Source organism: Parabacteroides hominis (genome assembly GCF_014287585.1).
Lineage (GTDB): Bacteria > Bacteroidota > Bacteroidia > Bacteroidales > Tannerellaceae > Parabacteroides > Parabacteroides hominis.
The window spans coordinates 1-115,343 of sequence record NZ_JACOOJ010000011.1 but is presented as its reverse complement, the minus strand read 5'-3'; the positions used below and the strand labels follow the sequence as shown (position 1 = coordinate 115,343).

86 protein-coding genes and 1 pseudogene (1 of these 87 running past the window's edge) are annotated in these 115,343 nt (G+C 47.1%); 52 read left to right on the top strand and 35 right to left on the bottom strand.

Annotated elements, in window-relative coordinates:
* The 4 genes from H8S65_RS08675 to H8S65_RS08660 all read left to right on the top strand — a co-directional run.
* Positions 1-813, top strand: partial view of a metal ABC transporter solute-binding protein, Zn/Mn family gene (locus H8S65_RS08675; RefSeq protein ID WP_186929591.1) — the 3' portion only. 66 nt of this gene lie to the left of the window's left edge; 813 of the gene's 879 nt are visible here — the last part of the coding sequence; its start codon lies beyond the left edge, outside the window; it ends in the stop codon at positions 811-813.
* Positions 797-1,558: a metal ABC transporter ATP-binding protein gene (locus tag H8S65_RS08670; protein ID WP_186929590.1), complete on the top strand. Its 762-nt coding sequence runs from the start codon at positions 797-799 to the stop codon at positions 1,556-1,558. The genes H8S65_RS08675 and H8S65_RS08670 overlap by 17 nt, the downstream gene beginning before the upstream one ends.
* A complete protein-coding gene (locus tag H8S65_RS08665; protein WP_186929589.1) occupies positions 1,551-1,751 on the top strand; it encodes a PLDc N-terminal domain-containing protein in 201 nt (66 codons plus the stop codon). The genes H8S65_RS08670 and H8S65_RS08665 overlap by 8 nt, the downstream gene beginning before the upstream one ends.
* 98 nt (positions 1,752-1,849) lie before the next feature.
* Positions 1,850-2,860, top strand: coding sequence for an NAD-dependent epimerase/dehydratase family protein (locus tag H8S65_RS08660; RefSeq protein WP_186929588.1), 1,011 nt, complete (start codon positions 1,850-1,852; stop codon positions 2,858-2,860).
* A gap of 1 nt (position 2,861) precedes the next feature.
* On the opposite strand, the gene H8S65_RS08655 is transcribed toward H8S65_RS08660, so the two are convergent.
* From H8S65_RS08655 to H8S65_RS08630, 6 genes are all read right to left on the bottom strand, one after another.
* A complete protein-coding gene (locus H8S65_RS08655) occupies positions 2,862-3,641 on the bottom strand; it encodes a head GIN domain-containing protein (RefSeq protein ID WP_255489097.1) in 780 nt (259 codons plus the stop codon).
* Between the two features lie 8 nt (positions 3,642-3,649).
* Positions 3,650-4,435, bottom strand: coding sequence for a head GIN domain-containing protein (locus H8S65_RS08650; RefSeq protein WP_186929586.1), 786 nt, complete (start codon positions 4,433-4,435; stop codon positions 3,650-3,652).
* Positions 4,436-4,500: 65 nt separating this feature from the next.
* Entirely contained in the window at positions 4,501-5,337 is an 837-nt protein-coding gene (locus tag H8S65_RS08645) for a head GIN domain-containing protein (RefSeq protein ID WP_186929585.1), read from the bottom strand.
* A 22-nt stretch (positions 5,338-5,359) separates the two neighbouring features.
* Entirely contained in the window at positions 5,360-6,169 is an 810-nt protein-coding gene (locus H8S65_RS08640; protein WP_255489096.1) for a head GIN domain-containing protein, read from the bottom strand.
* Positions 6,170-6,409: 240 nt separating this feature from the next.
* Positions 6,410-7,450, bottom strand: coding sequence for a DUF6807 domain-containing protein (locus H8S65_RS08635; protein WP_255489095.1), 1,041 nt, complete (start codon positions 7,448-7,450; stop codon positions 6,410-6,412).
* A 13-nt stretch (positions 7,451-7,463) separates the two neighbouring features.
* Positions 7,464-8,852: a Gfo/Idh/MocA family protein gene (locus H8S65_RS08630; protein WP_186929584.1), complete on the bottom strand. Its 1,389-nt coding sequence runs from the start codon at positions 8,850-8,852 to the stop codon at positions 7,464-7,466.
* Between the two features lie 285 nt (positions 8,853-9,137).
* Between H8S65_RS08630 and H8S65_RS08625 the strand changes: the two genes are divergently transcribed.
* The 8 genes from H8S65_RS08625 to H8S65_RS08590 all read left to right on the top strand — a co-directional run bounded on the left by H8S65_RS08625 (position 9,138) and on the right by H8S65_RS08590 (position 18,195).
* Positions 9,138-9,899 (top strand): LiaF transmembrane domain-containing protein, encoded by a 762-nt coding sequence (locus tag H8S65_RS08625; RefSeq protein ID WP_186929583.1) that lies wholly within the window; start codon positions 9,138-9,140, stop codon positions 9,897-9,899.
* A 3-nt stretch (positions 9,900-9,902) separates the two neighbouring features.
* Positions 9,903-10,700: a LytR/AlgR family response regulator transcription factor gene (locus H8S65_RS08620; RefSeq protein WP_186929582.1), complete on the top strand. Its 798-nt coding sequence runs from the start codon at positions 9,903-9,905 to the stop codon at positions 10,698-10,700.
* Between the two features lie 357 nt (positions 10,701-11,057).
* Positions 11,058-11,840, top strand: coding sequence for a HipA family kinase (locus H8S65_RS08615; RefSeq protein ID WP_186929581.1), 783 nt, complete (start codon positions 11,058-11,060; stop codon positions 11,838-11,840).
* Positions 11,818-12,201, top strand: coding sequence for a DUF3037 domain-containing protein (locus H8S65_RS08610; RefSeq protein ID WP_186929580.1), 384 nt, complete (start codon positions 11,818-11,820; stop codon positions 12,199-12,201). Before H8S65_RS08615 ends, H8S65_RS08610 begins: the two co-directional genes overlap by 23 nt.
* A 141-nt stretch (positions 12,202-12,342) precedes the next feature.
* The gene (locus H8S65_RS08605; RefSeq protein WP_255489099.1) at positions 12,343-13,785 is read left to right on the top strand and encodes a TolC family protein; all 1,443 of its coding nucleotides are present in this window, start codon (positions 12,343-12,345) and stop codon (positions 13,783-13,785) included.
* Positions 13,786-13,820: 35 nt separating this feature from the next.
* A complete protein-coding gene (locus H8S65_RS08600) occupies positions 13,821-15,068 on the top strand; it encodes an efflux RND transporter periplasmic adaptor subunit (RefSeq protein WP_186929594.1) in 1,248 nt (415 codons plus the stop codon).
* A 12-nt stretch (positions 15,069-15,080) separates the two neighbouring features.
* Positions 15,081-15,743, top strand: a complete 663-nt coding sequence (locus tag H8S65_RS08595; RefSeq protein ID WP_186929579.1) for an ABC transporter ATP-binding protein — start codon at positions 15,081-15,083, stop codon at positions 15,741-15,743.
* Between the two features lie 28 nt (positions 15,744-15,771).
* Positions 15,772-18,195 (top strand): ABC transporter permease, encoded by a 2,424-nt coding sequence (locus tag H8S65_RS08590; RefSeq protein ID WP_186929578.1) that lies wholly within the window; start codon positions 15,772-15,774, stop codon positions 18,193-18,195.
* A gap of 229 nt (positions 18,196-18,424) precedes the next feature.
* Here H8S65_RS08590 and H8S65_RS08585 read toward each other — a convergent pair whose 3' ends face one another.
* From H8S65_RS08585 to H8S65_RS08575, 3 genes are all read right to left on the bottom strand, one after another.
* Positions 18,425-18,832: a PaaI family thioesterase gene (locus H8S65_RS08585; protein ID WP_186929577.1), complete on the bottom strand. Its 408-nt coding sequence runs from the start codon at positions 18,830-18,832 to the stop codon at positions 18,425-18,427.
* Positions 18,833-19,149: 317 nt separating this feature from the next.
* On the bottom strand, positions 19,150-20,628 hold the full coding sequence (cysS, locus tag H8S65_RS08580; RefSeq protein ID WP_186929576.1) for a cysteine--tRNA ligase: 1,479 nt from the start codon (positions 20,626-20,628) through the stop codon (positions 19,150-19,152).
* Between the two features lie 78 nt (positions 20,629-20,706).
* Positions 20,707-22,260 carry a PAS domain-containing sensor histidine kinase gene (locus H8S65_RS08575; protein WP_186929575.1) on the bottom strand — a complete coding sequence of 518 codons (1,554 nt, stop codon included), beginning with the start codon at positions 22,258-22,260 and terminating at the stop codon, positions 20,707-20,709.
* Between the two features lie 109 nt (positions 22,261-22,369).
* On the opposite strand from H8S65_RS08575, the gene H8S65_RS08570 reads away from it, so the two are divergent.
* Positions 22,370-24,178 (top strand): alpha-1,3-galactosidase-related protein, encoded by a 1,809-nt coding sequence (locus tag H8S65_RS08570; RefSeq protein WP_186929574.1) that lies wholly within the window; start codon positions 22,370-22,372, stop codon positions 24,176-24,178.
* Between the two features lie 101 nt (positions 24,179-24,279).
* Here H8S65_RS08570 and H8S65_RS08565 read toward each other — a convergent pair whose 3' ends face one another.
* The 4 genes from H8S65_RS08565 to H8S65_RS08550 all read right to left on the bottom strand — a co-directional run bounded on the left by H8S65_RS08565 (position 24,280) and on the right by H8S65_RS08550 (position 28,091).
* Entirely contained in the window at positions 24,280-26,121 is a 1,842-nt protein-coding gene (locus H8S65_RS08565) for a 4-hydroxy-3-methylbut-2-en-1-yl diphosphate synthase (protein WP_186929573.1), read from the bottom strand.
* Positions 26,122-26,239: 118 nt separating this feature from the next.
* Positions 26,240-26,746, bottom strand: coding sequence for a 5-(carboxyamino)imidazole ribonucleotide mutase (gene purE / locus H8S65_RS08560; RefSeq protein WP_186929572.1), 507 nt, complete (start codon positions 26,744-26,746; stop codon positions 26,240-26,242).
* The gene (gene gcvH / locus H8S65_RS08555; protein WP_186929571.1) at positions 26,743-27,123 is read right to left on the bottom strand and encodes a glycine cleavage system protein GcvH; all 381 of its coding nucleotides are present in this window, start codon (positions 27,121-27,123) and stop codon (positions 26,743-26,745) included. The genes purE and gcvH overlap by 4 nt, the downstream gene beginning before the upstream one ends.
* A gap of 299 nt (positions 27,124-27,422) precedes the next feature.
* The gene (locus H8S65_RS08550) at positions 27,423-28,091 is read right to left on the bottom strand and encodes a recombinase family protein (protein ID WP_186929570.1); all 669 of its coding nucleotides are present in this window, start codon (positions 28,089-28,091) and stop codon (positions 27,423-27,425) included.
* Between the two features lie 680 nt (positions 28,092-28,771).
* Here H8S65_RS08550 and H8S65_RS08545 point away from each other — a divergent pair.
* Positions 28,772-31,603: a phage tail tape measure protein gene (locus H8S65_RS08545; RefSeq protein WP_186929569.1), complete on the top strand. Its 2,832-nt coding sequence runs from the start codon at positions 28,772-28,774 to the stop codon at positions 31,601-31,603.
* Positions 31,604-31,996: 393 nt separating this feature from the next.
* On the opposite strand, the gene H8S65_RS08540 is transcribed toward H8S65_RS08545, so the two are convergent.
* Entirely contained in the window at positions 31,997-32,263 is a 267-nt protein-coding gene (locus tag H8S65_RS08540) for a hypothetical protein (protein WP_186929568.1), read from the bottom strand.
* Entirely contained in the window at positions 32,263-32,559 is a 297-nt protein-coding gene (locus H8S65_RS08535) for a hypothetical protein (RefSeq protein ID WP_186929567.1), read from the bottom strand. Before H8S65_RS08535 ends, H8S65_RS08540 begins: the two co-directional genes overlap by 1 nt.
* Positions 32,560-33,405: 846 nt before the next feature.
* Here H8S65_RS08535 and H8S65_RS08530 point away from each other — a divergent pair.
* Together H8S65_RS08530 and H8S65_RS08525 are read left to right on the top strand one after the other, a co-directional pair.
* Entirely contained in the window at positions 33,406-33,666 is a 261-nt protein-coding gene (locus H8S65_RS08530; RefSeq protein WP_186929566.1) for a type II toxin-antitoxin system Phd/YefM family antitoxin, read from the top strand.
* Positions 33,657-33,926 (top strand): Txe/YoeB family addiction module toxin, encoded by a 270-nt coding sequence (locus tag H8S65_RS08525; protein ID WP_186929565.1) that lies wholly within the window; start codon positions 33,657-33,659, stop codon positions 33,924-33,926. The genes H8S65_RS08530 and H8S65_RS08525 overlap by 10 nt, the downstream gene beginning before the upstream one ends.
* A gap of 93 nt (positions 33,927-34,019) precedes the next feature.
* Here H8S65_RS08525 and H8S65_RS08520 read toward each other — a convergent pair whose 3' ends face one another.
* The 6 genes from H8S65_RS08520 to H8S65_RS08495 form a co-directional block, all read right to left on the bottom strand.
* Positions 34,020-34,772, bottom strand: coding sequence for a hypothetical protein (locus tag H8S65_RS08520; protein ID WP_186929564.1), 753 nt, complete (start codon positions 34,770-34,772; stop codon positions 34,020-34,022).
* A 173-nt stretch (positions 34,773-34,945) separates the two neighbouring features.
* Complete coding sequence (locus H8S65_RS08515) at positions 34,946-35,398, bottom strand: hypothetical protein (protein ID WP_186929563.1); 453 nt, start codon at positions 35,396-35,398, stop codon at positions 34,946-34,948.
* On the bottom strand, positions 35,395-36,711 hold the full coding sequence (locus H8S65_RS08510; protein WP_186929562.1) for a tyrosine-type recombinase/integrase: 1,317 nt from the start codon (positions 36,709-36,711) through the stop codon (positions 35,395-35,397). The genes H8S65_RS08515 and H8S65_RS08510 overlap by 4 nt, the downstream gene beginning before the upstream one ends.
* 289 nt (positions 36,712-37,000) lie before the next feature.
* On the bottom strand, positions 37,001-37,621 hold the full coding sequence (locus H8S65_RS08505; RefSeq protein ID WP_186929561.1) for a phosphatase PAP2 family protein: 621 nt from the start codon (positions 37,619-37,621) through the stop codon (positions 37,001-37,003).
* A gap of 12 nt (positions 37,622-37,633) precedes the next feature.
* Complete coding sequence (rpoN, locus tag H8S65_RS08500; RefSeq protein WP_186929560.1) at positions 37,634-39,103, bottom strand: RNA polymerase factor sigma-54; 1,470 nt, start codon at positions 39,101-39,103, stop codon at positions 37,634-37,636.
* Between the two features lie 55 nt (positions 39,104-39,158).
* Positions 39,159-39,356 (bottom strand): hypothetical protein, encoded by a 198-nt coding sequence (locus tag H8S65_RS08495; RefSeq protein WP_186929559.1) that lies wholly within the window; start codon positions 39,354-39,356, stop codon positions 39,159-39,161.
* Between the two features lie 100 nt (positions 39,357-39,456).
* Between H8S65_RS08495 and H8S65_RS08490 the strand changes: the two genes are divergently transcribed.
* The 3 genes from H8S65_RS08490 to H8S65_RS08480 all read left to right on the top strand — a co-directional run bounded on the left by H8S65_RS08490 (position 39,457) and on the right by H8S65_RS08480 (position 46,516).
* On the top strand, positions 39,457-42,531 hold the full coding sequence (locus H8S65_RS08490; protein WP_255489086.1) for a SusC/RagA family TonB-linked outer membrane protein: 3,075 nt from the start codon (positions 39,457-39,459) through the stop codon (positions 42,529-42,531).
* A 19-nt stretch (positions 42,532-42,550) separates the two neighbouring features.
* Positions 42,551-44,203, top strand: a complete 1,653-nt coding sequence (locus H8S65_RS08485; RefSeq protein WP_186929558.1) for a RagB/SusD family nutrient uptake outer membrane protein — start codon at positions 42,551-42,553, stop codon at positions 44,201-44,203.
* A 150-nt stretch (positions 44,204-44,353) separates the two neighbouring features.
* On the top strand, positions 44,354-46,516 hold the full coding sequence (locus H8S65_RS08480) for a sensor histidine kinase (protein WP_186929557.1): 2,163 nt from the start codon (positions 44,354-44,356) through the stop codon (positions 46,514-46,516).
* Here H8S65_RS08480 and H8S65_RS08475 read toward each other — a convergent pair.
* The 4 genes from H8S65_RS08475 to H8S65_RS08460 all read right to left on the bottom strand — a co-directional run bounded on the left by H8S65_RS08475 (position 46,494) and on the right by H8S65_RS08460 (position 50,223).
* A complete protein-coding gene (locus H8S65_RS08475) occupies positions 46,494-47,366 on the bottom strand; it encodes a DMT family transporter (RefSeq protein WP_186929556.1) in 873 nt (290 codons plus the stop codon). The genes H8S65_RS08480 and H8S65_RS08475 overlap by 23 nt on opposite strands.
* Positions 47,367-47,905: 539 nt before the next feature.
* Complete coding sequence (locus H8S65_RS08470) at positions 47,906-48,088, bottom strand: hypothetical protein (RefSeq protein WP_186929555.1); 183 nt, start codon at positions 48,086-48,088, stop codon at positions 47,906-47,908.
* A 177-nt stretch (positions 48,089-48,265) separates the two neighbouring features.
* Positions 48,266-48,553, bottom strand: a complete 288-nt coding sequence (locus tag H8S65_RS08465; protein WP_186929554.1) for a hypothetical protein — start codon at positions 48,551-48,553, stop codon at positions 48,266-48,268.
* A 2-nt stretch (positions 48,554-48,555) separates the two neighbouring features.
* Complete coding sequence (locus H8S65_RS08460) at positions 48,556-50,223, bottom strand: nucleoside kinase (protein WP_186929553.1); 1,668 nt, start codon at positions 50,221-50,223, stop codon at positions 48,556-48,558.
* A gap of 82 nt (positions 50,224-50,305) precedes the next feature.
* Between H8S65_RS08460 and H8S65_RS08455 the strand changes: the two genes are divergently transcribed.
* Entirely contained in the window at positions 50,306-51,994 is a 1,689-nt protein-coding gene (locus H8S65_RS08455) for a Na/Pi cotransporter family protein (protein WP_186929552.1), read from the top strand.
* A 33-nt stretch (positions 51,995-52,027) separates the two neighbouring features.
* Here H8S65_RS08455 and H8S65_RS08450 read toward each other — a convergent pair whose 3' ends face one another.
* The gene (locus H8S65_RS08450) at positions 52,028-53,515 is read right to left on the bottom strand and encodes a UxaA family hydrolase (RefSeq protein ID WP_186929551.1); all 1,488 of its coding nucleotides are present in this window, start codon (positions 53,513-53,515) and stop codon (positions 52,028-52,030) included.
* On the bottom strand, positions 53,515-54,954 hold the full coding sequence (locus tag H8S65_RS08445; RefSeq protein ID WP_186929550.1) for a tagaturonate reductase: 1,440 nt from the start codon (positions 54,952-54,954) through the stop codon (positions 53,515-53,517). The genes H8S65_RS08450 and H8S65_RS08445 overlap by 1 nt, the downstream gene beginning before the upstream one ends.
* Positions 54,955-55,149: 195 nt before the next feature.
* Here H8S65_RS08445 and H8S65_RS08440 point away from each other — a divergent pair, with 195 nt between their 5' ends.
* The gene (locus H8S65_RS08440; RefSeq protein WP_186929549.1) at positions 55,150-56,055 is read left to right on the top strand and encodes an SMP-30/gluconolactonase/LRE family protein; all 906 of its coding nucleotides are present in this window, start codon (positions 55,150-55,152) and stop codon (positions 56,053-56,055) included.
* An 82-nt stretch (positions 56,056-56,137) separates the two neighbouring features.
* A complete protein-coding gene (rnr, locus tag H8S65_RS08435; RefSeq protein ID WP_186929548.1) occupies positions 56,138-58,318 on the top strand; it encodes a ribonuclease R in 2,181 nt (726 codons plus the stop codon).
* 72 nt (positions 58,319-58,390) lie between these two features.
* Here rnr and H8S65_RS08430 read toward each other — a convergent pair whose 3' ends face one another.
* The 3 genes from H8S65_RS08430 to porX all read right to left on the bottom strand — a co-directional run bounded on the left by H8S65_RS08430 (position 58,391) and on the right by porX (position 60,656).
* Positions 58,391-58,606 (bottom strand): immunity 17 family protein, encoded by a 216-nt coding sequence (locus tag H8S65_RS08430; protein WP_186929547.1) that lies wholly within the window; start codon positions 58,604-58,606, stop codon positions 58,391-58,393.
* 1 nt (position 58,607) lies between these two features.
* On the bottom strand, positions 58,608-59,027 hold the full coding sequence (gene tsaE, locus H8S65_RS08425) for a tRNA (adenosine(37)-N6)-threonylcarbamoyltransferase complex ATPase subunit type 1 TsaE (RefSeq protein WP_186929546.1): 420 nt from the start codon (positions 59,025-59,027) through the stop codon (positions 58,608-58,610).
* A gap of 78 nt (positions 59,028-59,105) precedes the next feature.
* Positions 59,106-60,656 (bottom strand): T9SS response regulator signal transducer PorX, encoded by a 1,551-nt coding sequence (gene porX / locus H8S65_RS08420; protein ID WP_186929545.1) that lies wholly within the window; start codon positions 60,654-60,656, stop codon positions 59,106-59,108.
* Between the two features lie 158 nt (positions 60,657-60,814).
* On the opposite strand from porX, the gene H8S65_RS08415 reads away from it, so the two are divergent.
* From H8S65_RS08415 to H8S65_RS08395, 5 genes are all read left to right on the top strand, one after another.
* Positions 60,815-63,316, top strand: a complete 2,502-nt coding sequence (locus tag H8S65_RS08415) for a glycoside hydrolase family 2 TIM barrel-domain containing protein (protein ID WP_186929544.1) — start codon at positions 60,815-60,817, stop codon at positions 63,314-63,316.
* Between the two features lie 484 nt (positions 63,317-63,800).
* The gene (gene dut / locus H8S65_RS08410; protein ID WP_186929543.1) at positions 63,801-64,232 is read left to right on the top strand and encodes a dUTP diphosphatase; all 432 of its coding nucleotides are present in this window, start codon (positions 63,801-63,803) and stop codon (positions 64,230-64,232) included.
* A 132-nt stretch (positions 64,233-64,364) separates the two neighbouring features.
* Entirely contained in the window at positions 64,365-66,038 is a 1,674-nt protein-coding gene (locus H8S65_RS08405) for a tetratricopeptide repeat protein (RefSeq protein ID WP_436277871.1), read from the top strand.
* Complete coding sequence (gene lolB1 / locus H8S65_RS08400; RefSeq protein ID WP_186929541.1) at positions 66,031-66,870, top strand: lipoprotein insertase outer membrane protein LolB1; 840 nt, start codon at positions 66,031-66,033, stop codon at positions 66,868-66,870. The genes H8S65_RS08405 and lolB1 overlap by 8 nt, the downstream gene beginning before the upstream one ends.
* Position 66,871: 1 nt before the next feature.
* Positions 66,872-68,203, top strand: a complete 1,332-nt coding sequence (locus tag H8S65_RS08395; RefSeq protein WP_186929540.1) for a murein hydrolase activator EnvC family protein — start codon at positions 66,872-66,874, stop codon at positions 68,201-68,203.
* A gap of 13 nt (positions 68,204-68,216) precedes the next feature.
* On the opposite strand, the gene H8S65_RS08390 is transcribed toward H8S65_RS08395, so the two are convergent.
* The 3 genes from H8S65_RS08390 to ribF form a co-directional block, all read right to left on the bottom strand.
* On the bottom strand, positions 68,217-69,506 hold the full coding sequence (locus H8S65_RS08390) for a lipopolysaccharide biosynthesis protein (protein WP_186929539.1): 1,290 nt from the start codon (positions 69,504-69,506) through the stop codon (positions 68,217-68,219).
* 75 nt (positions 69,507-69,581) lie between these two features.
* On the bottom strand, positions 69,582-70,637 hold the full coding sequence (locus tag H8S65_RS08385) for a M20 family metallo-hydrolase (RefSeq protein WP_186929538.1): 1,056 nt from the start codon (positions 70,635-70,637) through the stop codon (positions 69,582-69,584).
* A gap of 9 nt (positions 70,638-70,646) precedes the next feature.
* The gene (ribF, locus tag H8S65_RS08380) at positions 70,647-71,573 is read right to left on the bottom strand and encodes a riboflavin biosynthesis protein RibF (RefSeq protein WP_186929537.1); all 927 of its coding nucleotides are present in this window, start codon (positions 71,571-71,573) and stop codon (positions 70,647-70,649) included.
* Positions 71,574-71,700: 127 nt separating this feature from the next.
* Here ribF and H8S65_RS08375 point away from each other — a divergent pair, with 127 nt between their 5' ends.
* From H8S65_RS08375 to H8S65_RS08275, 21 genes and pseudogenes are all read left to right on the top strand, one after another.
* Positions 71,701-74,850 carry a hypothetical protein gene (locus H8S65_RS08375; protein WP_186929536.1) on the top strand — a complete coding sequence of 1,050 codons (3,150 nt, stop codon included), beginning with the start codon at positions 71,701-71,703 and terminating at the stop codon, positions 74,848-74,850.
* 27 nt (positions 74,851-74,877) lie between these two features.
* Positions 74,878-75,420: an RNA polymerase sigma-70 factor gene (locus H8S65_RS08370; RefSeq protein WP_186929535.1), complete on the top strand. Its 543-nt coding sequence runs from the start codon at positions 74,878-74,880 to the stop codon at positions 75,418-75,420.
* Between the two features lie 443 nt (positions 75,421-75,863).
* Positions 75,864-76,844 carry a FecR family protein gene (locus H8S65_RS08365; RefSeq protein ID WP_186929534.1) on the top strand — a complete coding sequence of 327 codons (981 nt, stop codon included), beginning with the start codon at positions 75,864-75,866 and terminating at the stop codon, positions 76,842-76,844.
* A 156-nt stretch (positions 76,845-77,000) separates the two neighbouring features.
* Positions 77,001-80,480, top strand: a complete 3,480-nt coding sequence (locus H8S65_RS08360) for a TonB-dependent receptor (RefSeq protein WP_186929533.1) — start codon at positions 77,001-77,003, stop codon at positions 80,478-80,480.
* A gap of 34 nt (positions 80,481-80,514) precedes the next feature.
* Positions 80,515-81,987 (top strand): RagB/SusD family nutrient uptake outer membrane protein, encoded by a 1,473-nt coding sequence (locus tag H8S65_RS08355; RefSeq protein ID WP_186929532.1) that lies wholly within the window; start codon positions 80,515-80,517, stop codon positions 81,985-81,987.
* Between the two features lie 84 nt (positions 81,988-82,071).
* A complete protein-coding gene (locus H8S65_RS08350; protein WP_186929531.1) occupies positions 82,072-83,259 on the top strand; it encodes a glycoside hydrolase family 16 protein in 1,188 nt (395 codons plus the stop codon).
* A 1-nt stretch (position 83,260) separates the two neighbouring features.
* Complete coding sequence (locus tag H8S65_RS08345) at positions 83,261-84,832, top strand: DUF4832 domain-containing protein (protein ID WP_186929530.1); 1,572 nt, start codon at positions 83,261-83,263, stop codon at positions 84,830-84,832.
* Positions 84,829-86,994: an alpha-N-acetylglucosaminidase gene (locus H8S65_RS08340; RefSeq protein ID WP_186929529.1), complete on the top strand. Its 2,166-nt coding sequence runs from the start codon at positions 84,829-84,831 to the stop codon at positions 86,992-86,994. Before H8S65_RS08345 ends, H8S65_RS08340 begins: the two co-directional genes overlap by 4 nt.
* 41 nt (positions 86,995-87,035) lie before the next feature.
* On the top strand, positions 87,036-88,631 hold the full coding sequence (locus tag H8S65_RS08335) for a glycoside hydrolase family 31 protein (protein WP_186929528.1): 1,596 nt from the start codon (positions 87,036-87,038) through the stop codon (positions 88,629-88,631).
* Positions 88,632-89,032: 401 nt separating this feature from the next.
* On the top strand, positions 89,033-89,587 hold the full coding sequence (locus H8S65_RS08330) for an RNA polymerase sigma-70 factor (protein ID WP_186929527.1): 555 nt from the start codon (positions 89,033-89,035) through the stop codon (positions 89,585-89,587).
* Between the two features lie 102 nt (positions 89,588-89,689).
* Positions 89,690-91,678, top strand: a complete 1,989-nt coding sequence (locus H8S65_RS08325) for a glucosidase family protein (RefSeq protein ID WP_186929526.1) — start codon at positions 89,690-89,692, stop codon at positions 91,676-91,678.
* A gap of 32 nt (positions 91,679-91,710) precedes the next feature.
* The gene (locus H8S65_RS08320) at positions 91,711-92,655 is read left to right on the top strand and encodes a FecR family protein (RefSeq protein WP_186929525.1); all 945 of its coding nucleotides are present in this window, start codon (positions 91,711-91,713) and stop codon (positions 92,653-92,655) included.
* 219 nt (positions 92,656-92,874) lie between these two features.
* A complete protein-coding gene (locus H8S65_RS08315; protein ID WP_255489079.1) occupies positions 92,875-96,153 on the top strand; it encodes a TonB-dependent receptor in 3,279 nt (1,092 codons plus the stop codon).
* A 23-nt stretch (positions 96,154-96,176) separates the two neighbouring features.
* Positions 96,177-97,844, top strand: coding sequence for a RagB/SusD family nutrient uptake outer membrane protein (locus H8S65_RS08310; protein WP_186929524.1), 1,668 nt, complete (start codon positions 96,177-96,179; stop codon positions 97,842-97,844).
* 93 nt (positions 97,845-97,937) lie between these two features.
* A complete protein-coding gene (locus tag H8S65_RS08305; protein WP_122204038.1) occupies positions 97,938-99,422 on the top strand; it encodes a trehalase family glycosidase in 1,485 nt (494 codons plus the stop codon).
* Positions 99,406-102,285: a DUF8487 domain-containing protein gene (locus H8S65_RS08300; RefSeq protein WP_186929523.1), complete on the top strand. Its 2,880-nt coding sequence runs from the start codon at positions 99,406-99,408 to the stop codon at positions 102,283-102,285. The genes H8S65_RS08305 and H8S65_RS08300 overlap by 17 nt, the downstream gene beginning before the upstream one ends.
* 230 nt (positions 102,286-102,515) lie before the next feature.
* On the top strand, positions 102,516-106,208 hold the full coding sequence (purL, locus tag H8S65_RS08295; protein WP_186929522.1) for a phosphoribosylformylglycinamidine synthase: 3,693 nt from the start codon (positions 102,516-102,518) through the stop codon (positions 106,206-106,208).
* Positions 106,209-106,417: 209 nt separating this feature from the next.
* Positions 106,418-106,884: pseudogene (locus H8S65_RS08290) on the top strand (ORF6N domain-containing protein).
* Positions 106,885-107,099: 215 nt separating this feature from the next.
* Positions 107,100-108,395, top strand: coding sequence for a putative porin (locus H8S65_RS08285; protein ID WP_186929521.1), 1,296 nt, complete (start codon positions 107,100-107,102; stop codon positions 108,393-108,395).
* A gap of 81 nt (positions 108,396-108,476) precedes the next feature.
* Positions 108,477-109,295 carry a phosphate ABC transporter substrate-binding protein gene (locus H8S65_RS08280; protein ID WP_186929520.1) on the top strand — a complete coding sequence of 273 codons (819 nt, stop codon included), beginning with the start codon at positions 108,477-108,479 and terminating at the stop codon, positions 109,293-109,295.
* Between the two features lie 115 nt (positions 109,296-109,410).
* The gene (locus H8S65_RS08275; protein ID WP_186929519.1) at positions 109,411-110,499 is read left to right on the top strand and encodes an NAD(P)H-dependent flavin oxidoreductase; all 1,089 of its coding nucleotides are present in this window, start codon (positions 109,411-109,413) and stop codon (positions 110,497-110,499) included.
* A gap of 126 nt (positions 110,500-110,625) precedes the next feature.
* Here H8S65_RS08275 and H8S65_RS08270 read toward each other — a convergent pair whose 3' ends face one another.
* Entirely contained in the window at positions 110,626-111,039 is a 414-nt protein-coding gene (locus H8S65_RS08270; RefSeq protein WP_186929518.1) for a DUF6249 domain-containing protein, read from the bottom strand.
* A gap of 150 nt (positions 111,040-111,189) precedes the next feature.
* On the opposite strand from H8S65_RS08270, the gene H8S65_RS08265 reads away from it, so the two are divergent.
* From H8S65_RS08265 to rpsA, 3 genes are all read left to right on the top strand, one after another.
* Complete coding sequence (locus tag H8S65_RS08265; protein WP_186929517.1) at positions 111,190-111,747, top strand: RNA polymerase sigma factor; 558 nt, start codon at positions 111,190-111,192, stop codon at positions 111,745-111,747.
* A gap of 1 nt (position 111,748) precedes the next feature.
* Positions 111,749-112,108: a hypothetical protein gene (locus H8S65_RS08260; protein ID WP_186929516.1), complete on the top strand. Its 360-nt coding sequence runs from the start codon at positions 111,749-111,751 to the stop codon at positions 112,106-112,108.
* Between the two features lie 151 nt (positions 112,109-112,259).
* Complete coding sequence (gene rpsA, locus H8S65_RS08255) at positions 112,260-114,053, top strand: 30S ribosomal protein S1 (protein WP_186929515.1); 1,794 nt, start codon at positions 112,260-112,262, stop codon at positions 114,051-114,053.
* Between the two features lie 88 nt (positions 114,054-114,141).
* Here the strand turns inward: rpsA and H8S65_RS08250 are convergent, their stop codons facing one another.
* Positions 114,142-114,405 carry a hypothetical protein gene (locus H8S65_RS08250; protein ID WP_186929514.1) on the bottom strand — a complete coding sequence of 88 codons (264 nt, stop codon included), beginning with the start codon at positions 114,403-114,405 and terminating at the stop codon, positions 114,142-114,144.
* A gap of 284 nt (positions 114,406-114,689) precedes the next feature.
* On the opposite strand from H8S65_RS08250, the gene H8S65_RS08245 reads away from it, so the two are divergent.
* Positions 114,690-115,079, top strand: coding sequence for a response regulator (locus tag H8S65_RS08245; protein WP_186929513.1), 390 nt, complete (start codon positions 114,690-114,692; stop codon positions 115,077-115,079).
* The last annotated feature ends 264 nt before the right edge of the window (positions 115,080-115,343 follow it).

The following is a 115,343-nucleotide window of genomic DNA, read 5'->3' as shown; positions in this document are numbered from 1 at the left end:
CTGACGGAAGGAAAGGTGGTGACGGTGACGATAGAGCCGCAACGTTTCTTTGCCGAGAAGATCGCAGGAGACAAGTTTACCATCCATTGTGTCGTTCCATCCGGGCAGAGTCCGGAGACGTATGATCCGACTCCGAGGCAAATGGTACAGATCGGACAGAGCGAAGCGTATCTGCAAATCGGTTATATCGGTTTCGAGCAGGTATGGATGCAGAAGATCCGCGAGAACAATCCCGATTTGAAGATATTCGACGTCTCGAAGGGCATGCAGTTTGTAAAGGAGACGGAAGAAGAGGACCACCACCACCATCACCATCATGCAGGCGGTATCGACCCGCATATCTGGACTTCCATCGAAGGGGCGAAGGTCATTGCCTGGAATACGCTGAACGCTTTTATCGAGCTGGATAAGGAGAATACGGAGTATTACTGGAAGAATTACAACGATCTGCTGGCGGAGATCGGCAAGACGGAGGCCGAGATCAAGAGGTTACTCGATCCGCTGACCGACCGTACTTTTATCATTTATCATCCTGCTTTGACCTATTTTGCCGATGAATTCGACCTCGTCCAGCTCTGTATCGAGATGGATGGAAAAGAACCTTCGCCAGCCCAGTTGAAGCAATTGGTGATGACGGCAAAGGAGCACCATACGAAAGTCGTTTTTATCCAGCAGGAGTTCGACCAGAAAAATGCCGGGCTGATTGCGAAGGAAACAGGTTGCCGGCTCGTGAAAATCAACCCGCTGGATTATCATTGGAATACGGAACTGATTCATATAGCGAAAGCATTGGCTAATGGAAAAACTGATTGACATAGAACATGTGACGGCAGCTTACGGTAATAAAACCGTATTGCGGGATATCTCTCTGACGGTCTGGAAAGATGATTTCCTGGGGATTATCGGACCGAACGGGGGAGGAAAAACGACGTTGCTGAAGGTCATGCTCGGCCTGTTGCCGCCTGTCTCCGGTACGATCCGCTTTTATGAGGACGGACGGTCTGTCCCTTCTCTCCGGATCGGCTATCTTCCTCAGTTGAACAATATCGATAAGAAGTTCCCGATCTCCGTGCGCGAGGTGGTCGCTTCGGGGCTGGCTTCGGAAAAGCCGCTTTTCCGTTCCTACAGCGCAAGCCAGAAACAGCGTGTGGAAGAAGTGCTTGGAAAAATGGGGCTGGAAGATTTGGCGGGCCGGGCGATCGGCGAGCTGTCCGGCGGACAGTTGCAGCGTGTGTTGCTGGGACGTTCCATTGTTTCCCGTCCGCAAGTGCTGATCTTGGATGAGCCTAACTCGTATGTGGACAAGCGGTTCGAGTCTCATTTCTATAAGCTCCTGAATGAGATCAATAAGGAGAGCGCGGTCATTTTAGTTTCGCACGATATCGGGACTGTGTTGGCGATGGTGAAAAACATTGCTTGTGTAAACGAAACATTACATTACCATCCCGGAGCGGATGTGTCCGAAGAGTGGCTGGGCGAGAAATATGCCTGCCCGATAGAACTGATCGGACATGGCGATTTGCCGCACCGGGTTTTGAAAAAGCACGAACATGAATAACCTTTGTTTGATAGGCTTGCCGGAGGTCGGATATATCGTCGGTATCGCCGTCCTTATTTTCGGCATTACCGCTGTGAGGCAGAATCCTTTTATCAGTCGCGGACAGAAGATTATTTGGATACTGACTATTATCGTGTTGAACTGGATCGGCTTGTTGCTGTATTACTATACCTATTACATTAAAAAGAGTTGAGAGTTGGGAATTAAGAATTAAAAAATAAGAAACGGATAATTCTTAATTCTTAGTTTTCAACTCCTGATTTTTTAATTTTTAGTTCTTAATTATTAATTATGAAAAGGATCTTGATTACCGGAGCCAGTGGCTTTATTGGCGGTTTCCTGGTGAAGGAGGCGCTTGAACGGGGATATGAAACCTGGGCGGGTGTCCGTTCGACAAGCAGCCGCGCTAATTTGAAGGATGAGCGGATTCGTTTTATCGATCTGAAATATTCCGACCGTGAGTTATTGACCGCCCAACTGAGCGATTTTGTTCGTGAGCATGGTCCCTGGGATTATGTGATCCATAATGCCGGATTGACGAAGGCGCTTGATAAAAGAGACTTTTATCGTATCAATGCCCGGAATACGGCAAACCTGATCGAGGCGCTTGCCGCATCGGGTTGCAAGCCGGAGAAGTTTCTCCTGATGAGTAGCCTGAGCAGCTATGGGCGTGGGGACGAGAAAACGTTCCGCCCTATCTCTTTGGATGATCCTCAATTGCCCGATACAGCCTATGGAAAGAGCAAGCTGGAGGCGGAGAATTATTTGCGGCATCAGTCTTATTTCCCGTATGTGATCCTGCGTCCGACGGGAGTGTATGGACCGGGCGAGAAAGATTACTTCATGGAGATCAAAAGTATAAAATCGGGTTTCGATTTTGCTGTCGGCTTTACGCCCCAGCGCATTACTTTTATATATGTAAAGGATCTGGCCACCGCCGCTTTCCTCGCTTTGGAGAATGAGGCTGTCCGGAACCGCCATTATTTCGTGGCGGACGGCGATGTCTATACGGATGAATCGTTCGCCCGGATGATACAGGAAATCCTGCCGAAGAAACATGTCCTGCATGCCCGTATACCGATGGGGCTGGTACACGTCGCCTGCCAGGTATCCGAGTGGATAGGCAAGCTGCTGAAGAAGAGCATGACATTGAATACGGATAAATATATAATCCTGAAACAGCGTAACTGGATTTGTGATGTCACACCGCTTCAGGATGAATTGGGCTTCGTCCCGGCTTACCCGCTCCGCCGTGGCCTGGAAGAAAGCATCGAATGGTATCGGAAGGAAGGCTGGCTGTAGGTCAGTCTGTTTTTTTTGTCATCACGATCCCTTCCGTCGAAAGGATTGGATTGCCTTTGTAGCTGAGTTTGGCGAATCCGGCAGCTTCCAAGCTCAGAGATTGGCTTGCGTACACTTGGAATGTTCCGAGACCGGCTACTTCACAAGATACATTCCGGGCTTTCAGGTCGTATGCTTTGACTGTTCCTTTTCCGGCAATCTCGATCGAAACTTTTTCGGCCGTGCCTCCCAGTTCGTATGTCCCTGAGCCAGCAACCTTGCTTTGTAAAGTTCCTACATTCAGTGCTTTTCCTTTGATAGAGGAACTTCCGGCTATGCTTGTAGAAAGCCGGTCTACTAAAACCGAGTCGTTCAGATTGATTTTTCCCGATCCGGCTACTGATATATCCAGCTTTTCCGCTGTGAAAAGACCATTCAGGTTGATTTCGGCCTTACCGGCAAGGTCGATCTCCTTCATTTTGGAAGAGCTTGCATGAATTGTAAATTCGGATGGCCAAATGAACTTATCCTTATAGGCGTCTTTGAGCTTGATGACTAATGTCTTGTCAGATACATATATATTCAGCATTTCGTAGACATTGAGGTCTGTAGTGACCGAGAGGGTCGAAGTTTCTTCCGACTGGGTATAATGGATCTTTCCGGTCGGGCAAGCGATGGACAACTCTTCGTACTCTTCGACGGGCACGTCCCTCTCTTCTACTTGTCCGTCTCCTTTGATGATACGGGAACAGCCCGACATCACGACAAGGATGCAGGAGAGTGCTAATAAGGATAATTTCATTTTCATATTTATTTTACTTCTTCAACGGTTCCTTTGCCGATGACTTTCTGTTGTACGGCTGTCGGGCCTTTATAGCGGATATTTCCTTTGCCGACGACTGTCGCTTTCAGGTTGTTGGTCGGATGGATCTGGGCGGAACCTTTCCCTGTGATTTTACAGTTCACTTCGGGCACTGCTACTCCGAAAGCCATGATTTCACCGTCGGTCGTAATGCTGTAGTCCGCTTCTTCGGCGTTTCCTGCTTTCAGGTTGATCGTGCCGGAGCCGTTAATGTTGCATTCCAGCTTGTCGGCTTTTAGTTCATTTACAACCATATTGGCGCTGCCGGACACGTTCAGGTCGAGCTTGCCGACTTCGACTTTCTGCTTCAGCTGGACGAGGCAGTTGGAGTTGGCGTTGATTTTCAACTCGTCGCCTGTCAGCGGGCTGTTAGCCATGAAGTTCGCGTTGCCGGAAGCTTTTACCTCTTTCAGCCATTTGGAGTTGGTCTTGACGATAAATTTGGTGAAATGGTCTATTTTTGCACCTTTGAACCCGACGGTCAGGACACGGTCTTTGATGTCGATGTTCACGTACGGATGCAGGTTCTCGTCTACAGTTATTTCGATATGCGGAGTGGATTCAGACTGCTCGTAGTTGAAGTCGATCACTCCGTCGAATTTGATGGCATTGAAGTCGTCGATCGTTATTTTCTTGGTTGATAGCTTTCCGTTTCCTTTCACATGGTCTGCTGCCTGGGCAGAGAAAAACATTCCTATCAGGAAAGCGATCATTAGTAAACCTTTTGTTTTCATGTCTGTCTTCTTAATGTTATACTTAGGAACGCGTTTGCTGCGCTTTGGTTACAAATGTAGGAAATTTATTTCACTCTTGTGATATCGGCAGCTCCCGAACAGCGTGTATTGGCTTTCGGATTTCCTTTATAACAGATGTCTCCGCTTCCGGAAGCGGAAGCTTCGAGCGTCTCGGTTGCGTATGCCTCAATATCTCCACTGCCGCTCACCTTGCAGCTCAGGTCTTTCACTATGAATCCGTACGCACTAATGTCTCCACTGCCGGATACCTTATATTCTCCCTTTTCGGCTTTCCCTTTCAGATTCAAGTCGCCTGCTCCGGCTACTCCTGCTTTGATATTCCCGCATATCAGGTCTTTAGCTTCCATGTCGCCTGCTCCGCTGACTTTGATTTCACATGCGTTTGCGATACGGACCGGTTTATTCATATATACATCCGCCGCACCGGATACTTCGACCTTCAGGTTTTCACCTGAAAGATTGTTTTGTAAGAAGAAGTCCATCGAACCGGATATTTTTGCTTTTTCCAAGGTATGTGAACTGCTGTTGATAATAAACTTTGTCGGATATAATTCTTGTTTTTCTTTATTTGTCCGGACATACAGGCATCCGTCCGAAACATAGATGTCCAGTAGCGGGAGCAAATTCTCGTCTACTGTAATTTGCAGGTTGGAACTGCCTGATTTCTGCATATAATTAAATGCCGGGCCTTTGTATTCTTTTTTCTTGAATAAAGAACTGTTATTGTTGTAATTGATTTTTACTCTGATATTCAGTTCCGTGTAATCGGTTATCTGGATTTCTTTGGAAATAATATTTCCATTCCCTTTCACTTTTTCGGCGTATCCACTCGTTGTACATATGAACAAGAAAGCTATTAATGCTGTTAATGTCGTTTTCATTTTCTATGGTATTATATAGTTATTAATTCTTTTTGATCGAACCGCCGCCTATGACGCTTTTACTGAGTTCCGGATCGCCTTCGTATCGTATGTGGCCGCCGCCGGCTATACTTGCATCCAATTGTTCGGACGCATGTACTTCAATGTCTCCGCCACCGGCTACACTGCATTCCGCTTTCCGAAGGATACATCCGAAAGCGCTGATGTCTCCGCCGCCGGCTACGCTCAGGTCACCTCTTTCGGCTTCTCCTTTGAGCAGGATGGAGCCGCTGCCTGCCACACTGCAATCCAGGTTGTCTACTTTCAGTTTAGTTGCGTTGATATCTCCTGATCCTGCCACACTAAAATTAATTTTGCGCGCTTCCAGCTGCTTATCGAAGTTTATTGTGCTGCTCCCGGCAATACTGATATCCAATTTATCGACTTTAAGAGGGCTTTTGGCGACAAATTCTCCGCCTCCTACTGCACTTATTTCTTTCAACTCACGGGAGTTGGTCTTTATTTCGCATACGGTCGGTTGGAGGTTGAGCCCATAAGAATTCCCGTTAAAATATTTTCTTTCATCTTTAGGCTGTATGATCAATGTCTTACCCTTTACTTTTATCTCGAAGTGCGGCAGTATATTTTCATCTATTGTTATCTTAAAGAAGGGAGATGCATTGGATTGTTCGTATTCGATGTTCACCTTTCCCACGTACGAGATTTCATCATAATCGGATATGGAGATTTCTTTCGTGATAATGTTCCCGTCTCCTTTTATTGTATTCTGGGCAAATCCGTTCGTTGCCAGCAGCCAGATACAAACCATAAAGAAAAATGCTCTTGTTTTCATGTCTTGTCGTATTTTCGTTTGTTTTCTTTTATAGACGAGCGAAGGCATGTTACGGTTGCATATTTTCTTTACTTTTTCAAGAATTAGTTTTTCTTATATGCTTTACAACACAAATTAGCATTTTAACTATTGACAAATTGGGAAAAGCCCGTATCTTTGCATCGTGGTTTTTTCATAATAGTATTAGATTTAAGGTTAACAAAGTTGGTTAGGGGTTGTCGTGAGACAGCCTTTAATTGTTTATAGGGGTTTCTGCGGTGCAGGAACCTTTTCTATTTCGGTATGAGCCTCTATTTCCTGGTTGGAGAGATAACTTCCGTCTTTTATCAAAATTTGATAGGTGAAAGTGATGGAATCTTCTTTTTTTAGCAGGATTTGAACCTTTTCCGCTTGTTTATCGAAACACCGTCCTCCCAGGTTATTAATTGCAAACAGGCCGTACCCACGTGCATGTGACCAACCCGGATAATTGGGATTTTCAGGATGGTCCATGAGAGCTATCGATATTTTCTCGTCTTTTATTTTCCCGTTCAAAACAACCCAAGCCGAACGTTTTCCCCAAACGTCGTCACCGGTATTCCCTTCTTTATTTTGATAGATTCCGGAAATGTCGGCTTCAAGGTTTCGGTCTAAACGCATACCGAGTAAGCCTTCTTTATTTTCCGTAATGAAAATAGAATCTTTGAGAGCAGTCAGTGTAGTGGTTCGCTGAATGCCTCTTTCGTGTGGCTTACCGGTGAATGCGTAGGTGATTTTTTCTTTTAGTAGAATATATCCATCGTGGTTTGTCCAATTTGCTTCGACTGTAAATTTGTTTTCTTTCTCGTTTATATTCTTGATGCCGGTAAACCGGATAATGCCGTAATGATCCTTTTTATCTTTGGGAATGCGATTAGAATTATTCCAGAAATCCAATCCATCGATATCTCCGAAGCTAAACCATAACCCCATCTGATGAGGATGGTCTGTCCGTTCATTGGCTTTCGGGCGGGCAGGGTAGCCGCGAGTGATTTCAGTACCGGATGCTGTATAGACAGGGTAAAGGACTTGTTTATATAAAGTGTCGGAGTAAAGGAACTCTGTAAAAAGTGCTTGGTCTATGTATATGCTTATCTTTTGTGAGTCGGGTTTCTCTATGAAATGTATATGTGAATGCTGGCCTATTGCGGAACTGCAGCAGGACAGTGAGATGAGAATAAATAGAATCCCTATAACATCTGATTGATAAGGCTTGCTCTTTTGCGGCCCCGCGTCAAGCGCGGGGACAGGGTAGTTTGACATCCTCTTTAAATATTTATAAGATACGTTTATACGACTTCTTTTCCTGTGGTTGGATCGAAGTTAAATCTGCGATTTTTACCGGTTGTCCGGATGCGATGCTGTTACGGGCAGCAATTCCGACCAGGCAGGCCAAAGCACCGTCGCGGGTGTTTGCACACTGTTGGAACGGGTCGTCGATATTGGGCAGGAATATCTGGTCTTTTAGTAACGCATCCCCGCCGCCATGCCCGGATGTTCCGAACGGAATCTGGATATATTGCCGTTTATTGAAATTCTTGAACAAAACGATTTCGTCATAATTGGCATCCGATGTCGGTCTGGATTCTTGAATCCAGGCCTCCATGCGGCCTTTTGTACCGTTGAACGCAATCCGGTAACCTTCGTACGGAGAATAGGTTGTCAACGAATAAGCGACTTGCACGCCATTTTTATACTTGATTGTTGCTGCCATCTTGTCGAAGATGTTAACATCCTTTTTGAACACGCAACCGTCGCGTAAATAACCGTCATATTTTTCATTGGCCACGTACAGTTCCATGTAGTTCTTGTTCTTGGTGATGTCAAAGAAGAACTTGCATTTGTCTGTATGCGGGCATGTACGGCAGTTCTCTGCCCGTATGGTTCCATTCTTCCCATAATGGTTGAGAGCTCCAAGCGCATAAACGCTTTCGGGGTCGCTGTCGATCCACCAGTTCAGGAGGTCGAAATGATGGCTGGCTTTGTGCACCCATAACGAACCGCTGCATTCAACGAGCCTGTGCCAGCGGCGGAAATAGTCGGCCCCGTGTGAAGTGTCCAGATACCAGTGGAAATCGACGGAGGTGATATCACCGATTTCTCCGGCACGAAGCAGTTCCCATATTTTTGCCCGGTGAGGGGAATAACGGTAGTTGAACGTGACCCGGCATGTCTTGCCCGTTCGCTTTTCAGCATCCAGAATCGCCTGGATTTTCTTTTCATCGGTCGTCATCGGCTTTTCCGTGATAATATCGGCTCCCAATTCCATGCCCCGGATAATAAATTGATGGTGTGTGCTGTCCATTGTCGTGACAATCAATACATCCGGTTTTGTCTCGTTCATCATTTTCTCAAAATCGGTATATGTCGGACAGGAAGCGCCAATGATGCGTTTGCCGGTTTCGACACGTCCTTCGTTTTTATCACAAAGGCCTACGAATTCAAGATAATCAGGATAACTTTTCAGAATATCCCTTCCCCACATGGATGTCCCGCGTCCTCCTGTCCCGACAAGTGCGATTCGTAGCTTTTTACCTGTCGGTGCCGCAATACCGGCAGTTTCTGCTTTTATATCAGATAAGGGATTGAGCAAAGCCGTTCCGGCAATCGCCCCTGTTGTTGCAAGAAAATGTCTTCTTGACATTTGGTTTGTCGTGTTATGCATAGTAAATGATATTTTGTATGTTTTTTCGTGGCTTGTTTTTAGATTTTCGATGATTTCATATTCGGTCATACTTGAATTTTCTCGAATAGTTCCTCCGAACATTGCAAATATATGGAATTTTGGGGCATTAACAAAGATCGAATGAATATCTTTGGAGAGGCTATCAATGCCTTTTTTATCGGGAATATTCCGTTATTCGCCGGGATTTAGCCGCTACTGGCCGTTTTTCTATTGTGTAAGTGGTTGTGTGGCGGTAGTTTTGCAACAAATTAAAAATGTACGAGTATGAGAACGAATCAACAAGGGGATTTTGTCAGAGGTGGTTATCCCAGCCACAGTAAACTGAATACAATTGTGACGGCTGTTATATTTATTATAGTCGGTTTGTTGTTTCTTGGGCGGAATTTCGGGATAATCGATTCTTATCTGTTTCACATCCTGGTTTCCTGGCAGATGTTGCTGATTGTGGTCGGTGTTGTCAATTTGATCAAGCGGCATTTCTTCGGGGGAGTGATTACGATTGCCATAGGAGCCTATTTCCTGTTGCCGGAAATAAGCGGGATAGAAGGTGAATGGGCCGGGATGTTCTGGCCGGTTCTGCTTATTTTGGTGGGAATCATGATTCTCTTTAAGCCGAAACGTCACCGCTTTAATAGCCATTGGGATAAGAGAAGGCCGGAGTATGCAAAAGAGATATATAGCTCTGAAGACGGTTTTGTCGTATCGGACAATACTTTCGGATCGGTTCAGCAGATTGTCCTGGACCCGGTGTTCAAAGGGGCACAGATTAAAAATGCGTTTGGCGGAACTGTCCTGGATTTGCGACGGAGCAAGCTGGAAGCTCCCCGGACGTTTATAGATATCGACTGTACTTTTGGAGGTGTCGAGATTTATTTGCCGTCGGACTGGAATTTGCAGACGCAGATAGATGCATTTATCGGCGGATGTGACGATAAACGCTATAATTCGTCTGTGGAGATAGACAAGGAGCACATTTTGGTCGTGAGGGGAAAAGTTTCTTTCGGAGGTATCGAGTTTAAAAGTTGATTTATGCAGACGCATCCATTTATAGAGTCGGTCATAAATCGCGTGGTGGGGATTTCCCTGGCGGTTATGGCTTGGATGATTTATTCATGGCTCCTGTTCTGCTATGGAGGAGAAGAGATGTGGATGGCTTGTCTGGATGGTTTGGTCTCTGTCGGATTATTGGCTGTCGCCGGTTTCCTGTACGGGTATATTGACGGGACTATTCATGCTCTGCAGATCCAGATCGCATTGGCGGTATTGGTTCAGGCGATCAGTCTGGCAGGTGCTTTTGAGCTACAGGTTCTTTTGGAACAGGGAAGTGACGGTGGTTTTATGGATAGTGTTTCCCTTCGACTGGTTTTTGGCGTATTATGCTGGATTATACTGCTGCAATGGTATCGGATGAACCGGACAGATGAGCCGGATTTTGAAGAGATACCCGGAATAGAGGCAAATGAGGAACAAGAAGATGCAGTTCCTGTAGATGAAACTTTTCTGGATCGCGTATCGGTAAAAGACGGTTCCCGCATTCATATCATCCATCTCGAAGAACTGTTATACCTGCAAGCCGGAGGTGATTATGTGACACTTTTTACTCCGGATGGCCAGTATGTGAAGGAACAGACGATGAAATATTTTGAAACACATCTTCCGCCTGCGCTGTTTGTGCGGATTCACCGTTCTTGCATTGTCAATACCGAACAGATTTTGCGAGTGGAACTGTTCGGGAAAGAGAATTACCAGGTTCGTTTGAAAAGCGGAGTTTGTTTGCGGGCAAGCAATGCCGGTTATAAGCTCCTGAAAGAACGTCTTTCTCTTTAAAAAAGAGCGGTTAAAATGTTAATTTTAGCAGAATTTGATTCCATTGTATGAAGTTTTGTCTTTCGTAACACTTTTTATTGCAAAGTTCTTTCTGGCTTAACATATATTGTCTGTAAAAGGCTTGACAAACGGGCTTGACGCATGTATCTTTGCATTGTGGTTTTTTCATAATAGTATTAGATTTAAGGTTAACAAAGTTGGTTAGGGGTTGTCGTGAGACAGCCTTTAATTGTTTATAGGGGTTTCTTTTCCCCTTTTTCTTTTATCTTTCATATGACGAGTCTTGTTATATTTTATGTACACCCTTCGTTTCTTTAAAAAGAACGTGTATCTTTATCTTCAAATTACTGGAATGTGATGGAATTACGAACAGAGAATGTGACGCGCTATATCATGCCTCTTCGGGAAGGCGGATCGTTGCCGGCATTGGCGGAAGCTGATGACGAGTTTAAATATGTCGTGAAGTTTCGCGGGGCAGGCCACGGGACGAAAGCGCTGATAGCCGAACTGATTGGCGGCGAAATAGCCCGTGCACTTGGTTTCCGGGTTCCCGAACTGGTCTTTTTGAACCTGGACGAGGCTTTCGGACGTACCGAAGGTGACGAGGAAATCCAGGATTTGCTGCAAGGTAGCCGGGGATTGAACCTCGGACTGCATTTTCTGTCGGGAGCTCTCACCTTCGATCCGGTAGTGACGAAGGTCGGGTCTGAGTCGGCATCCCGCATCGTGTGGCTGGATGCATTCCTGACCAATGTAGACCGTACATTCCGGAATACCAACATGCTGATGTGGCATAAGGAACTGTGGCTGATCGATCATGGCGCTTCGCTCTATTTCCATTACTCGTGGGTGAACTGGCAAAAACATGCCGTGAGCCCTTTCGTGCAGATCAAAGATCACGTGCTGTTGCCCGAAGCTTCCCGGCTGGAAGAGGCAAATGCAGATATGAAACGTCTGCTGACGGAAGAGAAGATACGGGAGATCGTAGCTCTGATCCCCGACGACTGGTTGCATTGGAGCGAAAGCCCCGGTACGCCGCAAGAAATAAGAGAAATTTATATCCGGTTCTTATGTGAGAGACTGGCACATTCCGAAACATTTATAAAAGAAGCACAGGATGCAAGGAAAGCACTTATATGAATATGCCGTTATCCGTCTGGTCCCCAGAGTAGAACGCGAGGAGTTCTTCAATGTGGGAATTATTCTGTTCTCGAAAAGAGCGAAGTATATCAAGGCGCTTTATAAGGTAGACGAGGACAAGTTGAATCTGTTTTCTTCTGAGTTGGACCGTGAATCGTTGTTTGCCAATCTGCATGTTTTCGACAAAATCTGCTCCGGCGCGAAAGAAGGCGGTCCTATCGCCGCCCTGGATATCCCGGAACGGTTCCGCTGGCTGACAGCCGTTCGGAGTGCTTCTATCCAGACTTCACGTCCGCATCCGGGCTTCTCCGATGACCTGAACCAAACGTTGGAGACACTGTTCAGGGAACTGGTTCTGTAGCGATTGCCTTGTCTGACGGCCATGTCCATGGAACAAAAAATGTGACGGTAGACGGAAAGACATGGTTCTGCCGGAGGCGGGAGAAGGGGAGTGTCAAAAAATTGGACGTCCGGGCGTCCAAAAATTGGACGGTTGGCGGGAATGATTTTTGGAATGCCGTTGATTGTCTGTGTGTTATATTTCTGGCACGCCGTTTGCGCCCTTTCTGTCATGATGAATGCACAAATAACGATTAAACGAGGCTTATCTCTTTTCCTTCTCGTCTTCCTGGCTCCGTCAGGTTGTTTGCAGGCACAGTCCGGTTGGACGGTGGACGACTGCATGCGCTATGCCGTCGAACAGAACTACCGCGTACGGAATAGCCGCCTGGATACACGGATTGCCGGGGAAGACCTTACCGCCGCCTATGGCGATTTCCTGCCTTCGGTGAGCGCCACCGGCGCATTGGGCAAACGTTTGGGGCGTTCGGTCGATCCGAAAACGAACCTCTATACTTCCTCTTCCTTCTTAGAGAGTACGATGGGATTGAATGTCTCGCTTCCGGTGTTCGACGGCTTTACGCGCGTCAACCGGTTGCAGTTCCGCAAACTGAACAAACAAATCGGTGGACTTACGGAGAAAATCGAGGAGAACCGGATTGCCTTTGAGGTGATGGATGCTTTCTTTCGTCTCTGTTTCGACGAGAAGATGTATCAGCTCGCTGTCGAACAGCGGAAGTTGAGCGAACGCTATCATGAGCAGATGCTCGAATATGTGGATCTGGGCATGCGTTCCCCTTCCGATTTGCAGGAGGTGAAAGCGCGCCTGCAATCCGATATTTATCAGGAGACGGTGAAGGCGAACGGTTGCCGTCTCTCCTTGCTTGCCTTGAAAGAATTATTGAATATGCGGGATGCCGATACGCTGGCGATCTCTCCCGGCGGGGAGGGCGAACTTCCCTTGCTCCCTGTCTTAGATTCCAACGAGATCTATGCGGCTTCCGAAACATCCCTGCCTGAATTCCGGGCTATGGAGTTGAGGGAGAAAGCCTCCCGCAAGTCGTTGGCGATGGCGTCCGGTGCTTTTTCTCCTTCCATCAGGGCGGAGTTCAGCCTCTATTCCGGTTACTACGACACGGAACGGAATGACTTGGGTGAGATCGTTCCGATCAAAGACCAGTTGAAGAATAACATGAACAAATATATCGGCGTGAGCGTCTCGCTGCCTTTGTTCAGCGGACTTTCACGCCTGACGGGTGTCCGGAAGGAGCGTTTCCGCCTGCAAAGGATACAGAACGAGAACGAACAACAACGCCTGAGTCTTTATAAGGATATAGACGACGCCTGCCTTTCCCTCCGGGCTGCTGTCGAGGAACACCGGCAGGCGCTCGAACAGCTTCGCACTTCCACCATCACACTGAAAGAGAGCGAGGAGAAATGGGAAGAGGGAATGATCTCCGTCTTCGAACTGATGGAGAAACGGAATCTTTACATCATGGCAAAGGCGGAGTTGACCCGCACGCGGTTGCAGTATGAGTTGAAGAGGAGGTTGGTGGATTTTTATAGAACCGGGGTGTTCGTTACCTTAGGATCAAGGCAAAAGTAACAATAAAATAATAGTAAATAATGATGAATAATAATATGGATACCCGTATCGAGCGGAAGTCCCGGTTTCAGAAGAAACACATTTATGCCGTGGCAGGAGCCGCTGCCGTGTTGTTTTGCCTACTTTGGTTCATCTTTCGCGACACTTCTTCTTCCATGAAGGTGGAGAAAGATCGTATTACGATCGCCACCGTGCAGAAAGGAGAGTTCAACGACTATATCCGTGTCATCGGGCAGGTGTTGCCGGACCGTATCATCTATCTCGATGCCATCGAAGGCGGTCGTGTCGAAGAACGCCTGATCGAGGAAGGAACGCAGGTTCGGGCGGGCGACGTGATCCTGCGTCTCAGCAATCCGCTCCTGAATATCGGCATCCTGCAGAGCGAAGCCGACCTGGCCTATCAGGAGAACGAACTCCGTAACACCCGCCTCAGCATGGAGCAGGAACATCTCCGGCTGAAACAGGACCGCATCGGCCTGGGCAAGGAATTGGTGCAGAAGGAACGCCGTTTCAGGCAGTACGAACGCTTGTACAAGAAGAATCTGTTGTCCCGCGAAGACTATTTGCAGGCACAGGAAGATTATGAAGCCGCCCTCGGACAATTGACTGTGGTGGACGAACGGATCGAGCAGGACGACCTGTTCCGCAGCAGCCAGTTGCAGAGCCTGGACGAGAACATCCGGAATATGAAGAAGAGCCTCGCCCTGGTTCGTGAGCGTCTGGAAAACCTGAAGGTGAAGGCTCCCGTCGACGGGCAGTTGGGTAACTTGGAGGCACAGATCGGCCAGTCCATCGCCCAGGGCGAACGTATCGGCCAGGTGATCACGCCCGAACTGAAGGTGGAAGCCAAGATCGACGAGCATTACGTGGAACGTGTCATGCCCGGCCTTCCAGCGAGCTTCGAACGCGAAGGAAAGAAATACGATATGGAAGTGACGAAGGTCTATCCCGAAGTGCGGGAAGGACAGTTTCGCACCGACCTGCATTTTGTCTCCGGACGCCCGGAGAATATACGTGCCGGACAAACCTACCACCTGAACCTGCAGCTGGGCGATCCCGTGCAGACGGTGATTGTTCCACGTGGAAGCTTCTATCAGGCAAGCGGCGGCGAATACATGTATGTAGTAGATGAAGAAGAAAAGACGGCTCGTCGCCGCCCTGTCCGCATCGGTCGCCAGAACCCGCAGTATTACGAGGTCGTGGAAGGGCTGCAACCGGGGGAGAAGGTGATTATTTCCGGATATGACTTGTTTGGGGATAACGAGAAACTGATACTAAAATAATATATTTGCTTTATGATTAAAACAGAGAATCTGTCTATGGTCTTCACCACCGAAGAGGTGCAGACGAAAGCATTGAACGAGGTGAACCTTGAGATCAAACAAGGTGAATTTGTCGCTATTATGGGACCTTCGGGCTGTGGCAAGTCGACCTTGCTGAATATCTTAGGTACGCTCGACTCGCCGACTTCCGGCAAATACTTCTTTAACGGCAAGGAGGTGGACAAGATGGGAGAGAGCCAGTTGACGGCTTTCCGCAAAGGAAATATCGGCTTCGTCTTCCAGAGCTTCAACCTGATAGACGAGTTGACGGTCTTCGAGAATGTGGAACTGCCCTTGGTTTATCTCGGCGGGCGGAAGTCCGAACGCAGGCAGAAAGTGATGGAGGTCCTCGACCGGATGAACATCGCACATCGTGCCGGGCATTTCCCGCAACAGCTATCTGGCGGACAGCAGCAGCGTGTCGCTATCGCCCGCGCCGTGGTGACGGACTGCCCGCTGATCCTCGCCGACGAACCGACGGGTAACCTGGATTCGACGAACGGGGCGGAGGTGATGGAATTGCTTCGCGAACTGAATAAGCAGGGGACGACGATCGTCATGGTCACCCACTCGGAACGGGATGCCGGTTTCGCGCACCGGATCATCCATCTTTTGGACGGGCGGATCGTTTCTTGAATATTCATCTTTGAAAATCTTTATCACCATGATAGTAACAAACTATTGGAACAGTGCGTGGCGCAGCCTTACCAAAAAGAAAGGATTCAGCGCCATCAATATAGTCGGTCTGGCGATCGGCATGGCGGCTGCCCTGCTGATCCTGACGTACGTGGCTTTCGAATACAGCTATGACGACATGCACAGCCGGCAGGATCGTATTTTCCGTGTCGAAGCCCGCTTCTATGAGAATGGGGAGCTGACGGACGATTGGGCCAGTTCGTCTGCCGGTTATGCCACGGCCATGAAGCAGAATATGAGTGCCGTCGAGGATTACACCCGCGTCGGAAGCCAGTATTTTCCGGAACAGGTCGTGAAATACAACGAACTGCTCTATCGCGAGATCGGCATCGGCTATGCAGAGGCCAACTTCTTCGATTTCTTTGACTTCAAACTGCTGAAAGGAAATAAAGAGAGCTGCCTGGACGGACCGAACAAGGTGGTTATCACCGAACGTATCGCCCGCAAATATTTCAAGGGAGCGGATCCGATCGGAAAAATCCTGATTTTCCGCAGTAATATCGGGGAGGAAGCCTGCGAGGTGACCGGCATCATGGAGGATATGCCGGTCAATACGCATATTCGCTATAATCTACTGATCTCTTACAAGACGCTCCCGAAGTGGATGGACGAGTATTGGTATCGCCACGAAGTCTATTCGTATGTCCTGCTGAAGTCGGCGAATCTGAAAACGCAGGTGGAAGAAGATTTTCCAGCGATGGCTGAGAAGTATAAGACGGAAGAGGCGTTGAAGAATAAAACCTGGGCGATCCAGTTGACGAATCTCCGCGATATCCACCTGAATCCGCAGAAAGCGTATGAGCCGGAGGTGAAGGGGAACCGCTCTTCCATCTGGGTCTTGATCTGTACGGCGCTTGCCATTCTTTGCATTGCCTGGATTAATTATATCAATATGACGGTGGCGCGTTCGATGGAGCGTGCGAAGGAGATCGGGATTCGCCGGGCTTCGGGGGCGAGCCGGAGGCAGGTTGTTTCCCAGTTCCTTTTCGAATCGCTGGTGACGAACAGCATCGCATTTATCCTCGCCGTCGGGCTGATGGAGGCGTTGATGCCTGCATTCAATAACCTGACGGGACGGGATCTGAGTTTTTCCGTTTGGTTTACGACTTCGTTGGGATGGTATCTCCTGCTGATCTTTGCCGCCGGTGTGTTTCTGTCCGGCTTTTATCCGGCAACTGTCTTGTCCGGCATCAAGCCGATCCGGATGCTGAAAGGGAAGTTTACCCATACGCGTGGGGCGACAGTCACCCGTAAGGTTCTGGTGGTGTTGCAATATACGGCTTCTTTGGTGTTGCTTTGCGGGACGTTGATCGTGTATGCGCAGCTTCAATATATGCGTAATGCCTCTTTGGGAGTGCGTGTAGACCAGACGCTGGTTCTTAAATTCCCGGCACAATGCGAGGAGCTGGCGATGAAGTTGCAGGCGTTTAAAAAAGAGGTCGCCTTGCTGCCTGCAGTCAAAGGTGTGACGGTTTCGGGCGCAGTACCGGGAACGGAAGTGACCGACTTCCTGTCCATCGTCCGCGAAAGCGATGTGACGAAGCAGACGCGCCTGTTGGAGATGCTGAACTGCGACGAGTATTTCCTGGGTGCTTACGATCTGAAGTTCGTTGCCGGGCGCGGTTTCTCCGAAGATTACGGGGGAGATGTGTATAAGATCGTCCTGAACGAGTCGGCTGTCCGCACGTTAGGTTTTGAGTCGGCGGATGCTGCTTTGGGGCAACGCCTGTCTGTCGAAACCGTCGACCAGCCGATGCAGATTATCGGGGTGGTGAAAGACTACCACCAGCAGTCGCTTAACAAAGATTATACGCCGATCCTGTTTGCCTTGCATGAGAAGTTGAGTTGGATGAAACAACGTTATATCTCCGTCGTAATGGAAAACGGTAACCCGCGTGACCTTGTGAAGCAGGTAGAAGGGGTGTGGGAACGTTATTTCCCGGATTCCAGCTATGATTATTTCTTTCTCGACCAGTTCTTCGACCAGCAATACCGGCAGGATGAAGTGTTCGGGTTGATTGTTGCGCTCTTTGCGATACTGGCGATCTTTATTTCTTGTATGGGATTGGGTGTCCTGGTTATGTTCTCCTGTTCTACCCGTATTCGGGAGATGGGTATCCGGAAGGTTCTGGGAGCTTCCAGAATACAGCTTTTCTATGAGTTGGGACGCGAGTTTTTCCTCCTGATCGCGATTGCAGTTGTCATCGCCCTTCCGCTTTCGGGTTGGATCATGGGAGACTGGCTAAACCATTATTCGTTCCGCACAGACTGGAAAGCCTGGTTCTTCCTTGTTCCGGTTCTTTTATTGTGTGTGATCTCTTTGCTGACCATCGGCTGGCAAACTGCCAAAACTATCTTCAGCAAACCGGCCCGGTCCTTGCGTTACGAATAAAATACAAATGTACGCTATTTGCTAATCTGACGGCAATAGCGTACATTTGTATCAACATCAAAGAAAGGACATTCATTATGACGCATTTAGAATTACAAGCCCGCAAACTCAATCTGATATAGGATATCATCAACGCGATCGACAGCGACGAATTGATGACCCGCCTGGAAGTTGCTTATAAGCGATTGAAAAAGTCTGCCGTAGTGTCTGTTCGATAGGTTTAGATAAATCATTCTATCGGGGTGAATGGCAGCTCCGTATCTTTTCTGTAGCCTGTTCCGTTGAAGGTGGCGATTAGGTCGCCGGCTTCATTGGTGATCCGTACTTCACAGTTGGCGAGTCTTTTGTGGCTGAAGGCTTCGCGGGCTTCGGCATAAAGAAACCCTTTGCTTTCGGCTTTGAAGAAGTTGATGCTGGATGTGATGGAAAGTGTCAGGCGTGCATGGCTGTTCGTGGCAGCTGCAAAGGCCAGATCGGCTAATGTAAAGATAGCACCGCCCTGGCATACGCCGCCGCCGTTGAGGTGTTCCGGCTTTATTTCCATGCGGGCTTTTGCATACCCGTTGCCTGTCTCCAAAAGTTCGACACCTGCCAATAAGGCGAACTTGTCGCCTTGAAGAAATTCGTTTATTGTCATGATTATAGTATGAAAATATTTGAACCTGTAAATGATAATTTATCGGTGAACTAACAGACAAGGCTGCGCCTTGTACCGCAGGCTCTCTTTTGCCGTCTGCTTCAGCAGACGGTTTAAAAGGCCTGGAGGCTAAGCCTCTTCCTTTGTGGGCTTTAGCCCCTTTATGGGTTGTATTTAAAGGGGTTAAAACCCACAGAAGAACCGGCAAAGCCGGAACAATCATCTATCGGCAAAAGAGAGCCTACGGCACGCCTCCATATTATACACCGGTAAATCATCATTTACCTGATTCAAAACTCCAAATATTGAAGTCTGTTTTATTTGCTCAATTTCCATTCGGCTCCGTCCTTCGTGTCCTTGATCTCGAAGCCGAGGGCAGTCAGTTCGTTACGGATTTTATCGGAAGTAGCCCAGTCTTTGTTTGCTTTTGCCTGCTGGCGGATATTCAACAAAAGGTCCATTGCTTTGCCGAACGCTTCGTAGTTGTTACCGCCGGCCGAGGTAGCTTCATCCTTTATTCCGAGGATGTCGAAGATGAACGTATGGAATACGTCCTGTAGCTCTTTCAGGTCTTCGGCCGAGATCGTAGCCTTGCCATCCTTTACGGAGTTGATCGCACGGGCTGCGTCGAACAGATGGGCGATCACGATTGGCGAGTTCAGGTCGTCGTTCATCGCATCGTAACATTTGCGGCGCAAATCCTTTACATCCACTGTCGAGATGTCGGAGGCTTTCAGTTTCATCAAATGGTTATAAGCATCCATCAAACGTTCCAGCCCCTTTTCGGCTGCTTGCAGGGCTTCGTTGCTGAAATCCACCGTGCTGCGATAATGGGCTTGGAGGATGAAGAAGCGGATGGTCATAGGCGAATAGGCCTGGCTTAACACCTTATTATCACCGGTAAAGAACTCGTCCAGCGTGATGAAGTTGCCCAGCGACTTGCCCATCTTCTGCCCGTTGATGGTAATCATATTGTTGTGCATCCAGTAATGAACCATGTCCTCACCCTGGGAAGCGATAGCCTGCGCGATCTCGCATTCGTGATGCGGGAAGATCAGGTCCATGCCACCGCCGTGGATATCGAAATGTTCGCCCAAGTATTTTTTACCCATCGCCGTGCATTCGCAATGCCATCCGGGGAAACCGTCGCTCCACGGAGAAGGCCAGCGCATGATATGTTCCGGCTGCGCACATTTCCAAAGGGCGAAGTCGATCGGATTATGTTTTTCGTCCTGCCCGTCCAATGCACGGGTCGTATTTAGCATATCGTCGATGTTACGTCCGGAGAGAACGCCGTAGTTATGATCCTTGTTGTATTTCTCCACGTCGAAATAAACGGAACCCTCGCTTTCGTAGGCATAGCCGTTGTCCAGGATCTTCTTCACCAGTTCGATCTGCTCGATGATATGGCCGGAAGCATGAGGCTCGATACTGGGCGGAAGTACGTTGAGCGCTTCCATCGCGTGATGGTAACGGTTCAGGTAATACTGCACCACTTCCATCGGTTCGAGCTGTTCGAGGCGGGCTTTCTTGGCAATCTTGTCTTCGCCGTCGTCGGCATCATGTTCGAGATGGCCTACGTCGGTTATGTTGCGTACATAGCGTACTTTGTATCCTATATGAGTCAGATAACGGAACAGCAGGTCGAAAGTGATAGCCGGTCGTGCATGTCCCAGATGGGCGTCGCCATAAACCGTAGGACCACAAACGTACATACCCACATGCGGTTCGTGCAGCGGGATGAACTGTTCCTTTTTTCTTGTGAGTGTGTTGTAAATGCTTAATGGATGTTCCATATCTATTTGTATTTAAGAGGGGCAAATATAGGCATAATCTCTGCCTTTGCCAACCTGTTTTAAAATGTATTTCATTAATTAATCTGTAATGGAAACGGGGTCGCAGGCGATCGTGAACCGGAATGTACTTCCCTTTCCTTCTTCCGATTCCACCGAGATTTGTCCACCCAGTTTATGCACGATCAGCTGGCAGATGGAAAGTCCCAACCCTGTTCCCGGAACGAAGCTGTCGAATTTTGTGAAGCGTTCGAATACCTGTTCGAGGTTCTCCTTCTTGATCCCTTTCCCGGTATCGGTTACGTAGAACGATAATCCTCCTTCGACGACCTGATATCCCATCGTGATGGAACCTTTGGATGTAAACTTCGCTGCATTGCTTAGCAGGTTGGACACAACTTGTGTCAGCCGGTTTTTTTCGGAATGGATCATGCAGACAGTGTGCGGAATGTCGCAGATGAGCTCGATCCCTTTCTCCAGGCGGGGCATGTAGACTTGTCGAAGATCCGTCAGTACTTCCGATACATTGAAATCAGTGAAGATAAATTTCATTTTCCCGGCTTCTATTTTCGAAAGGTCGAGGATATCGTTGATGACCTGCAACAGCAGGTTGTTATTGTTTTCGATGATGCGGACGAACTCCGCCTGTTCTTCCTTGTCTTCCGTTTGTGCAAGGAGCTGGGAGAAACCGACTATAGCGTTGAGAGGTGTCCGGATCTCGTGGCTCATATTGGCAAGGAAAGCACTTTTCATCCGATTGGATTCTTCCGCTTTTTCCAAGGGAGTCAGGTCTATCTGTAGTCCCGTCAGCTTAGTGACGAACCCGGTCGAGTCCTGTTCGAGCGGGACGGCGAAAGAGTTTACCCATCTGTATTCCGTATCTCCTTCCATCATGACGCGGAAATGAAGCGAGTGAGAACCTCCCTTCCCGCCTGCGCGTAGATCTTCTTCGTGTTTCAGGACGAGGCGGTCTTCCGGATGGAGGGAAAAGTTGAACGGTTTGCGGATAAATAAATCGGGTTGTGTCGGATCGATGAAAAGACGGGTGAATTTCCGTGTTACGACATCGTAGTCCCATTGGATGATATTGGCGGAACGGATCGCCAGCTCGGAACGTTGGAGATATTTGTGGAGAGCCTGTTCGCGTTCGGCTTGTGCGGTGATGTCTTTTTGTGTCCCGATCAGCCGCTTTACTGTTCCGTTTTCATCTTTGACTCCCAATGCGTAGATTTCATACCAGCGGATATTCCCGTCCGGCGTAACGAGCCGGAACGTATCGACTTTCTTGTCGCATTTGCCTTCTACGATGTCCCAAACGAGCCGCCTGTGCTTTTCCTGGTCTTCCGGTACGAGCTGTTTGGTCACGTCATGCAGTTTCATTCCCGGTTGTGGGACGGTACTTTCATCTGCCAGATCGAAACCGTCTTCTTCCGGCAGATACGACCATACGGAAAGCTCGCCTGCCTGTAGCGCAAGCGTGAGTTTGTTTTTCAGATCGATCGTTTCCTGTTGGATTTTCTGCCATTCTTTGATCTCTTCTTGATGCTTATTATTCTTTTTGCATAATAAGAAAATGAATATCGAAAGAAGAATAACAGCAAATGTCGATAATATCAGAATTGAAATTTGTAGCATTGGCTTTATTTTACGTTAATAATCAAAGAATATGACAGCCTGCAAATTTACAAATAAATGGTATATTTGCCTGTATAATTGGAAATATAATCAACTAAAGATGTAAACCATGAAACTAAACTCTGTTTTGACACTTTTATTTATCGCCCTGTTTACGGCTTGTAAAGGCGGCGTGTATGACCTGTCCGGGTATGGATTGAAACCGGATACCGGCGAAAATGCTTCTCCATTGATCGCAAAAGCCCTTCAGGAGATTGCGGTGAAAGCGAACTCCGATACTCTCCGTATCCTGTTGCCGAAGGGACGTTATGATTTCTATCCCGAAGGTGCTTCCGAGCGCGAATATTTCATTTCTAATCACGATCAGGACAATCCGAAACCGGTGGGGCTGGCCTTTGAGAATATGAAGAATGTGATCTTTGACGGACAGGGGGCCGAGTTGATTTTCCACGGTCGGATGCTTCCGGTTTCTTTGGTCGGTTCGGAGAATTGCACGTTGAAGAACTTCAGTATCGACTTTGAGAATCCGCATATCAGCCAGGTGAAGGTGCTGGCGAACGACACGGTCGGCGGGATGATCACATACGAAGTCGCTCCCTGGGTAGAATATGAGATACGCGACAGTAACTTTGTCGCCAAAGGGAAAGGTTGGGAACATGTCTCTTCTTCCGGTATCGCTTTTGAAGGAGATACCAAACGTCTGGTTTACAGAACCAGCGATATTGCGGTTGGGACGAGGAAGGTGCAGGAGATCGCTCCACGCAAGATCGTCGCTCCTTGGAATAACAGGAAGCTGATCCCCGGAACTGTTGTTGCCATGCGCGGACATGGTCGTCCGACTCCGGGTATTTTCATGTATCATGATACGAATACGACACTCGAAAATATACAGGTGCATTATGCGGAAGGAATGGGCTTGTTAGCACAGATGAGCGAGAATATCACGCTGGATAAATTCTCGGTCTGCCTGCGTGGCAAGGATGATCCGCGTTATTTCACGACACAGGCCGATGCAACTCATTTCTCCGGTTGCAAGGGGCTGATCCGTTCGGTGGGCGGTCTATACGAAGGCATGATGGATGATGCCATCAATGTGCATGGAACCTATCTGAAAGTGCAAAAGCGGGTAGACGACAAGACGTTGGTCGGCGAATACATGCACGGCCAGTCATACGGTTTCGAATGGGGCCGTCCGGGCGATGCCGTCCAGTTCATCGATTCCAAAACGATGGAGATTTTAGGGGAACAGAATAAGGTAACAGCGATTGAAGCTGCCGATAAGCCTGACGATCATGGTGCAAAGCAGTTCCGCATTACGTTTGAGAAGCCTGTCGATCCCGCCATCTGTGAAGCCGGCACTTACGGTATCGAGAATTTAGAATGGACGCCGGAGGTTTATTTTGCCGATAACATGATCCGCAATAATCGTGCCCGTGGTTCCCTGTTCAGTACTCCGAAAAAGACAGTGGTCGAGAATAATGTTTTCGATCATACTTCCGGTACGGCAATACTCCTGTGTGGAGACTGTAACGGATGGTTCGAGACGGGCGCCTGCCATGACGTGCTGATCCGGAATAACAAGTTTATCAATGCGTTGACAAATCAGTTCCAGTTTACGAACGCTGTTATCTCCATCTATCCGGAGATACCTGATTTGAAAGATCAGAAGAAATATTTCCATAGCGGAATCGTGATCGAGGACAACGAATTCGAAACTTTCGACATGCCGATCCTGTATGCCAAATCGGTGGATGGTCTTGTCTTCCGTGATAATGTGATTAAACAAAATCATGATTATCCGGCTTTCCATTGGAACAACCATCGTTTCTTCTTCCAGCGCGTTGTTAATGCCGAGATCAAGGATAATCGATTTGAGGGAGGGTTTGATGCGGAGAAAGATATAAGGTCTGAGGAATAAAACGTATAGGCAAGATTAAAAAAAGGATTAAGGGGTGTGTAAGATACGGACATATTTATTTCAATGCAATTTGTATCTGACACACTCCTTTTCAATTATATTTAATGATCCGTCCAATCCCCATTTTCCTTTATCAACTGGACTAATCGTTCTACAGCTTCTTCTTCGGGGATGTTTTTCAGCACGCATTCTTTACCTTTATATAGGCTGATCCGGTTCTTTCCGGCACCGACATAGCCATAATCAGCATCCGCCATTTCGCCGGGGCCGTTCACGATACATCCCATGATGCCGATCTTCAAGCCTTTCAGATGTGCAGTGGCCTCCTTGATACGGGCGATTGTCGTTTGCAGGTCATACAAGGTACGTCCGCAGCTTGGACAGGAGATATATTCTGTCTTGCTGATGCGGGTACGGGTTGCCTGCAGGATGCCGAACATGCAACTGTCCGTCACCATCGCTTCGCAGCCTTCGTTGTGCAGCATGATCCCGTCGCCGAAACCATCTAACAGCAAAGTTCCGAAGTCGGCAGCCGATTTCAGTTGCAACGCCTCGGTATCCGTCTCCCTATAGTCGCGGTGCAAGACAACCGGCACATCACAACCGGTTGCCAACAGGCGATGCATGGCTGCACGCTCGGCGGCGATACCGTTCCGGTGATGTGTACTCAAGACTACGATTACGGAGGTATCTTTTTTCAGGACCTCGATTACGCGGTCGGTCAGATCCCGGTAGGTGAGGCGGATAAATTTCAACGGGACGGAATAATCTTTCAGTTCCTCTATTTCCGATGCGATAAAAAAAGGATAGGCATTCGGACGTTCCTTCCAGAAGTGGGCGTCTACCAAAAGGCGGAAGTGATCCGGCAGGTTATCCGGATCTTCCTTACCGATGTATATATAGTCCGGCTGAGACGCATAATCGAACTCGAAATCACCGTTGCTGCGGTCGGAAATGACGATCGGCGGGAAGTTACCCCCGATTCCTTCCGTTACCCGGCTACGGCGGCGTTCGACAGCAACCGGATCATATCCCGGAGCAGGTACGGCCTCTACCGGCTCGTGCCCTTCACGTTCGAGTATGTAATCGACCAGCTTGCGTGCAACCGGGATTTCAGCCTCCGGATCTTCACTCAGGGAGACGCGGATCGTGTCGCCGATGCCATCGGACAGCAAGGCGCCGATACCGACGGCACTCTTGATGCGTCCGTCTTCGCCGTCGCCGGCTTCCGTCACACCGAGATGCAACGGGTAGTACATGTCTTCGGCTTCCATCGTCCTGACCAGCAGGCGGACGGTTTTCACCATGACAACCGTGTTCGAGGCTTTAATAGAAATCACGACATCGGGAAAGTTCTCATCCCGGCAGATACGTAGAAATTCCATGCAGGAGGCAACCATGCCTTCGGGAGTGTCGCCATACCGGCTCATGATTCGGTCGGACAGCGAGCCGTGGTTCACGCCAATGCGGATGGCGGTTCCGTGTGCTTTGCAGATGTTAAGGAATGGAATGAAGCGGTCACGTATCTTCTGTAACTCTGCGGCATATTCCTCGTCGGTATATTCCAGCAGGTCGAACGTCTTCACCTTGTCCACATAGTTTCCGGGGTTGATGCGCACTTTTTCCACCTCTTCGGCAGCGGCATCGGCTGCACGCGGGTTGAAATGGATGTCGGCGACTAACGGTGTCGTATATCCGGCCTCGTTGAGTTGTTTACGGATTATACCTAAATTGCGGGCTTCACGTTCTCCCTGGGCGGTGAAACGTACATATTCCGCACCGGCCTCGATCATCCGGATCGCCTGGCGGACGGACGTATCGGTATCCATTGTGGAGACGTTTGCCATCGACTGGATGCGAATCGGATTATTGCCTCCTAACGGAGTATTCCCTATGTTGACAACAGACGATTTACGGCGGCGATAGTTAAAAAAATCTTCCATCTTTTTCAGTTGAAAGCTAAAAGTTGACGATTGAAAGTTGAGAGTCAACAATGGTGTCAAGCGGTATTGAATACCTTGCGTTTTTGTTAACTTTCAACTTTCAACTGTCAACTTTCAACTAATTTGTTTTGTATTTGAAAGAAACCTTAGCCAGTTCTTCGTTCGCTTTTACGATTTTCTTTTTAAGGTCTTCCTTATAGGCGGCAAGCTTGTCCTGAAGCTGTTCGTCTCCGACGGCAAGCATCTGGACTGCCAGGATGCCGGCGTTCAGAGCACCGTTGATGCCGACAGTGGCAACCGGGATTCCCGGAGGCATCTGTACGATGGCCAGCAAAGCATCCATACCGTCGAGCGTCGAATTGATAGGCACGCCGATCACGGGGACTGTCGTCATCGAAGCGATTACACCGCACAGGTGTGCAGCCATGCCGGCAGCCGCAATAATCACTTTGATACCGCGTCCTTTGGCTCCTTTGGCGAATGTTTCCACCTCGGCAGGCGTACGATGGGCGGACAAGGCGTGCATTTCGAACGGGATCTCCATCTCGTCGAGCAGTTTGGCCGCTTTTTCCATTACGGGCAGATCCGAAGTACTGCCCATGATGATACTTACTACAGGTGTCATTTCGCAATCATTTGTTCGTATTCGGCAGCAGACATCAGTTCATCCAGTTCTGAAGGATCTGAAATGGATATCTTGATTAACCATCCGTTGCCATACACGTCTTCATTCACCAATTCCGGTTTGTCATCCAATTCGGCATTCGCTTCGATCACTTCACCGCTTACCGGCATGAACAGGTCTGAAACAGTCTTTACTGCCTCGATTGTACCGAAAACTTCTTCTTTGGCAACAGCTTCGCCTTCTGTCGTGATGTCGACGAAAACGATTTCACCCAGTTCACCCTGAGCATAATCAGTAATACCAACGTAGGCTACATTGCCATCTACACGGATCCATTCATGATCTTTTGTGTACTTTAAATCTGCAGGAAAATTCATAATTTTAGTGTTTTTATTAGATAAATAAATATAATTGCAATAACTTATTGAAATGCAGCCTGTTATCCTCATCAATCAATATGTCAAAGAAAATTTTGTTGAAAATATAGGCTAATTCCTGTTCAACATTATAATACTTTTTCAGTTGCAAAGTTAGTTGTAAATATCATATTAACAATACTATGTATGGAAAAGTTGACTTACAAAATTTATATATGATAAATGTAGATAAATCCATTGATAATTATAGTCTGCATACATATTTGTAAACTAAGGCTTAACACTCTTAAACTATTTTATTATAGTTCGTATTTTTCAATCAGCCGTTTCACTTGTTCAGCCCTGAATGCTTTTCCTTTGGCTGTCTGGAAATGTTTTTCATTGAGATATGCTGCTATCTGAGAAAGATTTTTTGTTTCTTGCAATTTCATTCTGATAGCCTCAACTGCGCGAATTGTATTTTCATTGCTCTGAGCTTTCTTTTGGATTGCCTCTAACGCATTGGTGCGCATGATATTAGTGAATGTTGCATTAGGTGCGCCAAGTTTTACGCCTCTTGCTTTCTTTGCCTGCAATGCAGCTTTGGTACGTTGTCCGATCAGTTCCCGTTCGTGTTGGGCTAACGTTGCGTATATACCCAGTGTTAAAGTGTTGAGTTGAGGTAAATCTACGCAATGAATATCTACACCAGAGTTTTTAATATGGAATAAAAATTCTACATTGCGACTAAGCCTGTCCAACTTTGCAATCAACAAAGTATAGTTGTTATCCTTACATAATTGCAACGCTTCATTGAGTTGTGGGCGATCGTCTATTTTACCGCTTTCTATTTCTGTAAAGCTGGCAACAAGTTCACAATTAGGAATCTGGGAAAGACAATTCATAACGGATTTTTGCTGACCTTCCAAGCCTAAACCACTTCTTCCCTGTTTATTTGTTGATACCCTGTAATAAGCCACATATTTCATAACGCATTGTTTTTAATGATTCTGTGGCAAAGATAATAGAAATTTCACATACCACAAACGAACGTATGTGATTTGTGAAATATTTTTATTCGTTACTTAGTACGATTTAATCTGTACACTCGCCATCAATGGCGAACGAACACAGGCGGTGTACATGATGGTGCGCTGATGATGATGTACACCAGATAGGCAACACCAATACCAACAACGCAATGAAAAAAAACGAAAAAAAAACGGGGTGGGTGTACCTTTAGGAACGGATACCATACAAATTGCCGGCCGGATTTTTCAAGTCCGTTTTTAAGTGACTCCAGAAGTGGTTGCAAATCTTTTTGCTTGATGAGGTTTTCCCAGATATGAGGAAAACTCTATTAGGTGCTGATAATCAATTAAGTGAAAAATTCCACCGAACAATAGAGAACTTTTCTTCAGTTTCAATTCAAAAATTTTTCGGGGATCAAGGTTCAAATCTCGTTTTTGCCGGACGGTTATTGCCGGACGGTTAATGGATTGATTTTTAGATTCCACTGATTTTCCAGTTGGATACTGAGCCGGTTTTTCGGCGGAGCACCAAGTAAAAGTCTGACAATTAACCAACTCGCACCCCTATAAAGCCGAATTAAGCGATCAACATCTTATATCTCTATTCTTCAATAAGTAATTACTAAAACCAAAAACACATGGATTACAATGTAAGATATAATATTGACATCAACGAATCAGAAGCAAGCAGATCTCTGTCAAAGTTCGCTAACACAGTACAACGATCAGTCCCGCCAATCATTAAGAAGCTGGAACAGTTACAAAGACAAATCAACACCGTAACAAGAACTTACCAGCAATTCAATAGAACAATAAGCAAGCCTAAGACAGTTCGATTTAACGTTGATAAGGGCATTAATACCCAGCTGAGGAATATACAGAAGCAGATCAATGCTATCAAAGGAAAAACGGTTACCATCAAAACCAATCAAGTCGGAGCAACCAAAGAAAAATTTCCTTTATATAATAGAGGTACGCGAGGGATAGGTCGTAGTACAATATTGGGTTCTACACTGGGAACAATGGGAACACTGGCAGCTGGATATGGTATTGGTTCTATCGTAAAGGATTTTTCCCAGTATGAAAATACAATGGTAACTGTACGAAGCATATTGCAAGCAACTGATAAGGACGCACTAACCTTTGGAGATCGTTTTGCAGAGATGGGCAGGAATGTGCGTAATGTAGGAGTTAACACCAAGTTCACCACTACTGAAGTTGCAGGCGCAACCAAATACTTAGCGATGGCAGGATTAGGTATTAAAGATATAAATAACAGCATCTTACCTATTGCCAACCTTGCAACAATCTCAGATACGCCATTAGATAGAATTGCAGACATTGTTACTAACATTCAAACTGCTTATGGCATTGATTCTGGTAAGATGGGACAAGTAGCTGATATATTAGCAATGGTTACAGCATCCAGCAATACAACTATTCCAGAGATGGGAGAGGCTATGAAATTTGCAGCCCCTATGATGAGCTTAGCAGGCGTTTCATTCAATGAAGCAGCTTCGGCAATTGGATTATTGGCCAATGCCGGTATTAAAGGAACATTGGCCGGTACAAATTTAAGGCGTATGATGATAAGGTTGCTAAATCCCACTGAGAAAGCGTTGAAAGTCCTTAATAAATATAAGATTTCCCTATATGACATTGATAAGACAGGAAAAACGAAAATAAAATCTTTGACTGATATATTTACTCAATTCAAAGGCAAAGACCTCAGCGTACAGGATATACAGGCAGTATTTGACGTAGTAGGCGGAAATGCAGCAAATAATATCCTTTCCTCATTGAAAACATTGCCAGAACTTGCTGAAAGGGCTTTAAATTCAACAGGTTTCGCCTCAATGGTAGCAAAGAAAAAACAAGACGAAACATTATCGGGGCAGTGGGCTAAAGTGACATCTCAGTTCACCGAAACAGGGTTAAAAGCTATAGAACCTTTGCAGCCTGAGATAAAAAGATTTCTGGAAGATATTACCAAAACACTTGCAAAGCCCGAAACGATTGATGCCTTATCCCAGATCGGCAGCAATATATTGTTAATAACCAGATCATTAGGCGAGTTATCGGGTTGGGTGATGGATAATTGGGACTGGATCGGCAACCTTATAATTGGCGGTATTATCTTTAAACAGGTAAATAAGATCAGCGACAGTTTCTCTAATACCGCTGGAAGTACAAGGTCATTAACCAGCGCATTAGGTGGAATGAACGGGAAATTTGGAGCAATCCCTACCTTAATAGATGCAGCTATCGCAGCATTAGTATTATTTGCCGGTAAAACTTATCTCGCAAAGAACGCAACAAATGCAGCGTTGGATGGGATTCAGGAAAAAATGAATGAGTTGCAGCCAGGATTTGCCAAGAAAGATGAGGAAAAAAAAGAAGATGGGAAAAAGAAATCTTATTGGGAATCAATCGGTTTTAATTATCTGGGAAACTTCAACGGTCAAGGTGATGTAGACCAATTAACCCAGTACGCCAAAGTACTAAATAAAAGAGGTGAAGAAGCTGCAACCGTTGATTATACGAACTCTCAGGAGTTTTTTAAAGGTCTGGAAAATTTACCTACATCAACAGCATTAGAAGCGTTAAAGGCAAGACGTACATGGATAGACGCAATGAAACAAACGCCTTTGTACACGCTATCCAACACGATGGACAAACAGTTGCCATTTAACGGTAAGGTGATTACAGGGAAAACACCTGAGCAATTTACGGAAGGAATAGCAGAAAGATCAAATGAGTTCACCAGCAGATACAACAGCCAAATGAATCAATTCAAGACATTAGATAGTCTGAGAATAGGATTCTTTGAAAATGTACTCAACAACAAAGCAATATCCACCGCTGAAGCGTTTAAGCTCTTTCAATTGGAAACCGGTATTGATCCGACATTCAAAGGTGAGTTGCTGACCAACGATCAAAAGAAAGCAAAGGTAACGGAAGGCTTTAATCTACTAAGGAACAAGGGAGTATATGATAACAAGGCTTTAAATTTCTTCCAGAATGCAATGCCTGATTATTTGAAAGAACCGACATACGGTCAACCTATATACCCGAATAAGAACGTAAGAATTGATCCGACAAAGGGAACAGAGCAAGACAGAATAAATTCCAAACCTTATCAAAGTTGGAAAGATAAATATGAAATACCATTTATTAACAAAGATAAATACAAAATCCCATTTACAAACAAAGATAAAGCCGATAGCATTCCTTCAGTCGAACAACAGATGGAAGAAACCAGAAACAAGCAGTTCTCACAGTCTATTCCAACGAACCAATCAAAAGCAATCAATGGAGAATTTTCTACGGATTCATTACCGAAAATACATTGTGACAGCTTGATTAGCATAGGCTCTGTAACAGGTGCAGACCTCAACGATATAGAAAAATTTAAGAATCTCTTATCTCAGGCATTGTTAAGTATTGCCGGAGATCAGGAATTGGTATAAATAACAAATCCCTCACCTGCAACCAACCAGATGAGGGATTTTTTTGTATCTTTTTGATGGCTGAATATGATTAACTTTAAGATTATGTGAGAGCGTGAAAATCAATTGATTCAGCATAATTGTGCATCTTACACATGTAACAAAATAGCTTCTATGTATATCAATATTTATGATATTTAATATATAAAATATCAAATTGATATAAACAATGCGTGTTTTGTATTAAATTGTTATTTTAGATTTTATATAATCTGCTAAGTGTCTGAAAAATAACAAAATAAGGTACGCCAGCCTTTGTTACAAATGTATTATATACATGTAATAATCAATTACTTTTCTGGCAAAAAAAACCGTTATCCCAGTGAAGGAATAACGGCTAAAAGGAATAATATATTAGATTTGCGTACGAATGCCAAGAGATTTGAGGCTGGGGATCGGCGAACCTTTTGGTTTATAGAAAAGTTCAACCTTCTTTTTGAATGCTTTTTTGAACGATTCATAGCCATTTTCAGTTGCAAAATTTCCAACTAATCTGGCAGAAGTAACATTGATGCCGATCTTTTCCATTATTTTTCTCATCTCGGATTCGTGCATGATGCGTTGAAATCCAAGCTCTTCTCTTCTTTCTTTGGGGATATAAAACCGCTGAGATTTTTTCATCAAAGTATTTCCTTCCAAAATTTAATACATAGATAATTCGTGTTCTCTACTTCCATCAAAAAGAAGGAAACGCCGTCGTATTCTATAGTATCAAGTACGGTATTGGCGATATAATATGCTCTCTTAACACTGGAATACTCCAATTCAAAAGGGAGCACAATATCATAGTGTGATAGGTTGGAAGAGCAAAACTCATCCACGTGTACGCCATAAGATGCAAGGCGTGAAATCATTTTTCCGTAAGATTTGTGAGAAAATTTTCTGGCTTTACTTCTTAAATTTTTAATTTCGTTCATTGTTATGCTGTTTTTAGTTGTTGCTTTAAAAAAAAGAACCCCGCAATATCACGTCTGAAGGGGTGAGACATAAGATATTGGCGGGGTTGAAAAATATAAAATGTCTTTCTTTTTCCAAAGAAAAGACTGAAGATGTGAGTTAAGGTTTTGGGTGTAATATGGGCTTTGAGCTTTACCAACTCCCGCAGGGAGTGCAATAAAACCCCTATAATCCCCTTATTAAAAGAAGATTATACCCAATACATTTAATAGTATTGGTGTGGAGTGTACCACTTTATTCGTCTAACTTATCTCCCCTATGCGATTGCGCAACTAATCATTTAGATAAGCTGATATAGACCCAAACACGAATAAGAATCTTTAACGGTGTGCCTACTTCCGTAATAACAGAGGATCATAAGACCTTATTATCTTAAGACACCAAATATTTGTTGTATCAGATAAATACCAATAAATCACCAACAAGTATTAGGGAAACGCAAGCATTGCCTAATATTTTCATGTTGATCTCTTTCAGCAAGTGTTAGATGAACGCAAGCATTGTTCTAACTTCTTCATGCCGATCTTTTTTTTATTCTCTGATTTTATCCCTCTTTTTCCTTAAGAGGTTTTGAATACGAATAAGGTTTTTTTTCATCAAAAGTTTAAAAGCCGAATTAAACCTTTAAAATCAAGCTCTCGCAAAGTCGATCATTCAGGCCAACCAATAACAGACTGGGGTGTTGCTACCTTCCAGAAATCATATAACCCTTATCTGAATCCGTGGCAAGTGTAATAGAAAAAAGGCTACCCCTATTGCTTTTCTCTAATTAAGTACCTATATTTGTACTTAAAATAGTACATAATATGAGAACAGCTAATTATTCCGACCTAAGAGGTAACTTGAAAAGTTACATCGATTCAGTGATTGATGATTCTGAAACAGTGATAATTAATCGTGGTAAAGGTACTGGTGTGGTAATGATCTCACTGGACGAATACAACGCTATAAAGGAAACAGAGTATATAATGTCTTCCCCAGAGCTTGTAAAACGTATCAAAGAAGGTGAGAAAGAAATACACGAAGGTAAAGGCGTAAAGATTGATATTGAAGACTTATGGAAATAATCTTTTCGCCACAAGCACAAGAAGACCGAGCATATTGGAAGAAAAGCGGTAACAAAGCTATAATGGCTAAAATAACTGCTTTGCTTGCCGATATAGCGGCTCACCCTTTCTCAGGTCTCGGTAAGCCTGAAGCATTAAAATACGACCTTGCAGGCTATTGGTCGAGGCGGATTAATTCAGAACACCGGATTATTTACAAAGTTCATGAGGATATGGTAGAGATATATGTATTATCTATGCGTTATCACTACAAAAAATAAAAAATCCTTCCAGCATCCCATACAACAGGATAACTGGAAGGATTTGTTTTTCATAGCCAGACCTTGATTATTGGAATTAAAATCATAAACAAATCAAAGCTCTCTTAGCTCCGATGATTTCTTATCTGCCAATTGATTCAACACTTTCTTTGGCAATCTCCGTTTGGCAGCAACAGCCAAATAGTTATCAGACACAATTACCCCATTACTAAACAACTCGTGCATGCGATCGTGCATATAGATGGAGAAATTGATATCTACATACTCTACAAATGAAAATGCCAAATAAGCATTTAGTAATATATCACCATTGTCACAATTAAATGCCATCTCTTTGGTTTTTAGGCGGTTTTGGTACGTTTTAATGACTTTGCATTCACAGAGGAAATCTTCTACATTCTTATCGCTTTTTCTTCTTCTAAGGAACTCAGAAGCATTGAAAACGCCAACCTTATCAACAGTTCCCATCAATAGGTCGGGGAGTTCTGGATACCATGCTTCAAAATGTATATTATCCAGATTAATGCGCTTACCTGCTCCGCCAAAATGGGGTGCATTATCCAGCGTTCCATCGATACGGCCGAACATTCTTTTCTTTACTTCATGGTATTGGTCGACTACTTTATTCACAGAATCCTGCATTAGTTCTTCCAGTTCCCTATCTGTATATTCGTCAACGGCATTAAGAACTTTATCAATATCACTATTAGAAAACTCACCTTTCTTAGTAGTAGAAAGCATGTGTTGAGCTTGCTTTTTGATAGCATCTTTGTTAGAGGGTTCTTGTACTTTTTCCAGCATGTTGAGCGCAATGCAAGTGGTGATTGCTTCTTTGAAATTTTTCATTTTTTTATTTATTTGTTTTTGATGTAATATAGTTATGTGCATTATATATAGTAGACATAACTATATTACTTGTTATTATATTTATACTTGTAATAACATAGCTGTATACATTGTACATAGCACACATAACTATGTTATTGATTCATTATTTCAGAGTAGTGAACATAACTGCATTACTTGTTCTTTCGCTTACCTTTGTTCTTTCTGGTTTCACGCAAACACTCTACTTTACAAGACTTACGATATGATTCACAATATTCTACCATGTCATTTGTAATAGTGTTATCTTTACTATATGTTATAGGTTCATTATTGGGATTAAATGATTTAATAGATTTAATAACCTTGTTAACTTCATTATATTCTACCATATACAACCAGCTATTGTTATTGCTTCTTTCCTCAATAACTCCAATCAAATTTAATCGTTCCAACTTGCCAATAGTCTTGTAAACACTACTGGCAGGTACATTAGTTAACACCTCTATTGTTTTGTTGGTGAGTTGTACAGGCTTATTGTGATTTTGCACATATCTTTCCCAGATAACAGCCAACAATGCAGCTTCAGCAGGAGACAATAATATATTGAGAACGGTGTCCCAGTTAATTGTATTATTTACACTCATGCTAATTCAAGTTCTAATTGTTTTCTCTGATACTCCATTATCATTTGATTATCCAACTCTTTTTGCTCATCCGTATATCTGAAATACGTTTTTTTTATCATATCTACGGACGTACCCATCATCAAAGCCAATCTAACAGCATCTATTCCAGCATTGATAGCGTGCGTTGCAAAGGCATGGCGAGCACCATAGAAAGAAACAACAGGAAAGCCCAGTTTTTTACACAAGGATTTAATATATAGGCTGGTATTTTGAGTAAAATATACTTCAAAATATTCCTGTTCTTCAACAGTATCGTATTTATCAATGATGGGAAAAACAAAGTCATTTTTCGATATTTTAGAGTATTTTTCTATGATTTTCAACGCTTCAGGCTTTAAGATAACCGTTTGCCTTTGCTCTTTTTTTCCGCCTGACGTTTTCCATCTTTCAGGATTGATTTTACCATTAACTATATCACTTCTTTTCAAATAGATAAGATCAACGGGAGCAACACCGTTACAGAAATAAGAAAAAGCAAAAGCATCTAAATATAGTTGACGCAAGAAAAGATTTGCTTTTTTCCCATTACGAGTTGTTTGGGGGGTATAATTAATGATTTGATACATCTGAAAAACAGACAGAACGATCAAATCTCTGCTTACTTCTTTTGAGGGGGCTGGCAAATTATCCCACAAGTCCAAATTAATACAAGTGTTCCCATTGTTTTTCATTTCCCGAAAAATAGATTTAAATTTTCCTATCAGAACATGAGCCGTTCCTTTGTTTTTCTTTCTCTCATCATGCTTTTTCAGGAACAGAAAAAATTCCTGTAGAATCTTATTATCTAATTGCGCACATGAAAAAGTATTAACGTCGCGGTTGATATATTGGCAAAAACTTATAAATTGATTTTTTAACGTCCCATATATTTTGCTTGTGTTGAATGATGTACGACACCTTCCATTTCTGAACCTCTTTTTATTTACAAGTTCATTTATTTTTTGGTTGATGCCGTTAATTATCAATGATGTTTTGTCAACAGTGCCACCTATTCGCGCGTAATACTCGTCTTTAATGAGTTGCGCGGTGAAATTTATACTTCTTTCCTCTAAGTTTTCAATTACATCCTGGCATTGAGATATGATTGGTTTTATCGTATTTTCCAGTTCTCTTTTGTTTTTCGATTTATTTGAAATCCATTTGCAGCTTTTATCAATATCATGTTGAAAAACATACTTATCTGTTGGTATATCTTTATATACACCCTGATAAGAAATACGGACGTAAAGTCTCCCAGACTTTTGTGTCGGATACAATTTTACTTCTTTCATTTTTTTAAAAAAGAATTATGAAGCCTTGCAACAAAGAAAGATAGAATCTTTCCATTAGCTTTGATAAGTTGATTGATGGTTTTTCAATGAAAAATTGGAGAAAATTTCATTGAAAATTTTCGCGAAAATACTGTTTTTTCATGGCTGCAATATAGTATTTCGCCCAGCTTGTTGCAATTGTCTGGAATGTAGTCGTGATGGCTACTCAGTTGATAATTAGTTAGTTGCAGCACTAACTAAAGTTTTATGGGCTGCAAATATACGAATTATTTTTCGCCAATCCTATCTATTAGATGAATAAATAGATATAACTCAAGAATGAGGCTACAAAGGTACATATAAATCCGAGACAAAACCCGGCATATACCTGCATGGGAGTATGCCTTTTCAGGAAAATACGCGAAGTTCCGACCAGTCCCGCTATTATGATCACGATGATAAAGGCCCAGTAGGGGTTTATCAGGTGGATCCGCGCTACGCCCATAATGCCGCCCAACAATCCGCCTATCCCGATCGCATGGGCGCTGATCTTCCAGAAAAAGTTGATCAGCAGCGCCAGGATTAACGCCACACAAGCGCCTAATAGCAGGGATATGAACCAGAACGGCAACATCATTTTATACATATAGAAAGCGCAGACCATGATCGATGTGATAAAGATCAGATACGGAACCACGCGCTCATGTCGGTCCGACAGCTCCATATCGACTGCCGCGCCGTTTTTTACCATCATAAGGATGAATGCTCCGGGGATAACCGCCGTAGACAGGAATGCTCCGCCTGCGAGCAATAGCTTCATTGCCGGCGGATAGATTGCCAGATACGTGAAGGTGAGAGCCAGCACGACTCCATACGTCACCATCAGCAACGGATGGAACATACCGGATATGATATTTGAAAATAACCTCATAACGCTTCAAATTTATATTTCTTTTCTGAGCCGTGCAACCGGAATACCCAATTGTTCGCGGTATTTGGCTATCGTACGGCGGGCGATGATATAGCCTTTCTCTTTCAGGATGGAGGCCAGTTCTTCGTCGGTAAGCGGTTTGCGCTTGTCTTCGCCGTCGATATGCTCTTTCATAATCTTTTTCACCTCACGGGTGGAAATTTCTTCGCCGCTGTCGGTTTGCATCGATTCGGAGAAAAAATATTTGAGCGGATAGATACCGAAATTCGTCTGTACGTACTTGCTGTTGCTCACACGCGAGATCGTCGAGATGTCATATCCGGCCCGTTCCGCCACATCTTTGAGGATCATAGGCCGCAAGGTCGCTTCGTCGCCGGTGAGGAAGAAATCGCGTTGCAAGAGAATAATCGTTTCCATCGTGCGCTGCAAAGTCTCCTGACGTTGCTTGATGGCATCGATAAACCACTGGGCGGAATCGAGTTTCTGCTTCACAAACTGGACGGCTTCCTTCATCTGGGCTGTCTGGTTCGCCTTGTTACCGGCATAATCCTGAAACATCTCCGCATATTCACGGTTGATGCGCATATCGGGAATTCCCCGGTTGTTCATGCTCAGGATCAGTTCGCCGTTGACCGCTTCCACCACAAAATCGGGAATGATCTGGCTCAAAGCTGTCTCCATAGAACCGCCCCAACTGCTGCAAGGTTTAGGATCGAGGGTCGTTATTTCACGGATAGCTCTTTTCAGGGCGGCTTCGTCGATGTCCAATCCTCTCATGATCTTGTCGTAATGTTTGCGGGTGAACTCTTCGAAAAAAACGGTCAACATCCGGGTAGCCAACTCCGTATCAGGTGTTTTTTCCCGGCGGCCTAATTGGAGCAGCAGGCATTCCTGGAGGTCGCGGGCGCCGACTCCTGCCGGATCAAAGTCCTGTATGATAGAAAGAACTTCCTCTATTTCTTTTTCCGTCACCTCTTGCCCCGCCTGAAACACCAGGTCATCTGCTATGGCAGACAGGTCACGGCGCAAATAGCCGTCATCATCTATATTTCCGATGATATATTCGGCGATCTTCACCTGCTTTTCAGGCAGATCGCGCAATCCGAGTTGTTGGAGGAGGTATTCGTTCAGAGATTCGCTGACCGAGAAAGGGACATCCTCTTTCTTCTCCGCCCGCTCGCTCAGCTCACGAAGTTTGTAATCGGGTATATCGTCCTCACTCATATAGTCACCGAGTGAAAGGTCCGTGTCTGTCTCGCTCCCTCCCTCCATATCGTTAGATGCCGACTCATCACCACTTTCGTCAGTACGGTCAAAGTCATCCGCAATTTCCTTTCCTTCTTCCAAAGCGGGATTGTCTTCCAGCTCATGCTTCACGCGTTCTTCCAACTCTATGGCGGGGAGTTCCAGAAGCCGGATCAACTGAATCTGCTGCGGAGAGAGTTTTTGCTGTAACTTTTGCTGTAACTGTTGCTTCAACATAATCAAATTCAATAATAGAACATGCAAATATAACTTTTTACGCGGAATGACCTCATCATTCAAGGTATAATAGTTCTAAAGGAGGAAGATATTCATTCAATCTTGAAAAAACGAGAACAGGCAAAACAGGGTGTTTATCGGTTAAATTTCTCATTTCATTGATAAAAAAACGATGTTCACATAATAAGTTTGATCCGTACACTACAACCTGATATTTTTGTTCCGCATCAGATTCAAACTGATCTAATCCCATGAACGAGTAACACTTAAGAGCGCTTTATGAAAAAAAATCATTCCAAGCATCCTTAGGTCATTCTCTATAAGTGTAACATTATAAACAAAAAACAATTAGTATGCTAAAAATTGTGAGACCAGTCTGTTTAATGCTGTTGTCCACGGCATTCTGTTCTATCGGATCGACAAATGCGACGGAGCGGACAATTTTGCCGGCAACCGGCATTTCTCAGCAACACAAACAGCTGAAAGGCGTTGTTGAAGATGTGTTCGGCCCGATCACCGGTGCATCCGTAGTCGTAAAGGGGACCACAAACGGTATCGTTACAGACATGGATGGGAACTTTGTTCTGAACGACTTGAAGCAAGGGGATATTGTTGTCGTCTCCTTCATCGGGTATCTGACGCAAGAGATCAAGTACACGGGACAAGCCTCTTTAAAAGTCGAACTTAAGGAAGATACCCAAAAGCTTGAGGAGGTTATAGTCGTAGGCTATGGTACGCAAAAGAAGGTGAATGTGACCGGTTCGGTAGCCAATGTCGATAACAAGCTGTTCGAAAACCGGCCCATCACGAACGTGTCGTCCGGTTTGCAGGGATTGCTTCCGGGTGTGAGTGTCACACAGAGCAGCGGACAGCCGGGTTCCGACACCGGTACGATCCGTGTACGCGGTACCGGAACGTTGAACTCCGCCGATCCGATGGTGATCGTCGATGGCGTGGAGTCGACCATGAACGATATCGATGCGAACGATATCGAATCCATTTCAGTACTGAAAGATGCGGCTTCTTCGGCCATTTATGGCTCAAAAGCCGCGAACGGCGTCATTTTGATTACTACCAAACGGGGAAAATCAGGCAAAGCCACTATCAGCTATTCCGGTAATTTCGGTCTGACGAAGGCTACCAGTATTCCAGAATACTTCACATCAGCCCAAGTAGCCGAATATTGGAATGCCGCCTTGGAATATGAGGGAAGTGATCCGATCTATACGGCGGAAGAAATCCAGAAGTACAAAGATGGCTCCGATCCGGAAAACTATTCGAACACCGATTGGCATGACCTGGTTTACAAGACCGCCTTCCAGCAGACTCATAATATAAATGTAAGCGGTGGTAGCGAAACGGCACGCTATATGGCGTCTGTCGGTTATCAGGGACAGGACGGTATTATCGACAACTTCAACAAGAACCAGTACAATATGCGCCTCAACCTCGATATGAACCCGACGAAAAAGATGGAGACGAACTTCAGCCTGTCTTATACCCAACAGGATATCAACTCTCCTGTAGGAGCCTATTCGGATGGAGGCGTTGCACAAATTCTGCGTTTGCTGAACCGTATCTCGCCGATGGTTGTCGGCAAATACTCTGATGGAACTTACGGATCGGTATCGGATGGAAACCCGCTTGCCTGGATTGAGAACGGCGGTAAGCAAAACCTGAAACGTCACAACTTGCTGGCGATCGGTTCAGCCAAATACAATTTTTTGCCATCTCTTTCCCTGAAAGCGCAGGTTGCTTACAAAATGTATTTGGAAGACAAGGATAAATACACCAAGCGTGTCCAGTATAATTCCACTTATGCACAAGGCACGACTTCCAAAGCTGTCACCAATACATTCTACGACCGTATAACAGCCGATATCACTCCCGAATTCAAGAAATCGTTCGGCAAGCACAACCTGAATGTTCTGGCCGGTTTCCATTCGGAACTCTATAGCTACAAGCAGACTTATGCTTATCGCAAAGGCTATCCCAGCAATTCGTTGACAGACCTGAACGCAGGTTCGGCCTCCACGGCACAGGCTGAAGGATACACCCGCCAACTGGCGATGCTCTCCTGGTTCGGACGTGTCAACTATGATTATGCGGGCAAATACCTGTTTGAAGCCAATATCCGCTACGATGGTTCTTCCCGTTTTGCAGAAGAAAACCGGTGGGGGACATTCCCGTCCGTATCTGCCGGATGGCGTATTTCGGAAGAAGGTTTCTTCGACGGGCTGCGGGAAAAGGTCAACAATCTGAAGTTACGTGCTTCATGGGGTAAACTGGGAAACCAGGAAATCCTCGACAGCGACGGAAATCCGAGCTATTACCCGACAGTCTCGACGATGTCGCTGGGATATGACTATGCGTTGGGCGGTTCGCTGGCTTCCGGCGGTTTAACGTATTATGCAGTTAATCCTGACCTGAAATGGGAGGCGACCACTACATGGGGAGCGGCTGTCGATGTGGCATTGCTGAACAAGATCACTTTCACGGCCGAATATTACAACAAGACGACTTCCGGCATTTTGATGGAGATGAACACGGCTTCCACTTTCGCACTGAGCAGTTATTATGCCAATCTGGCGAAAATACGAAACTCAGGTGTCGAGCTGTCGGTAGACTATAACGACATGTTCGGAAAAGTCGGTTTCAACTTCGGCGGTAATATCGCTTTCAATAAGAACCGGGTGCTGGATATCGGGACTAACGAATACGAATATGTGAACGGTACGGACAACTACAACGCTGTCAACTGGGTAGGCCATGCCATGAACAGCATCTACGCATACGAGACCGCCGGTGTTTTCCAAACCCAGGAAGAACTGGACAGCTGGCCCGAATATGGTTTCACGACGAAGACAAGGCGTCTTGGCGACGTGAAATACGTCGATACGAATGGTGATCGCAAAGTAACGGCAGAAGACCGGACTATTCAGGGTTCGACCGATCCGAAAGTGACATTCGGCTTCAATATAGGCGCCACCTTCCATAACTTCGACTTGATAGCTTTCTTCCAGGGAGCAGCCGGTGTTTCCCGTATCGTGTCCGAAGGCATAGGTGCATTGAGCTCTTCTACGGCAAAGCCTAATTCGTTGTGGCTGGACAGTTGGACGCCGACCAATACGGATGCCCAATATCCGCGTCTGGCTACTCCCAATGCCGACATCAATACCGAATATTCCGATATATGGGTACAAAACTCCTCCTACCTGCGCATGAAAGACTTGCAGATCGGTTATACATTCCCGAAAGCGCTGCTTAATAAAATCGGTATTTCCAAACTGAGAGTTTATTACAGCGGACAGAATTTGCTGACTTTCACCGGCATGTTGAAAGGATGGGATCCTGAAGCTCCCGCCGGACGTGGTAATGCGTTTCCACAGACGGTTGTCAATTCCGTAGGTTTAAATCTTACTTTCTAATCATTTAAAGATGTACAAAATGAAAAAATTTCTGATCAATCTTATACTGGTTCTGCCGATCCTGATGTCGAGCTGTGCCGATTTCCTCGACCGGTATCCGACAGATTCGCTGTCTCCCGCTACATTCTGGCAGACAGAGGACGACGCTTACCTGGCAATGGTGGGCTGCTACAACAAGCTCGAACCGATTTACGGGGGCTACAACATGATGTACTGGGACACGGCTTCCGACAACCTGTTCAACTATTTCAGCTGGGAAGGCTACAAACTCCTTGCCAACGGCAATGCACAGACCAGCGATGTAGGCGTCAATTTCTTTACCTTCCTGGATATTCGCGCCTGCAATGAATATCTTGAGAACGAGGCTAACGTGGAATGGGCTTCTACAGAAACGCAAAACCAGTACAAGGCCGAGGTGCGGGCCATCCGCGCGATGATCTATTTCTGGAAAACGGAGCAATACGGGGATTTCCCATTCTTTACGAACGTGCTGGAAACACCGGAGGAGGCTTTGTTGTCGCGCACCGATGTGGGGACGATCCGCGAATTTATTGTTGCGGAGTTGGAAGACTGCATCCAGTACCTTCCGGACAAGAGCGGGACGGAACAGGGACGTATTAATAAGCAGGCCGTTCAAGCCGTACTTATGCGCTATTACCTGTATCGCGGCGATTACGCCAATGCACTCAGTTACGCTAAAGAGATCAAGGAAAGCGGACAGTTCTCCATGCCGGCGTCGCTCAGCTATGCCGATGTTTTCCTGCTTGCCAACCAGTACAACAGTGAAACGATTCTGAGCCATTCATATCTGGAAAGCACAGCGAATGACTTGTATCTCCCGCCGTTTATGCCGAATATGGTCGGAGGCTGGTCATCTGTCGTGCCCACCGTCAACTTGGTGGAAGCCTACGAGATGAACGATGGACGTACGATCGAGGAAGCGAAAGCCGATGGCGATTACGACGAATCCAACCCGTTTGTTAACCGGGACCCGCGTCTTCGCGCCACCGTTTTATATCCGGGGCAAATTTATGACGATGCCTATAAAACGACTTATAGCGGATGTTACAATCCCTTGCTCCAATATTTTGCCAACGGCGTGAAGAACGACGATTACGGCACTAATGCCGATAACGCCAGCAAGACCGGCCTGCAAGTTAAGAAGTTCCTTCAGAACCTGACGCAGTTCAGCGATGTGAACAGTGCGACCACGCATTTCCCGATCTTCCGCTACGCAGAAGTTCTGCTGACAATAGCCGAATGCGACATCGAGCTGAATCAGAATTTGGATGAGGCTGTCGAGTGTATAAACACCGTACGCAACCGGGCCGGAATGCCGGATGTCAATACGGCGAAGTACAACAGCCAGAGCACGCTGCGCGAATTAGTCCGCCGCGAGCGCCGTGTGGAATTTGCCGGTGAAGGGCTTCGCCGTGCCGACCTGAAACGTTGGGGAATCCTCACCTCGACTCTGAGCGGTTTCGAGATTCTCCGCTACGATGGCGATGTGACGACCACGCTGAATGCCGAAGGCGATTACAACGTGAAAATCACAGGCCGGAACGTTGTGAGCGGTGAAACGTATAAATTCCAGGAGCACAACGAACTATTGCCAATACCTCTAACTCAGATGGAGATCAACTCCAATCTGGTGCAAAATCCTGGATATTAAGTTTAATAATAATAGTTAGATCAGGGCGGAGGTTTGTGAGAGCAAGCCTCCGTTTTGATGCCTTACGCCCGGATTCCGAATATTATTATTCCCAAAACAACTCAAAATCAAAACTATTTCCTATTTTTGCGATCAGATAAAGAATCTGATATGACTCTTAAAACATCGCCATACGATCAGTTGACCCGGGAAGAATTAATACGATTACTGCAAGCCAGAGATAATGAACCTGATAATGCCCAGGTTCGCATATCATCCGAAACGCCAGCCATCAAACGTATTATTTCCGAAGTCCTGGTTATCCTTTTCAACGAAGAAAACAAGCCTATCGAAAAAGCAATGAACCTGTTGCTGGACTATTTCAATGCGGATTGGGGCTACGTCGCCATCTTCGAGGAAGACGGATTGACAGCCCATTTCACATGCGAAGTGATGAGCTCATGGGTAAAAGTCCCGAAAGACAACCGCGACAAGCTGACATACGACACGATCCCGTGGATTATCGACACCGTCAAATCCAAACGCGACATCGTGCTGGGCGACATTGCCGAACTGCCCGCCGAAGCAAATACAGACAAAGTCCTGCTGTCCGCGCAGCAATTGAAATCCATGCTGATCATTCCGCTTACCTTCCATAATAAAGTACAGGGATTCATCGGCTTCGACTCGATCCGGACGCACCGTTTCTGGACGGCTGCAGAGGTAGAAGACATGCATATCACCGCCGGCATCTTCTCCATCATTATCGAACGTTGGCAGACCAATAATAATCTGGAAGAGTCAAGAAAGCGTATCTCCAAGCTGAGCACAAAGTTCCAGCAGTTTTTCAATAACCTGCCGATCGGAGTCGAACTATACGATGCCGAAGGCAACCTGATCGATATAAACGATGCCGACACTAAAATCTTCGGCAGTTCCCGCGAACAGTTGTTAGGAGTCAACCTGTTCAAGAATCCGGCCGTTCCGGAGAAAATTCTTAATCAGATCAAAAGAAAGAAAGCATTCAGCTTTCCCCTCACCTACGATTTCAATTGCATACGCGATTCCCGGTATTACAACACCTGCTTCTCCGGTCAGATCAAATACCTGATGGTGAAAGGGATCGGATTGAACGACCGGGAGTTCGGGCATATCGGTTACTTGCTGATCATATCCGACGAGACGGAAAAACAGGAGAAGGAGGAACAGACACAAAACAATCTGGCGATCCTCAAAGCCGTCCTCTTGTCCGGGCACTCTCTTATTGCCGAATATGATATCGAAAAGAAAGAACTGTTTGTCAATCCGCTCCTGAACGAGACGCCGGAAGACAACAAGTTGTTTAACTACCTGAGAGACAATAAGCACATGACGCTCGAAGGCGTACAACAGATTGTCCGTTCGGCCGACAATGTCAACCAGCTTTTCCAGGTGATAGAAGGCAAGCTGGATCATTGCAGCTTCGAATGCCGCACCGCCATCGAAAACGAAACGATCTGGATCCGCATCAACGCGCAGGCTTATAAGGCGAAAGGAAGCAAGCGGCAGAACAAAATGATCTGCCATGTCACTAATATCACCGAAGAAAAGTTGTTGGAAGAGAAACTGCATCATGCGGAATACGAAACCCGGCAGTCGGAACTGGAGATACAGAAGGTACGCGAGGCGGACAAGTTGAAATCAGCCTTCCTTGCCAATATGAGCCACGAGATCCGGACACCGCTCAACGCCATTATCGGATTTTCCAATATCCTCGCCGAGAGTGACGACAAAGAGGAAAAAGAGGAATTTGTCAGCATCATCAACAAGAACAGCGACCTGCTCTTGCGCTTGATTACCGATATCCTGGACTTTTCCAAAATAGAAGCGGGTATCTTAGATTACTCGCTTGCCGACGCCAGCCTGAAAGATATCTTCCATGAACAGTATCAGGTACACGCGTTGAAAATGCCTGAAAAGGTTTCCCTGATCTGCGACTTCGATGCTTTGCCGGACATCATCGTCCATACCGATCCGAAGCGGGTCACACAGGTGATTTCGAACCTGATCTCGAACGCTGCCAAGTTTACGGAGGAGGGAAGCATAAGGATTGCTTACCGCATCGTGGAAGGGTATGTGTTGATTGAAGTAATCGATACGGGCATCGGAATATCGCTCCAGCATCAACAGACGATCTTCGATCGTTTCGTGAAAGTCAACTCGTTCAAGCAGGGAACGGGCTTAGGCCTGACAATCTGCAAAACCATCATCGAAGCCCTCAACGGGACAATCGGTGTCGATTCGAAGCCGGGAGAAGGCGCACGGTTCTGGTTTACGCTCCCTTACAACGGATAGCCTCTCGCGTTTGCAGCAGGACGGAAAGCAAAATCAATCCCAATCCGGCATAGAAAGCAAGGTTCAACTCTTTCGCCTCGCCGAAAAAGAGCATGGCCAGGATAATGCTATAGACAGGCTCCAGGTTATAACTCAGATTCACGGTGAATGCGGATACCTGTTTCAAGACTTGTATCTGCAAGAGATACAGCCCGATCGTGCAAACCAGCGAAAGCAACAACAGATAGAGGAAATTAGTCATCCCCGGCAAGATCGTCTCCACCGGAAAGAAATGCAAATAAAACGGCAGCAAACAAGTCAGTCCTAAAAAGCCGCCAACCATTTCGTAAAGCAACATCATGCTGGAGGCGTGCCGTACGCCCACTTTCTTGTTCGTGATGGTGAAAAGGGCCGCCAGCGCCGAAGATATCACGCCTATGATGATTCCCGTCCGGTAACGCGTGTCGAACTGGAAGATCAAAACGATGCCGCACACGGTCACCATACTGAACAAAAGCTCTTTTGCCGATACCCGCCGCCCGATAATCAGTGGCTCCAATAAGGCCGTGAAGAAGCCGACCAGCGAAAAGCAAACCACTCCGATCGAGACATTCGCCGCCTTGATGCTTCCATAGAAGAATACCCAGTGAAGCCCTAACAGCAGCCCGGTTCCTGCTATTTTCAGCACTTCGCGAAAGGAAGTCCGCTTCAACTTCCCGCTTCCCCAAAGGATCAGAAAGAGCATAACGGCAGCAAAAAGCATGCGATACCAGACGAGCAATCCCTCATTGAGTGTGATCAACTTCCCGAACAAGCCGGTAAAGCCTGCTAAAAGAATCGAAATATGTAGTTTTATGAATGCTTCTTTCATCTTCCCGCCATTATTCCGCAAAGATACGTTTTTCCCCTGAAAGGCATTCTTCTGACCGTCCATAACCGGGGCAACCGGCCTAAAATATTTCCTTGTATAAAGGCTTATTTATCTGTTACTTTTGGCTTGATCCAAAAGTAACCAAAAGATCAAGATTATTCTGTTACTTTTCTCTTGAAAGAAAAGTAACCAAAAGTTCAAGGCTTAACCGTCCGGTCTACTCCGGGCAAAGGCTCCGCTGTCGCCTGCGAAACTCGCTTCGCTCAGACAGCGCAGGCTCCTGCCGCTTCGCCTTCACCCTCCGCTTGACGCCCGTCCGCTTAGGCCTTTCTCTTGGGATTGCCGATACCGCCTCTTATATAGGTATCAGTATCAGCAATCCCCAAAGCCCCCTCAACCTCTCTTTTGCCGTCTGTTTCAGCAGACGGTTTAAAAGATTTAGAGCAAAGCCTCTTCCTCTGTGGACTTCAGTCCCTTTCATCTATTGTATTAAAAGGGGTTAAAACCCACAGAGGAACCGGCAAAGCCGGAATAATCATCTATCCGTCTGCTGAAGCAGACGGCAAAAGAGAACTTGCGGCACGAGGCTTGCTCACTTGATGCGCAAAGAAACAGGCGGTATCGGCAATCCCCAAAGAGCCATCCGGCTCTATTTCCGGCCTAAGCTGGTGAGCGTTAAGCGGAGAGACCGCAGTGAGCGTCCGGAGCGTCTGCTGTCCCAAGCGAAGCGAGTTTCAGACGCGACAGCGAACGAAGGGAACGAAGTAGCGAAGCAGGTTCGGCCTTGACTTTTTGGTTACTTTTGGGTCAAGCCAAAAGTAACAGATAAATCAGCATTTATGTCTCTGCCAAATTATGGAGCGATTGCCCTGGTCCATAACTATGCCGATCGCGTTTCCTTAGCGGGGAACTACAGTTCCCTCGGCAGGAAACCGGCGTTCCCTCGGCAGGAAACCGGCGTTCCCTCGGCAGGAAACCGGCGTTCCCTCGGCAGGAAACCGGCGTTCCCTCGGCAGGAAACCGGCGTTCCCTCGGCAGGAAACCGGCGTTCCCTCGGCAGGAAACCGGCGTTCCCTCGGCAGGAAACCGGCGTTCCCTCGGCAGGAAACCGGCGTTCCCTCGGCAGGAAACCGGCGTTCCCTCGGCAGGAAACTGCAATATGCTATACAATAAGCGTTTGCAAACATTATCAGTAGCGGAAACTTCCGCCTCCCAAAAACTCGCGTAAAAGGGAAGTGCCAGGAAGCCCGACGTCGGGTATATAATTAAAGTAGCGGAGGAAACGGAGCAAACGGTACGCCTCGGCATTTTCCGGATCGCATTCGCGCACTTCGCCCAGGATAGGTTCGGCAAACTTGCGCAGGGCGGCCAGCTCGTACAACATGGCGCTGTTGAACATCGCGTCCGCATTTTCCTGGTACGGGAATATCCATTTGTCCTCGCCCCGGCGCACGCTGGGCCAGCGGGCGATCGTGTCGCGGGCGGAATATCCGCGGAACCGGTAATCACGGATGATGCGGCGCAAGAGGCGGTTATCGGTCGTCGGAATCCAGTTATGATTGTCAAGCGAGATGGAAGTCAATACAGATACATATATCTGATATTTATAGCGATCCTCGATCATGGAGGTCAGTTCGGGGTTCAGGGCGTGGATGCCTTCTATCACCAGGACGGAGTTTTTCTGCATCTTCAGTTTCTTCCCTTTGAAAACGCGGCGGCCTGTTTCGAAATTAAAGCTCGGCACTTCGATCTCTTCGCCTGAAAGCAGCTTCTGCAATTCGCTGTTGAAATAAGGCAGGTCGAGCGCATACAGCGACTCGAAGTCATATTCGCCGGATTCGTCCTTCGGCGTATCTTCACGGTTCAGGAAGTAATCGTCCAATGAAAGTCCGACCGGATGGATCAGGTTCGTAATCAGCTGAATCTCCAATCGTTTGCAGAAAGTCGTTTTTCCCGAAGAGGACGGTCCGGAAATCAACACGATACGGATGCCGTTGTCGTAGCGGGCGGCAATCTCCTCTGCGATCTTGGCTACCTGCTTTTCCTGCATGGCTTCGGAGACCATGACGACTTCGGACGCCATGTCTTTCTCGATCGCCCGGTTGAGGTCTCCGACGTTATCCAGCCCGACTGTGCGTTGCAAGGTCAGGTGTTCCTTATAGACCTGAAACATTTTATCCTGTCGGATGACCGGTTCCAACTCCGTCGGATTCTTCCTTTGAGGCACGCGCAGCAACACGCCGTCGAAATAGGGAACCAGGTCGAAATCCTGGATATAGCCGGTGGAAGGAGTCAGGCAACCATAGAAATAATTGATGTAGCCGTCCAATTCATAATAAGAGGTATAAGGCATGCCAGCGCTTTCGATCAGGCGCGCCTTGTCGTTCATGCCTCTTTCACGGAACAGGACGGCAGCATCGACCGTGCGGATCGTCTTCAAATGGAAAGGAAGGTCGGCGTCGATGATTTCACGCATCCGCTTCTTGATTTTGCCGATCGTCTCCTCGTCTATGTCTTTGCCGTTGTGGATAACGCAATAGTAGCCTTTCGAGATGGGATGCTCCAGGTTCAGAGTGGCCGAAGGCAACACATCGTTTACCGCTTTCGAGAAAATATGACAGAGCGAACGGACATACGTCCGCATTCCCGAAAGCTCGGAATAGTCGACATATTCAACATCTTTCGGATGCCAGCAGCGGAAGGTCAGCCCTTCTGTTTTATTATTTACCTGCGCATTCATCGGGCGTAACCGGAGCGGTGCGCCAACCAGCGAATAGATCTCCAACAACGAAGAGCCGATCGGCACTTCTCTATAAGTATTGTTATTTTTGCAATAAATTGTAATAGTTTCAGACATGGTATATCAGTTATTATTTATACTTTTGTCCCCTAAAGTTAGGAATATTAATCGGATATACATCCACTTAAACGTATTTTAAATGGACTATTCATTTTTTGATTTTCTACGCCTTATAGGTTCCTTGGGTTTGTTCCTATACGGTATGAAGATCATGAGCGAAGGTTTGCAGAAGTTTGCGGGTGACAGTTTACGCAAGATTCTAACGGCCATGACGACTAACAGGGTTACCGGGGTTTTCACCGGGGTTTTGATTACGGCCCTGATCCAATCATCTTCCGCCACCACAGTCATGGTGGTCAGTTTCGTAAACGCCGGTCTGCTCACTCTTACCCAATCCATCGGAGTCATAATGGGAGCCAATATCGGTACGACTGTTACCGCCTGGTTGATCTCGGCTCTCGGTTTTAAAGTCGACATTGCGGCTTTCGCCCTTCCTCTTCTCGCCTTCGGTATTCCACTTCTTTTTTCCGGGAAAAGCTCCCGCAAATCGATCGGAGAATTCATATTCGGTTTCTCTTTCCTCTTTATGGGGCTTCAAGCCCTGAAAGCCAATGCTCCGGATCTTGGGGCCAACCCGGAGATGCTTGCCTTCGTGCAGAACTATGCCGACATGGGCTTCTTCTCCATCATCCTGTTCCTGTTTATCGGGGCTATCCTGACCATGATCGTGCAGGCTTCGGCTGCAACGATGGCTATCACGTTGATTATGTGTGCCAACGGATGGATCGACTATCAATTGGGTGTGGCACTCGTATTGGGTGAGAATATAGGAACGACGATCACGGCCAACTTGGCGGCTTTGACCGGTAATACGCAAGCCAGGCGGGCGGCTTTGGCGCACCTTGTCTTTAATATATTCGGCGTGATCTGGGTACTGATTCTGTTCTATCCGTTCACCAATGCCGTTTCCTGGTTCGTCACGAACGTGATGCGCATTTCCGATCCGTCGGTGGCAGTCTCTTTCAAGCTGGCTGCTTTCCATACGGCTTTCAATATCAGTAATACATTTATAATGATCTGGTTTGTCGGCCTGATCGAGAAAACGGTTCGGTTCCTTATCAAAGGCAAGAAGGAGGAAGACGAAGAGTATCGTTTGCGTTATATTACGGGGGGTATGCTGTCGACTGCCGAACTTTCGATCTTGCAGGCGCATAAGGAGATCACGTTGTTTGCCGAGCGTACCGGCCGTATGCTGGATATGGTGAAAGAGCTGTTCTACGAGAAGAACGAGGATGCATTCCTGAAAACCTACAGCCGTGTCGAGAAATACGAAAGCATCAGCGACCGGATGGAGATCGAGATCGCCAACTATCTGACTTGCGTGGCTGAAGGCCGCTTGAGTTCGGAAGGTAAGGAAGAAATCCGCATCATGCTGCGTGCCGTATCGGAGATCGAAAGCATTGCTGACTCCTGCAATAATATGGCGCGGAGCATCAAACGCCGCAACGAGTTTAAATCGATATTCACAGACGAACAGAACCACAATGTGGACCAGATGTTGGCGCTTACGGAGAAAGCTTTGCATCGCATGATCGAGATCCTGAAGAAGACGGAACTTGTACGCGACGATGTCAACCCGTCTTACAACATCGAAAACGAAATAAACAATTACCGCAACCAGTTGAAGATCCACAATGTGGAAGACATCAACAACAAGAAATACCAGTACCAGGACGGTGTCTACTACATGGATATCATTGGCGAAGCCGAAAAGTTAGGCGACTATGTGCTGAATGTGGTACAGGCGGTTATCGAGAAGAAGATTTAATTTTGCCAGGGGATTAATCCCCCGGCAAATGAATCACAGCGTCACACCGGATTTGAAGATTGCAATCTCCCTGTAGCCATTCTTTTCATTGTTAGTCGGGCTGCCGCTTGCTACATCGATGATAAACCGGATAAAACATTCACAAAGTTCCTCCATGCTTTTACCCTCCAAGAGGGAGCCGGCATTGAAGTCGATCCAGTTCGGTTTGCGGGCATATAGATTGCTGTTGGTCGAAACTTTGACCGTCGGGACAAACGTTCCGAACGGAGTTCCTCTGCCGGTCGTGAACAAAACCAGATGGCAACCGGAACTGGCAAGGGCCGTACTGGCAACCAGGTCGTTTCCGGGAGCACTCAACAAATTCAGCCCCTTTGTCTTTAGCCGTTCGCCATAAAGCATGACATCCCGCACAACCGAAGTGCCCGCTTTTTGCGTACAACCCAGTGATTTTTCTTCCAGGGTGGAAATGCCTCCCGCTTTATTACCCGGAGAAGGATTCTCGTAAATCGGCTGCTTGTTCTCTATGAAATAGGATTTGAAGTCGTTAATCAGATGAACGGTCTTCTCAAAGACAGCTTTCGATTCGCTCCGGTTCATCAGGATCGTCTCGGCGCCGAACATCTCCGGGACTTCGGTCAGAACCGTCGTTCCTCCCTGTGCCACTAAAAAGTCGGAAAAGACACCCAGCAGCGGATTGGCCGTAATGCCGGAAAAGCCGTCCGATCCTCCGCATTTCAATCCTACACGCAATTCACTTAAAGGAATTTCCGTCCGCCTGTCCTGCGAAGCAATCGCATAGAGTTCACGCAATAGTTCCATTCCCGTTTCCAGTTCATCGTCCACCTTCTGTGTTTCCATAAAGCGGATGCGTTCCGTATCGTAATCGCCAAGCATTTCCCGGAAAGCGCCGACCTGGTTGTTTTCGCAGCCTAACCCGACAACAAAGACAGCGCCGGCATTCGGATGCAGAACCATATCCCGTAAAATCTTCCGGGTATTCTCATGGTCGTCTCCCAGTTGGGAACAGCCATAATTATGAGGGAATGCGACGATCGCATCGACCCCGGCGGCTTGTGTTTCCTGCCGCAATTTGTCTGCCAGCCGATGCGTGATACCGTTGACGCAACCGACAGTCGGAATCACCCATATCTCGTTCCGGATTCCCACTTCTCCATTCTTGCGGCGATATCCTTTAAAGGAAAGCGACCTTGCGGATGGCTGTTCCGGAATAGGCTGCGGATTGAATTCATATTCCCGTAACCCTTCCAGATTGGTCTTGATATTCTTTTCGTTCACCCAACTTCCGGCAGTTATCGCTTCACGGGCATGTCCGATGGGAGCGCCATATTTAATGATAGGGTCTCCTTCTCTAAAGTCCTGTAAGGCTACTTTGTGTCCTGCAGGGATATCCTGCAGGATAACAATTGTTTTGCCGTTGATATCCAAAGATGCACCGGCCTGTAAATCCTTTACGGCGACGACGACATTGTCCGCCGGATTTATTTGTATATAAGTCCGCATCAGCAAATTTCTTTAACGACATTAAGCATTCCTTTTTCTTCAATGGCATCCAGGAAACCTTTTACCATACCGGTCAATCCCGGAATACGGTTCAGGTCTTCTCCCCAAATGGAAGTCGCCGCCAATACGCCTTCGGCGACCTGCTTTGTCGAACCGGTAGCCCAAAGGTTCTGTAACAGTTGAAGGATTTCGGCGGAATCATTCGGTTCGGATTTCGTTCCATCGGTACGCACATATCCTTTATAATAGGTAATAATGGCAGCCAGCCCTAATACCAGCCCTTTTGGCAACTCGCCTTTCCGTTCCAGATAGACTTTCAAGCCCGGCAGGTCGCGTGTTTCATACTTGGGGAATGAGTTCAGCATGATGGAAACGACCGAATGGTCGACGAACGGGTTGTTAAAACGCTCCATGACGTCATTGCCGAACTGCACCAGTTCTTCTTTCGGCAGATTCAGCGTTTCCAGCAATTCCCCGAACATCACCTTGTGGATATATTTTCCCAGTACCTCGTGCTGGCAGGCATCCCGCACGATATTCACCCCGGAAAGCCAGGAAACGGGAGCCAAAACCGTATGAGGGCCGTTCAAAAGGGTCACCTTCCGCTGGTGGTAAGGCTCCTCGCTCGGAACAAACAGCACATTCAAGCCTGCCTTGTCTGCCGGAAACTCTTTGGCAACTGATTCGGGCGCTTCGATTACCCATAAATGGAATATCTCCGCCTGCACGACCAGATTGTCGTTATATTGCAGTTTCTCTTTGATCGAATCGATCTCTTTACGCGGGAATCCCGGAACAATACGGTCGACCAGCGTCGCATATACACCGCAGCAGTCCATAAACCAGGCTTTGAAACCATCTCCTAATTGCCATAAATCGATATACTGGAAAATGATTTCTTTCAGTTTATGCCCGTTCAGGAAGATCAATTCGCACGGAAAGATAATCAAGCCTTTGTCTTTGTCTCCGTTAAATGTCTTGTAGCGGTGATAAAGCAATTGTGTCAGCTTGCCCGGATAGGAAGAGGCAGGCGCGTCTTCCAGCTTGCAGGCCGGATCGAAGGCGATCCCTGCTTCCGTCGTATTTGAAATGACGAAACGCATCTCCGGCTGTTCCGCCAGTTTCATGAAAGCGGAAAAGTCCGCATAAGGATTCAACGCACGGCTTATCACATCGATCCGGGTAAGGCTGTCAACCTTCTCGCCTTTGTCCAACCCCTGAAGATTGACATGGTACAAGCAATCCTGTGCGTTCAACATGTCGACCATTCCCCGGTCGATGGGCTGGACCACCACGACACTGCTGTTAAAACCAACCTTCTCATTCATTTTCTGGATAATCCAATCCACAAACGCACGAAGGAAATTACCTTCACCGAACTGGATGATCCGTTCCGGATACAGCACTTTGCCGGCAGTTTTTTCATTCAACTCTCTCATTTTAATCTTAATTTAAAATCTGTTCATTAATGGCAATTAGAGCCGATTATATAAATTCGGGCTCTAATTTAAAGGAAATCTCGGATTTATTTAGTATGTTTGCATAAAACTTATCCATAACTGGCAAGAACAGGCTTTATTTATACCATGAAACATTTTCTTATTAACACATCTGTTTTACTATCTATTTTAATTATGACGACATCCTGCTTACCTAAAGTCGAAATGATTCCAGCAGAGTTGGCTTATCAGGCTGAAGCGACTACTGGAGAAGGCTCTATCTGGCATCCCGAACGTCACACCTTATTCTGGGTGGACATTGAAGGACAAACATTATACGAATATCATCCCGATACAAAAGAATGCAGTTCCTGGAAATTCGACCGTATGGTATCGACGGTGGTTCCTGAAACGGACAGCACGGTTATCATAGCCTTGCAAAACGAAATTGTACGGGTGAACCTGCATGACGGGCATACCACTTCCATCGCTCCGATACCTGATGAAAACGGTAAAGTGCGTTGTAACGACGGCAAATGCGATCCTGCCGGACATTTGTGGATCGGGACGATGGGGTTCGGGGCGCCTAAAGATGCCGGGGCCTTATATACTGTTTCGCCCGCCGGGACCGTTACCACGAAATTGAAAAAGGTCACGATCTCGAACGGGATCGTCTGGTCGTCCAATAAGAAGTTCATGTACTACAACGATACGCCGACCGGCAAGATAGCCCGCTACCGCTACGATGCCGACAACGGGGATATCCTGTTCGACGGCATAGCCGTTACCTTGCCCGATGGAACAGGAGCGCCTGATGGTATGGCAATCGATAGCGACGACCACCTCTGGGTTGCCCAGTGGGGAGGTTATGGTGTTTACTGCTACAATCCTTACACAGGAGAGTTGCTGGCAAAAGTGGAAGTTCCGGCTCCTAATGTCGCTTCCTGCGCTTTCGGAGGTAATAAAATGGATACGCTTTATATAACAACGGCTCGTGCCGGCTTGTCCGAAGAGCAACTCCGGAAATACCCGCTAAGCGGCAGTGTGTTTTGCTGCAAGCCGGGTGTTAAAGGAATAAGGGTCAACAGTTTCGGAGAATAAAATCTCCCGAAGATTATTTATCACAAATGTAAACAGCTTCTCAAAATTTATTGTTTACTTTGTAAAACATTGAAAAAGAAATATGACTAAGAATAAATCTGAAAAGAAAAGTAATAAACCGGGGAAGAAGAAAAACACTTCCAGAGGCGAAAACAAACGGATGAAAAAAGAGGCTATGATCAATGCCATCATCGACGTTTTCAAGTCTTCTCCCAAAGAACCTTTTAACTATCGACAAATCAGCAGTATGATAGGAGTAACCAATCAGGTGCAGAAGTTGCAGGTGGTGGATATCCTGTATGATCTCTCTTCCGACAACTTCATTTCCGAGATAGACCGGGGACGCTACCGCTATAACGATTGGGGAACAACTGCTGTCGGGACCTTTATGCGCCGTCAGAATGGCAAGAACTCTTTTATTCCCGAAGATGGCGGGACGCCGATCTTCGTGGCAGAGCGAAACTCGGCACATGCGCTTAACGGCGATAAGGTAAAAATACAGCTTCATGCCAAGAGAAAAGGAGCAGACCCGGAAGGCGAAGTTATTGAAATACTGGAAAGCCAGCGACGCTCGATCACCGGAAAGCTACAGGTGACCAAAGGTTTCGCGTTCCTTATTACGGAAGACAAGACGCTTGCAAACGACATCTTTATTCCGAAAGACAAACTGAAAGGCGGCAAGACTGGCGACAAAGCGATCGTCCATATCACCGAATGGCCGGAAGAAGCCAAGAATCCGTTAGGTGAGGTGATCGATATCTTAGGTACTGCCGGTGACAACAATGCGGAGATGAACGCTATCCTGGCTGAGTTCAACCTACCGTATAAATATCCGGCCAACGTCGAGAAGGCCGCGGAAAAAATATCGGAAGCAATCCCTGAAGAGGAAATTGCCAAGCGTGAAGATTACCGTGGCATCACGACTTTCACGATCGACCCGAAAGATGCCAAGGATTTCGATGATGCCCTTTCCGCCCGTAAACTGGACAATGGCAATTGGGAAATTGGCGTTCATATCGCCGATGTGACCCACTACGTTAAGCCGGAAAGCCTGATTGACCGGGAGGCTTTCAGTCGTGCGACATCTGTTTATCTCGTGGACCGCACCATCCCGATGTTGCCGGAACGCTTGTGCAATCAGATCTGTTCGCTCCGGCCGGATGAAGAGAAACTCTGTTTTTCCGCAATTTTCGAGTTGAATAAGGAGGCCGAAGTCCAAGAGTCCCATATCACCCGTACCATTATCAAGAGCGACCGCCGCTTCACTTACGAAGAAGCTCAGGCTGTCATCGAAACAGGGGAAGGTGATTATAAAGAAGAAATCCTGGCGCTTAACAGCCTGGCACAAAAACTGCGCGACCGGCGTTTCAAAGACGGGGCAATCGCTTTCGACCGTTACGAAGTCAAATTCGACATAGACGAGAGCGGTAAACCGTTGGGAACTTATATCAAAGAATCGAAGGAAGCCAATAAACTGATCGAAGAATTCATGCTATTGGCAAACCGTACGGTAGCCGAGTTCGTCGGAAAGGGTAAGAATAAGACAAAGAAAACATTCGTCTATCGTATTCATGAACAGCCGGATCCTGAGAAACTAAGAGTCTTCTCCGCATTCATCAGCCGCTTCGGTTACAAGATGCGTACGGAAGGGACGAAAACGGATATCTCTAAAGGCATCAACAAACTGTTGGGCAGCGTACAGGGTAAACCGGAAGAAAACCTGGTGGAGACTCTGGCTATCCGCTCCATGCAGAAAGCCCACTATACGACGGATAATATCGGTCACTATGGGTTGGCAATGGACTATTATACCCACTTCACTTCTCCCATCCGCCGTTATCCGGATATGATGGTGCACCGTTTGCTGGAACGCTATCTGGCAGGTGGCCGTAGTGTGATAAAGAAGAAGTATGAGGAGTATTGTGTGCATTGCTCCGAGATGGAAATGGTGGCCGCAAATGCTGAACGTTCTTCCATCAAGTACAAGCAGGTCGAGTTTATGAAAGATAAATTGGGACAGGTATTCGACGGTACTGTATCCGGTGTCGCCGAATGGGGATTGTACGTGGAGCTGAATGATAACAAATGTGAAGGGCTTGTTCCGATCCGCGACCTCGATGATGACTACTACGAGTTTGACGACAAGAACTACTGCCTGCTCGGTCGCAAGACGAAGCGTATTTACCGGTTAGGGGATGCCATCACGGTAAAAGTGGCACAAGCTAACCTGGAAAGGAAGCAGCTGGACTTTGCACTTGTGTAACGAACTGAATATTGAGGATTGAAAATTATCCGGATTATATAAAACGGCTGGTAGCCGGATAATTTTCAATTCTCAATTCCAAAAGATAAGTCCTGTCACTCCGCAGGCAATCAATCCCAATCCTAAAAGGGCATAGAAGATACGGGCGCCTTTACGTCCCAGCCATCTGACAAAGGTCATGGCTCCGCTGGTCTGGAAATACCAGTCGAGATTCAGGATCGCAGCAATAATGGAGAATATCCCTAATGCGATAAAGAGTATCAGGATAAAATATTCGGTAGGTTCCATCTTATTTCACTTCTACGGTGCGGGAACCGTCCGGGTTCTCTGTAATGGCAACTTCCACAACGTCACCCGGCAATAATTCTTCGATCTTTTCCGGCCATTCGATAAAGCAGAGAGCGCCGCTATAGAAGTAGTCTTCCGTGCCTATATCTTCCGCTTCACTTAGTTTGTTGATGCGGTAAAAGTCAAAATGATAGATCAGTTCACCGGTCTCGTCGCTACGATATTCGTTGATAATGGCGAACGTTGGGCTGTTAATGACATCCTCCACGCCTAACTCTTCGCAGATAGCCTTGATAAAAGTAGTCTTCCCGGCTCCCATATTGCCCCGGAAAGCGAAAACGGTACGGTCGTCCATCCCGGCAATAAACTCTTTTGCGGCTTGGCGGATCGTATCTAAACTTTCGATTTTAATTGTATTCATAATTGTTTAATAAATTGACAATTGAAGTTCCGGTTGCAAAGTTAAAACAATTGTCAATTGTCAATTGTCAATTATCAATTATTTTACTGTCATCGTGATAAAAGGAATCAGCATTTCCTCCATCGAAATGCCACCGTGCTGGAATGTGTTCTTATAATAGGAAACGTAATAATTGTAGTTGTTCGGATAAGCAAAGAAATCGTTGTTCATCGCAAAGATATATTTGCTGCTCAGGTTCGGGGATGGTAACCCCGCTTTGTCGGGAAAACGGATGTCAAACACGTCTTTCGGATTATAATTCAAGTTCTTGCCTACCTTATAGCGCAGGTTGGTGTTTGTATTCTTATCGCCTATCACCTTCTGCGGGTTATCGACGCGGATCGTACCGTGGTCGGTCGTGACGATCACTTTATACCCTTTTCCGGCAATGCGCTTGAAAAGTTCCAGCGTACCCGAATGTTGGAACCAGGAGCGTGTCAGGCTGCGATATGCCGCTTCGCTCTGTGCCAGTTCGCGGATCATCTTGTTTTCGGTACGGGCATGGGACAGCATATCGACAAAGTTCAGTACCACCACATTCAACTGGTTATGAAGCAGGGAAGGAACGATATTCAGCAATTTGTCGTTATATTGCGAATCATGTACCTTATGATAGGAGAAAGTATATTTCTTGCGGAACCGTTCGATCTGCGTCTGGATAAGCGGCGCTTCGTTCAGGTTTTTGCCCTCCTCGCTGTCCTCGTCTACCCAAAGTTCCGGAAACATCTTTTCGATCTGCAAGGGCATCAGCCCGGAGAAGATCGAGTTGCGGGCATACTGTGTGGCGGTCGGAAGGATGCTGTAGTACAGGCTTTCGTCGAACGTATAATATTCGGCAAGCAAATCTTTTACTTCGCGCCATTGGTCGAGGCGGAAATTGTCGATCAGGATGAAAAAGACCTTTTCTCCATTGTCGAGCATCGGGAATACTTTCTTTTTAAACAAATCCGGGCTCATCAACGGGCGGATTTCGGGATTCTGAATCCAGTCCACATAATTCTTTTTGACAAATTTACCGAATGCATTGTTTGCCTCCTGTTTCTGCATGCGGAGCATGTCGGTCATCGGAACCTGGCTGTTTTCCAGTTCGATTTCCCAATAGACGAGCTTCTTGTACACCTCCATCCAGTCGTCGGTCGTCAGCGAATCGTTGATCTGCATGCCGATACGCCCGAACTCCTGCTGATAGCCGACTGTCGTCGTCTCGGATATGATTACATTCTTATGGACATTCTTCTTGATAGACAAAAGCAACTGGTTCGGATTGACCGGTTTGATCAGGTAATCGGCGATCTTGTTGCCGATAGCCTGGTTCATGATGCTCTCCTCCTCGCTTTTGGTAACCATGACGACAGGGACATCGGGATTGATCGCCTTGATCTGCGCCAATGTTTCCAATCCGGTCAGCCCCGGCATATTTTCGTCCAGGAAAATAATGTCGAACGACTCTTCCTTACAGCATTCGATGGCATCCTGCCCGCTGATTACCGGAATCACCTCATATCCCTTGTCCTGCAGGAAAAGGATGTGCGGCTTTAACAAATCTATCTCATCGTCTGCCCAAAGCACTCTGTCTTTCTTTGCTGCCATAGTTTTATCTTTCTTTTTTGAAAATGAACAAACCGGGTTCATCCCTACAAATGTATGATATTATAACGATATACCCCTTTATTTTGTATGTTCTTCCCTCATTTTTTAGGCTCTTTTGTATTACCTTTGTATAATATAAACGAGTTAACTATACACGTATGAGACTATCCGTATTTGCCCTGATCTGCCTGCTTCTTACTGCATGTGCCACACAGGAAAAAGGCCGTGAGAGAATATCTTTCAACAAGGAATGGCGCTTTGCTCTGACTGAAAAACAAGCCAATGCCTCCGCACCCGGTACGGATGACAGCGATTGGCGGGTCCTGAACCTGCCTCACGACTGGAGCATCGAGGCGGATTTCTCCCTCGATAACCCGGCGACTCCCGGCGGCGGTGCGCTGCCGGGTGGAACGGGGTGGTACCGGAAACATTTCAAACTGCCTGAAAGCGACAAGGGAAAAGTGATCTATATTGATTTCGACGGCGTTTACCGGAACAGTAAAGTCTGGCTGAACGGACATTTGTTAGGTTTCCGCCCCAACGGGTATGTTTCGTTCCGTTATGACCTGACACCGTATCTGAATTATGGTAAGGAGGAGAATGTTTTGGTTGTCCAGGCCGATAACAGCGAGCAGCCTAATTCCCGTTGGTATTCGGGTTCCGGCATTTACCGGAATGTATGGTTGGTGAAAACCGGACAAGTCCATGTGGATAATTGGGGGACAAACATCACAACTCCGGTCATTAATGCGGACAAGAGCACGGTCGAAATTGAAACGACCTTGAAAAACGATGCATCGGATGTGACCGTGGAAGTTTCTACCCTGATACAAGACAAGGAAGGAAAGACCCTCTACCGGATATCTTCCCCGGCCGAGATAGCCGCAGGAGGAAAGAAAATCGTTACACACACGATAGAAATGTTCTATCCGGAACTATGGAGCGTCCGGAATCCTTATCTGTACACCGCCATAACCGAGGTGAAAGTCGACAATAAAGTGACGGACCGCTATCAAACCACATTCGGCATACGCAAATTCGATTGGGACGAGCATACGGGATTCTCCCTGAACGGGGAACCGACCAAAATATTAGGTGTCTGCCTGCATCATGACCTGGGATGCCTCGGTAGCGCGATCAATCCGAGGGCGCTCGAACGTCAACTGCAAATGATGAAAGACATGGGGGCCAATGCCGTCCGCACCAGCCATAACCCGCCGGCACCCGAGCTGCTCGACATCTGTGACCGGATCGGATTGCTGGTACAGGACGAGGCTTTCGACATGTGGCGGAAACGGAAATCACCGTACGACTATGCCCAATATTTTGACGAATGGCATGAAAAGGACTTGACAGACCAGATCCTGCGCGACCGTAACCATCCGTCCGTCTTTATGTGGAGCATCGGAAACGAAGTGCTGGAGCAATGGCAACATGCCGATGCCGACACACTCAGCCTTGAAGCCGCCAACCTGATCCTCAATGCAGGCCATCCGGTGGATGACAAGATCTTGTCTGATACCGCCATGAGCGTACAGGGATTGATCGCCCATTCGCTGGCGGCAATCGTCAAGCGCCTGGATAAGACGCGCCCTGTCACTGCTGCCAATAATGAAGCGACACCTGGTAACCTGATCTTCCGTTCGAATGCGTTGGATGTATTGGGATTCAACTATCACGAAAAGAATTACGAGCCGTTCCCGCAGAACTTTCCGGGCAAGACGTTAATCGTCAGTGAGTCTACTTCCGCCCTGATGACACGCGGTTACTACCAGATGCCATCCGATTCGATGTATGTCTGGCCGAACACCTGGCGGGAACGCTTCGATCGTCCCGAACACCTTTGCTCGGCTTATGACAACTGCCATGTACCTTGGGGTTCGACCCACGAGGTGACTTGGCGGGAGGTCAAGCGGCTGCCTTATGTTTCAGGTCTGTTTATCTGGACGGGCTTCGATTATCTGGGCGAACCGACACCTTACTGGTGGCCGAGCCGTAGCAGTTTCTTCGGTATTGTCGACTTGGCAGGTATTCCGAAAGATGTCTATTATATGTACCAGAGCGAATGGACCGACACGCCGGTTCTTCACCTTTTCCCGCACTGGAACTGGAAAAAGGGAGAGACTGTCGATATCTGGGCCTACTATAACCAGGCGGATGAAGTGGAGCTTTTCCTGAACGGCGAGAGCCTGGGTGTCAAAAGCAAGCCGGACGATGCTTTCCATGTCTGCTGGCGTGTTCCTTTTACACCGGGTACGTTGAAAGCCGTTTCCCGTAAGGACGGCAAGGAAGTGCTTGCACGTGAAATCCGTACAGCCGGCGAGCCTGCCCGGATCATGCTGATTCCCGATCGTTCCGCCTTGCACGCCGATGGCACGGATCTTTCATTCGTGACCGTGGAAATACAGGATAAAGACGGAAACTTAGTGCCGGATGCCGACAACCTGCTTCGTTTTACGGTTGAGGGGGATGGCTTTATTGCCGGAACAGATAACGGAGATCAGAATGATCCCGTCAGCCTCAAGAAACCGGAACGTCACGCTTTCTACGGAAAAGCAATGGCGGTCGTACAAAACACGGGCAAGGCAGGAACCATCCGGTTGAAAGCTACGGCGGAAGGCCTGCCGGATGCAATCGTGGAAATAAAGGTAGGAGAATAAGAGGAAAACAGGGATTGGTTACATACCCTGTTATTGCGGAATCCTCTGTCACTCTATCACACTTTACCATGTGAGCTTTGATAATTATAGTGCGTAGGAGTGATAGATGCCATATTTGTCTATCACTTATGTATCACCGGTTTTCTGAAAGTCATAGTCTTTGTTTTGCAATATAAGCATATATTAATCAATTAGTTGGTATGTTTTGTTTCCGGACACCCGGATGTCCGGAGCAGAAACATCCGGGTGTATGGGGAGGCTACACCCGGATGTTGAAAGGTGCAAGATGGGGATGTTTGCGAGCATTTCCGCTTGTTTTCCGTACTTTTCTTGCTTGTTTTAAAGAAAAAGTACCTTAAGGGGACCAAAGTACTCCGGTGTAGATGCATGTAGGCGTGCTTAGTATAATTTAAAGAATAATGGAACTGCCAGTAGATGGTAATCAGGGATATTTGTGTAAATTTGCCCGGAAATAAAAGAGTTTATGGAAGTAAAGATCATCAATAAGTCACACCATCCGCTGCCGGGATACGCGACTCCGCTGTCGGCAGGAATGGACATTCGTGCAAATCTGGCGGAACCGGTAGTGTTGAAACCCCTTGAACGGAAACTGATTCCGACCGGATTATATATCGCGCTGCCGGAAGGTTATGAGGCACAGATGCGCCCCCGTAGCGGCCTGGCATTGAAACATGGCATCACATTACTGAACACGCCGGGCACTATCGATGCGGACTATCGCGGCGAGATCGGCATAATCCTGATAAATCTCTCATCCGAACCGTTTACCGTCAACGACGGGGAACGTATTTGCCAGATGGTGATCACGACTCACAGCCAGGTCGTTTGGCAACCGGTGGAAGGTCTTGACGACACCGAACGGGGAGCCGGCGGCTTCGGTCACACGGGGAAATAATTAAAAATTAAGAATTAAGAATTAAAAAATATGGGAGGGATGCTAAAGTCTCTGATCTCGATATCTTTTCTATTATTCCTGATCGGGAGTTCGCAATCGTTGAGGGCGCAGGATCAGGATGCGAAGGTGGGAATGTCGCCGAAGCCGAATAAAGTGAGTGCCGGGGATCAGCGGAAGTTCGATTACTTCTTCTACGAAGGGCTGAACCTGAAGACAGCCGGAAAATTCGATGCCGCTTATGATGCCTTTAACCATTGTCTGACGATCGACTCGACTGCGTCGGCTGTCTTATACGAACTTTCTTCGTTTTATGCCCAACTGAACCGTCCGGAAAAGTCGCTGGAGATGTTGCGGCGTGCGGTGGCTTACAGTTCCGATAATTTTACCTACCGGCTGGCGTTGGCGACAATGAGCCGTAACCTCGGTATGTTCGGCGAAGCGGCGGAAGAGTATGAGAAGCTGGTAAAAGATTATCCCGGAAAACCGGAGTTGAACTATTACCTGGCGGATGCGCTTACGCAGGAAGGTGAAATCGGGAAGGCGATCGATGCTTATGACGCCCTCGAATCGTCTATCGGCATGAGTGAAGCGCTTTCGATGCAGAAATATAAATTGTATAACGCGTTGGAGCAGACCGATAACGCCTTCAAAGAAGTGGAAAAGCTTGCTGCCAAGTTCCCGATGGAATCCCGCTACCAGATCATTTTGGGTGATCTCCACCTGGAAAAGAACGATACGGTCAAAGCCCTGAAATATTATCAGAAGGCGCACGAAATCGATCCGGAAAGTCCCTATTACATTGTCTCGATGGCGAACTATTATGAAGCCGTCGGAAATAAGGACGCGGCCGAGACGCAGATACGCAATGCATTGGTGAATGAAAAACTGGATGTCGATACGAAAGTCGGTATCCTGTCCCGCTATATTCTCAAACTACAGCAGACGAAGAAGGGGACCGAGAGCGCGAATGCCCTTTTTCAGACATTACTGGAACAACATCCGGAAGATATCGATCTGAAACAGATGTACGGTAGCCTGCTGATTACGCAGGGAAAGACTGACGAGGCCCGTTTCCAGTTTCAGTTGATTACCGAGATGGAACCTTCGGATGCGGCTGCCTGGCAACAACTCCTGAACCTGGCGTTGAAGTCGGAAGACATTCCCGAAGTGATCCGTATCTGTACCCGTTGCCAGGAGCTTTTCCCCGATGCGCCGGAGTATTATTTTTATCTTGGAATCGCTTATTTCCAGCAGGAAAAGTACCAGGATGCACTGGATACCTACAAGGCAGGCCTGGAGATTATCCCGGAGACGAACGTAGGGTTGAAGTCCGATTTTTACGGGCAGATAGGTGATATCTACTATCAGATCAAGAATATGCCGGAAGCCTACAAAGCGTATGACGAAGCCCTGAAATACAATGACAAGAATGTGGTCGTCCTCAATAATTACGCCTATTTCCTCTCGCTGGAAAAGAAAGACCTGAAAAAGGCGGAGCGGATGAGCGCGTTGGCGGTCAAACTGGAACCGAACAATTCGACTTACCTCGATACCTATGCCTGGATATTCTTTGTGCAGGGAAACTATACGCTTGCCAAGATATACATAGAGAGCGCGCTTGCCAACGATACGACCAAAAGCTCCGAGCTGGTGGACCATTACGGCGATATCCTCTTTATGAGCGGGGAGAAGGAAAAGGCGCTTGAACAGTGGAAGAAAGCGAAGGAGATGGGGAAAGAAAGCGATGTGCTGGATCGTAAGATCGCAGAGGGAACCTATATAGAAGAGGAGGTCAAGAATGAATAAGATAAGCCTTGCCTTTGCGCTGGCCTTTTTTATCGCCCTGTCGTTCACGGGTTGTAAATCGACCAAGAAAGTCGGTACGGTCGAAGCGGGCGGAGCGAAAACGCATAACGAGTTCTTTGCGCTTATGCAGGAGCAGGCGTTCAAGTACGAAACCCTGACCGCACGCCTGAACGTGGACCTGAACCTGCCGGGCAACAATATGAGTTCGCGTGTGGATCTGAAGATGGTAAAAGACAGTGCTTTCCAGTTGTCCGTACAACCTTTTTTAGGTATCGAGGTTTTCCGTGCCGAGATCAGTGTGGACAGCGTAAAGGTGATCGACCGCATGAACAAGCGTTATGTAGCCGATAATTACGCCAACCTGAAAGGGCAGACGCCGATCGAGTTCAATTTCTATAATCTGCAGGCTCTTTTCACCAATCATCTGTTCCTTCCCGGGCAGCAGGGGATCAGCCCGAAGCAGTACAACCGCTTTAAGCTGAAGCAGGACGGGCCCGCAGCCGAAATACAGGTGGAGGATGTGATGGGGCTGCTGTACACCTTTATGGCGGACGGAGAGGAGAAGATTCTCTCAACCTGTATCACCGAACCTTCGGATCGTTACGCCCTGCAATGGGACTATGCCGATTTTCGCCTGGCAGACGGGCAGCCGTTCCCGATGAAGATGGATGTGCTGGTGATGAAGGATGGTGCTTCGCAAGGGGGAATTACGTTGCATTTCTCCCGTATGCAGACGGATGTCCCGGTGAAAATGGATTTTTCCATTCCTTCCAAATATAAACGTATCACATTATCTCAGATCATCAAATCTTTGAGTAGTAATAAAATGTAAGATGAGATACTTCTGGTTCGTCATATTCGTACTGTCGATAGGTTCTGTTTCCGCGCAGAACTCGGCAAGAGTACGCGAACTCGAAAAGCAGCGTAAAGCCGCACTTGCCGAGATCGAGATGACCAGCCAGCTATTGGACGAGACACGGCAGACGGCGCGTAACTCGCTGAACCGGCTGAACCTGCTCTCCAAACAGATCCTTTCCCGTAAACAGGTCATCAGCCTCCTGAACCAGGAGATCGGGGAAATAGACAAACAAATAGCCGCTTCCCGACGGAACATCTCCCAACTGGAAAAAGAGTTGGGGAATAAACGGCAGAATTACGGGAAATCGGTTCAAAGCATGTACAAGCGGCGCAGTTCGCAGGATAAGTTGCTGTTTATCCTTTCCGCCGACAATTTCGCCCAGTCCTTTCGCCGTATGCGTTACCTTCGCGAGTATGCCGACTGGCAGAAGATGCAGGCTTCCGAAATCATCGATAAGCAGAAGGAGATTGCCGACAAGCAGAAAGAACTGGAAAAGACGCGTGCCGAGAAGAACGCCTTATTGGGTGCGCGCGAGGATGAAAGCCGCAAGCTCCAGACCGAGGAATCGAGCCAGAAAGAGGAGGTGCAGCAGTTAAACAAGAAACAAAAGCAGTTGCAGGCCGACCTGAAAAAGAAGAAGAAGCAGGCTGATGCCCTGAACCGCCAGATCGAAAAGCAGATAGCCGAAGAAATCGCCCGTGCCGAAGCCGAGGCCAAAGCCGCCCGAGAACGGGCAGCCCGCGCAGAACGCGATCGCTTGGCACGTGAAAAGGCGGCTGCCTCAGGAAAGAAAGTCCCTGAAACAAAGCCGGAGACGGAGCCGGTCCGCGAAGAACGTGTCGCCGACACCAAAGGCGGATATGCCATGACAAAAGCCGAGAAGCGCTTGTCCGATGATTTTGCAGGCAATAAGGGTCGTTTGCCTTATCCTGTGTCCGGTCGCCATACGATTGTCGCTACCTTTGGCGAACAGCAGCATCAGGAACTGAAGTATGTCCGTACGAATAACAGTGGTATCGATATCCAAACCGCTCCGGGTGCGGATGCCCGTGCCGTGTTCAATGGCGAGGTGACGCGCGTGTTCGTTGTTCCGGGATATAACAACTCGGTCATTGTCCGTCACGGTAACTATCTGACGGTCTACAGTAACCTGAGCCAGGTCTATGTGAAGGCAGGCGATAAAGTGAGCACCCGCCAGGCGATCGGAAAGATTTTCACCGATACCGAGGACGGCAATGCTACGATCCTTCATTTCCAGCTTTGGAAAGAAAAGACGAAATTGAACCCGGCGCCGTGGCTGGATTGACGCAGGTGTTGCGTCAGGGTTGACTCCCGTCATGCGTCAACCGGAGTTTCCGGAGTGCGAACCTTACATCCTCTTTATTAATCAGAAATTCCCTCGGTCGGGCTCCTGTTTTCCAACAGAAGATAATCATGGAGAATGCCAGCATGGTGCTGAATGCGATACTGGAACTGATGGCCGATCCGACCACTCCGTAAGACGGAATTAGCAGATAGCCCGAAACAAGCAGGCTTATCAAACCGACAAAAGAACTTCCCGCGCTGTAGCGTATTTTTCCGCTCCCGATAAAATATTGGCTTAGTATACTGTTACAGGCCAGTGCAATGATTCCGGCTGACAGTCCTGTTATGACGTTGCGCATCCCTGCAAACTCGGCACTGAACAGATAATCTGTGTACACCCATTCCGGTATCAGGAGAATACAACCGGTCGCAAGCGTGACGGCGCAAAAAGTAAGCTTGAAGAACCGGAGCGTGATCTGTTTTTGCTCGCCGGGATTATGTGTCCGGGCAACGCGGCTGTACTCGATAAAGCCGATGCTGCGGTTGATATGCCAGACGCTTTCGGAAATCTTGGTCCCCGCGTCCAATAGCCCGACACTTCCCAATCCTGCGAATCGTTTGATCAGGAAATAGTTGAGGCGGGTGGTCAGGATTTCGGCGATATTGTCTGCACTTCCCCAAAGCCCGTAGGCAAACATCTCCTGTAGGAGCGCGTACCCCGAACGTCCTTTCCGCGGGTCTGCCTCTTTCTTGCGCAGGAAAGGCAAGAGCAGAAACAGGCTGACAAGGAATGCGACCCCGTTTGTGAGATACATTCCCCACAGATAGGCGGTTACATCCTGTTTCTCCAATCCGTAATAAAGGAATAGCAATACAAAGAACAATAATCCCCCTTGCAGGACAAAGGTCAGGTTGAACCCGAAGATCCGATTCTTTCCCAGCAGGAAACGGGAGTTGGCAGCAACGAGAGAGGTCAGGATGGAAAGGATATAAATATCAAGGGCATACCCTTCGGGAAGCAGTCCGAGAATGGCCATGCAACCGCAAGCAATACCCGCTCCGACCGGTGTCCAGCAGTAAGAAGGCAAAAACACGGCTTGCATGGAATAGCGGTTCATGAAATAAACAATTGTATTTCCCGCCAATATTCCGCAGAACATGGTTGCGATTCCTATTGCCGCCAGGATCAGTCCGACCAGCCCGACTCCTTCGACACCTAATGCTTTGGCATTGATAAAGATCAGTGCCAGGTTCAGGATGGCAATCAGATAGCGGGTGCTGATGGTTCCGAAGAGATCTCTCATATTAATTGAAAGTTGAAAGTTGAAAATTGAAAGTTTGAAGAAAGAGAAGATGCGGTAGAGTGATCTTTCTCATTTTCAACTTTCAATTGTTAATTGGTCGAGCAGCTTGATATACAAATCGATCGCTTCCCGTATTTCCATCAAGCCGATATATTCGTCGGCGGCATGGGAACGGGCGGAGTTTCCCGGCCCGATCTTCACGGAAGGGAAGTGCATCAAGGCCTGATCGCTTAAAGTAGGCGAGCCGAAAGGTTCTTTTCCCATCATAACGGCACGGCGTACGAACGGATGTTGCAAATTCGTACGGGTGGAGTTGAGGCGGAAGCTGCGGGCTTTTATTTCGCAGCCGACCTGCGGCTTGATCAGTTCGAACAGCTTTTCGTTGGGATAAAATTCGTTTGTCCGGATATCGACGGTGAATTCGCAGCGGTCCGGAACGACATTATGCTGTGTCCCGGCATGGATAATCGTGACGCTCATCTTTACCGGTCCGAGGAAATCGCTTTTTTCCGGGAACTGATACGTGTTGAACCACTCGATATCTTTCATGGCAAGCGTGATCGCATTGATCCCCTCGTTCCGGGCGGCATGTCCGGCTTTACCGGTGCTGACGCAGTCCAGTACCATCAGCCCCTTTTCGGCTACGGCAGGTTGCATGCCGGTCGGTTCGCCGACAACGGCGAATGCGATAGGGGGAAGGTCGGCAAGAACGCTTTCCAGCCCGTTCTTGCCGGAAACTTCTTCTTCACATGAAGCCAGGAAGATCAGGTTGTAAGGTTGTTCCTTCCCTGACAACACCCTGAATGCTTCATAAAGAGAAACCACGCTCGCGCCTGCATCATTGCTGCCAAGGCCGTACAGACGCTCGTCTTCCGTCTCCTCCGGATTGAACGGATCTTTGGTCCACCCCGAAGCCGGCTTGACAGTGTCGATATGGGAGTTAAGCAGCAGGGTCGGTTTGTCCGGATTAAAATCCGGAGCAATCAGCCACAGATTATTCCCCTTGCGGTTCACCTTATACCCGGCCTTTTCCCAGCTCTGTCCGAGAAAATCCGCCACTTCTCCCTCTTCCCTGCTGAAAGAAGGACGTGAAATCATCCCTTTTAATAGGTCTATTGCGTCGTAGTACATGATATGTTTTTATTCCGTTAATATCTTATCCACCGTCTCCCTGTCTTTTTTCAGTTGCTCGATCAGTTGGTCGAGGGTGTTGAATTTGATGTCGCCTCGTACGTGTTGTATGAACGCGACTGTTATTTCGTTATTGTAGATGTCGCCGGTGAAGTTGAGGATGTTTACTTCCAGTGTGATGTTGTCACCGTTATCCAGAGTCGGGCGGTTGCCGATGTACAGCATTCCCTTGTAACGCTGTCCGTTCAGATACACCCGAACGGCATATACGCCGATGCCCGGAATAATCTTGAAAGGCTCGTCCACCTGGATATTGGCGGTCGGGAAACCTAATTTCCGGCCTACCTTATAACCGCTGACGATGCTTCCTTTCAGCCCGTAGGGATAAGTCAGCAGATGATCCGCCTCCTCCACCCGGCATTCCGAAAGAAGCCTCCGTATTTCGGAAGAACTGACAGCCGCCTCTCCTTCGCTGTATTGCGAAGCCTTGATAACCCGTATGCCGCAAGCCTCGCCATACGTTACATACTGCTCGAAGCCATCCTCGCGGTTATGCCCGAAACGGTGGTCGTAGCCGATCAGCAACGTGTCCACATGCAACCGGTCTGCCAATATGGTAGTGATGAACTCTTTTGCCGTCAGGCGGGATAGTTCGAGCGTGAAATCCAGCACGATGCAATAGTCGATCCCCGTGGAAGCCAAATGTTTCAACTTTTCTTCGAACGAATTGAGCAACTTCGGCTGATAGTCGGCATGCAGGACAGCACGGGGATGTTCGGGAAACGTGATAACGGCGGAAGGCAACCCGGCGGCTTCGGCCACCTGCTTCAGTTCGTGAATCAGAAAACGGTGTCCCAGATGAACTCCATCGAAAAAGCCGATAGTGGCTACCAGCCTTTTCCCTTTCAATCTCTCCGTGTCTCTAACAACTATCATCTTTTCAGTCTTAGGTACTTATAATTATATCTACAAAAGTACATAAAAACTATGAGTAATAATAATACGGAAATAAATCGTACATTTGGAAAGTGATTTGAACGAAAAACATTTGTATTAAGTTTATATGAAAAAAACATGTATCTCCCTATGCCTGATCGTCTTTGCAGTACTTCAGGCATACGCATCCTCTTCTTGGAAAGAGACAAGAACGGTTGTCTTTACTCCCGCAGGAGGTCAAAAAACACATCTGCTTCAACCCGATCAGAGTATCTCCGAAACCGTTACGTTCGGACAGTCCGGAATCCCGACGCGGAAATTTCTGCGCGTAATCGGAGGAGTGAAGATGCCTGCCCCTTTCCAGAACAGAGGTGAAGAAATGTTCCGCCGGTCCGAGTTTTATATTGACGACAACCTGGACTCGGTGATCCGTAAAAAAGACCGTTATTCGCTTTATTTCAAAGGCGAAGACAATAATTTCGAACGCCACGCCTATTACCGCATTTCCGGTAAGTTGCTGAAAGCGGGTGAACTGACGGTTACATTGCCGGTCGTGAAGAAACAGGATTTGGCTGTTTCCGGGAATGGCGATTTCGGGGTCGGGATCGAGCTGTTCTACCGGAAACCGGGACGGGCGGCAGACGATATCTATGACAAACCGGATTCCGTGCTCTACATGCCGGTTCCGGAAGGTACGGGAAAATACCAGGCGGTGTCTGAGACATTCGCGTTGCCGGAAGATGTGGCTTGTGCCTTCCTGCGTGTCGGCGGGACGCATTTCAGCGGCGAATGCTGGGTGGAAGCTCCGCGCCTGACACAGAACAAGAAAGCGGTTTGCTCCATACCATTCACCAAGTTTGCCCAAAAACCGGACAACTACAACTACTGGATCGGCTGTAACCTCGCAACCCGCAGTTGGCCGATGTGGAAGCTCGAATTTAACGGGGAGACGCTCTTTGAGGGAAACATCTTCGACCGCGCTTCCGATGTGGCGGACTTCTATATCCCGCTTCCGTCTTCCCTGCAAGGGAGTGGCGAGATGAAGCTGACACTCCGGAAAGAGCCGCATCGCGCCGCTTATCCGTATGAACTGCGCGGCCTGGAGATCATCGAAGAGACCGCACGCGATTTCGAAGTCGTTTCCGTCCCCGAATATGTTGCCAAAAACGCCTCTTTCGGTATATTGGTAGAAACGAACAAGCCGAATGTCAGCCTCAAAGTGAAGGCAAACGGCGCTGCCACGCCCGCCGAGCAGGAGTGCCTGTTTGAAACCCCCGGTCTGCATGTCGTGGAAATGCGTGCAGGCGAGGCCGGCCACGCCGTCCCGCTGGTGTTTGACGACGGCAGCCGTACGGAACAGGCGCAAATCCGCCAGGTGATCGACAAGGAAGCGGAGCAGATTTACCTTTCGTCCGGTGACGAAATCTATATTGACAAGCAATATACGCCGTATGATTATTTCTTCAAATGGTATATCTCCAACCGGATCGGTAACTGGTATCAGTTCCGCCCATCCTACCAGTGGAGCGGTTTCCGCGTTGCCGATCCTGCCATAATCGGCCATTACACCCAGTTGCTGGATCAACTGAAAATCCCGTATGCCTGGCAAGTCGAAGGACGTACGCTGGCAGGAAGCCGTATCAATCCCTCTTTGGAAACATTGGCCTCCCCGATGTTCCGCGGCAAGCAGGCGCATGAGAATGACGGCGGCTACTATTACTGGCAGCATTTCCTGTACCAGGGAGTTTTCTCCGATATGGCGGCACGCAACCGTCCTTATGGCGGAATCTTTGCCAAACATCGTCCGATTTATACTGACCACGGCGTCTTTATCCATTATGATCCGGAAGGGGTGACGGACATGGCCGACGGCGCCCGCAAGCTCGTTGCCAACTTCCGCTATTCCAAAGGCCCGAGTACGCGCCATACGGGACCGTCCACGCTGTTCCGCTATCTGTATCAAGCCGGTTACGACTGGCTGGGAGCCGAACAGATGTACGGGCCGGAAGAAATCATACTTTCCTCCCTGCGTGGTGCATCCCGCGCCTACAGCCGTCCGCTTTACGGGACGCTTCATGCCATGCAATGGGGCTCAGGGCCGTTTGCCGATCCGAAACACTCCCTGCGTCTGTATATGTCGCTGGCTGTTGCCTATATGCACGGCTCTTCCCATATGAATACGGAAGAAGCCTTGTGGACGGACGAATATATGAACGACCGCTATTCCGTTTCCGGCAAGGAACACTTGTTTGCCCAGCATCAGATGCTCGATTTCGTGGAAACACATTCCCGCCGCGGCGACCTGAGAAGCAATATTGCCGTGATCCAGGGACGTAACGACGCCTGGAAATCGTTCGGCCGCGGCAGCCTGTGGTCGCAGAAGGGCGATAAATGGAAGTTCGACAAGGCATGCGAAAGTTTCGATCTGCTGAAAGTCTTCTATCCGGACAATATCGTGGATGGCTGCGGGCCGGAAGGTTGGTTTACTTCCACCCCTTACGGTACGGTCGATCTGCTGCCTGTCGAAGCGCCGCAAGACGTGATGGGCCGGTATAAGGCGATGATCTTCCTCGGATGGAACAGTTACGACGCGAATGACTTCCTGCGTATCCGCGATTTTGTATTCAAGGGCGGAACGCTTTTGCTCACGGCAGCCCATCTGAATGAAGAGTTGCAGCCCGACCAGCCGGTCCGTTTCCCTGCCGACGATGCGGTTATCCGTGAGATGTTGGGAGAGAACTACCAGCAGTTGGCAACAAAGACGGAGATTGCCTTCGGTTTGGGAAAAATCATCTATTTCCCCCGGAAAGCCTATCCTGCCGAAACAACGTTGAAAGCCGATTACGTGGCAGCCATGAAAGAGATTGCTGCCAAGACTGCCGGCGAGGAAGCCTGCAAAGGCTGGATGGAGGCGGCTCCTTCCGTCGGTTTCACGGTTTGGGACCACTCGGACCGTCGTACGATCTATCTGTTGAATGCCGATTGGGCGAGCGATCAGGATCAGCGCCCGGCCACCTTTATCTATAAAGGTAAAAAGTTCCCGGTAGCTGTTCGCCGCTATCATGTCGAGACCATCCATTGTGCTGACGGATTAGCTGTTATGCCGGCTTCCAATACGACGGATATCCTGTCTGTCTGCAAGAAAGAAAACGGTTGGGCGGTCAAGGTCCAGACTACCGGAAACGATGTTGTCCAGTGTATGAATGCTATTACCGGAAAGGTCGAACCTGTAAAATTCGATAAGCCGGGTGTACATGAAGTGTTTGTTAATGAATAATTAGATTTTTTTTCTACATTTGCAAATATGGGGAATACATCTTTGGACATAGATCAATATCAGCATATTTATACGGAGTATGCCCCGATGTTGATGCGTTTTGCGGAGAAGTTCGTTTCCGGCTTCTTTGCAGAAGATATTGTTCACGATGTATTCCTGAAACTGTGGGACAAGCAGGTATTCCGCCTCCCGGAGAATGACCTGAAAAGGGTGCTTTATGTCTCCGTCCGGAATGCCTGCCTGGATTGCCTCCGCCGCATGAATATGGAACAGGAGATCATCGACCACCGTGCTCTTCAGTTAAAATTGGATGAACTTGACTTTTTTGAGGCTTCCGACGAACTTTTCATGCGAAAAGACCTCCTCGATCTGTTGATGAAAAAGGTTGCCGAGCTGCCTGAAAGAAGCCGGGAAGTCTTCCGCCTGTCCTATCTCGAAGGCCTGAAAGCGGCCGAAATAGCAGAACGCTTGAATCTCTCCGTCCGCACGGTCGAGAACTTGCTCTATCGCTCCCTCCTTTATCTGCGTAAGAACTGTTCGAATCTGTTCCTGCTTATCTTCCTTTTATAGAGAGATTGTAAGTTTCTTTTTCGCTTTGTCCTTCCCTGAAAGTCGGCATCGAACCGCTTGCCGATAATTGTCAGCAGGCCTGTCGACAATTGTGAGCAGACTTGTCGACATCTGTCAGCAGGCTTGCCGACAATTGTCGGCAGGCAACTGGTTGCAAGGAAAAAATTGGGTTGTTGCAGGTTGTCAAGGGGATCGATAGGCATTTGAACCTTGTCAAGTATTTACAAAAAATGACAATAAGGGGGAGCCGGCGCGGGGACAGGGGAATATTGACACACCAACTTAGAGCCTGTTTGAATTTTCCTGAAATCATTATGATGAAAATATTTTATAAAAAAATCATTTTTCTTGTGAGTACTTTTTCTTTCCCGTTCGTTGTGTATATGTAAGAGCCAAGTTAACCATGCGTCGACTTTGTCTTTACATCTAATAAATAAGTGAAAATGGAAAACGAACATTCAGAATTAATCATCGGGTATTTGCAAGGACGGCTGCAAGGTCGTTCCCTGGACGATTTTTATGCCTGGGTGAATGAAAGCGCGGAGAATAAAAAATTGTTTTTCGAGACGAAAGCGCTTTATGAAGCCTGTGCCCCATCCCGCGATGCTTCTGAAATACAAGATAGCTGGCTACGCCTTCTCGATAAGAGAAAGTCTCGCCAGCGTAAAAGATTCCCCCTATTAACCCGCATAAGTACTTATGCGGCTGTGGCAATGTTTGCCGCAGCCGTTACTTCTACTGTGTTTATCTTTTCTTCAAAAGAACACGATGGCCTGATCACCCGCTATGTCGGTGGAGATGGGCTTGAAGCGGATGTGGTAGTCTTGCCGGACGGAACCCGCGTCAGCCTTGGGAGCAGAACTTCTTTCTCCTATGATTCCCGTTATGGTAAATCCAAGCGTGTCGTGTATCTGGAAGGGGAAGCCTATTTTGAAGTCGCCAAGGAAAAAGACAAACCTTTTATTGTCGAAACAAAGGAACAGTCTATCGAAGCGCTCGGAACAAAATTTAATGTGGCAGCCTATCCGACCGATTCGCTTCTGACGACAACCTTGCTGGATGGTTCCGTGTTGCTGACAACCCGGAATCTTTCACGCCCTACGATTTTGAAGCCAAACGAACAGTTCATATATAATAGAAATACGCAATCCGCCCTCCTTCAACAGGTCGACGCCAACCGGTTCGTTTCGTGGACTACCGGATATTATTATTTCCCCGAACAGAGTCTTGAGGCCATTTTGTACCGGTTGAGCCATGTTTACGGCGTGCAGTTTACTGTCAAGTCGGAAGCACTGAACCACCGGACATTTACGGGAACTTTCTATCGCGGACAAAGCATTAAGGACATCATGGAAATTATCCATTTGTCGATCCCGATCCGGTATGCGATCGACGATCATCACGTAACAATATCAGAAATTTGAATAAAAACAATTGCTAATCTTAGAAAAGAAATGAATACCAGTTAGTCTTAAACAAAAAAAGAAGAGAAAATCTTGCCGGATCTTCTCTTCTAAAGTGTGAACAATTAAACTCCCATTGCCGTGGGATCGTGTTTAATCTTAAAAACATTCAAAAATATGAATAATCAACGTATAGTTGTTTCTCTTAACCTGAAAAGAACTATAAAAATCATGAAATTAACCGTGTTAATGTTGGCTGTTTGTCTGTCAAGCGTGGTTGCTTCCACCTATGCACAAACTGCCACTCTAAATGTTTCTGCGAAGAATGAGACTTTAGAAAAAGTGTTGAAACAGATCGAAAAGCAGTCTGAATTCCTGTTTTTCTATAATCTGGAAGAGATCAACAAGAATGAAAAGATCTCTATTAGTGAAAAGAATGCTAACATTCAGACCGTATTGGACGCCATTGCCGCTAAAACCGGTTTGAAGTACACGATCAAAGACCGCCACATCGTCCTGACTTCCGAAACGGCTCCGGCTTCTTCTGCTGCTGCACAGCAGAATCGCAAGGTGACCGGTACTGTAAGCGATGCTTTCGGCCCAGTTGCCGGTGCAAACGTTATCCAGAAAGGTACGACTAACGGTACGACTACCGATATGGACGGTAACTTCTCGATCGAAGTTCCGGCTAATGCCACTTTGCAGGTTTCGTTTATCGGATATATTTCTCAGGATATCGCTGTAAAGAACCAGAGCGTAGTCAATGTTCTGTTGAAAGAAGACTCTCAAGCGTTGGAGGAAGTGGTAGTTGTCGGTTATGGTACGATGAAAAAGAAAGACTTGACAGGTGCGGTTGCTTCTGTTAAGATGGATGATACTCCTGTCGGTACGGTTTCTTCTATCAGCCACGCTTTGGCCGGTAAAGCTGCCGGTTTGCAGGTAAGTACAATCAGTGCGCAGCCGGGTGGTCAGTCTACCTTCCGTGTGCGTGGTGCTGCTTCTTCAGATAAGGCCGGTAACGATCCGTTGATCATTATCGACGGTTTCCCTGTAAGTACGCCAGGTTCTTTGGATAGTGGTAACCAGTATAAGGATGGTAACACCGATAATATCCTGGGTTCTATCAACCCGAACGATATCGAATCTATTGAGGTGCTAAAGGATGCAAGTTCTACCGCTATTTATGGTGCGCGTGCTGGTAACGGTGTGATCATTGTAACGACAAAACGTGGTAAGAGTGGTGCTGCTAAAGTTCAGTATTCAGGTTCTGCTTCCGTTCAACAGATTGCCAAATCGTATGAAATGCTGGATGCTTCCGGTTTCATGCAGGCAACAAACAATTATAACCGTGAGTTGTGGTTGCGTACGAATGGTGTGGGAATTTATGGAGGTAAATCGGAATCAGATGTTGCGACTCCGTATGTGCCTAAATATACTGAATCAGAAATTGCCAATCCGGCAAATAATACGAACTGGTTCGACGAAATTTCACGTTTGGGCTTCCAGACTTCCCATAACCTGTCTGTAACCGGTGGTAACGATAATACGAAATATTTGGTTTCTGGTAACTATTTCAAACAGGACGGTGTGATTAAGAATAACGCAATGGAACGTTATTCCGCCCGTGTTAATCTGGATCAGAAATTGAGTAAGTATGTGAAGATGGGTATAAACCTGAATGTTTCCCGCAATGAATATGATAATGTGCCGTTAGGTGATGGACAGAATGAAAATGCAGGTATTTTGGTTTCTGCCGCTCAGTTCAATCCGGCATTACCGATTCGTGATGAGAATGGAGATTATTCTATGAACTCTGATGCCTCTTTCTTGCCGAACCCTGTGTCTTTGTTGGATATCACAGACAAGACAACAAAAGAACGCCTGTTAGGAAGCGTATTCTTTGAAGTGCGTCCGATTCAGGATTTGCTGTTGAAAGCAAACTTCGGTATCGACCGTAACTATCAGAAACGTAAACAGTATATGCCGACTACGACTCTTTACGGAGCCAGAGAAAACGGTTCTGCTTATGTGGCTCAGGCTGATAACTCTGATTACTTAATGGAATTGACGGCAAGCTACACGAAACAGATCGGTGAGCATAACTTCGGGGTATTGGCAGGTCATTCTTACCAGTTGTTTACATATGAAATGTTGTCGGGTAAGAATAATGACTTTATTACGGATGGCTTCTTATTCAATAACTTAGGAGCCGGTAATGCAAAACGTCCGACTGTCGGTTCAAGTGCTACGAAATCTCGTATGGCTTCATTCTTTGGTCGTGTGAACTATTCATTCAAGGATCGTTACCTGTTAACTGCTACTATTCGTACGGACGGTTCTTCAAACTTTGCTGAAGGTAATCGGTGGGGTGTTTTTCCGTCAGTTGCTGCCGGATGGAGATTCCTGGAAGAAGATTTCATGTCTCCGTTGAAAAGTGTGTTATCTAACGGTAAATTGCGTTTGAGCTATGGTGAAACCGGTAACTCTAATGTCGGTGATGTGGCTTACAGCTATTATAAGGTCGGAAATCGTAATAATATTTTCGGAGGTTCTATGGTCAATGGCGTTTATCTGGATCAACTGGGTAACGGTAATGTGACTTGGGAAACAACACGCGAGTGGAATGTTGGTTTGGATTTAGGATTCCTGAATGGACGTATCAATGTAACAGCTGAATATTACCATAAAATTATCTCGGATCTGTTGAATGAGCGTACATTGCTTTCTTATAACGAAGTAAACAAGCTTATTGCAAACGTTGGTAAAACACAGAGCCAGGGTTTTGAGTTGACAATCAATACAACGAATATCCGCAATAAAGATTTCGAATGGACTTCCGACTTGACATTCTCTTTGTATCGTGACAAGTGGAAAGAACGTGATCCGAACTGGAAACCGAGTGCTTATAGCGAATATAACGGATATATCCGTACGTTTGCAGGTTATTTGTCGGATGGTCTGGTTCAGCCAGGAGAAACAATCGACCACATGCCGGGTGCACTGCCCGGACAGGTAAAAATTAAAGATATTGATGGTTATGTATACGAAGCAGACGGCTCCATTAAGGTAGACGGACATGGTATTCCAATGAAGACCGGTAAGCCTGACGGTAAGCTGGATGATGCCGATAAAGTGATTTACGGAAGTAAAGATCCAGGATATTTATTAGGCTTCAACAATACATTGCGATATAAAAATTTTGATTTCAATATCTATTTCTATGGACAGTTTAACAAATTGTCTGCTGGTAGCTATAAGAAAACATGGATCAGTAATAACGTAAATGACTTGCGTCGTGGTTATAATCAGCCGACTTCTATCAGCGATCTTTGGAGTTCTTCTAATCCGAACGGAACATTACCGGGTTATTTCCAAACAGAGAGCGCATATGGAACCGGTGATTACTATTACGAAAAGACGTGGTTTATTCGTTGTCGTAACATTACGTTAGGTTATAATATTCCGATTAAGACCAGCAAACATATTTTGTCAAACGTACGTGTATACTTTGATGTAAACAATCCATTTATCATTACTCCGTATACAGGTCTTGACCCTGAAACTGATGTTTCAAGTGATAAGACCGATGCTTCACAGTTGCAATGGGCTTACCCGAACGTTCGTACATACAGCTTCGGTTTAGATATTACATTCTAATAGTATAAACAGATAAAAATATAAAGATAAAGTCATGAAAAAATTATTATATACAGTAATGTGCTGTTGCGCATTAGCCTCATGTACTAATTTGGATTCGGAGAGATACGACGCGATCAATCCGGATTTCTTCCCGACAAATGAAAAAGATGCAGAAGCCCTTGTCGTAGGGGGTGTTTATGCTCCTTTCCGTAGTGCGGAATATAGCGGTGTGTTCAGTACGGCTCACAGCTTCCAGGTTATCGGAGATATGTCAACCGATATTGCTGTTTGTTGTTGGGTAAATGATAGCTGGATTCCGTTAACGACTCACAACTGGACCCCGAACCATTATTATACGACTCTCAATTATACGGACTATGCCAAATATCTGGGTACAATGACATTGACATTAGATCGTATTTCAAAAGTAGAAATGAGCGATGAGAAAAAAACTTTGCTGGTAGCTGAAACTCGTTTCGGACGTGGATGGTTGGCTTTCATGTTGTATGATTTCTATGGTCCTATTCCAATTCCGACTTTGGAAGATTTGCTAAACCCGTTGGACGAAATCATCGAACCGCGTGCGACTCAGGAAGAAATGACAAACTTCATTGAAACAGAATTAACAGAATCTCTGAAAGGTCTGCCGACCCGTACGACACAATTCGGACGTTTCGACAAAGGCTTGGCATATACGGTTCTGATGAAGTATTACATGCACGAAAAGAATTGGGCAAAAGCAGAAGAATGCGGTCGTGAATTAATGAAAGCTGAATATGGTTATGGATTGATGGACAGATATTCAGATATCTTTACACTCGAAAATGAAGGTAACAAAGAAATTATCTTTGCTTGTACGCAAGAAAGAGGAACTGCTCTGCAATTGTGGCATGACCATGCACTGCCGGGCAACTATCCAACTCAGAATACTGCTATTCAGAAATGGGATGGTTATAAAGTTCCCTGGCCTTTCTACCGTACCTTTGAGGAAGGAGATGACCGCCTGTCTGTATTGGTTGGCGAATATGTAGGTACTGATGGTGTTCTGTTCAATGAAGAGTCCGATATTGCCAAGCATGGTAACCTTTATTCAGGAGCTGTCCCTGTAAAATATGGTGAAGACCCAGAATCTACAGGTGACGGTAGCCAGATCGACCTGGTTGTTTACCGTTATGCAGACGTCCTGACTTTGCTTTCTGAAGCAATCGTACGTAAAGGGAATGCTGTTACTTCCGAGGCATTGGATCTGTTGAATCAGGTTCGTGTACGTGCCAAACTGAATCCGTATACAATGAGTGATGTAAAAGGTGTAGATGACTTCTTGCAGAAAGTATTGGATGAAAGAGGACACGAACTTTGGTTCGAAGGTGTCCGCCGTTCCGACCTGATCCGTCACGGACAGTTTATCCAGAATGCAAGAGATCGCGGTTGTACGACTACCAAAGATGAATTTGTCTTATTCCCGTTGCCTCAAGCTGTAATCAACGAAGGCAAGGGTAAGATCATTCAGAACCCAGGCTATTAATCCGATTCTTTTAGAGTCTATATTTAATTGAGAAAGGGCCGCTTCATTTGCGGCCTTTTTTCTCTCCGTAAACAAGTAAATATAATGAGTAATAAACATCTATTAAGTACACTTCTTGTCTGTTCCCTTTTGTCGGTCAACTTACAAAATATACAGGCGCAGGATTATCCCGCCAGCCCGTTGGAAAAAGATGGTTATCGTTTGATCTTTCACGATGAGTTCGATGGGAAAGAGATCGACCGGACGAAATGGATTCCTGAGTATCTGCCATCCTGGCCGAAAGACCGGACTGTCTGTACACCGACATACGAGATGAAAGACGGAGTGGTCCGTCTGACGATCGACCGGGATTCAAAAAATGAGTTTGATAAGGGTATGTATATATCGGGTTTTATGAGTGCCAGCCGTACCGGTATGCACCACTATGATCCGAAAAGGAAAGCCCTTCACCCGATTAAAACGGAAGCTACGCAAATAAACCAGTACGGCTACTACGAAATGCGTGCCAAGATGCAAGCTGGGGGCGGTGTGCATTGTGCCTGGTGGTTGATCGGGTTTGAAGATGATCCGAACCAGAGTTGCGAGATCGACATCTTCGAAATATTGGGGACTGATGTCGACCGTATCTGGTCTACCGTGCATAGCTGGAAAGACTCGACGATCCAGTATCACACGGAACATCCCTGGTTTGCCAATAAGAAATTGGCGGAAGAGTTTCATGTATATGGCTTTGACTGGACACCGGAAGGTGTAACTGTATATGTGGACGGCATACAGGTGATGACGCATAAGGCGGCGATCACTTATCCGCTGATCCAGATTATCTCTTTCTATGACAACCGGAAAGCGAAGAACGGCTGGACAGGGACTTACGATCCTTCCGTCCCGTATCCGAAGAGTTTCGATATCGACTATATCCGCATGTACAAGAAGATACCCGAAGGCTGTCAGGCCGTACCGGAAAATGAGTTGCGCATCACTTCTATCGAACCGGCGCGCTTGCAGGTCTCCGAAGGAAAAGCTACCTTGCGCGATATTGACGGGCATGTGACGCGCGAGTTGTTATACACGCCTTCGTTTGTGAACGTGCATTATAACGACGGAACGGTAACACAACAGTTTGTGGAATGGGAACCGTTGAGCGATAAAACCTTCCGCCTGGTTCAGGATGCCGGAACGGTTATCGTGAACGGCAAGATTACCGGCCTGCCGGAGGCTTTGCTGAAAGGGCAGGAGGCTACATTAATTATAACAACAACTAAAAACGATTGATATGAAAAATATAGCGACCCAGATGCTGGCCGCCGCATTGACGCTTGTTTTTTTCACCTCTTGCGGTTCCGGTGTGTATCATCGTACTTTCCGGGGCATTTATGCGGATGATCCGGCAGGTATGGAAGGACTGTATAACCCTGAAAGAGGATTCCGCCTTGAAGTGGCACTGGATGTAACGGAAAAGAACTATGTCTGGGCTCCCGTGGAATATCCTGATATCACCTCCTATCTGGAAGAACAGTCCGAACTCTATGCATCCGACAGTGTTTCCCTGGTCCAGACCTATTTCTATCTGACGGGAGCAGTCGGAAAAGAGTTGACAGGAGAGGAATTCGAGACAATGGGTATTTTCTTTGACAAATTGCGGGCATCAGGCAAGAAAGCAGTTCTCCGCTTTGCTTATGAAACCCAATTTCTGGGGCGGGCGGCTACCGGTCCTACATTGGAAGACATCATTCGCCATACGGAACAACTCAAACCTTTCCTCGAAAAGAATAAAGATGTGATCCAGGTCGTTCAGGCTGGTATGATCGGTGCTTGGGGAGAATGGCACAGTTCTTTTCATGGCCTTGAAAAGTCGGACGACACGAAACGGACTGTTTTGCAACACATCTGCCGGATGACACCGGAAGGGCGGGCTGTCCAGATACGGGTTCCCGAATATAAGAACTTGCTGGATGCGGCTTCTGACGATTATAAACGGGTTTCTTTCCATGACGACTTTATTGTCATCAAAAAACATCAGTGGGATGGCGGAATGTCAGAAGGCACGCCTGCTTATGAACAGATTGTGCGTGAGTCACCTTCTCTTCCGGTTGACGGAGAATTGCCTTGGGGAACCTGGAGTATGAACGAGGATCCCGATAATCCCGAAGCCGGGTGGATCATTGACGGATTACAGACGGCACGCCGACTGTTCCTGCAACATTTCACTTCTCTTAGCGTGATTCATAACTATAAGGAAAAGAATACGAAAGATAAGTATTCGATGATGTACTGGAAGGAAACTCCTGTTTCCGCAGAATTCCTGCGGGAAAACAAGATGCCGGTATCGGATGGATATTTCACCAGGAAAGATGGCTCTGTAGCGGAACGGAATGTATTCGATTATATCCGGGACCACCTCGGTTACCGTATCGAGTTGCAGGAAATGACGGCTCCGGCGGCTTTGCTTGCCGGGCAGGTTAATCTGGTCGAAATATCTTTGATAAACCGGGGTTTCTCGACTTTGTTCAATGAGCATCCGGTCTATTTGGTCCTGATCGACGAGTCTGGTAAGGTTTGCCATGTCGTCTTGACGGATGCGAATGTGAATGACTGGCAACCGTATGAACCGGGCGATAGTGCCTGCATTCCGCTGCTGCATACGATTTCAGCCGACCTGCAGATTCCGGCCGGCCTGGCAAAGGGAACGTACCGCCTCGGCCTCTGGATTCCCGACGGTTCCGCCCGTTTGCAGTATGACAATCGTTTTGCGATCCGTTGTGCAAACGGCGATATGCAGTGGTGGGTGTCGCCTGACGGAAAGTATGGTGTCAATATCTTAATGAATAAAATCTCTATCAAATGAAAATCATCCATATCCTCGGCATGCTGCTGGTTGTGCTTGCCGTAAAAGCGGCTTCCCCTATTGAAGGGTTGCTGGAACGTATCGACAAAGGTGCGTCGCGTAAATTTGTGATTGAGCAGGTGAAATCTCCTGCCGACTTCTTCGAACTCGACCAGAAAGGCGACAAGGTCGTGATCCGGGGTAATAATTATGTGAGTATCGCGACCGGGCTGAACTGGTATCTGAAATATCATGCAGGGATTCATCTTTCCTGGAACGGCATGCAGGCCGAATTGCCGGAGGTCCTGCCGGTCGTGAAGCAGAAGGAACGTCATGAGACGGATATGAAGTACCGCTATGATTTCAACTATTGTACCTTCTCCTATACGATGGCTTTTTGGGATTGGGCGCGCTGGGAGAAAGAGATCGACTGGATGGCGTTGCACGGTATCAACCTGCCGTTGGCGATGGTCGGGACGGATGGCGTCTGGTATAATGTGTTGAGCAAGTTAGGCTATACGAAGGAAGAAATCAATGAGTTTGTGGCCGGTCCCGGTTTCCAGGCCTGGTGGCTGATGAACAACCTGGAAGGTTGGGGTGGCCCGAATCCGGATAGCTGGTATAAGCAGCAGATCGCTTTGCAGAAGCAGATCGTGAAGCGGATGCGTGAATACGGCATCGAACCGGTATTTCCCGGATATTCCGGCATGGTTCCCCATAACGCAAAAGAAAAGTTAGGTTTGAATGTCTCTGATCCGGGATTATGGAACGGATATCGCCGTCCGGCATTTTTGCAACCGACAGATCCGCGTTTCGAGGAGATCGCTTCCTTATATTATAAGGAGATGAACAAGCTGTACGGCAAAGCGGACTATTACAGCATGGACCCGTTCCACGAAGGCGGAAGTGTGGCCGGTGTGGATCTGGATGCCGCCGGGAAGGCCATTATGCAGGCGATGAAGAAGAATAATCCGAAAGCCGTCTGGGTGGCCCAGGCATGGCAGGCGAACCCGCGTCCGCAGATGATCGGGAATTTGGAGGCGGGGGATCTGATCGCACTGGACCTATTCGCGGAAAGCCGTCCGCAGTGGGGAGATCCTGAATCTACCTGGTATCGGAAGGACGGGTTCGGGCAGCATGACTGGATTTATTGTATGTTGCTGAACTATGGTGGAAACATCGGGCTGCATGGGAAGATGGAGCATGTGATCGACGAGTTCTATAAGGCGAAGGAAAGCCCCTTCGGCAAAACCCTGAAAGGAGTCGGCATGACGATGGAGGGAAGCGAAAACAACCCGGTGATGTTCGAACTGCTGACGGAACTGCCCTGGCGCCCGCAGCGTTTCGACAAGGACCAGTGGTTGAGAGCGTACACGGTCGCCCGTTACGGAAAGAGCAATCCCACTGTGCAGGAAGCCTGGATCCTGCTGAGCAATTCCATCTATAACTGCCCGGACGCGAATACGCAGCAGGGAACCCATGAGTCCGTTTTCTGTGCCCGTCCTACCGAACATCCGTATCAGGTTTCGAGCTGGTCGGAGATGAAAGACTATTATGATCCGAACGATGTGATCCGTGCTGCCGCCATGATGGTGTCTGTAGCCGATGAGTTCAAGGGAAACAATAATTTCGAGTTTGACCTGGTCGATATCGTCCGCCAGGCAATCGCCGAGAGAGGACGCCTGACGGAGAAGGTTGTTGAGGCGGCTTTTGCCGCCGACGACAAAAAGCTGTATAAGGACGCTTCCGACCGTTTCCTGCGTTTGATCCTGTTGCAGGACGAATTGCTGGCAACGCGTCCTGAATTTAAGGTCGGAACCTGGATCGCCCGTGCCCGCAGCCTCGGAAATACCCCTGAAGAAAAGAACCTGTACGAATGGAACGCCCGTGTGCAGATTACGACTTGGGGCAACCGGTTGGCCGCCGACGAAGGGGGCTTGCGTGATTATGCCCATCGCGAATGGAACGGCATCCTGAAGGATTTCTATTATATGCGCTGGAAAACCTGGTTCGACTATCAGGCGCATCTTTTGGATGGCAAAAAACCGGCGGCGATCGACTTTTATGCCATCGAGGAACCCTGGACGAAAGCAACAAATGTCTATCCGAGCGAACCGGAAGGCGATTGTATTCCGACAGTAAAACGTATATTTGCGGTTACTTTTGGATCAAGCCAAAAGTAACAAGTCATTTAGAAGAAATAACGTAATAGCATTGATGTATCATGAATCGTAAAACAATTTGTCTTCTTTTGCTGGCTCTTCTGGCATTGCCCTGCTTTGCCGCGAGCAAGTACGAATCGAAAATAACCTCTCTCGAAGGAGAGAAGTGGTGGGGCGGTGCAGTAGGCTTGGGATCGAAGATGCCTTTTGAAGGCGACCTGCGTTTGTTCGACCTTTCCGCCGAGAACCTGAACAACCAGAACGTGCCGCTTCTGCTCTCTTCGGAAGGACGGTACGTCTGGAGTGACAAGCCGTTTTCTTTTCAGGTCGAGAATGGAGAGCTGCGTCTGTATTCCGATTATGAGAAGATGGAGCCGGTATTGGCGGGCCGCACGTTGAAAGATGCCTATATGGCTGCTTCGGCCAAGCATTTCCCGCCTTCCGGTGATTTGCCGGACCCGCTGTTCTTCTCCATGCCGCAGTACAATACCTGGATTGAACTGATGTATAACCAGAACCAGGAGGATATCCTGAAATATGCGGACCATGTATTGGAGAATGACTTTCCGGTCGGCGTGTTCATGGTGGATGACAACTGGCAGAAATACTATGGCAATTTCGACTTTAAGCCCGAACGCTTTCCCGATCCGAAAGGGATGATCGACCGCCTGCACGGGCAGGGATTCAAGATCATGTTCTGGATTTGCCCCTTCGTCAGCCCGGACAGCCCGGAGTTTCGTGAGCTTCAGCAGAAAGGGTATCTGATCAAGAAGAAAGGGACGAATGAAGCGGCCATCATCCCGTGGTGGAACGGCTATAGTGCCTGCTATGACCTGAGCAATCCGGCTGCTGCCGAACATCTGAAACAACAGTTGCGCGGCATGCAGGAGAAATACGGCGCGGATGGCTTCAAGTTCGATGCCGGTGACATCGGCCATTATAACGACCCGGAACTGGAGTTTTACGATAAGTCGGCTACTTCGGTTGATATGTGCCGGTATTGGGCGAAGATCGGGCTGGATTTCCCGTTCAACGAGTATCGTGCCGGATGGAAGATGGGCGGCGAGGCGCTGGTTCAGCGTCTGGGCGACAAGGATTATTCGTGGAACGCGGTCGGCCTGCTGATCCCCGACATGATTGCCGCCGGTCTGTTAGGATATGCCTACGCCTGCCCGGATATGATCGGCGGAGGCCAGTTCGGCTCTTTCCTGGGAGTAGACCAGACGAAGCTCGACCAGGAGCTGATTGTCCGTTCCTGCCAGGTGCACGCCTTGATGCCGATGATGCAGTTCTCGGTGGCCCCGTGGCGTATCCTCGATGAAAAGCATCTGGCGATTTGCCGCGATTATGCCCGTCTGCACGAGAAGATGGGTGCATACATCCTGGAGCAGGCACATCATGCCGCAAAGACCGGTGAGCCGATCATCCGTCACATGGAATATGCGTTCCCGCACCAGGGATTCGTCGATTGCAGGGACCAGTTCATGTTGGGCGACAAATATCTGGTTGCCCCCGTACTGACAAAAGAGCACGCGCGCAAAGTGATGCTCCCCAAAGGCGTATGGGTGGACGAGGCAGGCAAAAAGTTCAAAGGACCGAAAACGATCGAAGTAACGGCTCCTTTAGAACGCCTTCCCTGGTTTGAAAAAATAAAATAAATGCGCAGAAACATTGTTTCTGGTTCCGTTCGGAATAGAAAGTAGCTAAAAACAGTGTTTCCTGGTCCTTTTTCAAAAAAACAGCCCGGAAACAGTGTCTCTTGTTACTTTCCGATTGGGAACATGCCGGAAACACTGTTTCTTTTTACTTCCCGGTTGGAAATAGTCCGGAAACACCGTTTCTTGTTACTTTCTATTCCGAACGGAACCGGAAACATTGTTTCTTCCTGTTTTTCTCCTGAATAGGCTCAGAAACATTGTTTCCAGCTATATATTGTTCCGCTTATGCCTGTAAACATTGTTTCCGCGGCCATCCCGAAAAGAAATACATAGGAAACACTGTTTCCGGAAACTTTTTGTTAGGAAAATTTATACTATCTTTATCCGCGAAAAGAGATATCATGGAAACAGCCTCGGAGATAAAAGCTTTTAATAAATTGTTTGCCGAATATCACGGATTGTTTGTGCGTTTTGCCAACACGTACCTGCAAGATGAAGCGGCAGCGGAAGATATTGCTGTCGAGGGGATCATGTATTATTGGGAAAACCGCCATTCTCTTTCTTCCGATTCGAATATTCCGGCCTATATCTTAGAGGCGATCAAACATAAATGCCTGAATTACCTTCGTCATCTTCGTGTCCGCGAAGATGTGGAACAACGCATCCAGGAACATCAGCAACGGGTGAACAGCCTGAGGATCGCCACCCTCGAAGCCTGCGACCCCCAGGAAATCTTCAGCTCGGAAGCCGGGCGGCTCGTCGATGAGGCGTTGGCGATGATGCCCGACAAGACCCGCCGGATCTTTATCATGAGCCGCTATGAAAATAAGACATACCCGGAGATCGCCGCCCATTTCTCGCTTTCCGTCAAGAGCGTGGAGTTCCATATATCCAAGGCATTGAAGATATTGAAAGTGAAGTTGAAGGACTATATGACGATTGTTTTGTTCATGTGAAATGAAAGTGTTTCAGGAAAAATGATATTTTTTTTAGGGGATATCCTTTTTGAGGTGCTTATTATAAAGGAAACTTGAAAAACACATTATCAATTAAGTAACATGAGAAAACAGATTTATTGCCTTTTATCTCTTTTATGGATTAGCTGCCTCTCCGTATCGGCAGCCGATCGCTGGGTTATTAATCCTGCCGGCGGTATTACCTGGCAGATAGACGGGCGGGTTCCGCATGAGGACCATATTGAAATGAGCGGGTTGAAAGTCTCGACCGTGCTCCGCTACGGAGTCGATGCGGACGGCGCCTTTATGCTGAACAGAAGTATGGTATGGCCGATGCTCCGCACGATTCCGAATAATACGCATGCCAGCTTGATGCGTCGTTTTGCCTGGGACGTGACGGATATGGTCGAGGTAAACGGACAGTCTTTGCTGAACGAGAAAGTAAAAGAGGTCACGTTGAATGGCACGATGGTCGTGCAGAGCGAATACGCGCTTCCCCGTAAGGGAAAACTCAGCCTGACGCGTATCCTGTTCCCTTCCGCCAAGAATCCGGCTTTCTGTGAAAAATATATTTTACGGAATACAGGCGAATCCGCGATATCGGTGGAAATCCCTTCTTCACGCTCGGTTGTCGAGACGGATGCTGCGAAAGGGGTGGATGGCAGCTATAAGTTAGTTTCGACTATCAACGGACAGGCGGCCCGCCAGTTGCAACCGGGCGAGGAGTTGACGTTCAGCGCGACTTTTGCCGGATATAAAAAGGATGAGAGCGAGCTATCGTTCGATATTGACCGGGAATTACAGGCCCGGCAGGATTTGATTGCCGGATTCTGGGATAACCTGGTCCTGGATACGCCCGATCCTGTCATCAACACCATGTTCGCTTTTGCAAAAATCCGTGGAGCGGAAAGCATTTACGACACGAAAGGCGGCCTGATGCATGGTCCCGGCGGCGAATCCTACTATGCTGCTATCTGGGCGAACGACCAGGCGGAATATATCAACCCCTTCTTCCCTTACTTGGGATATGAGGTCGGAAACCGTTCCGCACTGTGCTCGTATGAACATTTTGCCCGTTTCATGAATCCGGAATACAAGCCGTTGCCCAGCTCGATCATAGCGGAAGGCCTCGACGTCTGGGCGGGAGCCGGTGATCGTGGCGATGCGGCGATGGTCGCTTATGGCGCTTCCCGCTATGCCTTGTCCCGCGGAGATAAGGCGGAAGCCGAAAAGTTATGGCCGTTGATCGAATGGTGTCTGGAATATTGCCGGCGCAATTTGAACGAGGGCGGGGTCGTGGCTTCCGATGCGGATGAACTGGAAAACCGTTTCCCTGCCGGGAAAGCAAACCTTTGTACTTCTTCCTTATATTATGATGCCTTGATCTCAGCCGGTTATTTAGGCAAAGATTTAGGTAAGCCGGTTGCTGCTTATGCCCGCCAGGCAACGGCCCTGAAGAAAAACATCGACCGCTATTTCGGCGGGACTGTAGAGGGATTTGATACCTATAAATATTATGAAGGAAACGATGTCCTGCGTTCCTGGATCTGCATTCCGCTCACGGTTGGAATCCAGGACCGGAAGGATGCGACCATACAGGCTTTGTTCTCCCCGCGCTTGTGGACGGAAAACGGCCTCTTGACACAGGCGGGAAGCGAAACGTTCTGGGATCGTTCCACCTTGTATGCTTTGCGTGGTGTGTATGCCTGCGGCGAAACGGAGAAAGCCACCGATTACCTGAAGTTCTACTCGAACCAGCGTCTGTTGGGTGAGCATGTCCCTTATGCCATCGAGGCATGGCCGGAAGGCAGCCAGCGCCATCTGTCAGCCGAAAGCGGTTTGTATTGCCGCATCATCACGGAAGGCATGTTCGGCATTCGTCCGACCGGCCTGCATTCGTTTGTCTTTACTCCCCGGCTCCCGCAGGAGTGGGATCACATGAACTTGCGAAAGATTTGCGCGTTCGATACCGTTTTCGATATTGAAGTGAAGCGTCTTGGCGATAAATTGCAAGTCGCCGTTATCGCTGATGGAAAAACGATCAGCAACCGGAAAATAAAAGAAGGCGAAAATATTCGGATAAAATTTTAGGGGGTTGCTTTCGTTAGGTGCTTATATAGTATATGGACAGAAAAGTATTACATCGGTTTTTTGCAGGAACAGCCTCTTTTGAAGAGGAAGAGGCTGTTTGCGACTGGGTGGATGCTTCTGATAAGAATCGGGAAGAGCTGATAAGGGAGCGGAAATATTTTGATGTGCTATTGTTGCATAAAGCGAAAAATAGCAGTATGGCACAATCCGGTCGCCGTTTCAGCCTGCCTTTTGTTATCGGAGAATCGCTGAAGATCGCTGCTGCAATTTCCGTATTGGTAGTGTCTGCCTTGTACATATATAATAACATGGCGAAACCGGCTCCTGTATTGGCGATGAATAAGATAGTCGTTCCTCCGGGCCAGCGGGCGAACCTTACCCTGTCCGACGGGACGAATGTCTGGCTGAACGCTTGTAGCGAATTGGCCTATCCGGCCTCTTTTACGGAGGAATCCCGTAGCGTCTCGTTGAAAGGGGAAGCTTATTTCGATGTCTCTAAAGATGCGGAACATCCCTTTATCGTGCAAACGAATCAATGCGACATAAAAGTTTTAGGGACGAAGTTTAATGTACAGGCGGATGAGTCGGATTGCGAATTTTCAGCCGCCCTGCTGGAAGGTTCCATCGAGCTGACAAATAAAATGAATCCCGGTCCCTCCATCCTGCTCGCCCCGATGCAGAAAGCGGAATGGACGGGCGGTAAAATGGTGGTCGATTCGATCCGTAACCTGGATAATTATCGTTGGAAAGAGGGGTTGATCTGCTTTGAAGATATCCGTTTTGCCGATTTGATGAAACGTTTTGAAAAAACGTATGACATCCGTATCGTGATCCGTAACAAAAGCCTGCATGACTATAAATGCAGCGGTAAATGCCGTGTTTCGGACGGTGTGGATTTCATCTTGCAGGTGTTGCAACGCAGTACGCGTTTTACTTTTTCCCGCAATGACGATAATACGATTATCTATATAAAGTAAGTGTGTAACCTTAAATTAAAAACGAGAAATGCCTATGGGATGAAATAGAATACGGAAAACAATGTAAAAAGGCGATGAATGTGCGAGATTCACCGCCTTGCAACTAACACATGTCTAACACAAGTATTAATCTTTAAATATCACAAAGTTATGAATAAAATACCTTTGTCGGGGTTTTATGATGTATCAAAATCACGGCATAAACATTTATTTAGGATTATGAGAATAACCTATATGTTATTATTTGCAGCCATTTTCTGCTTACATGCGGAAAATGCGATATCGCAAAAGATCACCCTACAGGGTGATAATCTTTCACTGAAAGATTACTTGAATACTATTGAAAAGCAGACGGATTACCTTTTCATCTATGATGCCGGCGTAAATGTAAATAAAAAGATATCTGTTAATATGGTCGGCAGATCCATCAAGGAAGTCTTGGATAACCTCTCTACCCAGTTGGGATTGAATTATTCCCAGAAGGGTTCTTATATTGTATTGTCAAGCTATAAAGCAAAAGATGTGTCAGCTCCGGTCGTAACCCAGCAGAAGAAAACAATCACTGGTGTCGTTACGGATGATATGGGTGAACCGATTATTGGCGCCAATGTGATCGAAAAAGGGACTACAAATGGTATTATCACCGATATCGATGGCAAGTTTACACTGGAAGTCGCTCCGGGTGCGGTCGTACAGGTTTCATATATCGGTTATAATACACAAGAGGTGAAAGTAGGTAACCAGTCGACATTGGCTATCCAGTTGGTTGAAGATACCCAGGCATTGAGCGAGGTCGTTGTTGTCGGTTACGGTATTCAGCGTAAAGTGACGACTACCGGCGCCGTTACCAAACTGGAAGGGGATGAAATCAATAAGATGACCGTCGTGAATGCCACAAAAGCTTTACAGGGATTGAGTCCCGGTATCACGGTAGTCGACCGTGGAGGTGCTCCGGGTAGTGACGATCCTGAAATCTACTTACGCGGTGTCGGTACGACCGGCAATGCCAAACCGTTGGTATTGGTGGACGGTATCGAAATGTCTTTGAGCCAGATTCCTTCTTCCGAAATCGAGAATATCTCCGTTTTGAAAGATGCCGCATCTGCTTCTATCTACGGTTCACGTGCTGCTCACGGTGTAATCTTAGTAACAACCAAACGTGGTAAGGAAGGGAAAGTGAAATTATCGTACGACGGTACGATCGGTTTCCAGGACCGGGCGGTAAGAGCCGAACAAGTTTCCGCACGCGAGTATATGACGATGACGAATGAGGCGCTTGTGAATGCCGGAGGTTCGATCAAATATTCGGAAGATGATATTCTGGCAACGGAAAGAGGAGATGATCCGTATAACCACTCTTATATCAATTGGGCGAATGAAGTCTATAAACCGACTTATATCACACAGCACACCTTAAACCTGACCGGGGGTAGCGAAGTCGGACGCTATCTGGTTTCTTTCGATTACCTGGATCAGCCGGGTCTGGTTAAAAATACGGAATATCAGCGTTATAGCTATCGTGTCAATACGGATTTGAACATTGGCAAGATGCTGAAAGTAAGTAGTGACGTGACATATCGCCACATCGACCGTTTGTGGCCGGAAGCGTTGGGCAGTGTGCAATCTGATGTATGGAGCATGCAACCGACTTCTCCGGTAAGATATGAAAATGGCGATTACCGTTTGGACAAACAGAACCGGAATGCTATTTCGCTTATGGATATGGATGTGGTTGGAGAAGACCGCTATAACAAAGATATTATTTACGGACAGGTAAAAGCCGACTTCGAGCCTATAAAAGATTTGGTCTTTACGGGTATGGCTTCTTTGAACGGTTCATGGGACAGAAGGAAGATCCATTATAAGAATTATAAGTATTATAATGAAGGCGGCGAGCTGGTTACACAACGTAATAATCCGAATAGCGTAAAAGATTCACGTAACAACAGCTACCAGATGACATTGCGTTTCCTGGCCAATTACAAGAAGCGTTTCGGTGACGACCATGATTTGGCATTGCTCTACGGTATGGAACAGATCTCTTATCGCAACTACTATTCGATGGCTCAGCGTAAGGACTTGATTTCGGATGCATTGCCTGATATCTCTTTAGGTTCGGCCGGTAGCCAGTTTGCAGAAGGATATCCGACAAAATGGGGTATCAATTCTTTCTTCGGACGTGTAAACTACGGTTTCAAGGATAAGTATTTATTTGAAGCGAATATCCGTACCGACGGTTCTTCCCGTTTTGCCAAAGGGCATAAATGGGGCGTTTTCCCGTCTTTCTCTGCCGCATGGCGTATTTCGGAAGAAGGATTTATGAAGAATTTAGGATTTGTGGATAATCTGAAACTGAGAGCTTCCTGGGGACAGACCGGTAACGAACGTATCGATGCCTTCATGTATCTGCCTCAGTATAACACCTCGAATGTGGTCATGAACGGTAGCCTTGTTTCTGCGGTTTACCAGAAGAAGATGGCAAATCCGGATGTGACTTGGGAAACGGTGGAACAGACCAATATCGGTTTGGACTTCGGTTTTCTGAATAATATGATTTATGGTGAATTGGACTGGTACTCAAAAGATACGAAAGATATTTTGTTAGCATTGGGTATCCCTCATTTCATCGGTTTGGATGCTCCCGAACAGAACGCCGGAGTGGTTCGTAACTCAGGTATAGAAGCCATGGTCGGTTTCCGTAAGACGTTCGGAGAGTTTACGTTCAACACCTCTTTCAACCTGGCTTATAACAAGAACGAATGGATCGACCGCGGCGGCGATGACAAGAATATCAGCGGTTATAATATCCAGACGATCGGTTCGCCATTGAACGCTTTCTATATTTATCAGGCAGACGGTTTGATCGCTAACGAACAGGAGTTGGAAGAGTACCGTGCCAAATATAAATCGGACCCGCGCGGTATGTCCGATCTTCATGCCGGCGATGTGAAGCTGGTCGATACGAATAACGACGGAACGATCGATCCGGACGACCGTCAGATCTTTGCCTCCAATATCCCTAAGTTCACATATGGATGGAATATCAGTGGCGAATATAAAGGTTTCGATTTGAGTTTGTTGTTCCAGGGATCGAGCGGCGCGAACCGTATGATGTACGGCGAATGGATCGAAGGACCGAGCTATGAGGCCTTCACCGGCGTACATTTCCGCGACAGATGGACGGAAGAGAACCAGAATGGAAATGCCGAAATGCCTCGTTTGGAAGCGGCCAATAACCGGAATGCCTCTACCTACAACTCGTTCTTCCTGAAAAAGACAAACTATCTTCGTCTGAAGAACGCCCAGTTGGGTTATACCTTCCCGAAGGGTATCACGGACAAACTGAGAATCACGAAGCTGAGATTGTATGTTTCAGGTTCGAACCTGCTTACATTCAGTAGCTTGTATCAAGGTCTGGACCCGGAAGGAAAGAGCGATAGACTCAATGATTTCCCTCCGTTGAAAATCGTGAACTTCGGTGTAAACATTATCTTTTAATCTAAACTAATAAATAGAGCATTATGAAAATATATAAGAAATCGTTGCTGTATGGGGCATTGGCATTTGCACTTTGTATGGCAGGCGGTTGTAACAGTAATATAGATCTGGAGCCGGAAGGTATTATTACGGCAGACGGTTATTTCAAATCGGCAGAAGACTATGAAAAGGCGTTGACCGCTTTGTATGAGAGGTTGAATGTCGAAAGTTATGATTTATGGATGGATGGCGTGACGGATAATGGTTTGGTTACGCATAGCTGGAACAGGGGATATGATTTGGGACGAGGCATCGGAAGTACGGCATCCTCTTTCCCGGCCGACAAATGGGATAAAGGATATATTTCCGTCCAGCGTGCGAATAATGTGATCAACAATATCGATAAGTACCAGTGGCCCGGCGGGGAAAGCGATGCTAACCGGAACCAGGTTTTGGGTGAAGCTCGTACATTGCGTGCCTATTTCTACCTGGATTTGGTTTCCATCTTCGGACATATCATGTTTTATACGGAAAATCCGGCTACGGTAGCGGAGAGTGAAAACGTTAAGCAAGTACAGGACCCGAAAGAAGTGTTCGATTTTATCCTGGATGATCTGGATAAGGCAATTGCCGGATTACCGGACAAGCCAAGCAATAAATCGAAGATCGGGAAACCGGCGGCCCGTTTGCTTCGTGCGCGTGCTGCTGCCTATGCCGCCGGCTACCTGAATGATAAGTCTTATTTCCAGGTTACGTTGGATGAAACGGCCCAATTGGTTGCCTCCGCTCCGCAACTGGCCGACTTTGACAAGCTGTTCGTAACCGGTTGTGAAGACCTGGATGAGGTGATCCTGGTCAGACGCTATTCGTTGGATGCGACGAACAGTTGGGGAAACTGGTATAACCAGTCTATCGGCGGATATTGCGTGACGACTCCGGTGAAGGCTTTGGCGGATGCTTTCGAATATGTGGGCGAGAGGAACGAGGTTAGGCCGTATCTGAATAAAGATCCCCGTTTTTACCAGACTATCTATGCTCCGGGTATGGAAATGCGTGGCAAATATTTTAATACGATCCCGAACAATGTGGTTGAAAAGGATGGCAAAACCTATTTTGATCCCAATAAGGATTACGGGGCTTTGCAGGACAAGGAAGTCAGCGTAGGTGATGTATTGGCGGAAGGTGGCGGTGGCGAATGGAACAAGACGCCTACCGGCTTGTCCTGGAAGAAATATTGCCAGGAAGAAGAAACATGGACAACTTACAACTCGTTTATTATTTTCCGCTATGCGGAAGCCTACCTGTTGAGGGCGGAAGCATTGGTGGAGACCGGCGGAAGTACGGACGAGGCCAAGTCTCTGATAAAAGTGATCCGTGACCGTGCCGGCAATACGAACGATATCGACAAGATGGTAGCCGAACGTTATAACGGCAGCCTCCGGGATCTGGTCCGCAACGAAAGACGTGTGGAACTTGCACAGGAAGGCCTTCGTTTTGCCGATATCCGTCGTTGGAACATCTTGTTGGATGTAATGAACAAGCCGATCGAAGGTATCGAATATCGCGACTTCTCAAGCGGGACACCTAAACATACCGTTTTGATTCCTGCGGAGAGAGATGCCTATACCGCAAGAGATTTCTGGTGGCCGATCCCGCAAGCAGAGATCGACTTGAACCCAGGTCGTATCGCCCAGAACGAAGGCTGGAAATAATAACCGGTTCTGAATTATAGGGAGAAAGCGCGTCAGGACTATCCGAGGATATTCTGATGCGCTTTTTTGTAATAACATAATGATCGTATAGAAATGAAATTATCATATTTATCTCTTATTCTTGTTTTAAGTTGTGCTTGCGCCCAGCCCGGACAAGAAAAGTATCCCGATATAACGGATGCGGCGCGTACTGCGTTTTGTGTGGCATCCGACGATACGGCCTTGGTGAAGATATTCGATTGGGCCGTAAGTAACTCGAATCAGTATGTCGGAGAGGATTCCGATCCGGTCGGGCCCTGGTATGAAGCGGCTTTGCCGAATCGCCAGGCGTTCTGCATGCGGGATGTCTCTCATCAGTGTATAGGCGAGGAACTGAACGGGCATGGCAGGCAAAATGCGAATATGATGGGTAAGTTTGTCGAGAATATTTCCGAGTCGAAGGATTATTGCACCTATTGGGAGATAGACAAGAATAACTTGCCGGCTCCGGCTGATTATGTTTCCGATCAGGATTTCTGGTATAACCTGAATGCTAACTTCGATGTGATGAATGCTTGTTACCGTTTGTACCTCTGGACAGGAAATGAAGTCTACATCAATAATCCCCGTTTTGAAGAGTTCTTCCGTTTATCGGCAAATGAATATATCGGCAGGTGGCAATTGCAGGCGGATCGGATCATGGAACGTCCGGGTGTGATGCACGAAGATGATTCGCGTGTCGATCCGAAGTTCAAAACCTTCCGTGGGCTCCCTTCTTATGAGGAATCAGTTAGGGGCCTGACGGTAACCGGCGATTTGATCGCTACGATCTACCGGGGTTTGAAATCGTATGCACAGATACAACGGCTGAGAGGAAATGAAGAAGCTGCCCGCCACTATGAGTTGAAGGCGGAAGAGTATGCCCGCCTCTATAATACCGCTTGGTGGAATGAAGAGACTCAAAACTATTATGCCTATAAGTTGGAGAATGAGAATCTGAAAGAAGGCGGATGCAATGTCTTTCCCCTCTGGTTCGGCATCGTAGACAAGCCGGAACGTATCAACCGTCTATTGACGATCTTGTCTGAGAAGGAGACAAACGTGGAAAGCATGTCTTATTATCCGGTGATCTTTTATAAATATGGCAGGCAGGATATGGGCTATCATTTCTTGAAGGAACTTTATGCAAATGAACGCAGGGATTATCCCGAAGTAGCCAGCGGTGTGATCGAGGGGATTGTGCGTGGGCTTGCCGGCGTAGATGCCGATGTCACGGCAAACCGTATTGCCACCCTTCCGCGCTTTACGGATGCGACTCGTTGGGTTTCAATTGAAAATATTCCTGTATTTTCAGGAAAAATATCTATCTTGCATCAATCTGCCGGAAGTAGTACCCTTGTGAATAAGTCCGGGAAAGAATTGATTTGGAGAGCCATGTTTCCGGGTGATGTCGCCATGATTAACGGGATAGATGCCGAGCATACGAACGATGAGCTGGGTAATCCGTTCAGTTATCTCGATATTGTTTGTAAACCGGGTGAAACGAATACCGCTGAAGTACATAAATATAAACTTGAAGAAGATGAAAAATTCGATTAAACTTGTTGCCTTGTTGTTAACCGCCGGATTTTATTCCGCTTGTACCCAACAATTGCCTACCGATACCCGGAATCGCATCCCTCTGGAGGGCAATTGGGGATTGCAACTGGATACTACAGGGACTGGCATCACCCCGGAGTTATTGACAAAGCCTTGCACCGACTCTCTTTTCCTGCCCGGCACGACCGATATAGGAAAGAAAGGAGTTTATAATGAGGATATGACACTGACTACAGCCCTTTCCAGGGAATATCTCTTCGAAGGGAAAGCGTTGTACACGAAGCAGGTCGATATACCGGAAGAATGGGACGGAACATCCGTCCGCCTGGTGATGGAGCGCACGAAACCCACGACGATCTGGATAGATGGAAAAGAAGCAGGGTCGAATTGTGATATCTCTACGGCTCAACAATATGACCTGTCTTCCTATCTGTCTCCGGGCCTCCATACCCTTGCCATTTTAGTCGATAACGGAAAGGAGGCCGTCCCGGAAAAGGTCTACGGTTCTTCACATGCCTATTCCGCTTCCACACAAACGAACTGGAACGGAATCATCGGTGATTTCTATCTGGAAAGCGCACCTCTTTGCGGGATCGATGATATCCAGCTTTATCCGGATGTCGCGAAAAAATCGGTAACCGCCAGAGTAACCCTCCGTACGAGCGGTTCGCCTACCGTCCCAACAGGGACACTGTCCTTCTATGCCGAAGCCTGGAATACGGATAAACAACATAAAACACCGGTACAGACGATTGAAGTGGACTGGACGAAACCGGAACAGGAGTTCGAACTTGCGCTGGGCGATGAGGCGTTGCTATGGAGCGAATTTACTCCGGCCCTTTATCGTTTCTCTGTCTCATTAAAAACGGATCAATCCGTCGATACCCAGCAGGCAACTTTCGGCTTGCGCGATTTCAAGACGAAAGGCCGCCAGTTTACCATGAATGGCAAGGTCACGTTCCTACGCGGAAAACATGACGCCTGCGTTTTCCCCCTGATTGCCCATACCGCAATGGATGTGGAGACTTGGCGGCACTATTTCCGGGTAGCGAAACAATACGGCATCAATCATTACCGTTTCCATTCCTGGTGTCCTCCCGAAGCCTGCTTCGAGGCGGCCGATATCGAAGGCATTTACCTGCAACCGGAACTACCTGTTTGGGGGAACATCGATATCAACGACCGGGAATTATGCGATTATCTGTTGAAAGAAGGGCGGAACCTGCATCAGGCGTATAGTAACCATGCCTCTTTCGTCATGTTCGGATTAGGGAATGAGATGTCCGGTGAAGAGGGGCTTGCGATGTTACTCCGAACCTTCAAGAAGGAAGACAACCGCCATCTCTATGCTTCCGGTTCGAACAATTATTTAGGCTTTAAAGGGAAACAGGCCGATGAAGATTATTTCACCACCTGCCGCGTCGGGCGTGAAGACGAGAAGCAGTTCAACACGCATGCCCGCGCCTCTTTCTCGTTTGCCGATGCTTATGACGGCGGGTATCTGAACCACACATACCCGAATTCGGAGATGAATTTCTCATCCGCCAATGATTTGTGCGATATTCCGATTATCAGCCACGAGACGGGACAGTTCCAGGTATATCCGGATTACGAAGAGATAAAGAAATATACAGGTGTATTGAAGCCCCGCAATTTCGAAATCTTCAGGAAACGCTTGGAAGAGGCCGGCATGATCGGCCAGGCTCATGACTTTATGATGGCTTCCGGCAAATGGTCGGCCCTGTTGTACCGGGCGGATATCGAGATGAACCTGCGTACACCGGAATGGGGCGGTTTCCAGTTGCTCGATTTGCAGGATTATCCGGGGCAGGGATCGGCTTATGTCGGAATCTTGGATGCTTTTATGGAAAGTAAAGGGTTGATCGCGCCGGAAGAATGGCGGCAATTCTGTTCGGAAGTAGTCCCTCTGTTCTGCACGGAAAAATTCTGTTGGACCAACGATGAAGCATTGACCGGAGAGGTGGAGATTGCCAATTATTCCGAAAACGATTTGAATGGCAAGCAATTATCCTGGACATTGACCACTCCTACAGAGGTCTTGGATAAAGGCGTTTTACCTTTGCATGTTAAACAGGGAGAGTTGGCAAAGGCAGGCATTTTGAAGCCGGCGATCGCTTCTGTACGGAAGGCGGAAAAGGTCACGCTTACCTTGTCGATAGACGGCACTCCCTACCGGAATGATTATTCCCTTTGGATTTATCCGGCTGACAAGGAGGTTAAACCGGCTGGAGACATTTGCGTGACGGATAATCTGGACGCTTATCTGAAATACCTGACGGAAGGCGGCAAAGTCCTTTGGTTCCCTTCAAAAGACAAGCATAAGGACCAGACGGTTGGCGGACTTTTCCAGACGGATTATTGGAATTACCGTATGTTCCGGACTATTTGCGAGAACTTAGGCCGCCCTGTCTCTCCCGGTACATTGGGGATCTTGACCGATCCCGGACACCCTGCATTGGCTGCTTTTCCGACAGAGTTCCATACCGACTGGCAATGGTTCCCGATCATCAAACAGAGCTACCCCATGATCCTGGACCGTCTTTCCGATGATTACCGCCCGATAGTACAGGTGATCGACAATGTCGAACGTAACCATAAATTAGGCCTGCTATTCGAATTCAAGGTAGGCGAGGGCAAACTCTTGGTTTGCATGTCCGACCTGAAAGCCGTACAGGACAAACCGGAAGCCCGGCAGTTCTACAGTAGTATTCTGGAATATATGGAAACTCCTGCTTTCGCACCGTCTTACTCTTTATCCGCCAAGGATTTGCAAGACCTGTTTACGGCTAAAGTGAAGGTGGGAGAGATGAAGAAGCTGTTCAATATTTCGTCTTATAAGTAGCCTCTTTTAAAATGGGAATATGCCAAAATCCAAGGCAACCGCATCAAGATTTGGCAGATTTAAATCATCATTTAACAGTTCGAATTTTTTCGGAATTAAGCCCGATGGATGATTAAGGCTTCTTACGCACACGATATTAAAGACTAAATTATTATCTTTGCACTCTGTAAGCGGGAGGTATCTTTAGGTACACTCTCGCACGAACGGAATACAATTAATAAATCGACGATATGATTCTATTCTTTCAATCTCCAACAAAGACGGTGTTAGCAGTGGAGGCTGCACACGCTTTCTCTCCTGAAGATGTAGAAAAATTAGTTTGGGCTTTTAGCGAGGCAAAACCTCTCCAGGCTGAAACATTGGAAGGCTGGTATGTAGGCCCGCGCAGGGAAATGATCACCCCGTGGAGTACGAATGCCGTGGAAATCACCCAGAACATGGGACTCACCGGTATCTCGCGCATCGAGGAATACTTCCCCGTTTCTTCAGGCGAAGCAGAACATGACCCGATGTTGCAGCGTATCTACAACGGTCTGAACCAGGACATCTTCACGATCAGCAAACAACCGGACCCGATTGTTTATATCGAGGATATCGAGGCCTACAACAAGCAGGAAGGACTGGCATTGAGCGATGAAGAAGTATCTTACCTCAACGAAGTGAGCCAGAAGTTGGAACGCCGGCTGACCGACAGCGAAGTGTACGGTTTTGCACAGGTAAACTCGGAACACTGCCGTCACAAAATCTTCGGCGGTACATTTATTATCGACGGAGAAGAGAAAGAAAGTTCTCTTTTTAACCTGATTAAGAAAACATCGGCGGAAAACCCGAACAAGTTAGTTTCCGCTTATAAAGATAATGTGGCTTTCAACGAAGGTCCGGTGATCGAACAGTTTGCTCCGGCAAGCGGTGACAAACCTGACTTCTATGAAGTAAAGGAGATCAAATCGGTTATCTCGCTGAAAGCTGAAACCCACAACTTCCCGACAACTGTCGAACCGTTCAACGGTGCGGCTACCGGATCGGGTGGTGAAATCCGTGACCGTTTAGGCGGTGGCAAGGCTTCTCTGCCGATCGCCGGTACAGCCGTTTACATGACTGCTTATCCGCGTACGGAAGGTGCTCGTGAATGGGAAAAGATTCTCGATCCGCGTCCCTGGTTATACCAGACTCCGGAACAAATCCTGATCAAGGCTTCGAACGGTGCATCCGATTTCGGCAACAAGTTCGGACAGCCGCTGATCTGCGGTTCGGTCCTGACTTTCGAGCACGAAGAGAACAATAAGAAATATGCTTACGACAAAGTAATCATGCTGGCCGGTGGTGTCGGTTACGCCAATATGCGCGACGCGTTGAAGGGTGATCCCGCACCGGGCGAAAAAGTAGTCCTGTTAGGTGGTGACAACTACCGTATCGGTATGGGAGGCGGCGCGGTTTCTTCGGTAAACACAGGGCAGTACACCAGCGGTATCGAGTTGAACGCCGTGCAGCGTGCCAACCCGGAAATGCAGAAACGTGTTTCCAACGTGATCCGTGCGATTGCCGAATCGGACAACAATCCGGTTATCTCGATCCACGACCACGGTGCAGGCGGTCACTTGAACTGTCTCTCCGAATTGGTGGAAGCAACCGGCGGACATATCGATATGAGCCAGCTGCCTGTCGGTGACCCGACACTTTCCGCGAAGGAAATCGTGGGTAACGAAAGCCAGGAACGCATGGGCTTGCTGATGAAGGAAGAAGATGTTGCCCGCGTACGGCGCATTGCCGACCGCGAACGTTCGCCGATGTATGTGGTGGGTGAAACGACCAACGATATGAAGTTTGTTTTCGAACAGGCCGACGGCGTGAAACCGATCGATATCAAGTTGGAATATATGTTCGGTAAACCGCCGAGAACGATCATGAAGGACCATACGGTTGAAGAAACCTATGCTCCGGTCGTTTATAAAGAATCAGAATTGCATCATTACCTCGAAAACGTGCTTCAGCTGGAAGCTGTTGCATGTAAGGACTGGTTGACCAACAAGGTAGACCGCTCGGTGACCGGCAAGATCGCACGCCAGCAGTGCCAGGGCGAATTGCAGTTACCGTTGAGCGACTTAGGTGCTGTTGCATTGGATTACCGTGGAAAAGCGGGTATCGCTACATCTATCGGCCATGCTCCGCAGGTAGCGATGATCGACCCGGCAGCCGGTTCCGTTATGGCGATTGCCGAATCACTGACAAACATTGTATTCGCTCCGTTGGCAGACAAGCTGTCCGGCGTATCACTGAGTGCTAACTGGATGTGGCCGTGTCGCAACGAAGGCGAAGACGCTCGTCTTTACACGGCTGTTCAGGCTGCTTCAGACTTTGCTTGCTCCTTAGGTATCAATATCCCGACAGGCAAGGACTCTCTGTCCATGACGCAGAAGTATGGCGACGACAAGGTGATTGCTCCGGGTACGGTTATTATCTCCGCCGGCGCCGAAGTAAGCGACATCCGCAAGATTGTTTCTCCGGTATTGGCTCACGAAAAGAATTCTTACCTTTATTATATAGACTTCTCGTTCGACACGATGAAGCTGGGTGGTTCCGCTTTCGCACAGGTATTGAACAAGCTCGGCAACGAAGTGCCGACCGTAAAGGACCCGGAATATTTCCAGGATGCGTTCAACGCCGTACAGGATGCGATCGAAAAGGGCCTGATCCTGGCCGGACACGATATTTCTGCCGGCGGTATGATTACGACCCTGTTGGAAATGTGTTTCGCCAATGTGGAAGGCGGTCTGGATGTGAACCTCGACAAGTTGTCGGAACAGGACATCGTCAAGATCCTGTTCTCCGAAAATCCGGGTATCATCGTACAGGTGAAGGACAAGAAAGCATTCGAGAAACTGATGGAAGATGCGGGCGTAGGTTTTGCTGTTATCGCCAAGCCGACCAGCGAACGCCATTTGTTGGTTTCCAAAGACGGTATTCAGTACCACTTCGGCATCGACTATATGCGTGACGTATGGTACGAATCTTCTTATAAACTGGATATCAAGCAGAGCGGTAGCGTATGCGCAGGCAACCGTTTCGAGAACTACAAGATGCAGCCGCTGGAATTCAAATATCCGAAGAACTTCACCGGTAAGTTGTCTTCTTACGGCTTGACTGCCGATCGCAAAGGGAAGAGCGGAATCCGTGCTGCCGTAATCCGTGAAAAGGGTTGCCAGTGCGAACGTGAAACGTCTTATGCACTGTATCTGGCAGGCTTCGATGTGAAAGACGTTCACATGACCGACTTGGCTTCCGGACGCGAGACTTTGGAAGACGTGAACATGATCGTATTCTGTGGCGGTTTCTCCAACTCCGACGTCTTGGGCTCTGCCAAAGGATGGGCCGGCGGTTTCTTATATAACGAGAAAGCCAAGAAGGCACTGGACAACTTCTATGCACGTCCCGACACGTTGAGCTTGGGTATCTGCAACGGTTGCCAGCTGATGGCCGAGTTAGGAGTCGTTTATCCGGAACATGAGAAGAAGCACAAGATGTTGCACAACGATTCGCACAAGCTCGAATCGAACTTCATCTCGGTCGAGATTCCGAAGAACCATTCTGTTATGTTCGGCTCGATGAGCGGCTTGAAGTTAGGTATCTGGATTACGCACGGTGAAGGCAAGTTCTCTTTCCCGTATGAAGAAAAAGAATACCATATCGCACTTAAATACAACTACGAAGGCTATCCTGCCAATCCGAACGGTTCGCCTTGGTCGGTTGCCGGTGTCTGCTCGCACGACGGACGCCATCTGGCTATGATGCCTCACTTGGAACGTGCGATGTTCCCGTGGCAATGCGGTTACTACCCTGAAGATCGTCGTAACAGTGACGAAGTCACTCCGTGGATCGAAGGCTTCGTGAATGCACGGAAGTGGATAGAAGAGCATAAGAAATAATATACGATAGAAAGAAAATTTAGCCGATTTTCGGAATAAAATCCGGCAGACTTTCTTATTGAAACGGATAGGTATCGAAGATTATTCGAATGCTTATCCGTTTTATATTATATCCAACACAATAAATGACCATCTCTTATTATATGTTTCTTCCGCATTAATCCCTATCTTCGCAAAAGAATATAAACCTTTACTAAGATTTACGGCAAATGGAAAAGTTACAAGTCATCCAGAACAAGATTTATGAGATCAGAGGGTACAAAGTCATGCTGGACTTTGATCTGGCAGAAATGTACCAAGTAGAAACCAGAACACTAAACCAAGCAGTGAAACGAAATATCACACGCTTTCCTCCCGACTTTATGTTTCAACTGGCAAACGAGGAATTAGAATATATGTCATCACATTTTGTGATGACATTACCTGCCAAACGTCCGAAGTCTTCTTTACCGTTCGCTTTTACGGAACATGGTGTCGTCATGCAGACAGAATAACCGAACTCCAAAATGAAGTAAAAGAACTCAAAGAATACATAGAAGAGGCTTTCGCCGATTACAACGACATCAACGACGACACGCGAATGCAACTGGAATTGATAAACCAAACGCTTGCCGAGTTGCAAAGTAAAAAATCAATCAGTGACAAACCACGTCCTCGGATTGGCTTTGTGAAATAGAATCTCTATCTTCGTGCTTTAAACAATAAACAAGTTACACTGTTTCATGAAAAAGTTGCAAAGAACTTGAAAAGCATGCGAAAAATGCACGCTATGTCGTGGGCAATTTGTAACACAAATGTAACATATATGTCGTACTTGCGAAACAGTATTTTTATTCCTTTGCAAACAAAATTATAACAATAAATCACCATCCAGAGCCCAAAAAGTTAGGAATGAAATCAGGAAAGATCATCGCGCTCGGTCTGTTGGCGCTGCTTCCGTTTGCTTTGAAAGCGCAGGAAGCTCAGGAAATAGATAAATTGAATGCTCGTGTCGATTCACTTTCGCAGGAGACGACGACTCTGGACAAAATCGTCCGGAAGCTCAGCAAGTTCAAAGTATCGGCCTATATCCAGGGACAATTCCAATATGGACAGGAAGATGCCACCCTGAAAGTCGGCGACAAGAACGAACATGAAGATAAAGGTTTCAACCGTTTCGGTATCCGCCGCGGACGGTTGAAATTCGAATATAACGACGGTATCGGAACCGGCGCCATACAGATCGAGGCAAACGACAAAGGCGTCAGCTTCCGCGACCTATACATCGGCATCAAAGATCCCTGGACAAAACGCAGCCAACTGATGGCAGGTGTTTTCAACCGTCCTTTCGGCCACGAAATCGGTTACTCGACCAGCGGCCTGGAATCTCCCGAACGTGCCACCATCATCCAATACTTCTTCCCGGACGAACGCGATTTAGGCGCGATGCTGACTCTCCGTACCAGAGAAACGAGCCCGCTCAACTTTCTCCGTCTCGACGCCGGACTGTTTGCCGGCAACAGCATCAACCGCGAAACCGACAGCCGCAAAGACTTCATCGGCCGCCTGGGAGCCGAAAAGGAAATAGGCAACTGGGGAAAATGGGGATTAGGCGCCTCTTACTACAATGGCGGAGTCTACAACCCGACTACCACGGCCTACGAACTTCAGGGCAAAAAATTCGTAGCTGTCGACAAAGGAGAAACCGGCACATACATGAAACGTGAATACATCGGCTTGGACGCGCAGTTCTCGTTCAAAAACAGCTGGGGAACGACAACCCTGCGCGGTGAGGGACTGTTAGGTACACAACCGGGAATCGCTACCAGTAGTAAAAGCCCGAACACCGGAACACGTCCGGCAAACGAACCGGAGAACTCCCTGTTCAAACGCCCTTTTATCGGCTATTTCTTCTATCTGGTGCACGACATCGGGACCTCTCCATTCTCAGCCGTCCTGAAATACGACGCTTATGATCCCAATACTAAGTTGAAAGGGAATGAGATCGGCGTTGGAAACAGCCTGACTTCCAAGACCGACCTCGCCCAGAGCACATTCGGCATCGGTGCTTTGTACCGCTTCAACAAACATATCCGCGTGCAAGCCTACTATGAGTTCAATTTTAACGAGAAGAGCGACTTCGTAAAGGGATATGAAAAAGACAGGAAAGACGACGTTTTCACCCTGCGCCTGCAATATAAGTTTTAATACAAACGTAACATCTGTTTCACACTCTTGCAATATCTCTGTATTTACTTTGCATACAGAAAATTAATTCAAAACAGAGTAATGAAAAAGACAATTGTTATGGCCGCAGTAGCCGCCTGTATGTTTGTATCGAATGTGTTTGCACAGAAAATTAAAGGAAGCGACACTTGCCTTCCCTTAAGCCAGACGGAAGCAGAAAACTTCATCAACAAAAATAAATCGGCTAAGATAACAGTGACGGGCGGAGGTTCCGGCGTTGGCATCTCAGCCTTGATGGAAGGGACAACCGATATTGCGATGTCTTCCCGCAAGATGAAATTCGACGAAAAAGTCAAATTGCAGGAAGCAAAGAAAAGCACCAAAGAAGTGGTGATCGCTTACGACGCGCTGGCGGTAGTCGTACACCCGTCCAACAAAGTGTCGAACCTGACGCGCGAACAGCTCGAAGGCATTTTCACCGGAAAGATCAAGAACTGGAAAGAAGTGGGTGGAGCGGATATGAAGATCGTGGCGTATTCGCGCGAAACCTCCTCCGGGACATACGAGTTCTTTAAGGAAAGCGTCCTGAAGAACAAGAACTACATGAACGGCATCCTCAGCATGCCCGCAACAGGAGCCATCATCCAGTCTGTCAGCCAGACTAAAGGAGCCATCGGTTATGTCGGCCTGGCTTACATCAACAAAGAAGTAAAACCGATCCATGTCTCTTACGATGCAGGCAAAACATTCACCGAACCTTCCTTTGAAAATGCAAAAAGCAAGGCATACCCGATCGTCCGTCCGCTATTCTACTATTATGATGTAAAGAATGAGGGAAAAGTCAAATCTTTTATCGATTATATCTTGTCGGCAGAAGGGCAGGCAACGGTAAAACAGGTCGGTTATATCCCGGTCAAATAAATCCTGTTGCACAATTATTATTTATTTGTGCAACAATATTGGTTAATTTTGCACATTCTTTGGTTTATTGTGCTACCTTTGCCGCATATATTTTTTATTTACACATTTTATTTACATGAAGACATTAACAATTGGGGATCTGAAAGCCCGCATTCCAATCATCCAGGGTGGAATGGGCGTAGGAATCTCTCTCTCCGGCTTAGCCTCAGCCGTTGCAAATGAAGGTGGGATTGGCGTTATCTCCGCCGCCGGTCTCGGTCTCTTATATAAGAAACTTTCTCCCAACTACACCGAAGCCGGAAATCTGGGCCTTGCAGCTGAGATCCGGAAAGCCCGCGAAAAGGCCAAAGGCATTATCGGCGTGAACGTGATGGTCGCCCTTTCAGACTTCGCCGAGCTGGTAAAAACCAGTATTGCGGAAAAGGTAGACATCATTTTCAGCGGCGCCGGACTTCCGCTGGACCTGCCCTCTTTCCTGAAGAAAGACAGCGTGACGAAGCTGGTCCCTATCGTATCGAGCGCACGTGCCGCAAAGATCATCTGCGAGAAATGGAAAAACAACTACGACTATCTTCCCGATGCTGTCGTGCTGGAAGGCCCGAAAGCCGGCGGTCACTTAGGATATAAGGAGAACCAGTTGGAAGACGAGCATTTCTCACTGGAAGAACTGCTGCCTCAGGTAGTGGAAGAAGTTTCACACTTCGAAGAAAAATACAACAAGAGAATCCCGGTAATCGCAGCAGGAGGCATTTACACGGGTGAAGATATCAAACGCGTGATGGACCTGGGAGCATCGGGCGTTCAATTAGGAACCCGTTTCGTCACCACTACCGAGTGCGACGCTTCCGACGCTTTCAAAGAAAGCTACATCAAAGCGGAAGAAAAGGATATCGAGATTATCAAGAGTCCTGTCGGCATGCCGGGACGAGCTATCCACTGCAATTTCTTGCAGAAAGTGAAAGACGGCTTGAAGCAACCGAAGGTTTGCCCCTTCAACTGCATCAAGACTTGCGACATCTCGCGAAGCCCCTACTGCATCGTGACCGCCTTGTATAACGCTTTCAAGGGAAACTTTGAGAACGGTTATGCCTTTGCCGGAAGCAATGCCTGGCGGACAACCCGCATCATGTCGGTAAAAGAAACGATCAGCGAGCTGATCAACGAGTGGAAACGTTCCGACCAACCGGCTCTTTCCTCCCGATAAATAAAAAGTTTCATCGGCATGGAACTTTTGTTTCCCGCCGATGAAACTTTTGTTTCTTGCCGGTGAAAATTTATTTTCACTTAGGAGAAAATAAATTTTCACCCTGAGAAAAAAGTGAAAACTTTATCATTTATCCTCTTTTTTCTTCATATTCGTCTCGATAACGAATGCGACAATCAACCCCAAACCTCCAAACAAAAGGACGGATGCGCCATAAGCAGTGCTCATCACCTGATATTCGTTGTAGAAATCAAACTCGCGTCTGCTTGCAGCCAACATCAAACTCAGGAAGAAGGCGACCATCAATCCCACACCGACTCCCATCAGCAGACAGCCGGCCTTCAATGAATTGAATGAAAAACGAGGTATCCCATAAGAAGGAAGGCTCAATTTCCCATCAAAGGCAGAATTATTCAAGTTTTCTCCGATCTTCTCAATAATCGCCATACGCTCTTTTCTACGTACGAAAAGTTCAAACAACGCATAAATGGCAGCAAATACAATTCCGGTAGTCAACGGAACAATAACAAAATCCATCATAACTGTACTGTTTTAAATGATTAATTAATTTCTTTGCTACTTTTGACGCACCTCTTTCCGAAAGGTTACAGATCGGGAAGAAAAAATATTTATTATTTTTGTTGATGCAAGTTGTAACCTATTCGCCCGGCTTGCGTCCATTATAATACGATGGAATTGTATACCGATACATATTACATACAAAGGATACAAGCGGGAGATACGGCATGCTTTGCCTGCCTTCTCGATAAATACAGCCGACCTGTTCATTCGTTAATCTTAAAGGTGGTCAGAAACCGGGAAGATGCGGAGGAACTGGCGCAGGATGTGTTTATGAAGGTGTTCAAGAACCTGTCGTCGTTCAAAGGGGAATGCAGTTTCTCCACCTGGATCTACCGGATTGCCTACAATACGGCCATCTCGGAAACACGGAAAAAGAAACACGAGTTTCTGGCGATCGAGGAATCGGTTATTAATAATGTATCGGAACAAGAGGTGGCGGAGGCGTTTGGCAGGACTGACAGCACCGAACAGATACAGATGCTCGATGCTGCACTCGCCCAATTGCCGCCCGACGAGCGCGCCGTCATCCTGCTCTTTTATATGAAAGAGAAAACGATCGACGAAGTGGCGACCATCACCGGGCTGACCTCTTCTAATATAAAAGTGAAATTGCACCGCATACGAAAGAAACTGTTTGTTGTATTAAAAGGAATGGAGGAACAATAAAATGACCGAGAAGAATGACATATTGAAAGACCTGTTTAGCCGGATGCCCGAAGAGGAGCTTCCCGCTTCGTTCCGTGCCAACGTGATGAGGCAGATCATGGCCGAAGCCGAACGGATACGCAAGCGTAACGAACGCTGGGGATGGATTGCCGTCATCGCCGCTTCGCTGCTTATGATCGGCGTCGCGATTGCCTCGTTCCTCTATATGGGCATCCCCAAAATATCCGTGCCGATACCCGATCTGGACGCACTCCCTTTCTATGTCTATATCGGGATGCTTACCCTAATCCTGTTGGGAGCCGATTACAAGCTCAGGCAAATATTCAAAAGGAGGCAGATGTCTCACAAAGAAAAGATGTAAGTGGCGGTATTACAAGCCAAAAAGATTGTTTTTCCATATAAAAACTCTTGTAAGTCAGAAAAAAGCATTACCTTTGCCCCGATTTTTGAGAGATGACAACATAATGTCTAACTTACTAATTAAAACAAACTTAAGTATTAACAATTAGAGAATGGAAAATTTAAAGAACATTCAGCCCATTGAAGATTTCAACTGGGATGCTCTTGAAGAGGGCGATTCTTACGGTCAGGTAAGCAAGGACGATCTTGTAAAAACGTATGACGAAACTTTGAACACCGTAAAGGACAAAGAAGTCGTTATGGGAACTGTAACTGCAATGAACAAACGTGAAGTTGTAGTGAACATCGGTTTCAAATCAGATGGCGTTGTATCTATGGCGGAATTCCGTTACAACCCGGATCTGAAAATTGGTGACGAAGTAGAAGTCTACATCGAAAACCAGGAAGACAAAAAAGGACAGTTGATCCTGTCTCACAAGAAAGCACGCGCTACACGTTCTTGGGATCGTGTTAACGAAGCTCTTGAAAAAGACGAAATCATCAAAGGTTACATTAAATGTCGTACGAAGGGCGGTATGATCGTTGACGTATTCGGTATCGAAGCATTCTTGCCGGGTTCTCAGATCGATGTCAAGCCGATCCGCGATTACGATGTATTTGTAGGTAAGACAATGGAATTCAAGATCGTGAAGATCAACCAGGAATTCAAGAACGTTGTTGTATCTCATAAAGCTCTTATCGAAGCTGAACTCGAACAGCAGAAGAAAGACATCATCTCCAAACTTGAAAAAGGCCAGGTACTGGAAGGTACGGTCAAGAATATTACTTCTTACGGTGTATTCATCGACCTGGGTGGCGTAGACGGTTTGATCCACATCACAGACCTGTCTTGGGGCCGCGTTTCTCATCCGGAAGAAATCGTTCAGCTGGATCAGAAGATCAACGTGGTTATCCTTGACTTCGATGATGAAAAGAAACGTATCGCTCTCGGCTTGAAGCAGCTGACTCCGCATCCTTGGGATGCTCTGGATCCGAACTTGAAAGTCGGCGACAAAGTAAAAGGCAAAGTTGTCGTTATGGCTGACTACGGTGCATTCATCGAAATCGCTCCGGGCGTAGAAGGCCTGATCCACGTTTCTGAAATGTCTTGGACACAGCACTTGCGTTCTGCTCAGGACTTCATGAAGGTAGGTGACGAAATCGAAGCTGTTATCCTGACACTGGATCGCGACGAACGTAAGATGTCTCTGGGTATCAAACAGCTGAAAGCTGACCCGTGGGAAGATATCGAATCTCGCTTCCCGGTAGGTTCTCGCCATGCGGCTAAAGTTCGCAACTTCACTAACTTCGGTGTATTCGTAGAAATCGAAGAAGGCGTAGACGGCTTGATCCACATCTCTGACCTGTCTTGGACAAAGAAAATCAAACACCCGTCGGAATTTACCCAGATCGGTGCTGAAATCGAAGTTCAGGTTCTGGAAATCGACAAAGAAAACCGCCGTTTGAGCTTAGGCCACAAACAGCTGGAAGAAAATCCTTGGGATGTATTCGAAACAATCTTCACGGTTGGTTCTATCCACGAAGGAACAATCATCGAAGTGCTGGATAAGGGTGCTGTAATCTCTCTGCCTTACGGCGTAGAAGGTTTCGCAACTCCGAAACACCTGGTAAAAGAAGACGGTTCTCAGGCTGCTGTAGACGAAAAACTGCAGTTCAAGGTAATCGAATTCAACAAGGAAGCTAAGAGAATCATCCTTTCTCACAGCCGTATCTTCGAAGATGAACAGAAAGGCGCTAAGAAAGAATCTGGCGAAAAGAAATCATCTGCTAAACGCGGTGGCAAGAAAGAAGAAGAATCTGCAATGGTAACTGGTCCGGTTGAAAAGACTACACTGGGTGACATTGAAGAACTCGCTGCTCTGAAAGAAAAATTGGCTGGTAAATAATTACCGCCTTTTCAGATAAAATAAAAGGAGATGTCCACCCGGATATCTCCTTTTTTATTGCTTGAAAAAAAGAATAGAGAAAGCTCCCTTAGTCTACCTCCTTGATCACTTCCTCTACTTGTTCCTGTTCACCATAATATTGGCAACTTTCGCCGATGCCTAACAAAGCATTTATTTCATGACGCTTGTCCAAGTCTGTAAAATAGGCATCCACTACCTTATAAATATCGAATCCGCCTGTAGAACCGGCAGCCAGATTCAATGATTCTACCAATTTACCTGTAGCCTTGCGAATTTCAGCTTTATTGATCAAATGAAACTCATTGTTGTGAATTAATTGACTCTTTCCCATGATGTTTGATTTTAAAGTTATACTTGTTCTTCATTAATAACCATTCCCGAAAGCGGTAAGTTTAATCTCCCCGTCTCGTTTAATGCACTAAATATACAAACATCCTCGGATCTTTCAACCTTTCGGACCTTTTATTTTCAATAAACATGAAAAATATATCTAATTCGGTTGCGAAATTTACCGATGGGCAATAATAATCGTCCCATTAAACACAGAATAAATTCTATTCTATTTGGTTATGTAAAAATTAATTCTGAAATTTGTTCACAGATAATATAAAAACTATGGGCACGAACGAAGACAACTACAACGTAACGATTCTGATCGCAGAAGATGAGGAAAGCAATTTCCTATTATTAAAAACCATTTTGAAAAGACACTGTAATGTTCTGCAGGCCAGGACAGGTTTGGAGCTATTGAAAGTCTTTGAAGAAAAAGGGGCCGACCTGATTTTGCTGGATATCAAAATGCCGGAGATGAATGGAATCGACGCCTTGAAGGAGATTAGAAAGAAAGATACGCAGATACCCGTTATCATGCAGTCTGCTTATGCTTTCGAGAACGATATGGAAGCCGCTCGTGCCGCAGGTAGTAACGGCTTTATCACCAAGCCCATAAATATTGTCGAATTGAAAAACACAATTTCTAAATTTTTACCGCAGATTACCTGGTAGAAAGCTTAGTTTCTGTATATTATAAAAAACTGTAATAGTTATAACCCTTGTTATCGCTATTACAGTTTTGTTTTATCCGAATCCTTAATCTCCATAAAAGCACAATGCGCTCCCGGCTTGCCGGGGCAAATGAACAAATAAAAAGGAGGGTGTGTCAAAACCGACACATCCTCTTTTTATATCGTTTCCTCCTTTTCCCGATATAGTATTTTTCTATGCCGCAATTTTCCGAGTTGTATAAGTAATAATTGCCATTTTCGTTCT

Coding starts and splice junctions, on each gene's coding strand:
- ribF (WP_186929537.1), bottom strand. CDS start 71,573: ATGATAGTTGTTAGAGACACGGAGAGATTGAAAGGGAAAAGGCTGGTA.
- H8S65_RS08540 (WP_186929568.1), bottom strand. CDS start 32,263: ATGAAAAAATCTCAGCGGTTTTATATCCCCAAAGAAAGAAGAGAAGAG.
- H8S65_RS08505 (WP_186929561.1), bottom strand. CDS start 37,621: ATGAGGTTATTTTCAAATATCATATCCGGTATGTTCCATCCGTTGCTG.
- H8S65_RS08385 (WP_186929538.1), bottom strand. CDS start 70,637: ATGTACTACGACGCAATAGACCTATTAAAAGGGATGATTTCACGTCCT.
- H8S65_RS08280 (WP_186929520.1), top strand. CDS start 108,477: ATGAAAAAGACAATTGTTATGGCCGCAGTAGCCGCCTGTATGTTTGTA.
- H8S65_RS08640 (WP_255489096.1), bottom strand. CDS start 6,169: ATGAAAACAAGAGCATTTTTCTTTATGGTTTGTATCTGGCTGCTGGCA.
- H8S65_RS08375 (WP_186929536.1), top strand. CDS start 71,701: ATGAAAAAAACATGTATCTCCCTATGCCTGATCGTCTTTGCAGTACTT.
- H8S65_RS08545 (WP_186929569.1), top strand. CDS start 28,772: ATGGATTACAATGTAAGATATAATATTGACATCAACGAATCAGAAGCA.
- H8S65_RS08405 (WP_436277871.1), top strand. CDS start 64,365: ATGTCGCCGAAGCCGAATAAAGTGAGTGCCGGGGATCAGCGGAAGTTC.
- H8S65_RS08645 (WP_186929585.1), bottom strand. CDS start 5,337: ATGAAAACGACATTAACAGCATTAATAGCTTTCTTGTTCATATGTACA.
- purE (WP_186929572.1), bottom strand. CDS start 26,746: ATGACACCTGTAGTAAGTATCATCATGGGCAGTACTTCGGATCTGCCC.
- H8S65_RS08360 (WP_186929533.1), top strand. CDS start 77,001: ATGAATAATCAACGTATAGTTGTTTCTCTTAACCTGAAAAGAACTATA.
- H8S65_RS08265 (WP_186929517.1), top strand. CDS start 111,190: ATGGAATTGTATACCGATACATATTACATACAAAGGATACAAGCGGGA.
- H8S65_RS08620 (WP_186929582.1), top strand. CDS start 9,903: ATGCAGACGCATCCATTTATAGAGTCGGTCATAAATCGCGTGGTGGGG.
- H8S65_RS08260 (WP_186929516.1), top strand. CDS start 111,749: ATGACCGAGAAGAATGACATATTGAAAGACCTGTTTAGCCGGATGCCC.
- H8S65_RS08610 (WP_186929580.1), top strand. CDS start 11,818: ATGCAAGGAAAGCACTTATATGAATATGCCGTTATCCGTCTGGTCCCC.
- H8S65_RS08520 (WP_186929564.1), bottom strand. CDS start 34,772: ATGAAAAATTTCAAAGAAGCAATCACCACTTGCATTGCGCTCAACATG.
- H8S65_RS08460 (WP_186929553.1), bottom strand. CDS start 50,223: ATGTCTGAAACTATTACAATTTATTGCAAAAATAACAATACTTATAGA.
- H8S65_RS08550 (WP_186929570.1), bottom strand. CDS start 28,091: ATGAAATATGTGGCTTATTACAGGGTATCAACAAATAAACAGGGAAGA.
- H8S65_RS08310 (WP_186929524.1), top strand. CDS start 96,177: ATGAAAATATATAAGAAATCGTTGCTGTATGGGGCATTGGCATTTGCA.
- H8S65_RS08625 (WP_186929583.1), top strand. CDS start 9,138: ATGAGAACGAATCAACAAGGGGATTTTGTCAGAGGTGGTTATCCCAGC.
- H8S65_RS08635 (WP_255489095.1), bottom strand. CDS start 7,450: ATGTCAAACTACCCTGTCCCCGCGCTTGACGCGGGGCCGCAAAAGAGC.
- H8S65_RS08575 (WP_186929575.1), bottom strand. CDS start 22,260: ATGCTACAAATTTCAATTCTGATATTATCGACATTTGCTGTTATTCTT.
- rpoN (WP_186929560.1), bottom strand. CDS start 39,103: ATGTTGAAGCAACAGTTACAGCAAAAGTTACAGCAAAAACTCTCTCCG.
- H8S65_RS08250 (WP_186929514.1), bottom strand. CDS start 114,405: ATGGGAAAGAGTCAATTAATTCACAACAATGAGTTTCATTTGATCAAT.
- H8S65_RS08430 (WP_186929547.1), bottom strand. CDS start 58,606: ATGGAACCTACCGAATATTTTATCCTGATACTCTTTATCGCATTAGGG.
- H8S65_RS08325 (WP_186929526.1), top strand. CDS start 89,690: ATGAGAAAACAGATTTATTGCCTTTTATCTCTTTTATGGATTAGCTGC.
- H8S65_RS08315 (WP_255489079.1), top strand. CDS start 92,875: ATGAGAATAACCTATATGTTATTATTTGCAGCCATTTTCTGCTTACAT.
- H8S65_RS08600 (WP_186929594.1), top strand. CDS start 13,821: ATGGATACCCGTATCGAGCGGAAGTCCCGGTTTCAGAAGAAACACATT.
- rnr (WP_186929548.1), top strand. CDS start 56,138: ATGACTAAGAATAAATCTGAAAAGAAAAGTAATAAACCGGGGAAGAAG.
- H8S65_RS08595 (WP_186929579.1), top strand. CDS start 15,081: ATGATTAAAACAGAGAATCTGTCTATGGTCTTCACCACCGAAGAGGTG.
- H8S65_RS08350 (WP_186929531.1), top strand. CDS start 82,072: ATGAGTAATAAACATCTATTAAGTACACTTCTTGTCTGTTCCCTTTTG.
- H8S65_RS08585 (WP_186929577.1), bottom strand. CDS start 18,832: ATGACAATAAACGAATTTCTTCAAGGCGACAAGTTCGCCTTATTGGCA.
- H8S65_RS08345 (WP_186929530.1), top strand. CDS start 83,261: ATGAAAAATATAGCGACCCAGATGCTGGCCGCCGCATTGACGCTTGTT.
- H8S65_RS08535 (WP_186929567.1), bottom strand. CDS start 32,559: ATGAACGAAATTAAAAATTTAAGAAGTAAAGCCAGAAAATTTTCTCAC.
- H8S65_RS08335 (WP_186929528.1), top strand. CDS start 87,036: ATGAATCGTAAAACAATTTGTCTTCTTTTGCTGGCTCTTCTGGCATTG.
- H8S65_RS08270 (WP_186929518.1), bottom strand. CDS start 111,039: ATGATGGATTTTGTTATTGTTCCGTTGACTACCGGAATTGTATTTGCT.
- rpsA (WP_186929515.1), top strand. CDS start 112,260: ATGGAAAATTTAAAGAACATTCAGCCCATTGAAGATTTCAACTGGGAT.
- H8S65_RS08320 (WP_186929525.1), top strand. CDS start 91,711: ATGGACAGAAAAGTATTACATCGGTTTTTTGCAGGAACAGCCTCTTTT.
- H8S65_RS08485 (WP_186929558.1), top strand. CDS start 42,551: ATGAAAAAATTTCTGATCAATCTTATACTGGTTCTGCCGATCCTGATG.
- H8S65_RS08440 (WP_186929549.1), top strand. CDS start 55,150: ATGACGACATCCTGCTTACCTAAAGTCGAAATGATTCCAGCAGAGTTG.
- H8S65_RS08275 (WP_186929519.1), top strand. CDS start 109,411: ATGAAGACATTAACAATTGGGGATCTGAAAGCCCGCATTCCAATCATC.
- H8S65_RS08415 (WP_186929544.1), top strand. CDS start 60,815: ATGAGACTATCCGTATTTGCCCTGATCTGCCTGCTTCTTACTGCATGT.
- H8S65_RS08390 (WP_186929539.1), bottom strand. CDS start 69,506: ATGAGAGATCTCTTCGGAACCATCAGCACCCGCTATCTGATTGCCATC.
- H8S65_RS08530 (WP_186929566.1), top strand. CDS start 33,406: ATGAGAACAGCTAATTATTCCGACCTAAGAGGTAACTTGAAAAGTTAC.
- H8S65_RS08300 (WP_186929523.1), top strand. CDS start 99,406: ATGAAAAATTCGATTAAACTTGTTGCCTTGTTGTTAACCGCCGGATTT.
- H8S65_RS08655 (WP_255489097.1), bottom strand. CDS start 3,641: ATGAAATTATCCTTATTAGCACTCTCCTGCATCCTTGTCGTGATGTCG.
- H8S65_RS08615 (WP_186929581.1), top strand. CDS start 11,058: ATGGAATTACGAACAGAGAATGTGACGCGCTATATCATGCCTCTTCGG.
- porX (WP_186929545.1), bottom strand. CDS start 60,656: ATGGCAGCAAAGAAAGACAGAGTGCTTTGGGCAGACGATGAGATAGAT.
- H8S65_RS08480 (WP_186929557.1), top strand. CDS start 44,354: ATGACTCTTAAAACATCGCCATACGATCAGTTGACCCGGGAAGAATTA.
- H8S65_RS08450 (WP_186929551.1), bottom strand. CDS start 53,515: ATGCGGACTTATATACAAATAAATCCGGCGGACAATGTCGTCGTCGCC.
- purL (WP_186929522.1), top strand. CDS start 102,516: ATGATTCTATTCTTTCAATCTCCAACAAAGACGGTGTTAGCAGTGGAG.
- H8S65_RS08670 (WP_186929590.1), top strand. CDS start 797: ATGGAAAAACTGATTGACATAGAACATGTGACGGCAGCTTACGGTAAT.
- tsaE (WP_186929546.1), bottom strand. CDS start 59,027: ATGAATACAATTAAAATCGAAAGTTTAGATACGATCCGCCAAGCCGCA.
- H8S65_RS08330 (WP_186929527.1), top strand. CDS start 89,033: ATGGAAACAGCCTCGGAGATAAAAGCTTTTAATAAATTGTTTGCCGAA.
- H8S65_RS08465 (WP_186929554.1), bottom strand. CDS start 48,553: ATGTTTGCAAACGCTTATTGTATAGCATATTGCAGTTTCCTGCCGAGG.
- H8S65_RS08305 (WP_122204038.1), top strand. CDS start 97,938: ATGAAATTATCATATTTATCTCTTATTCTTGTTTTAAGTTGTGCTTGC.
- cysS (WP_186929576.1), bottom strand. CDS start 20,628: ATGGAACATCCATTAAGCATTTACAACACACTCACAAGAAAAAAGGAA.
- H8S65_RS08650 (WP_186929586.1), bottom strand. CDS start 4,435: ATGAAAACAAAAGGTTTACTAATGATCGCTTTCCTGATAGGAATGTTT.
- H8S65_RS08455 (WP_186929552.1), top strand. CDS start 50,306: ATGGACTATTCATTTTTTGATTTTCTACGCCTTATAGGTTCCTTGGGT.
- lolB1 (WP_186929541.1), top strand. CDS start 66,031: ATGAATAAGATAAGCCTTGCCTTTGCGCTGGCCTTTTTTATCGCCCTG.
- H8S65_RS08525 (WP_186929565.1), top strand. CDS start 33,657: ATGGAAATAATCTTTTCGCCACAAGCACAAGAAGACCGAGCATATTGG.
- H8S65_RS08285 (WP_186929521.1), top strand. CDS start 107,100: ATGAAATCAGGAAAGATCATCGCGCTCGGTCTGTTGGCGCTGCTTCCG.
- H8S65_RS08605 (WP_255489099.1), top strand. CDS start 12,343: ATGATTTTTGGAATGCCGTTGATTGTCTGTGTGTTATATTTCTGGCAC.
- H8S65_RS08445 (WP_186929550.1), bottom strand. CDS start 54,954: ATGAGAGAGTTGAATGAAAAAACTGCCGGCAAAGTGCTGTATCCGGAA.
- H8S65_RS08590 (WP_186929578.1), top strand. CDS start 15,772: ATGATAGTAACAAACTATTGGAACAGTGCGTGGCGCAGCCTTACCAAA.
- H8S65_RS08665 (WP_186929589.1), top strand. CDS start 1,551: ATGAATAACCTTTGTTTGATAGGCTTGCCGGAGGTCGGATATATCGTC.
- H8S65_RS08475 (WP_186929556.1), bottom strand. CDS start 47,366: ATGAAAGAAGCATTCATAAAACTACATATTTCGATTCTTTTAGCAGGC.
- H8S65_RS08570 (WP_186929574.1), top strand. CDS start 22,370: ATGAAACTAAACTCTGTTTTGACACTTTTATTTATCGCCCTGTTTACG.
- H8S65_RS08370 (WP_186929535.1), top strand. CDS start 74,878: ATGGGGAATACATCTTTGGACATAGATCAATATCAGCATATTTATACG.
- dut (WP_186929543.1), top strand. CDS start 63,801: ATGGAAGTAAAGATCATCAATAAGTCACACCATCCGCTGCCGGGATAC.
- gcvH (WP_186929571.1), bottom strand. CDS start 27,123: ATGAATTTTCCTGCAGATTTAAAGTACACAAAAGATCATGAATGGATC.
- H8S65_RS08245 (WP_186929513.1), top strand. CDS start 114,690: ATGGGCACGAACGAAGACAACTACAACGTAACGATTCTGATCGCAGAA.
- H8S65_RS08495 (WP_186929559.1), bottom strand. CDS start 39,356: ATGGGATTAGATCAGTTTGAATCTGATGCGGAACAAAAATATCAGGTT.
- H8S65_RS08365 (WP_186929534.1), top strand. CDS start 75,864: ATGGAAAACGAACATTCAGAATTAATCATCGGGTATTTGCAAGGACGG.
- H8S65_RS08630 (WP_186929584.1), bottom strand. CDS start 8,852: ATGCATAACACGACAAACCAAATGTCAAGAAGACATTTTCTTGCAACA.
- H8S65_RS08340 (WP_186929529.1), top strand. CDS start 84,829: ATGAAAATCATCCATATCCTCGGCATGCTGCTGGTTGTGCTTGCCGTA.
- H8S65_RS08355 (WP_186929532.1), top strand. CDS start 80,515: ATGAAAAAATTATTATATACAGTAATGTGCTGTTGCGCATTAGCCTCA.
- H8S65_RS08510 (WP_186929562.1), bottom strand. CDS start 36,711: ATGAAAGAAGTAAAATTGTATCCGACACAAAAGTCTGGGAGACTTTAC.
- H8S65_RS08660 (WP_186929588.1), top strand. CDS start 1,850: ATGAAAAGGATCTTGATTACCGGAGCCAGTGGCTTTATTGGCGGTTTC.
- H8S65_RS08395 (WP_186929540.1), top strand. CDS start 66,872: ATGAGATACTTCTGGTTCGTCATATTCGTACTGTCGATAGGTTCTGTT.
- H8S65_RS08515 (WP_186929563.1), bottom strand. CDS start 35,398: ATGAGTGTAAATAATACAATTAACTGGGACACCGTTCTCAATATATTA.
- H8S65_RS08490 (WP_255489086.1), top strand. CDS start 39,457: ATGCTAAAAATTGTGAGACCAGTCTGTTTAATGCTGTTGTCCACGGCA.
- H8S65_RS08565 (WP_186929573.1), bottom strand. CDS start 26,121: ATGGAAGATTTTTTTAACTATCGCCGCCGTAAATCGTCTGTTGTCAAC.